76 protein-coding genes, 5 pseudogenes and 2 riboswitches are annotated in these 92,339 nt (G+C 71.4%); of the genes and pseudogenes, 19 read left to right on the plus strand and 62 right to left on the minus strand.

The window, feature by feature from the left end; all coding sequences use genetic code 11:
- Window positions 1–473 (minus strand): carboxyl transferase domain-containing protein (locus ACWDEN_RS37305; protein ID WP_450862361.1); only part of this gene is annotated, 473 nt, incomplete at its 3' end.
- Between the two features lie 400 nt (window positions 474–873).
- Between ACWDEN_RS37305 and ACWDEN_RS37310 the strand changes: the two genes are divergently transcribed.
- Window positions 874–1,470: a YceI family protein gene (locus tag ACWDEN_RS37310; protein WP_351616954.1), complete on the plus strand. Its 597-nt coding sequence runs from the start codon at window positions 874–876 to the stop codon at window positions 1,468–1,470.
- A 126-nt stretch (window positions 1,471–1,596) separates the two neighbouring features.
- Here ACWDEN_RS37310 and ACWDEN_RS37315 read toward each other — a convergent pair whose 3' ends face one another.
- Entirely contained in the window at window positions 1,597–2,967 is a 1,371-nt protein-coding gene (locus ACWDEN_RS37315; RefSeq protein WP_450862363.1) for a hypothetical protein, read from the minus strand.
- A gap of 48 nt (window positions 2,968–3,015) precedes the next feature.
- The gene (locus tag ACWDEN_RS37320) at window positions 3,016–6,030 is read right to left on the minus strand and encodes a glycoside hydrolase family 3 N-terminal domain-containing protein (RefSeq protein ID WP_450862365.1); all 3,015 of its coding nucleotides are present in this window, start codon (window positions 6,028–6,030) and stop codon (window positions 3,016–3,018) included.
- Window positions 6,031–6,138: 108 nt separating this feature from the next.
- Between ACWDEN_RS37320 and ACWDEN_RS37325 the strand changes: the two genes are divergently transcribed.
- Together ACWDEN_RS37325 and ACWDEN_RS37330 are read left to right on the plus strand one after the other, a co-directional pair.
- Window positions 6,139–8,004, plus strand: a complete 1,866-nt coding sequence (locus ACWDEN_RS37325; RefSeq protein WP_450862367.1) for a ricin-type beta-trefoil lectin domain protein — start codon at window positions 6,139–6,141, stop codon at window positions 8,002–8,004.
- An 89-nt stretch (window positions 8,005–8,093) separates the two neighbouring features.
- A complete protein-coding gene (locus ACWDEN_RS37330; RefSeq protein WP_450862369.1) occupies window positions 8,094–8,693 on the plus strand; it encodes a GOLPH3/VPS74 family protein in 600 nt (199 codons plus the stop codon).
- 330 nt (window positions 8,694–9,023) lie between these two features.
- On the opposite strand, the gene cimA is transcribed toward ACWDEN_RS37330, so the two are convergent.
- The 7 genes from cimA to ureA form a co-directional block, all read right to left on the minus strand.
- Window positions 9,024–10,634 (minus strand): citramalate synthase, encoded by a 1,611-nt coding sequence (cimA, locus tag ACWDEN_RS37335; RefSeq protein ID WP_450862371.1) that lies wholly within the window; start codon window positions 10,632–10,634, stop codon window positions 9,024–9,026.
- Between the two features lie 287 nt (window positions 10,635–10,921).
- Entirely contained in the window at window positions 10,922–12,223 is a 1,302-nt protein-coding gene (locus ACWDEN_RS37340; protein WP_351616970.1) for an MFS transporter, read from the minus strand.
- 38 nt (window positions 12,224–12,261) lie between these two features.
- Window positions 12,262–12,879, minus strand: a complete 618-nt coding sequence (locus ACWDEN_RS37345) for a TetR/AcrR family transcriptional regulator (RefSeq protein WP_450862373.1) — start codon at window positions 12,877–12,879, stop codon at window positions 12,262–12,264.
- Window positions 12,876–13,364 carry a hypothetical protein gene (locus ACWDEN_RS37350; RefSeq protein ID WP_351616976.1) on the minus strand — a complete coding sequence of 163 codons (489 nt, stop codon included), beginning with the start codon at window positions 13,362–13,364 and terminating at the stop codon, window positions 12,876–12,878. The genes ACWDEN_RS37345 and ACWDEN_RS37350 overlap by 4 nt, the downstream gene beginning before the upstream one ends.
- A gap of 26 nt (window positions 13,365–13,390) precedes the next feature.
- On the minus strand, window positions 13,391–14,434 hold the full coding sequence (locus tag ACWDEN_RS37355; protein WP_351616979.1) for an agmatine deiminase family protein: 1,044 nt from the start codon (window positions 14,432–14,434) through the stop codon (window positions 13,391–13,393).
- Window positions 14,435–14,463: 29 nt separating this feature from the next.
- Window positions 14,464–16,146 carry an urease subunit alpha gene (locus tag ACWDEN_RS37360; RefSeq protein WP_351616982.1) on the minus strand — a complete coding sequence of 561 codons (1,683 nt, stop codon included), beginning with the start codon at window positions 16,144–16,146 and terminating at the stop codon, window positions 14,464–14,466.
- Window positions 16,143–16,826, minus strand: a complete 684-nt coding sequence (gene ureA / locus ACWDEN_RS37365; RefSeq protein ID WP_351616985.1) for an urease subunit gamma — start codon at window positions 16,824–16,826, stop codon at window positions 16,143–16,145. The genes ACWDEN_RS37360 and ureA overlap by 4 nt, the downstream gene beginning before the upstream one ends.
- A gap of 143 nt (window positions 16,827–16,969) precedes the next feature.
- Here ureA and ACWDEN_RS37370 point away from each other — a divergent pair, with 143 nt between their 5' ends.
- Window positions 16,970–18,472, plus strand: a complete 1,503-nt coding sequence (locus ACWDEN_RS37370) for a cytosine permease (protein ID WP_351616988.1) — start codon at window positions 16,970–16,972, stop codon at window positions 18,470–18,472.
- Here the strand turns inward: ACWDEN_RS37370 and ACWDEN_RS37375 are convergent.
- From ACWDEN_RS37375 to ACWDEN_RS37410, 8 genes are all read right to left on the minus strand, one after another.
- Entirely contained in the window at window positions 18,411–19,730 is a 1,320-nt protein-coding gene (locus tag ACWDEN_RS37375; RefSeq protein WP_351616991.1) for a KamA family radical SAM protein, read from the minus strand. The genes ACWDEN_RS37370 and ACWDEN_RS37375 overlap by 62 nt on opposite strands.
- A gap of 33 nt (window positions 19,731–19,763) precedes the next feature.
- The gene (locus ACWDEN_RS37380; RefSeq protein ID WP_351616994.1) at window positions 19,764–20,834 is read right to left on the minus strand and encodes a hypothetical protein; all 1,071 of its coding nucleotides are present in this window, start codon (window positions 20,832–20,834) and stop codon (window positions 19,764–19,766) included.
- A 151-nt stretch (window positions 20,835–20,985) separates the two neighbouring features.
- Window positions 20,986–22,074, minus strand: a complete 1,089-nt coding sequence (locus ACWDEN_RS37385; RefSeq protein WP_351616997.1) for a branched-chain amino acid aminotransferase — start codon at window positions 22,072–22,074, stop codon at window positions 20,986–20,988.
- 246 nt (window positions 22,075–22,320) lie between these two features.
- Complete coding sequence (locus ACWDEN_RS37390; RefSeq protein ID WP_351617000.1) at window positions 22,321–23,364, minus strand: 3-isopropylmalate dehydrogenase; 1,044 nt, start codon at window positions 23,362–23,364, stop codon at window positions 22,321–22,323.
- 89 nt (window positions 23,365–23,453) lie between these two features.
- Window positions 23,454–23,585, minus strand: a complete 132-nt coding sequence (locus tag ACWDEN_RS37395) for a hypothetical protein (protein ID WP_086701751.1) — start codon at window positions 23,583–23,585, stop codon at window positions 23,454–23,456.
- 336 nt (window positions 23,586–23,921) lie between these two features.
- Window positions 23,922–24,461 carry a GNAT family N-acetyltransferase gene (locus tag ACWDEN_RS37400; protein WP_450862378.1) on the minus strand — a complete coding sequence of 180 codons (540 nt, stop codon included), beginning with the start codon at window positions 24,459–24,461 and terminating at the stop codon, window positions 23,922–23,924.
- A gap of 113 nt (window positions 24,462–24,574) precedes the next feature.
- Window positions 24,575–26,206, minus strand: coding sequence for an L-glutamate gamma-semialdehyde dehydrogenase (gene pruA / locus ACWDEN_RS37405; protein WP_351617006.1), 1,632 nt, complete (start codon window positions 26,204–26,206; stop codon window positions 24,575–24,577).
- Between the two features lie 39 nt (window positions 26,207–26,245).
- Window positions 26,246–27,172, minus strand: a complete 927-nt coding sequence (locus ACWDEN_RS37410) for a proline dehydrogenase family protein (RefSeq protein WP_351617008.1) — start codon at window positions 27,170–27,172, stop codon at window positions 26,246–26,248.
- Between the two features lie 164 nt (window positions 27,173–27,336).
- Here ACWDEN_RS37410 and ACWDEN_RS37415 point away from each other — a divergent pair, with 164 nt between their 5' ends.
- Window positions 27,337–28,800, plus strand: a complete 1,464-nt coding sequence (locus tag ACWDEN_RS37415; protein ID WP_450862381.1) for a PucR family transcriptional regulator — start codon at window positions 27,337–27,339, stop codon at window positions 28,798–28,800.
- 18 nt (window positions 28,801–28,818) lie between these two features.
- Here the strand turns inward: ACWDEN_RS37415 and ACWDEN_RS37420 are convergent, their stop codons facing one another.
- Both ACWDEN_RS37420 and ACWDEN_RS37425 read right to left on the minus strand, forming a co-directional pair.
- The gene (locus tag ACWDEN_RS37420; RefSeq protein WP_450862383.1) at window positions 28,819–30,435 is read right to left on the minus strand and encodes an FAD-dependent monooxygenase; all 1,617 of its coding nucleotides are present in this window, start codon (window positions 30,433–30,435) and stop codon (window positions 28,819–28,821) included.
- Between the two features lie 90 nt (window positions 30,436–30,525).
- Entirely contained in the window at window positions 30,526–31,113 is a 588-nt protein-coding gene (locus ACWDEN_RS37425) for a TetR/AcrR family transcriptional regulator (protein ID WP_351618804.1), read from the minus strand.
- A 97-nt stretch (window positions 31,114–31,210) separates the two neighbouring features.
- Here ACWDEN_RS37425 and ACWDEN_RS37430 point away from each other — a divergent pair, with 97 nt between their 5' ends.
- On the plus strand, window positions 31,211–32,749 hold the full coding sequence (locus tag ACWDEN_RS37430) for an MFS transporter (RefSeq protein ID WP_351618802.1): 1,539 nt from the start codon (window positions 31,211–31,213) through the stop codon (window positions 32,747–32,749).
- Window positions 32,750–32,814: 65 nt separating this feature from the next.
- Here the strand turns inward: ACWDEN_RS37430 and serA are convergent, their stop codons facing one another.
- From serA to ACWDEN_RS37460, 6 genes are all read right to left on the minus strand, one after another.
- A complete protein-coding gene (gene serA / locus ACWDEN_RS37435; RefSeq protein WP_351618799.1) occupies window positions 32,815–34,404 on the minus strand; it encodes a phosphoglycerate dehydrogenase in 1,590 nt (529 codons plus the stop codon).
- Window positions 34,405–34,659: 255 nt separating this feature from the next.
- Window positions 34,660–35,658, minus strand: coding sequence for a ketol-acid reductoisomerase (gene ilvC, locus ACWDEN_RS37440; RefSeq protein ID WP_351618796.1), 999 nt, complete (start codon window positions 35,656–35,658; stop codon window positions 34,660–34,662).
- Window positions 35,659–35,789: 131 nt separating this feature from the next.
- Window positions 35,790–36,314: an acetolactate synthase small subunit gene (gene ilvN / locus ACWDEN_RS37445; RefSeq protein ID WP_055708145.1), complete on the minus strand. Its 525-nt coding sequence runs from the start codon at window positions 36,312–36,314 to the stop codon at window positions 35,790–35,792.
- A 21-nt stretch (window positions 36,315–36,335) separates the two neighbouring features.
- Window positions 36,336–38,183 (minus strand): acetolactate synthase large subunit, encoded by a 1,848-nt coding sequence (locus ACWDEN_RS37450; protein WP_351618794.1) that lies wholly within the window; start codon window positions 38,181–38,183, stop codon window positions 36,336–36,338.
- Between the two features lie 243 nt (window positions 38,184–38,426).
- Window positions 38,427–41,492 carry a putative bifunctional diguanylate cyclase/phosphodiesterase gene (locus ACWDEN_RS37455; protein WP_450862386.1) on the minus strand — a complete coding sequence of 1,022 codons (3,066 nt, stop codon included), beginning with the start codon at window positions 41,490–41,492 and terminating at the stop codon, window positions 38,427–38,429.
- A gap of 375 nt (window positions 41,493–41,867) precedes the next feature.
- Complete coding sequence (locus ACWDEN_RS37460) at window positions 41,868–42,821, minus strand: 2-hydroxyacid dehydrogenase (protein ID WP_351618788.1); 954 nt, start codon at window positions 42,819–42,821, stop codon at window positions 41,868–41,870.
- A gap of 76 nt (window positions 42,822–42,897) precedes the next feature.
- On the opposite strand from ACWDEN_RS37460, the gene ACWDEN_RS37465 reads away from it, so the two are divergent.
- Both ACWDEN_RS37465 and ACWDEN_RS37470 read left to right on the plus strand, forming a co-directional pair.
- Window positions 42,898–43,896, plus strand: a complete 999-nt coding sequence (locus tag ACWDEN_RS37465; RefSeq protein ID WP_351618785.1) for an aldo/keto reductase — start codon at window positions 42,898–42,900, stop codon at window positions 43,894–43,896.
- Between the two features lie 123 nt (window positions 43,897–44,019).
- Window positions 44,020–44,481 (plus strand): annotated as a pseudogene (locus ACWDEN_RS37470) (PQQ-dependent sugar dehydrogenase); the annotation flags it as partial.
- Window positions 44,482–44,591: 110 nt separating this feature from the next.
- On the opposite strand, the gene ACWDEN_RS37475 reads toward ACWDEN_RS37470, so the two are convergent.
- From ACWDEN_RS37475 to ACWDEN_RS37530, 12 genes and pseudogenes are all read right to left on the minus strand, one after another.
- Complete coding sequence (locus ACWDEN_RS37475; RefSeq protein WP_351618783.1) at window positions 44,592–44,774, minus strand: DUF6191 domain-containing protein; 183 nt, start codon at window positions 44,772–44,774, stop codon at window positions 44,592–44,594.
- 37 nt (window positions 44,775–44,811) lie between these two features.
- A complete protein-coding gene (locus tag ACWDEN_RS37480) occupies window positions 44,812–47,865 on the minus strand; it encodes a helix-turn-helix transcriptional regulator (RefSeq protein WP_450862389.1) in 3,054 nt (1,017 codons plus the stop codon).
- 203 nt (window positions 47,866–48,068) lie between these two features.
- Window positions 48,069–48,260 carry a hypothetical protein gene (locus ACWDEN_RS37485; protein ID WP_351618778.1) on the minus strand — a complete coding sequence of 64 codons (192 nt, stop codon included), beginning with the start codon at window positions 48,258–48,260 and terminating at the stop codon, window positions 48,069–48,071.
- A 197-nt stretch (window positions 48,261–48,457) separates the two neighbouring features.
- A complete protein-coding gene (locus ACWDEN_RS37490; RefSeq protein ID WP_351618775.1) occupies window positions 48,458–49,030 on the minus strand; it encodes a hypothetical protein in 573 nt (190 codons plus the stop codon).
- Window positions 49,031–49,082: 52 nt separating this feature from the next.
- On the minus strand, window positions 49,083–49,658 hold the full coding sequence (locus ACWDEN_RS37495) for a GNAT family N-acetyltransferase (RefSeq protein ID WP_450862391.1): 576 nt from the start codon (window positions 49,656–49,658) through the stop codon (window positions 49,083–49,085).
- Entirely contained in the window at window positions 49,636–51,867 is a 2,232-nt protein-coding gene (locus ACWDEN_RS37500; RefSeq protein WP_351618771.1) for an MMPL family transporter, read from the minus strand. Before ACWDEN_RS37500 ends, ACWDEN_RS37495 begins: the two co-directional genes overlap by 23 nt.
- A gap of 271 nt (window positions 51,868–52,138) precedes the next feature.
- Window positions 52,139–53,653 (minus strand): Asp-tRNA(Asn)/Glu-tRNA(Gln) amidotransferase subunit GatB, encoded by a 1,515-nt coding sequence (gene gatB / locus ACWDEN_RS37505; RefSeq protein WP_351618768.1) that lies wholly within the window; start codon window positions 53,651–53,653, stop codon window positions 52,139–52,141.
- A 16-nt stretch (window positions 53,654–53,669) separates the two neighbouring features.
- Entirely contained in the window at window positions 53,670–53,909 is a 240-nt protein-coding gene (locus tag ACWDEN_RS37510) for a hypothetical protein (RefSeq protein WP_228625348.1), read from the minus strand.
- A complete protein-coding gene (gene gatA / locus ACWDEN_RS37515; RefSeq protein ID WP_351618765.1) occupies window positions 53,906–55,405 on the minus strand; it encodes an Asp-tRNA(Asn)/Glu-tRNA(Gln) amidotransferase subunit GatA in 1,500 nt (499 codons plus the stop codon). The genes ACWDEN_RS37510 and gatA overlap by 4 nt, the downstream gene beginning before the upstream one ends.
- 5 nt (window positions 55,406–55,410) lie before the next feature.
- The gene (gene gatC, locus ACWDEN_RS37520; protein WP_006130840.1) at window positions 55,411–55,707 is read right to left on the minus strand and encodes an Asp-tRNA(Asn)/Glu-tRNA(Gln) amidotransferase subunit GatC; all 297 of its coding nucleotides are present in this window, start codon (window positions 55,705–55,707) and stop codon (window positions 55,411–55,413) included.
- Window positions 55,708–55,803: 96 nt separating this feature from the next.
- A complete protein-coding gene (locus ACWDEN_RS37525) occupies window positions 55,804–56,298 on the minus strand; it encodes a cupin domain-containing protein (RefSeq protein WP_351618761.1) in 495 nt (164 codons plus the stop codon).
- A gap of 22 nt (window positions 56,299–56,320) precedes the next feature.
- A pseudogene (locus tag ACWDEN_RS37530) lies at window positions 56,321–56,610 on the minus strand (DUF4267 domain-containing protein); the annotation flags it as partial.
- A gap of 7 nt (window positions 56,611–56,617) precedes the next feature.
- Here ACWDEN_RS37530 and ACWDEN_RS37535 point away from each other — a divergent pair.
- Window positions 56,618–56,981: pseudogene (locus ACWDEN_RS37535) on the plus strand (TetR/AcrR family transcriptional regulator); the annotation flags it as partial.
- A gap of 66 nt (window positions 56,982–57,047) precedes the next feature.
- On the opposite strand, the gene ACWDEN_RS37540 reads toward ACWDEN_RS37535, so the two are convergent.
- From ACWDEN_RS37540 to ACWDEN_RS37565, 6 genes are all read right to left on the minus strand, one after another.
- Window positions 57,048–59,294 carry a putative bifunctional diguanylate cyclase/phosphodiesterase gene (locus ACWDEN_RS37540; RefSeq protein WP_450862395.1) on the minus strand — a complete coding sequence of 749 codons (2,247 nt, stop codon included), beginning with the start codon at window positions 59,292–59,294 and terminating at the stop codon, window positions 57,048–57,050.
- Window positions 59,295–59,556: 262 nt separating this feature from the next.
- Window positions 59,557–61,749, minus strand: coding sequence for an NAD-dependent DNA ligase LigA (gene ligA, locus ACWDEN_RS37545; RefSeq protein ID WP_450862397.1), 2,193 nt, complete (start codon window positions 61,747–61,749; stop codon window positions 59,557–59,559).
- 15 nt (window positions 61,750–61,764) lie between these two features.
- The gene (locus ACWDEN_RS37550; RefSeq protein WP_450862399.1) at window positions 61,765–62,772 is read right to left on the minus strand and encodes a methionine synthase; all 1,008 of its coding nucleotides are present in this window, start codon (window positions 62,770–62,772) and stop codon (window positions 61,765–61,767) included.
- A gap of 95 nt (window positions 62,773–62,867) precedes the next feature.
- Window positions 62,868–63,251 carry a hypothetical protein gene (locus ACWDEN_RS37555; RefSeq protein ID WP_450862401.1) on the minus strand — a complete coding sequence of 128 codons (384 nt, stop codon included), beginning with the start codon at window positions 63,249–63,251 and terminating at the stop codon, window positions 62,868–62,870.
- Window positions 63,248–63,946, minus strand: a complete 699-nt coding sequence (locus tag ACWDEN_RS37560) for an SDR family oxidoreductase (protein ID WP_351619453.1) — start codon at window positions 63,944–63,946, stop codon at window positions 63,248–63,250. The genes ACWDEN_RS37555 and ACWDEN_RS37560 overlap by 4 nt, the downstream gene beginning before the upstream one ends.
- Window positions 63,947–63,953: 7 nt before the next feature.
- On the minus strand, window positions 63,954–64,493 hold the full coding sequence (locus tag ACWDEN_RS37565; protein WP_351619456.1) for an LOG family protein: 540 nt from the start codon (window positions 64,491–64,493) through the stop codon (window positions 63,954–63,956).
- A 76-nt stretch (window positions 64,494–64,569) separates the two neighbouring features.
- Here ACWDEN_RS37565 and ACWDEN_RS37570 point away from each other — a divergent pair, with 76 nt between their 5' ends.
- Both ACWDEN_RS37570 and ACWDEN_RS37575 read left to right on the plus strand, forming a co-directional pair.
- A complete protein-coding gene (locus tag ACWDEN_RS37570) occupies window positions 64,570–64,893 on the plus strand; it encodes a DUF427 domain-containing protein (protein ID WP_351619458.1) in 324 nt (107 codons plus the stop codon).
- A gap of 37 nt (window positions 64,894–64,930) precedes the next feature.
- The gene (locus tag ACWDEN_RS37575) at window positions 64,931–65,713 is read left to right on the plus strand and encodes an alpha/beta fold hydrolase (RefSeq protein WP_351619461.1); all 783 of its coding nucleotides are present in this window, start codon (window positions 64,931–64,933) and stop codon (window positions 65,711–65,713) included.
- A gap of 6 nt (window positions 65,714–65,719) precedes the next feature.
- Here the strand turns inward: ACWDEN_RS37575 and mnmA are convergent, their stop codons facing one another.
- Window positions 65,720–66,844: a tRNA 2-thiouridine(34) synthase MnmA gene (gene mnmA, locus ACWDEN_RS37580; RefSeq protein ID WP_450862404.1), complete on the minus strand. Its 1,125-nt coding sequence runs from the start codon at window positions 66,842–66,844 to the stop codon at window positions 65,720–65,722.
- A gap of 92 nt (window positions 66,845–66,936) precedes the next feature.
- On the opposite strand from mnmA, the pseudogene ACWDEN_RS37585 reads away from it, so the two are divergent.
- Window positions 66,937–67,513 (plus strand): annotated as a pseudogene (locus ACWDEN_RS37585) (N-acetylmuramoyl-L-alanine amidase).
- A gap of 261 nt (window positions 67,514–67,774) precedes the next feature.
- Here the strand turns inward: ACWDEN_RS37585 and ACWDEN_RS37590 are convergent.
- From ACWDEN_RS37590 to ACWDEN_RS37600, 3 genes are all read right to left on the minus strand, one after another.
- Window positions 67,775–68,944 carry a cysteine desulfurase family protein gene (locus ACWDEN_RS37590; protein WP_450862406.1) on the minus strand — a complete coding sequence of 390 codons (1,170 nt, stop codon included), beginning with the start codon at window positions 68,942–68,944 and terminating at the stop codon, window positions 67,775–67,777.
- A gap of 811 nt (window positions 68,945–69,755) precedes the next feature.
- Complete coding sequence (locus ACWDEN_RS37595; RefSeq protein WP_351619470.1) at window positions 69,756–70,034, minus strand: DUF4190 domain-containing protein; 279 nt, start codon at window positions 70,032–70,034, stop codon at window positions 69,756–69,758.
- 32 nt (window positions 70,035–70,066) lie between these two features.
- On the minus strand, window positions 70,067–70,234 hold the full coding sequence (locus ACWDEN_RS37600) for a hypothetical protein (RefSeq protein WP_351619472.1): 168 nt from the start codon (window positions 70,232–70,234) through the stop codon (window positions 70,067–70,069).
- 145 nt (window positions 70,235–70,379) lie between these two features.
- Here ACWDEN_RS37600 and ACWDEN_RS37605 point away from each other — a divergent pair, with 145 nt between their 5' ends.
- Window positions 70,380–71,006, plus strand: coding sequence for a TetR family transcriptional regulator (locus ACWDEN_RS37605; protein ID WP_351619475.1), 627 nt, complete (start codon window positions 70,380–70,382; stop codon window positions 71,004–71,006).
- Between the two features lie 85 nt (window positions 71,007–71,091).
- Here ACWDEN_RS37605 and ACWDEN_RS37610 read toward each other — a convergent pair whose 3' ends face one another.
- Window positions 71,092–71,460, minus strand: coding sequence for a hypothetical protein (locus ACWDEN_RS37610; RefSeq protein ID WP_450862408.1), 369 nt, complete (start codon window positions 71,458–71,460; stop codon window positions 71,092–71,094).
- 45 nt (window positions 71,461–71,505) lie between these two features.
- A complete protein-coding gene (locus tag ACWDEN_RS37615) occupies window positions 71,506–72,531 on the minus strand; it encodes a helix-turn-helix transcriptional regulator (RefSeq protein ID WP_450862410.1) in 1,026 nt (341 codons plus the stop codon).
- A gap of 194 nt (window positions 72,532–72,725) precedes the next feature.
- On the opposite strand from ACWDEN_RS37615, the gene ACWDEN_RS37620 reads away from it, so the two are divergent.
- Window positions 72,726–73,328: a TIGR03086 family metal-binding protein gene (locus ACWDEN_RS37620; protein ID WP_351619484.1), complete on the plus strand. Its 603-nt coding sequence runs from the start codon at window positions 72,726–72,728 to the stop codon at window positions 73,326–73,328.
- A 123-nt stretch (window positions 73,329–73,451) separates the two neighbouring features.
- Here ACWDEN_RS37620 and ACWDEN_RS37625 read toward each other — a convergent pair whose 3' ends face one another.
- Window positions 73,452–74,315 carry a thioesterase family protein gene (locus ACWDEN_RS37625; protein ID WP_351619486.1) on the minus strand — a complete coding sequence of 288 codons (864 nt, stop codon included), beginning with the start codon at window positions 74,313–74,315 and terminating at the stop codon, window positions 73,452–73,454.
- Window positions 74,316–74,489: 174 nt separating this feature from the next.
- Here ACWDEN_RS37625 and ACWDEN_RS37630 point away from each other — a divergent pair, with 174 nt between their 5' ends.
- Complete coding sequence (locus tag ACWDEN_RS37630; protein WP_351619489.1) at window positions 74,490–75,788, plus strand: alpha/beta hydrolase; 1,299 nt, start codon at window positions 74,490–74,492, stop codon at window positions 75,786–75,788.
- On the opposite strand, the gene ACWDEN_RS37635 is transcribed toward ACWDEN_RS37630, so the two are convergent.
- From ACWDEN_RS37635 to ACWDEN_RS37680, 10 genes are all read right to left on the minus strand, one after another.
- Window positions 75,697–76,356: a trimeric intracellular cation channel family protein gene (locus ACWDEN_RS37635; protein ID WP_351619491.1), complete on the minus strand. Its 660-nt coding sequence runs from the start codon at window positions 76,354–76,356 to the stop codon at window positions 75,697–75,699. The genes ACWDEN_RS37630 and ACWDEN_RS37635 overlap by 92 nt on opposite strands.
- Window positions 76,357–76,402: 46 nt before the next feature.
- Complete coding sequence (locus ACWDEN_RS37640) at window positions 76,403–77,794, minus strand: M1 family metallopeptidase (RefSeq protein WP_450862413.1); 1,392 nt, start codon at window positions 77,792–77,794, stop codon at window positions 76,403–76,405.
- 100 nt (window positions 77,795–77,894) lie between these two features.
- Window positions 77,895–79,244, minus strand: a complete 1,350-nt coding sequence (locus ACWDEN_RS37645) for an ABC transporter ATP-binding protein (RefSeq protein WP_351619510.1) — start codon at window positions 79,242–79,244, stop codon at window positions 77,895–77,897.
- An 11-nt stretch (window positions 79,245–79,255) separates the two neighbouring features.
- Entirely contained in the window at window positions 79,256–80,338 is a 1,083-nt protein-coding gene (locus tag ACWDEN_RS37650) for an ABC transporter ATP-binding protein (RefSeq protein WP_351619497.1), read from the minus strand.
- Window positions 80,335–81,345: an ABC transporter permease gene (locus ACWDEN_RS37655; RefSeq protein ID WP_351619500.1), complete on the minus strand. Its 1,011-nt coding sequence runs from the start codon at window positions 81,343–81,345 to the stop codon at window positions 80,335–80,337. Before ACWDEN_RS37655 ends, ACWDEN_RS37650 begins: the two co-directional genes overlap by 4 nt.
- A 90-nt stretch (window positions 81,346–81,435) precedes the next feature.
- Window positions 81,436–83,175, minus strand: a complete 1,740-nt coding sequence (locus tag ACWDEN_RS37660; protein ID WP_450862415.1) for an ABC transporter substrate-binding protein — start codon at window positions 83,173–83,175, stop codon at window positions 81,436–81,438.
- Window positions 83,176–83,203: 28 nt separating this feature from the next.
- Window positions 83,204–84,202 carry an ABC transporter permease gene (locus ACWDEN_RS37665; RefSeq protein WP_351619503.1) on the minus strand — a complete coding sequence of 333 codons (999 nt, stop codon included), beginning with the start codon at window positions 84,200–84,202 and terminating at the stop codon, window positions 83,204–83,206.
- Between the two features lie 374 nt (window positions 84,203–84,576).
- Complete coding sequence (locus tag ACWDEN_RS37670) at window positions 84,577–85,368, minus strand: enhanced serine sensitivity protein SseB C-terminal domain-containing protein (RefSeq protein ID WP_351619505.1); 792 nt, start codon at window positions 85,366–85,368, stop codon at window positions 84,577–84,579.
- A gap of 125 nt (window positions 85,369–85,493) precedes the next feature.
- Window positions 85,494–86,285: an enhanced serine sensitivity protein SseB gene (locus tag ACWDEN_RS37675; RefSeq protein WP_351619508.1), complete on the minus strand. Its 792-nt coding sequence runs from the start codon at window positions 86,283–86,285 to the stop codon at window positions 85,494–85,496.
- Window positions 86,286–86,351: 66 nt separating this feature from the next.
- Window positions 86,352–86,996, minus strand: a complete 645-nt coding sequence (locus ACWDEN_RS37680) for an AAA family ATPase (protein ID WP_450862418.1) — start codon at window positions 86,994–86,996, stop codon at window positions 86,352–86,354.
- Window positions 86,997–87,174: 178 nt separating this feature from the next.
- Window positions 87,175–87,272, plus strand: a riboswitch (glycine riboswitch).
- A riboswitch (glycine riboswitch) is annotated at window positions 87,273–87,385 on the plus strand.
- Between the two features lie 44 nt (window positions 87,386–87,429).
- Here ACWDEN_RS37680 and gcvT point away from each other — a divergent pair.
- From gcvT to ACWDEN_RS37700, 4 genes are all read left to right on the plus strand, one after another.
- Window positions 87,430–88,557 (plus strand): glycine cleavage system aminomethyltransferase GcvT, encoded by a 1,128-nt coding sequence (gene gcvT / locus ACWDEN_RS37685; RefSeq protein WP_450862420.1) that lies wholly within the window; start codon window positions 87,430–87,432, stop codon window positions 88,555–88,557.
- A gap of 108 nt (window positions 88,558–88,665) precedes the next feature.
- Window positions 88,666–89,043, plus strand: a complete 378-nt coding sequence (gcvH, locus tag ACWDEN_RS37690) for a glycine cleavage system protein GcvH (RefSeq protein WP_351623310.1) — start codon at window positions 88,666–88,668, stop codon at window positions 89,041–89,043.
- A 14-nt stretch (window positions 89,044–89,057) separates the two neighbouring features.
- On the plus strand, window positions 89,058–90,326 hold the full coding sequence (glyA, locus tag ACWDEN_RS37695; RefSeq protein WP_450862422.1) for a serine hydroxymethyltransferase: 1,269 nt from the start codon (window positions 89,058–89,060) through the stop codon (window positions 90,324–90,326).
- A 104-nt stretch (window positions 90,327–90,430) separates the two neighbouring features.
- A complete protein-coding gene (locus ACWDEN_RS37700) occupies window positions 90,431–91,798 on the plus strand; it encodes an L-serine ammonia-lyase (protein ID WP_351623306.1) in 1,368 nt (455 codons plus the stop codon).
- 246 nt (window positions 91,799–92,044) lie between these two features.
- Here ACWDEN_RS37700 and ACWDEN_RS37705 read toward each other — a convergent pair.
- Window positions 92,045–92,242: pseudogene (locus tag ACWDEN_RS37705) on the minus strand (SAM-dependent methyltransferase); the annotation flags it as partial.
- Window positions 92,243–92,339 lie beyond the last annotated feature (97 nt).

The raw sequence follows: 92,339 nt of genomic DNA on the forward strand, positions 1-92,339 counted from the left end.
GCCAGCGCCGAGACGCCCTCCTGGATCCGGGCGCCCGCGCCGTCGTTGAGCGACACCAGCGGGGCACCGGCCGCGATGGCCATGTCCATGATCTTGTGGATCTTGGTGGCGTGGGCCTCGCCCAGCGCGCCGCCGAAGATCCGGAAGTCATGCGCGTAGACGAAGACGGTACGGCCCTCCACCGTGCCCCAGCCGGTGATGACACCGTCGGTGTACGGCTTCTTCGCCTCCAGGCCGAAACCCTGCGCACGGTGCCGGCGCAGCTGCTCGACCTCCTGGAAGGACCCCGGGTCCAGGAGCAGCTCGATCCGCTCCCGCGCCGTCAGCTTGCCCTTGGCATGCTGCGCCTCGGTCGCCTTCTCGCTGGGGCCGGCCACGGCCCGGGCACGAATGTCGTGCAGCTCGGCGACCCGTCCGCGTGCGTCCGTCGGCTCACCGGTCGGCTCACCCGTCGTCTCTTCCAAAACGGTCATGTAGCGACCTTACGAAGGACACCAAGGAAAGCGAGCCGTTGACTCCGTACAGTCTCCGGCCCGTTTTCCTGGTAGCAGTGAACAGAACCATGACCGCGTGCAGCCGTTCCGACTGCTCACAGGGCGTCGGGGTTGTAGGGGAGCCACAAAGACGTCACCTGAGAGCCACCTCACATTCGTGGCTGGCGCATGCCATCGCCGGGGTGACACGGAGCCTCGGACGGCGGACCGCCGGAGGGATCTCCACTTCCCTACCGTACCGGTCGACTCCAGGGGCATGTGATCACCAGACGTTATCGCGAAGTCACCCTGCGGATGATGTTGAAAACTGAACGGAATAGGTCTACCGTCGAATCCGTTGGGTTCGTTGAACGTTAAACAGAAACTTCAGGAGAACGACATGGGCATCTTCAGCCGCAAAGAGAACACCCCGCAGGCCCCTGCCGCCGGCGCCGACCTGACCGCGCTGACCGGCGACTACACCATCGACCCGGCGCACACCACGATCGGTTTCGTGGCGCGCCACGCGATGGTCACCAACGTCAAGGGAGCCTTCCAGGACTTCTCCGGCACCCTGCACCTGGACGGGGCCGACCCCAGCAACTCCACCGCCGCGCTCGACGTCAAGGTGGAGAGCGTCGAGACCGGCAACGCCGACCGCGACGGTCACCTGAAGTCGTCCGACTTCTTCAAGATCGACGAGTTCCCGGTCATGACCTTCCGCTCCACCAAGGCGGAGGCCCTGGGCGGCGACGACTACCGCATCACCGGCGACCTCTCCCTCCTCGGCGTGACCAAGCCGATCACCATCGACCTGGAGTTCAACGGCGCCGCGAAGGACCCGTTCGGCAACGAGCGCGTGGGCTTCGAGGGCAAGGCCGAGATCCTGCGCTCCGAGTGGGGCCTCACCTGGAACGCGGCGCTGGAGACCGGCGGGATGCTCGTCTCCGACAAGATCAAGCTGCACTTCGACATCTCGGCGATCAAGCAGGCCTGAGCCTCCGGCGTTCCGGCCGGCACCACCCCGAGCGCGCCCGCTCCCCGGAAACGGGAGGCGGGCGCTCGCGTGTCCGGCGAGCATGGCGCCGGATCCCGGCAGGTCCGGTTGAGGCGGATCCGGCGTTCAGAACCCCCCGCCGAAGTCGCCCCCGCCGTCGCCCCCTCCGCCGCCGAAGTCCCCGCCGTCCCCGAACCCGCCGCCGAAATCCCCGGCGTCGAAGTCCGTGCCGGAGACGTCGCCGCCCTGGTAGTCGCCCCCGAAGTCACCGCCGGGGCCGAAGTCGCCGTATCCGGTGCCGTAGTCGGCCGCGTACGAGGGCGTGGCCATCATGCTGCCGAGGAGGGTGCCGACGAGCAGGCCGGGCAGGATGCCGCCGCCGAAGTAGCCGCCCGCCCAGGGGCCGTAGGCGGGGCCCGCGTCCCAGTAGGGGCGGCGGCCGTGGTCCGTGTCGACCTCGCGGATGACCGGGTCGCGTCCGTCGGCCAGCCGGGTGGCGTCGGCCGCGCAGACGGGGACCTGGCGCGGGGCACCGCCGGGCGGGGTCCAGGTGGCGTCGGCCACGGAGGGGCCGTGCCGGGGGTCGAAGAAGCAGGGCGGGCGGCGCTCGGGCAAGGGCCTGCCCTCTCGGCGGGCGGCCAGCCGGGCCAGGGAGAAGCGGCCGTCCTCCAGGGCCTCGGTGACCGTGCGCACGTCCTCCGGGCGGCTCGCCTGCGCCATGCGCTGCTTGGCGGTCTCGTAGGCGTCGAGGGCGTGTTCGTAGTCCGCGCGCATCGCGTCGTCGGCGCCCGGCTCGGCCGGCTGGAAGTCGAGGCGGTCCAGCTCCTCACCGTAGGCGGTGATGTCCTCGTCCACGACCACCCGGAGGCGGTCCAGGGCGGCCCGCTGCTCCTCGGCGCGCCGCCTGCGGCTGCGGCGCACCAGTGCGTAGGCGCCCGCACCGCCCACCACCAGCACCGCGGCCACCGCGATCAGGGCGGCCGTGCCGGAGGATCCCCCGGCGGAGCCGCCCCAGCTCGACGGGGCGTGGCCGTGCATGGTGGCCAGGGCGCGGTCGGTGAAGTCGGTGAGCTGGGCCCCCGCCGGCTCGCCCTGGACGCTCGTGACCAGGTTCCGCCGGGCCGTCGCCGACATGACGGAGGAGTCGGCGCGGGCGTCGAAGCGGTCGCCGAGGCGGATGCCGTACAGGCCGGTGACGCCGGTGGCCGCGCGCAGGTCGGAGAAGAGGTTCCGGGTCGGGTAGCCGGCCGGGAGCACCGCGACGAACAGTGGTTTGTTCGCTTCCTTGATGCGTTTCGCGAGCGCGTCGGCGTCCGCCTTCGGCAGCTGGGCCGAGGCGGCCGGGTCGACGTAGACCGGGCTCGTGCGGAGGGCCTGGGCGATGGCGGAGACGCTGGTGTCCGCGCTCGCTCCGGGCGCGAAGACGGTGGCGACGACCAGGGCGAGGGCGGCCAGCAGCAGGGCTGGGAGGCTTCGGGTCCGCAGGACGGCCTTCATCCTTCGAAGCTACCCGAAGCCTCCCCTAATCGGTCATACCGTTCGGGTCTACGCGGCCCCGTAGGCCTCGATGAGCTTCTCCACCGCCTTTCCGTACCGTCCGGTCAGCAGCAGGTGGTCGGCGTCGGCGAAGGGTCTGGCCTCCGCCGGTGTCATCCGGTCGCCGGTCTTCTGCTGGACCAGCAGCCGCGCCTTGGTGACCAGCTCACGGCCGGCCCGGGCGTCGCCCCTGCGCTCGGCCGCCGTCGCCGCCGCACCCAGCGCCTTCAGGGTGGCCGTGCCGCCGCTCGGAACGCCGGTGAGCGTGGTCAGGCCCCAGCCGTAGGGGAACTGCGGGTCGTACGACGCGTCGCCGACGTTGATCGGCAGCTGGGACTCGGACCTCGGCCAGGTCACCGGGAGCTGTCCGGTGAAGGGGCGGTTGCCGTAGAGGACGTCGGCCACGCCCTCGCCCTCGGTGCCGGGCAGCCAGGAGGCGACCAGCGCGTCGATCCTGCCGAGCCGGTCGCCGACGAGCTGCGGGCGGCCGGAGACGATCAGCACCGCGCACTTCATGGCCGCGCACACCTTGTCCACGGCCGCCTGGTCGGCCGCCGACAGCTGCAGCGAGTGCCCGTTGCCGACGTCGCCGACGCCCTCGGCGTACGGGGTCTCGCCGACGACGACCACGCCGGCGTCGTAGCCGTCCGTCGGCGCGGAGGCGTCCTTGGAGTAGGTGACGTTCCCGCCGGCCGCGCGCATGCCCTGCAGGATGGTCGTGCCCCGGGTGTGGGTGCCGGACGCGCCCTGCCAGGTGAGGGTCCAGCCGCCGGTCTGGTTGCCGAGGTCGTCGGCGTTGGACCCGGCGACGTACACCTTCTCGCTCTTCCTCAGCGGCAGCAGCCCGCCGCTGTTCTTCAGCAGCACCTGCGACTCGGCGGCGGCCTGGCGGGCGACCGCCCGGTGAGCCGGGGAGCCGATGGCGGCGGCGCCGGACGTGTCGGCGTAGGGGTGTTCGAACAGCCCCAGCCTGAACTTCTGGGTGAGGATGCGGGAGACGGCGTCGTCGATCCGCCTCTCGCTGATCCGGCCCGCCTTCACCTCGTCGACGAGGGTGCCGCTGAAGTCCTTGTAGCCGTACGGCACCATCATCATGTCGACGCCCGCGTTCACCGCCGTGCGGACGTGGGTGGCGTAGTCGCCGGGGAGCTGGTCGATGGCGTTCCAGTCGCTGATGACGAAGCCGCCGAAGCCCATCCGGCCCTTGAGCACGCCGTTGATCATGTCGCCGCGGGCGTGCATCTTCACCGCGCCCTGGCCGTCCCCGACGATGTCGAGGGAGGAGTACGACGGCATGACCGTGCCGATGCCCCGCTCGACGGCGGTCCGGTACGGCGCCAGGTGGATGTCCTGAAGCTGCTGCCGGGTGACCGTGGTGACGCCCTGGTCGATGGTGTAGGTGCCGGTGGTCGAGGAGCCGTACGCGGTGCCTCCGTCGCCGACGAAGTGCTTGGCGGTGGCGAGCACCTTGTCGTTTCGGCTCAGGTCCCGTCCGTCGGCCCGGCCCTGCAGGCCCTGGATGATGGTCTCCATGGACTGCACGAGGGCGGGGTCCTCGCCGAAGGACTCGTAGGAGCGGCCCCAGCGTTCGTCACGGCTCACGCACAGGCAGGGCGCGAAGTCCCAGGGGATGCCGGTGGCTCGGACCTCGGCGGCCGTCACCGCCCCTGTCCTCTCGGCCAGTCGGGGATCCCGGCTCGCGCCGATGCCGATGTTGTGCGGCATGATCGTGGCGCCGGCCAGGTTGTTGTGGCCGTGGACCGCGTCGACGCCGTAGATCAGCGGGATCTGGAAGCGGGTCGCCTGCGCCCGGAGCTGGAAGCCGTCGACCATCCTCGCCCAGGCCTCGGGGGTGTTGGGCGTGGGCGTGGAGCCGCCACCGGAGAGCAGCGAGCCGAGGTCGTACGCGGCGATGTCGCCCCCGGTCCCGACGGCCCCGCGCTCGGCCTGGGTCATCTGCCCGGCCTTCTCCTGAAGGGACATGCGGGACAGCAGGTCCGCGACGCGCTTCCGCACGGGCAACCTGCTGTTCAGGTACGGCAGTCCGTGGGCGTCGACGACGACCTGCGGGGTCTCGGCGGGCGCCTTGGCGCCGGTGACCGTGAGCTTGAGCGGGATGGTCCTGGCGGGCGCCGCGGACCGGTTCTTCCGTGTGGGCACCTCGATCGTCCGCGAGGTGCCGGACGCGGTACCGGCGGGGAAGGTCAGGGTGCCTTCGGTCGGGGTGTAGTCCCGGCCGGCGGTGGCGGTGCCGCCCCCGGTCGCGTAGGTGACCGTCACCGGGTCGTCGACGGGCCGGTCCCCGGTCGTGGCCAGGGTGACCTTGACCGCGGCGGTGCCGCCCTGTTCGACCGGGTAGACGGCCGCGTCGGTGCTGACGGAGGCGCGCAGCGACTGGTCTGCCTTTCCGTACAGCTCGACGTCGTCCATGGCGAAGTCGCCCTTGGTGCCGGCCGGGAGCGTGACGGCGTACCCCCACATCTGTGTGAGGCCGAGGACATGGTCGATGCCGCCGACGGGCTGGTAGTCGGTGCGGTAGGTGAAGTCGGTGAAGGGGAGCTCGATCTGCTTCCAGCCGGTGAAGTCGTCGGTGAAGGACGTCGTCCAGAGTTCGGATGCCTCGCCGTTGGCGCCGCCGTCCTTGATCTCGAAGGCGATCTTCCGGCCGTTGTCCCGGCCCTCCCACCAGAAGCGGATGCCCTGGTGGGCGGACCAGTCGTGGGCGGGTTGGCCGGCGGCGAAGTCGTGGGTGAAGCCGCCGTAGCCGCTGATGTCGTAGGTGCCGGTGAGGACCTTGGCGCCCTCGGGGGCGTCGGCGCGGTCGGTGAGGTGCAGGGCGGGCGGGTCGTCGGCGTCGCTTCCCCAGGTGAAGATGCCGTCGGCGGGCTGGGCGGCGAAGGGGACCTCGCCCTCGAAGCGGTCGACGGGGACGGCCGCGGGGTCGTCGGCGGCGTGCGCCGCGGCGGACAGGGGCAACAGGGCGGCGAGCAGGGCCCCGGAGACGAGCAGGGCGGTTCTCGGCATGGACCTTCCCTCGGCTCTCATGGTTCACTCATGGCTTAGATCACGCCGTGAGTTAACTAACGGCTCCCCAACCCGTCAAGAGTGCACGTCAGTTGAAGGGCGACGCACATGAGGAGAACCCCCCGCACGGTCCGGCTGCTGCTGGCCGGGCTGCTCTCCGCCACCGGCCTCTTTGCCGCCGTACCCCCCGCGCACGCGGCCGGCGAGCAGGTCACGGCCTGGCTCACCACCACCGACGACTCGGCCGGCCGGCATGTCGTGCGCGGCCTCGAGCCGCAGACGCCGTTCGCCTTCCAGTCCGGCACGGGCGGCGGCGGCACGAACATCACCGTGGACGAGAACACCCGCTACCAGACCTTCACCGGCGGCGGCGCGTCCTTCACGGACACCGCGGCCTGGCTGATGAACAGCAGCGGCGCGCTGTCGCAGGCGACCCGGGACGCGACCATGCGCAAGCTGTTCTCGCCGACGGACGGCATCGGACTGTCGTTCCTGCGCAACCCGATGGGCGCCTCCGACCTCGCGCGGTACGGCTACACGTACGACGACGTGCCGTCCGGCCAGACGGACGCGAACCTGGCCAGGTTCTCGATCGCGCACGACCTCGCGGACGTCGTGCCGCTCACCAAACAGGCGCTCCAGCTGAACCCGTCGCTGACGGTGATGGCCTCCCCCTGGACCGCCCCGGCCTGGATGAAGGACAGCGGCTCGCTGAACGGCGGCTGGCTGAAGGCCGAGGACTACGGGGCGTACGCCGGCTACTTCGTGAAGTACCTCCAGGCGTACAGGGACCAGGGGATCGACGTCTCGTACGTCACCCCGCAGAACGAGCCGACCTGCTGTTCCGGCTACCCCTCGATGAGCTGGAACGCGTCCGGCATCCAGTATTTCCTCAAGAACGACCTGCTGCCGCAGCTGCAGTCGGCGGGGCTGAACACCAAGGTGCTGGCCCACGACTGGAACTGGGACACCTACGACTCCTACGCGGCCCAGTCCGTGGACGACCCGGCGATCCGCAACCACCCCAACTTCGGCGGGATCGCCTGGCACGGCTACGGCGGTGACGTCGCCAAGCAGACGACCGTGCACGACCAGTACCCCTCGCTGGACGCGTTCGGCACCGAGCACTCCGGTGGCACCTGGATCGCCGACCAGCAGCGCGAGGACATGTCCAACATCATCGACTACACCCGCAACTGGGCGAAGTCGGTGACCAAGTGGTCGCTGGCCGTGGACCAGAACGGCGGCCCCCACAACGGCGGTTGCGGCACCTGCACAGGCCTGATCACCGTGCACAACGGGGACGGGCAGAGCGGCACCGTGGACTACACCGTCGAGTACTACGACATGGGCCAGCTGACCAAGTTCGTCCGGCCGGGCGCCCAGCGGATCGCCTCCACGGCGTCCACCACCGTGCCGAACGTGGCCTGGCGCAACCCCGACGGCAGCAAGGCGCTGATCGCGTACAACGGCTCCTCCTCGGCGCAGACCGTCACCATCGACTGGGGCTCCCAGCACGCCACTTACTCGCTGCCCGGCAGGACCTCGGCCACCTTCACCTGGTCCGGCACCCAGTCCGACGGCGGCGCACGGACCGGCTCCTTCGTCGGCCTGGCCGGCAAGTGCCTGGACGTGGCGGGCGGTTCGAGCGCCAACGGCACGGCCGTGCAGCTCTACGACTGCAACGGCACCGCCGCCCAGCAGTGGACGGTGGCGGCCGACGGGTCCGTCCAGGCGCTCGGCAAGTGCCTGGACGTGACGTCGGGTTCGACCGCGGACGGCGCCAAGGCGCAGTTGTACGACTGCAACGGCACCGGCGCCCAGCGGTGGTCGTACAACGCGTCCACCGGGGACGTCGTGAACCTCGCCGCGAACAAGTGCCTCGACGTGACCGACAACTCGTCGGCGAACGGGGCGCGGGCACAGATCTGGTCGTGCACCGGGGCCGCGAACCAGAAGTGGCACCTGCAGTAGCGCACCCCACCAGGCCGTCCCCGACGGGTGCGGTTCACCCGCGGGCGCCGCTGAGCGGCGCCCGCCCGGCGGCTGGGGGACCATGAGGTATGACCACACCGCAGGATCTGTTCCTCGTCAGCCTCGACGTGCCCGGCGATCACCCCGTCGAGCCGGGCGATCTGTCGCTGGCACTCGCGGGGGCCGAGCTGGTCGACCTGCTCGGGGCGCGGGCGCTCACCCTGGACGGCGAGCGCATCGTGCCCGGGCCCGTGCTGACCACGGGCGACCGGATGCTGGACGAGGCCGGGGCCGCGCTCGTGCGCGAGGCGCCGTACGAGACGGTCGAGGACTGGCTGTGGCGCCGGGGCGAGGGGCTGGCCACGGCCTACCGCGACGTCCTGGACACCGGCGGCCAGCTCTCCGGGAAGCGGCACCGCTGGCCGCACCGGGCCGACAAGGCGGCCGCCGCCGACACCCCGGCCCGGCGCCATGCCGCCGACCGCTGGTGGTCCCGCGAGCCGGTCCTCACCGGGCTCGCCGCCACCCTGGGCATCCAGGGCGAGCGGCCGCCCGAGGAGGAGCCCGGCGACGAGGCGGTCGTCACGGTGCTCCTGGCGGTCGGCGACGCGGTGACCGAGCTGGGGGCCGTACGGGAGCGCCGACGCATCGAGAACGCGGCGTTCGACAACATCTGGCGCGCGCCGTAGCCCAGCGGGGGGGCGCTGGCGCCCCCGAACCGGCGGAGCTACTCCGTCGGTGCCACCCCGCCCGCAGCAGCCCGTTGGTGGTCCCGCGAGCCGGTCCTCACCGGGCTCGCCGCCACCCTGGGCATCCAGGGCGAGCGGCCGCCCGAGGAGGAGCCCGGCGACGAGGCGGTCGTCACGGTGCTCCTGGCGGTCGGCGACGCGGTGACCGAGCTGGGGGCCGTACGGGAGCGCCGACGCATAGAGAACGCGGCGTTCGACAACATCTGGCGCGCGCCGTAGCCCAGCGGGGGGCGCCGCTCACCGGAAGGCGCCCCCGCCGGACCGGCGGAGCTACTCCGCCGGTGTCACCCCCGCCCGCAGCAGCCCGTACGTGTACGCGTCCTCCAGGGCCTGCCAGGACGCGGCGATGACGTTCTCCGCCACGCCGACCGTGGACCACTCGCCGGAGCCGTCCGAGGTGGAGATCAGGACTCGGGTGGTGGAGGAGGTGCCGTGCACGCCCTCCAGGATGCGGACCTTGTAGTCGACCAGGTCCAGCTTGGCGAGCTGCGGGTAGATCTTCTCCAGGGCCACGCGCAGCGCGCGGTCCAGGGCGTTGACCGGGCCGTTGCCCTCCGCCGTGGCGACGATCCGCTCGCTCTTGGCCCACAGCTTCACCGTGGCCTCGTTGGCGTGCGTGCCGTCGGGGCGGTCCTCGACGATGGCCCGCCAGGACTCCACGTCGAAGTACTTCAGCGGGCGGCCCTCGACCTCGGCCCGCAGCAGCAGCTCGAAGCTGGCGTCCGCCGCCTCGTAGGTGTAGCCCTTGAGCTCGCGCTCCTTCACCCGCTCGACCACCCGGCCGACCAGTTCCCGGTCGCCGCCGAGGTCGATGCCGAGCTCCTTGCCCTTGAGCTCGACGGAGGCGCGGCCCGCCATGTCGGAGACCAGCATGCGCATGGTGTTGCCGACCAGCTCGGGGTCGATGTGCTGGTACAGGTCCGGGTCGACCTTGATCGCGGAGGCGTGCAGGCCGGCCTTGTGCGCGAAGGCCGACACGCCCACGTACGGCTGATGGGTGGAGGGGGTCAGGTTGACGACCTCGGCGATGGCGTGCGAGATCCGGGTCGTCTCGCGGAGCTTGCCGTCGGGCAGCACCTTCTTGCCGTACTTCAGCTCCAGGGCGGCGACGACCGGGAAGAGGTTGGCGTTGCCGACCCGCTCGCCGTAGCCGTTGGCGGTGCACTGCACGTGGGTGGCGCCCGCGTCGACGGCGGCCAGCGTGTTGGCGACCGCGCAGCCGGTGTCGTCCTGGGCGTGGATGCCGAGCCGGGCGCCGGTGTCGGCGAGGACGGTGGCGACGACGGCGTGGATCTGGGCGGGGAGCATGCCGCCGTTGGTGTCACAGAGGATGACGACATCGGCGCCGGCCTCGGCGGCCGTACGGACGACGGCCTTGGCGTACTCGGAGTTGGCGCGGTAGCCGTCGAAGAAGTGCTCGCAGTCGACGAAGACCCGGCGGCCCTGGTCCTTCAGGTACGACACCGTGTCGCGGACCATCTCCAGGTTCTCGTCGAGCGTGGTGCGCAGCGCCAGTTCCACATGCCGGTCGTGCGACTTGGCGACCAGGGTGATCACCGGGGCGCCGGACTCGAGCAGGGCCCTGACCTGCGGGTCCTCGGCGGCTTTCGCACCCGCGCGGCGGGTGGCGCCGAAGGCGACCAGCTGGGCGTGCCTGAAGTCGATCTCGGCCTGTGCGCGGGCGAAGAACTCGGTGTCGCGGGGGTTCGCGCCGGGCCAGCCGCCCTCGATGAAGCCCACGCCGAAGTCGTCCAGGTGCCGTGCGATGGCGAGCTTGTCCGCGACAGTGAGGTTGATTCCCTCGCGCTGCGCGCCGTCGCGCAGCGTGGTGTCGAAGACGTGGAACGAGTCGTCGAGCTCGCTGGTTGCCGTCTCGGTCATGGTGTCAAGGCTCCTGTTGTGGATCTTCGGTCTTACCGGAATGACCGGCTCCACCGTCCCCCCAATGGTCCCTCGCGCCCCCGTTCCCCGGCTGAAGGTGGGCCGGAAAACGAAAAAACCCCTCGCGGGTGCGAGAGGTCTGCGCGCGGGTCGAGGACGACGGTGGCCACCCGCACCTGGTCGTACGAGGTGGTCACTGCGGACCGGCGCGCCTGCTGCCCATAATCATGGCGAACGAGAGCACGGGGGCAGTCTGGCACACCCCCGCCCCCGGCTCCCCGACCGTCTCAGGATGCGGTCGTCACACTGGAATCCGTACGGTCCCTCATCCGGGCGAGGTCCAGGTCCTTCGTCTCCCGCATGGTGACGTACACCAGCAGCGACACGGCGGCGCAGCCCGCCACGTACCAGGAGAAGCCGGACTCGATCCCGGCGTGCTTGAACCACAGGGCGACGTATTCCGCCGTGCCGCCGAAGAGGGCGTTGGCGATGGCGTACGGCAGGGCCACGCCGAGGGCGCGCACCCCGGTCGGGAACAGCTCGGCTTTCACACAGGCGTTGATCGAGGTGTAGCCGGTGACGACGACCAGCGCGAGCAGGGCGAGACCGAGGGCCGGCCAGAAGCTGCCCGCGTGCTTGAGCAGGGTCATGATCGGCACGGTGAGGACGGTGGAGCCGACCGCGAAGGCGATGAGCAGCGGGCGGCGCCCGATCCGGTCCGACAGGGCGCCGGCGAGCGGCTGGAGGCAGGCGAAGACGATCAGCGCGGTGAAGGACACCAGCGTCGCCGTCTGCTTGGACAGTCCGGCCGAGTTGGACAGGTACTTGGTCAGATAGGTGGTGTACGTGTAGTACGCGACCGTGCCGCCCATGGTGAGGGCGATGACCAGGAACGCCTCCCGCCGGTGCTGCCACAGGGCGCGCAGGGTGCCGCGCTCCTCGGCGTGAGAGGCGTCCTCCTCGTACACCTCGGTCTCCAGCATGGTGCGCCGCAGATAGAAGACGATCGCCGCGCCGAGCGCGCCCACGACGAACGGGATGCGCCAGCCGTAGCCGTGCAGGGCGGCGTCGGACATGGTGTGTTGCAGGATGATCAGCAGCCCGAGGCCGACGATCTGCCCCGCGGTCATGGAGACGTACTGGAAGCTGGAGGCGAACCCGCGCCGGTTCGGGTCCGAGGCCTCGGTCAGATAGGTGGCGCTGGCCGCGTACTCGCCGCCCACCGACAGACCCTGCAGCAGTCGGGCGACGAGCAGCACGAGCGCGCCGCCGTAGCCGGCGACCGCGTAGGTCGGGGCGACGGCGATGAGGATCGCCGACGCGGACATCAGCGTGACGGTCAGCGTCAGTGCCGCCTTGCGGCCCTTGCGGTCGCCGACCCGCCCCAGCAGCCAGCCGCCCACGGGGCGCATGAAGAACCCGACGGCGAAGATGCCGGCGGTGTTCATGAGCTGGGCGGTGGGGTTGCCGCTCGGGAAGAACGCGCCGGCGAAGTAGGTGGCGAAGCTCGCGTACACGAACCAGTCGAACCACTCGACCATGTTGCCCGCCGAACCGACCCAGATCCTCTTCCAGTGTTGTCGTCCCATGCGCCGGTACCTGCCCGGCACCGGAGCGGACGATTCCTTCACCCGGCCGGCACCAGGAGCGAGTCGGCGATGAACTCCCTCACATGCACGAGCACTTGGTCCCGGTCCGTGCCGCGCAACCCGATGGCCACATGGATGGAGAACCCGTCGAGCAGCGCGCGCAGCCTCGCCGCGAAGCGGTCCGCGTCCACCCGCCGGAACTCCCCGCGCGACACGCCCTCGGCGATCAGCGCGACCAGATCGCGGTGCCACGCACCCTCGATGGCCGCCTGCCGGGCACGCGCGTCGTCGTCGGCGTTCTGCGAGCGGTTCCAGACCTCCAGCCACAGCGTCCAGTGCGGGTCGCGGTGGCCGTCGGGGACGTACAGGTCGACGTAGGCGGAAAGACGCTCGCTCGCGGTACCGGTACCGGTGAGCAACCGGCCCCGCGCCGCACCGAGCCGGCCCTCGCTCCATTCCAGGGTCCGCAGCAGCAGTTCGTCCTTGGAGTGGAAGTAGTACAGGAGATGGCCGCTGCTCATCCCGACCTCGCGGCCGAGCGCCGCCATGGTGAGCTTCTCCAGACCGCGCTCGGCGATCATGTCCATGGCGGCGGCGAGGACGTCCTCGCGGGGCGGGGCGGGGGTGCGGCGGCGGGGGGACGGGGGCTCGGTCATGCCGGGACCCTTCGTACGGCGTCGGGGACGAACCGGGTCGCGTACTCGGTGGTGCAGTCCGCGGCTGCGATCGCCACCTCGGCACCGCACACGCACACCCGGTTGACGCCGTGCTCCCCGTCGGGACCACAGCAGCCCATGCCGCGCATGACGTCGGGATGGGCATCCAGTTCGACCACGTCGAGCGGATGCAGGACGTACGTGCCGCGCGGCCCGGCCGAGACGAGGAATCCACGCTCGTCGGACATCCACTTCCCGCCGGGCACCACGCCGTCGTACTCCTCGTCGTCCGGGACGGGTACGAACGGGGCCCCGTGCGGCAACGGGTCGACGGCGTAGGTGCCCCGCGGCATCGATGCCGGAGCCCGGCGCAGTCCGTCGGGTCCCGGCAGGCCGTCCCATCCCGGGGGCTCGGGGATCTCGGCGAGGAGCCGGACGGGGTCGGTCAGCCGGTGGCCGCACGCGGCGCAGAGCAGTACATCCACGCGTATGTTCTACCTGACCGCGGCCGTCACCGGACCTTCGGCTGCTGCTGGGTGATGCAGTGGATGCCGCCCCCACCCGCGAAGATCGTACGAGCGTCCACCAGGGTCACCGTCCGCTCGGGGAAGAGGCGGCGGAAGATCCCGGCGGCGATCTCGTCGCGCGGGTCGTCGAAGCCGCACAGCACCAGGCCGCCGTTGCAGATGTAGTGGTTGATGTAGGAGTAGTCGGCCCAGTGGCCGTCGGCCTCCAGGGCGGTCGGTGCGGGCACCTCCACGACCTCCAGCCTGCGGCCGCGCGCGTCGGTCGCCGACTTCAGGATGCCGATGACCTCCTTGGTGACCTCGTGGTCGGGGTGGGCCGGGTCCGGCTGGGAGTGCGCCACCACGACACCCGGCCGGGCGAAGGCGGCCACGATGTCGACGTGGCCCAGCGTGCCGAAGCCATGGGGCGGGTAGTCGCCGGTGAGGCCGCGCGGCAGCCAGATCGCCTTCTCCGTGCCGAGGTGGGCGTGGATCTCCGCCTCGGCCTCCTCCTTCGACCAGTGCGGGTTGCGCTCGGGGCCGAGCTGCACGGTCTCGGTGAGCAGCACGGTGCCCTCGCCGTCGACATGGATCGCGCCGCCCTCGTTGACCAGCCTCGAGGCGTACGTCTTCGCGCCCGCGAGGTCGGAGACATACGCGGCGATCTTGGAGTCGTGCTCCCAGCGGGCCCAGTCCTGCGCCCCCCAGCCGTTGAACGTCCAGTCCACGGCGGCCAGTTCGCCTCGGCCGTTGGTCAGGAAGGTGGGGCCGATGTCCCGCATCCAGGCGTCGTCCAGGTCGCGTTCGACGGTGTCGATGTCCGGGCCGAGCAGCGCCTGCGCCTGCGCCGACTGACCGGGACCGCAGACGACCGTCACCGGCTCGAAGCGGCGGATCGCACGGGCCACCGAGGCCCAGGCGGCGCGGGAGGCGGCGAGGTCGTCCGGGTCGTCGAAGGTGGGGTTGGGCCCCGGCCACGCCATCCAGGTGCGCTCGTGCGGGGTCCACTCGGCGGGCATACGGAAGCCGTCGGCGGCGGGGGTGGTCATATGGGTTCCCGGATCCTTGTGTCAGGCGGTCAGAGGAAGTAGAGGCGGTTGAGGGAGACGGAGTCGGCGGGCTCGGAGCGCAGCGGGTCGCCGTCGAGGGTGACCAGGCCGGTGCGCTGGTCGACGTCGACCGCTCCGATGCGGGCGTTCAGCCGCAGGTCGGCCGGGCCGATGCCCCGGGTGCCGCGCACGGCGACCCTTCTGCGCCTCGTGGGCATCGTGTCGTTGCCCTGGTCCAGGGCCGCCCGGGCGACGAACGCGACCGAGATGTCGGCCGCCGTGGCGCCGTAGGAGCCGAACTGCGGGCCCAGCACGAGGGGTTCGCAGGTGTCGGTGGCCGCGTTGGGGTCGCCGGTCACGCCGTACGCCGGGAAGCCGGCCTTGAGCACGAGCTGCGGCTTGGCACCGAAGTACTCCGGGCGCCACAGCACGATGTCGGCGAGCTTGCCGGCCTCGATCGAGCCGACCTCGTGGGAGAGGCCGTGCGCGATGGCGGGGTTGATGGTGAGCTTCGCCATGTAGCGCAGGACGCGGGCGTTGTCGTCGCCCTCGCCGTCGCCGTCCATCGGGCCCAGTTCGGCCTTCATCTTGCCGGCCATGGCGAAGGTGCGGCGGACCGTCTCACCGGCGCGGCCCATGCCCTGGGCGTCGGAGGAGGTGATGCCGATCGCGCCCAGGTCGTGCAGCACGTCCTCGGCGCCCATGGTGCCGGCGCGGATGCGGTCGCGGGCCATGGCGGCGTCGCCGGGCAGGTCGGGCTTGAGGTCGTGGACGGAGACGATCATGCCGTAGTGCTCGGCGACCGCGTCCCGGCCGAAGGGCAGGGTGGGGTTGGTGGAGGAGCCGATGACGTTGGGGACACCGGCCATCTTCAGCACGTTGGGCACGTGTCCGCCGCCGCAGCCCTCGATGTGGAAGGCGTGGATGGTCCGGCCCTGAAGCACCTTCAGGGTGTCCTCCACCGACAGGCACTCGTTCAGGCCGTCGCTGTGCAGGGCGACCTGGACGTCGTGCTCCTCGGCGACCCGCAGGGCGGTGTCCAGGGCCCGGGTGTGGGCGCCCATGTCCTCGTGCACCTTGAAGCCGGACGCGCCGCCCTCGGCCAGCGCCTCGACCAGAGGAGCGCTGTGGGACGACGAACCCCGGCCCAGGAAGCCGATGTTGACCGGCCAGGCGTCGAAGGCGTTGAAGGCGTGGCGCAGCGCCCAGGGCGAGTTGACGCCGACGCCCCACACGGGGCCGAACTCCTGGCCGATGACCGTGGTCACGCCGGAGGCGAGGGAGGCCTCCATGATGCGCGGCGACAGCAGGTGGACATGGGTGTCGACGGCCCCTGCGGTGGCGATCAGCCCCTCGCCGGAGACGATCGACGTGCCCGTGCCGACGACGACGTCGACGCCGTCGAGGGTGTCGGGATTGCCGGCCCGCCCGATCGAGCAGATCCGGCCCTCCCGGATGCCGATGGAGACCTTGCGGATGCCCTGCACCGGGTCGATCACGACGACGTTGCTGATGACGACGTCACAGGTCTCACGGACGGCGGCGGCCTTCAGGTGCAGTCCGTCGCGGGCGGTCTTGCCGAAGCCGGCCAGGAACTCGTCGCCGTGGCGCTGCGAGTCGGACTCCACGCGGATCGTGAGCCCGGAGTCGCCGAGGCGGATGCGGTCGCCGGCGCGGGGGCCGTGGGTGGCCGCGTACTCGTAGGGGTTCATCGGTTCTCCGCTCCCAGGTATCCGCAGGCTTCGGCCCTGCGCAGGGCCTCCTCCTTCGCGCCGGGCGCGTCCAGCGGCCCGTCGACCAGTCCGGCGAAGCCGATCGCGATCCGGTCGCCGCCGATCGGCACCAGTCCCACCTCGACGCTCTCGCCGGGGCCGAAGCGCACCGAGGAGCCCGCGGGGACGGCGAGCCGCATCCCGTAGGCCCTCTCCCGGGCGAAGTCCAGCCGCGGGTTGGCCTCGAAGAAGTGGAAGTGGGAGGTGACGGAGACCGGCACGGTCGCCGTGTTGGTGACCGTGAGCCGTACGACCGCCCCGGGCTCGGCGTGCTCGGGCGCCGGGAGCAGCGCGCCCGGTGCCTGGTCGCCGAGGCCGCCGCCGATGGGGTCGGAGACCACCGCGAGCCGGGAGCCGTCGTCGAAGACCGCCTCGACCATCACCTCGGTGACGACGTCGGCGACACCCGGCAGGACGTCCCCCGGGCCCAGCACGCAGCGGGCCGCCTCGATGGCCTCGGCGAGCCGCCGGCCGTCCCGGGCCGCCTCGCACACCGTGTCCGCGATCAGCGCGGTCGCCTCCGGCACGTTGAGCCTGAGGCCGCGCGCCCGGCGGGCCCGGGCCAGCTCGGCGGCTCCGAAGAGCAGCAGCCGGTCACGTTCCGTAGGGGTCAGTCTCACGACGCGGCACCTCCTTGCCTTCCATACTTTAGAACACCACTCTAAACACAGAATTCGTGAAACTGAAGCATTGACTGTCGGCTCAGCTTCACAGACATTGAACGTCGCTCAAACTGAACGGCGGGAGTCGAAGGAGACCAGCCATGCCGATAGAACAGCGCGGAGTCGACACCATCCCGGACGAGGAGCGGACCAGCGGTCCGCGCGACCTCGTCTCGATCCTGCTCGGCTCCAACCTCTGCCTCGGGGTGATCATCTTCGGCTGGCTGCCGCCGTCCTTCGGGCTCGGCTGGTGGGCGTCGGTCAGCTCGATCGTGGCGGGCACGATCGTCGGTACGGCGGTGACGGCACCGCTGGCCCTGATCTCCCTGCGCACCGCGACCAACCTCTCCACCTCCTCCGGCGCCCAGTTCGGGGTCCGGGGCCGGCTGGTCGGCTCGGTCGTCGGCCTGCTGCTCGCCCTCGGGTACACCGCTCTGACCGTGTGGATCGGCGGCGACGTGATGATCGGCGTGCTCGGCCGGATGTTCGGCCTGCCCGCGGACGGGGCGTCGTACGCCGTCGTCTACGCGCTGCTGGCCGGCGCCACGGTCGCGGGCGCGGTGTACGGCTACCGGGTGCTGCTGAACATGTCCAAGGTCCTGTCCATCGCCATGACCGTCCTGCTGCTGCTCGGCGTCCTCGCCTACGCCCCGCACTTCACCACCGCGGCCATGCCCCAGGCGGGCGGCTATCTGCTCGGCTCCTTCTGGCCGACCTGGTTCCTGTCGGCCGTGGCCGCCGGCCTGTCCGGTCCCATCGCCTTCATCACCCTGCTCGGCGACTACACCCGCTACATCTCCCCCGTCCGGCACTCGGGCCGCCGCGTCCTGAGGGCCACTTGGCTGGGCCTGACCCTGGGCCTGCTGGTGCCGCAGCTGTTCGGCACGTTCACGGCGTACGGCGCCCACGCGGCGCTCGACTACGCCGGTCCGCTGGTCGCGGCCTCGCCCACCTGGTACCTGATCCCGCTGCTGCTGTCCGCCTCGGCCGGCTCGGTCGGCAACGCCGGTCTCATGCTGTACTCCATGGGCCTGGACCTGGACGCCATCCTGCCCCGGGCCTCCCGCGCCCGCGCCACCTACACGGTCGCGATCGTCGCCACGGCCTGCGTGTTCGTCGGCCACTACGCCTGGAACGCCCAGTCCGCGATGACGTCCTTCGTCCTGCTCCTCACCGCCATCGGCACCCCGTGGGCCGTGATCACCCTCATCGGCTTCGCCCGCTGCCGGGGTGTGTACGACGCCGACGCCCTGCAGGTCTTCAACCGCCGTTCGCGGGGCGGAATCTACTGGTACCGGGCCGGCTGGAACATCCGGGCGACCGTCTCCTGGGCCCTGGGCGCCGGCGTCGGTCTGCTGGCGGTGTCCCTGCCGTCGTACCAGGGCCCGCTGCTGCGCCTGACCGGCGGCGTGGACTGCAGCTTCCTGCTGTCGGGCGCGGTCGGCGGCCTGATCTACCTGATCCTGGCGCCCCGGCAGCAGGCATCGGCCCGCGTCGAGGCCGCACAGGAACCGGTCGGCGCGGAGAGCGGGCGCCAGGCGGTCACCCCGCCTCCAGGCCCGGCAGGAAACGGTCCGCGCCGAACGCCGGCTTCAGGTCGGTGAACCAGGTCGCGCCCTCGTCGTACGCGGCGAAGAACGGCCGGTCCACCAGCTCCGGGTCACGGGCCTGGATGAGGTGGAGCACGAAGACCTTCTCGCCCGCCACCTCGGCGACGCCGTCCACGCAGACCTTGCCCGGCATCGCCGACATCACCGGTCCGCGCACCGTGCGGGCGAGCCCGGAGACCCGGGCGTAGGCGTCACGGAAGATCGCGTGACCGCGGGCCAGCGGCACCCCGAAGTAGCCCTGCGGGCCGGTGTCCCGCTCCACGAACTGGTAGTACGGCACCGCCCCCAGCGCGGTCGTCTCCTCCCACAGCTCCGCCCACGCCTCGGCGCTGTCGTTGATCCCGGCGACCAGCGGCCCCTGGCAGCGGATCACGGCGCCGGTGTCCCGCACCCGGCGCATCGCCTCCCGCACCACCGGCGGGCGCAGTTCCCGCGGGTGCGTGAAGTGGGCCATGAGCGCCAGGTGGCGGCCACTGGCGACGACCTTCTCGAAGAGCCGCAACAGGTCGTCGGCGTCCCGGTCGGCCAGGAAGCGGTACGGCCAGAAGGCGAGCGCCTTGGTGCCGATCCGGACCGAGCGGACGGTGTCGATCCCAAGCAGCGGCTCCACATAGCGGCGCAGCACCTCGGTGCTCATCACCAGCGGGTCGCCGCCGGTGATGAGCGTGCTGCTCACCTCGGGGTGGGCACGCAGATACGCGCTGGTGGCGGCGATGTCGTCGGTGGCGATGCGCAGCTCGGACTCGCCGACGAACTGCGGCCAGCGGAAGCAGTAGGTGCAGTAGGCGTGGCAGGTCTGGCCCTGCCGCGGGAAGACCAGCACCGTCTCGTCGTACTTGTGCTGTAGCCCCGTCAGGCGGCGGCCCTCGTGCACGGGGACGTTGGCGTCGAGCTGGCCGGAGGGGTGCGGGTTGAGCCGCATCCGGATCTCGTGCGCGGCGCGCCGGACCTCGGCGTCGGGCGCGTCCTGCGCGAGCAGGTCCGCCATCCGGCGCAGCTCGTGCGCGGGCAGCATGCCGCTCTGCGGGAAGGTCAGCCGGAAGACGGGGTCGTCGGGGACGGCCGACCAGTCGATCAGTTCGTCCACGACGTAGGAGTTCGTGCGGAAGGGCAGGACCGCCGACACGGCCCGCAGCGCGAGCCGCTCGGCGGGCGGCAGGGACACCCGGTCCAGCAGTCCGTCCAGGTCACGGGGGGTGAAGGCGCGATACCGGGGTCTCGCGTCCCAAGCGGGGTGGAGCGCTGAACTCATCTGTGCCAGGGCCTCTATTCTGTGCCGGGTCCGCTATTCCGTGACCAGGACCGGCGGTCGCAGCTCTACGAAGGCGGCCGCTGACGCATCGTACTTCTCCGCGAAATGCTGGATGAGTAGCGCGTGCAGCGGACTTTCGTCGTCGACCACGATCAGCTCGTGCCCGCCCGGTACGGCCAAGGCGGCGCTGTGGGCGGAGAGTTGGTCGAGGCGGTGCCGGGCCAGGTACGACACCAGGTCGGGCCCGGCCACGTACAGGCGGTCCTCGACGGACACGAACGGGCAGCGGAACTCCCGGCGGCCGTCGGAGGCGTCGACCAGCGTGAGCGGCAGTCGGTTGAACTGCTCCATCGGCTTGCTCTGCCCCCACAGCTCGTCGAAGCGCTGCTCCACGAAGGTGCCGAGCGGGGAGCGGACGGCGACCTCCAGCTGGACGCCCTCGCCGGAGAGCCGGCCCACCGTCAGGAAGGAGACCAGACAGCGCTCGTCCCAGCGGTAGAGCGTCACACCGGGGGACGTCTGGCACAGGCGGACCTCGAGCAGGGCGCGGGAGGTGTCGTCCAGGCGGCGCGCGAAGTGGTCCAGGGTGCGCAGGTTGCGCATGATGTCGCGGCGGATGTCGGCGCTCTGCTCGCCCAGTTCACGGCCGCGCAGGATGACGGCGAGCGAGTCGGGGTCCAGCAGCAGGATCTGCACCCGCGCCCCGTGCGCGGTGGCCGCTTTGATCCCCCGGAAGAGACGCTCGGAGAACTGCGGCCCGAACAGGTTGGAGAAGGTGTCCAGCACCTTCACGCAGGCCGTGGCGCCGTGCACCTGGGAGGCGAACCACTCGTAGTCCAGCCGGGTGTGCTCACGCACCCGGCCTTCCTGGGCACGGGAGATCAGCGGCCCGATCACGAACACGGTGACGACCACGCCGACGAGGTCGGTGCCGAGGTTGAGGGCGAGGTTCTGCTGGTAGGCGTCCATGCCGTGAGCGGTCCACAGCAGCAGGGCGGCGCAGCCGGCCAGGGCCGCCAGCGCGGTGACGCTCTGCGGACGGCGCGGGGTGCGTAACGCGCGCAGTAACCAGCGCAGTCGTGGCACCGGCGACCATGCGTTCACGTGCGCCCCTCCCCCCTGTCGGGTGTCACCCCGGATGCGTGTCCGCGGGGGCGCGCGCCCCCGCGGAAGGGGTGGATACCCGGGCGGGAGCGGGGGTACGCCTCGAACGCGCGCACCCTTCACTCCCGTCGGGCAGCCGGTGAAGCGGACGTCAGCCGATCTTGTGCATCCAGCTGTGCTTGTCCTCCGTCACGCCGCGCTGGATGCCGAGCAGGGCCTCGCGCAGGCGGAGGGTGACCTCGCCGGGGGTGCCGTCGCCGTGGGTCCAGGCGTCCGTCCTGGTCTTGACGTGGCCGATGGGCGTGACGACGGCGGCGGTGCCGCAGGCGAAGACCTCGGTGAGGGCACCGGAGGCCGCGTCCGCGCGCCACTGCTCCAGGGTGACCACGCCTTCCTCGGCGGTGTAGCCGAGGTCGCGGGCGACCTGCAGGAGGGAGTCGCGGGTGATGCCCTCGAGGATCGATCCGGTCAGCTCGGGGGTGACGATCCGGTCGCCGTAGACGAAGGCGACGTTCATGCTGCCGCTCTCCTCGACCTTGGTGCGGGTGACCGCGTCGAGGTAGACGACCTGGTCGCAGCCGTGCGCGGCGGCCTCGGCCTGCGGAAGCAGGGAGGCGGCGTAGTTGCCGCCGGTCTTGGCGTCGCCGGTGCCGCCGGGGACGGCGCGGACGTGGTCCTCGGAGACCCAGATGGTGACCGGCTTGACGCCACCGGCGAAGTACGCGCCGGAGGGCGAGGCGATGAGCATGAACAGGTACTCGTTCGCCGGGTGCACGCCGAGCGCGGCCTCCGTGGCGAACATGAAGGGGCGCAGGTACAGGGACTGTTCGCCACCGTGCGGCGGAACCCAGTCGGCGTCCTGGGTGAGCAGCGCGTCCAGCGCGGCGATGAACAGCTCCTCGGGCAGCTCGGCCATGGCCATGCGGCGGGCGGAGTTACGGAAACGGCGGGCGTTCGCCTCGGGGCGGAACAGCGCGATCGAGCCGTCGGGCTGGCGGTAGGCCTTCAGTCCCTCGAAGATCTCCTGGCCGTAGTGCAGGACATGGGTGGAGGGGTCGAGGGAGATCGGCCCGTACGGGACGAGCTGGGCGTCGTGCCAGCCGCGGCCCTCCGTCCACTTGATCGTCACCATGTGGTCGGTGAAGTGGCGGCCGAACCCGGGGTTGGCCAGGATCGCCTCGCGCTCTGCGGCGGCGAGGGGGCTGGCGGAGGGCTTGAGCTCGATCGTGGGCGTCGTCATGAGTGATGTGTCCTTCACCGGTTGTTGTGACGGGCCGCGCTCACGCCCCGTCACTGCGACCTGCCAGTGCGAGGACGTCCGAGCTTTCCCTCATGCCGCGGCTCCGCGTCCGATTATCGCGCGGGCCCCGCGGCGGAAGGAATGGGGGTGAAAGCGGCCCGGGGTCGATGGTGGCACCCGGCGGGGACATGGGAAAGCCGCCGGGCGGTCGTCCGACCCGGCGGCCTCTCGTGAGTGAGCGCCGGGTCAGCCGGCTACTCGGGCGGCGAGCGCGTCGCCGATCTGCGAGGTGCTGCGGGCACCCAGGGCGGCCCGCTCGGTCAGGTCCGCGGCGACCGCCGCGTCGATGCGGTCGGCCTCGGCGCCGTAGCCGAGGTGGCGCAGCAGCAGGGCGACGGACAGGACCGTGGCGGTGGGGTCGGCCTTGCCCTGGCCGGCGATGTCGGGCGCGGAACCGTGGACCGGCTCGAACATCGAGGGGAACTCGCGGGAGGGGTTGATGTTCCCGCTCGCGGCCACGCCGATGCCGCCGGAGACGGCCGCGGCGAGGTCGGTGATGATGTCGCCGAAGAGGTTGTCGGTGACGATCACGTCGAAGCGGCCCGGGTCGGTGACCAGGTAGATGGTCGCGGCGTCGACGTGGATGTAGTCGGTGGTGACCTCGGGGAACTCCTTGGCCACCTTGTTGAAGACGTTCGTCCACAGGTGACCCGCGAAGGCCAGCACGTTGTTCTTGTGGACGAGCGTGAGCTTCTTGCGCGGGCGGGCCTGGGCGCGGGCGAAGGCGTCGCGGACCACGCGCTCGACACCGAAGGCGGTGTTGACGGAGACCTCGGTGGCGACCTCGTGCTCGGTGCCCTTGCGGATGGTGCCGCCGTTGCCGGTGTACGGGCCCTCGGTGCCCTCGCGGACCACGACGAAGTCGATCTCCGGCTGGCCGGCGAGCGGGGTGGCGACACCGGGCAGGAGCTTCGACGGGCGCAGGTTGACGTGGTGGTCGAAGGCGAAGCGGAGCTTGAGGAGGAAGCCGCGCTCCAGGACGCCGGACGGCACCGACGGGTCGCCGATGGCGCCGAGCAGGATGGCGTCGTGCTGCTTCAGCGCGTCGAGGTCGGCGTCGGTGAGGGTCTCACCGGTGGCGTGGTAGCGCCGGGCGCCGAAGTCGTACTCCTTGGTCTCCAGCTTCACGTCCTCGGGCAGGACGGCGGAGAGGACCTTGAGACCCTCGGACACGACTTCCTGTCCGATGCCGTCCCCGGGGATCACTGCGAGATCGATGCTGCGAGACATGCGGGCACCCTACTCCTCGTCCCAGGTGATGACATGGCCCGTCCGTCATTTGGACGGCGGGAACGGCCCGAACGGCGTCGTGCGAGGACTCAGTGGCCGGTCGCGCCGCCGTTGTCGCGGCGGTCCAGGGCGCGCTGGAGGGCGGCGGCGGCGTTCTTGCGGTCGGACTCGCTCGTGCGGGTCACGTGGCGGACGCGGCGGCGGACGGTCGTCTCGGCCATGGGAATCGACTCCTTCGGCAAACACGGAGCACGGCAATGAGAGATTGCGAGACGCCGGAGGGGGCGGGGAGCCGAGGGCCGCAGGGGTTGCCTGCACGGGGCCCGGCTCACGACCGCCATTCGCTTGATCGAGCGAGACGTTCGGCTCCTACAAAACTAAGGGAGCGGCCCGCTCCTGTCTGCACAATTACTCGGACTTCCTACTATCTGAGACGGCGGACCCCGTCACACCGCTCTGAGCTGGCCTTTCGTGCGTTCGGGTGAGGGCGGGGTCGGCACGATCAGCCGGTACAACACCCGGACGCCCCGCCCGTCCACCGGGACGCCGGCGAACCGTCAGGTGATGTCCCCGTCCCGCCAGTCGAGGACCAGCTCCCGGCCGGGGTCCAGCGGCCCGGCGAGCGCGGGCCGCACATGGACGCCCCCCTCCTCCTCCGGCAGCCGTACGATCCCGTCCGGCGACAGGGCGTGCACCTGCCCGGCCCACCGCTGCCAGCCCCGGGCCGCGTACAGCAGGGCCCCCTCCTGGCTCGCGGAGAGCGCGCCGAGGTCGTAGGCCCGGTCGATCACCCGCTCCAGCTCGGCCATCACCCGCCCGCCCAGCCCGGTGCGCCGCGCGTCCGGCCGTACGGCGACGGCCTCGACATACCCGGTGCGCAGCCAGCGCCCCCCATGCCGGATGCGCCGCATCACCACGGACCCGTGCGCGGCGAGCCCGCCCCTGTCCTGCAGGAGCACATGCATCCCGCCGAGCCCGTGATCCCAGTCGTCGTCGGAGAAGTTCCCGTCGAACGCCTCGTCCAACAGGGCGCGGGCGGCGTCGAGTTCGGCGGGTTCGAGGTCGGCGGTGTGGGCCAGACGCAGTCGGACGACCATGGCGCCATCGTCTCACCCCGACTGCTGAGCGAGGGACCGTCCACGGATGGGAACGGGCCGGCAGGCCTGCTCAGAGGTCAGGCTTGCCGGCCCGTGTTCACGGGGGCTGGGGATCAGCCCATGTGCGGGTAGGAGTAGTCGGTCGGCGGGACCAGGGTCTCCTTGATGGCGCGGGTCAGGGTCCAGCGCAGCAGGTTCTGCGGGGCGCCGGCCTTGTCGTTGGTGCCGGAGGCACGGCCGCCGCCGAAGGGCTGCTGGCCGACGACGGCGCCGGTCGACTTGTCGTTGATGTAGAAGTTGCCGGCCGCGTAGCGGAGCTTCTCCATCGTGTAGGCGGCGGCGGCACGGTCGCCCGCGATGACCGAACCGGTGAGCGCGTAGTCGGACACCGACTCCATCTGGGTCAGCATCTCGTCGTACTTCTCGTCCTCGTAGACGTGCACGGCGAGGAACGGGCCGAAGTACTCGGTGCGGAAGACCTCGTTCTCCGGGTCGGAGCACTCGACGACCGTCGGGCGGACGAAGTAGCCGACCGAGTCGTCGTAGCTGCCGCCCGCGACGATCGTGCAGGCCGGGTCCTCCTTGGCGCGGTCGATCGCGGCCTTGTTCTTGGCGAAGGCACGGTCGTCGATCACGGCGCCGATGAAGTTCGACAGGTCGGTGACGTCACCCATGGTCAGGTAGTCGACCTCGGCCGCGAACTCCTCCTTGAAGCCGCTGTTCCAGATCGACGCCGGGATGTACGCCCGGGAGGTCGCGGAGCACTTCTGGCCCTGGTACTCGAAGGCACCGCGGGTCAGGGCGGTCTTCAGCACCGCGCGGTCGGCGCTCGGGTGGGCGACCAGGAAGTCCTTGCCGCCGGTCTCGCCGACCAGACGCGGGTAGGAGCGGTACTTCTCGATGTTGTTGCCGACCGTCTTCCACAGGTACTGGAAGGTCTTGGTCGAACCGGTGAAGTGGATACCGGCCAGGTCGCGGTGTTCCAGGGCGACCTTGGAGACCTCGATGCCGTCACCCGTGACCAGGTTGATGACGCCCTTGGGGAGACCGGCCTCCTCCAGCAGCTGCATCAGCAGGACGGCGGCGTGGGTCTGCGTCGGGGACGGCTTCCAGACGACGACGTTGCCCATCAGCGCGGGCGCGGTGGGCAGGTTGCCCGCGATGGCGCTGAAGTTGAAGGGCGTGATCGCGTAGACGAAGCCCTCCAGCGGGCGGTGGTCCAGGCGGTTCCACACGCCCGGGGAGTTCGCCGGGGGCTGCTCGGCGAGGATCTGGCGGGCGTAGTGGACGTTGAAGCGCCAGAAGTCGACCAGCTCACAGGGGCTGTCGATCTCCGCCTGCTGCGCGGTCTTCGACTGGCCGAGCATGGTGGAGGCGGCGATCGTCTCGCGCCAGGGGCCGGCGAGCAGCTCGGCGGCGCGCAGGATGATCGCGGCGCGGTCGTCGAAGGACATGGCGCGCCAGGCCGGGGCGGCGCCCAGGGCGGCGTCGATGGCGTCCCGCGCGTCCTGCTGGGTGGCGTGGCGGCCGGTGCCGATGACGGCCTTGTGGTTGTGCGGCTGGACCACCTGGAACGGCTCGCCGCCGCCCATCCGCTTCTCGCCGCCGATGGTCATCGGCAGGTCGATCGGGTTCTCGGCCAGCTCCTTGAGCTTGGCCTCCAGCCGGGTGCGCTCGGGCGAGCCGGGGGCGTAGCCGTGCACCGGCTCGTTGACCGGGGTGGGGACCTGGGTCACAGCGTCCATGGGTTCCGTAACTCCTTGTACGTGAGCGGGTGTTCGGACTCAGCCCTTGCTGACCATCGAGCGGAGGAAGAAGCGCAGGTTCGCGGGCTTCTCCGCCAGACGGCGCATGAAGTAGCCGTACCAGTCGGTGCCGTAGGCGGTGTAGACGCGCATGCGGTGGCCCTCGGCGGCCAGGCGCAGGTGCTCGTCGCCGCGGATGCCGTACAGCATCTGGAACTCGTACTCGTCCAGCTTGCGGCCGGCCTTGTGGGCCAGCTCCTGGGCGATGGCGATCAGGCGCGGGTCGTGCGACCCGATCATCGGGTACCCCTCGCCCTCCATCAGGATCCGCAGAATACGGACGTACGCCTTGTCGATCTCGTGCTTCTGCTGGTAGGCGACCTCGGCGGGCTCCTTGTAGGCGCCCTTGACCAGGCGGACGCGGCTGCCGGCGGCGGCGAGGCGGCGGGCGTCGGCCTCGGTGCGGAAGAGGTAGGCCTGGATGACACAGCCGGTCTGCGGGAAGTCCTTCCGCAGCTCCTCGTGGATGGCGAACATCGAGTCGAGGGTGGTGTGGTCCTCGGCGTCCAGCGTCACGGTCGTACCGATGGCGGCGGCGGCCTCGACGACCGGGCGGACGTTGGCGAGGGCGAGCTCGTGACCACCGGGCAGCGCCTGGCCGAACATGGACAGCTTGACCGACATCTCGACCCGCTCGCCGAGCTGCAGGTCCTTGAGGTGGTCGATCAGCAGCAGATAGGCGTCCCGGGCGGCGGTGGCCTGCTCGGGGGTGGTGATGTCCTCGCCGACGACGTCCATCGTCAGCTCCAGGCCCCTGGCCGTCAGGTCCTTGATGATCGGCACGATGTCGGCCACGGTCTCGCCGGGGATGAAGCGGTCGACGACCTGCTTGGTCACCGGGGCCGCCGAGATCAGGCGTCGCATCCGGTCGCTGCGCGACGCGGCGAGAATCACGGGACCCAGCACGGGGCACCTCCACAGACAAGCACGAAATCGGCCATCACCCAACGATTCGGGTACGGCACGGAGAACCACCGTGAAACCTAAGGATCTCTCCGATCGTGGGCCATCGACAGCTGTCACGCATCCGTGCACGGGATCTCAGACAAGTGTATGAAGGCCGCCGGAAAATGAGGGAGAATGCCCGAGTGGCGGCGGATTTCAAGGCGTTCAAGGGCGATTACCAGGAGCTGGTGGACGAGATCTCGGAGCTGCTCGGGGTCCCGGCGACCCTGGAGAACCGCGACTTCGAGCTGATCGCCTTCGGGGCGTACGACAGCGAGGGCGAGCTGGATCCCTCCGCGCTGGACCCGGTGCGCACCCGCTCGATCCTGACCCGGCGCTCCACGGCCACGGTCCGGGCGTGGTTCGAGGGCTTCGGCATCACCCGCGCGACCGGCCCCGTACGGATCCCGCCGAGCCCGGAGGCGGGCGTGTATCGCGGCCGTATCTGCCTCCCGGTACGCCATCGGGGTGTCGTCCTCGGCTACGTCTGGCTGGTGGACGGCGACCCCGGGCCGACGGACACCCAGCTGACCGCCGCGATGGAGGTGGCGGGCCGGATCGGCGCGCTGCTGGCCGACGAGGCGGAGGCCGGGGCCGGGCTGAGCCGGGAGCTGCGGGCGGTGCTCACCGCCGAGCACGGCTGGCAGCAGGACATGGCGGTGGCGGAACTGCGCACCGCGCTCGGCCCCCGCGCCGACGGCCCGCTCACCCTCGTCTGCGTGGCCCCCTGGCCCTCGGCCGACCCCGACGACGCCCCCGCCGCCCGCGCGGTCCCCCATGCCGTCGCCCTGTGCACCCTCCCCTGGGGCACGTCGGAGCAGAGCCTCGCGCTCCTGGTGCGCCTGCGGACCACGGAGGTGACCACCCCCGCACTGGCGGCGGCTTCGCGGTTGCTGAAGGAGGCCGAGGGGGGTCGTGGTGGTGCGACGGGTGCGGGCCGGGGGGCCGGGGCGCCGGGAGCCGCGGGGCGGGGAGGCGGGGCCGCGGGAGAGACGGCGCGCGACGCGGGGGCCGGCGGAGGAGCCGGGCGGGGAGGCGGGAGCGGGGCGGGAGCGGCACGCGGGATCGGGGCGGGAGCTGGGGCCGGGGTGGCGGCGGTGGGTGACGCGGCGCGGGGGGCCGGGGCGCGGGCGGCCGCGGTGGCCGCTGCGGGATTCACGGGAACAGGCCGCGGCGCCGGATGTGCCGCCGGGGTCGGTGATCCCCGGAGCGGCCTCGCCGAGCTGGGCACGGTCTGGCAGGAGGCGGCCGCCGCCACGCGCGCCGCGCTGGCCGAGCCGCGGTTCGGGCCCGTCGCGCGGTGGGCGGACATCGGGCCGTACCGGCTGCTCACCGCGCTGCCGCCGCAGGCCGCGCACGATCCCGTGGTCGGCCCCCTGCTCTCCCCCGCCCACCGGGAACTGGCCCGCACCGCCGAGGTCTACCTCGACTGCGCGGGCCAGGCCGGCCGTACGGCCGCCGAACTGGGCATCCACCGGCAGACCCTGTACTACCGCCTCTCCCGGGTCGAGCAGCTGACCGGCCTGGACCTGGACGACGGCGAGGACCGGCTGCTGCTGCACATGGCGCTGAAGCGGGCTCGGCTGTAGCGCCGTCGTACGGCCGGATCAGGTTGCGTCGGCGCTGCCTCCGCTGCGGGACGTTCCGGACCATCGCCTCCCAGCCTGGTCACGCGCACCCGTGAGCGCGGTCAGCGCCTCCGTGAGGGTGCCCGGGGTGCGCGGGCCGTCGGGCCAGTGGGCGGCGATGTGGCCGTCCGGGCGGACGAGGAGCGCGCCGTGCGGACCGAGGGCGTACGACTCGGTGTGCTCGCGCGCCAGGGGCTCGATGTGCAGCGGCACGGGTACGGCGGTGGGGGGCGCCCAGCGCGTGGGGTCCGGGGTGAGCAGGGTGAACCACGCGCCGAGGGTGTCGAGGGCCGAGCGGTCGCCGGTGAGCCAGAGGTGGGGCATGCGGTGGCCCGGCCGCACGGTGGGCGTGTAGTCCGTGCCGGGCTCCGGTGGCTCGGGCGGGGCATCGGTGGCCGTGAGGACGGCGGCCGAGCGGTAGGCGACGCCGAGCACCAGGCCCAGCTGTGCGAAGTACCGGTCCGCCCAGGGCGGTTGGACCTGGTCCGGCACCACGTCCCCCGCCCGCAGCTGTGCGCGCCGGCGGTCCTGCACCTCGCGCAGCAGCCGGGCGTTGGCCACCGCCTGGCGGAGTGTCTCGCGGGCGACGGGGTGCCGCTCGGCCTCGTAGGTGTCCAGCAGGCCGGGTCCGGCCCAGCCCTGGAGCACGCCCGCCAGTTTCCAGGCGAGGTTGTGCGCGTCGGCCACGCCGGCGTTCATACCCAGGCCACCGATGACGGGGACGGCGTGCGCGGCATCGCCGGCCAGCAGGATCCGGCCGTGCCGGAGGCGTTCGGCGACGCGTGCCTCCATCACCCAGTGCTGGACGCGCAGCACCTCCGGCCGTACGGCGGTGCCGGGACCGAGGGCCGCCGCGACGAGGCCGCCCCAGTCGGTGCCGTCGGCGTTCTCGGGCGTGGGGCCGAACCAGGCCCAGCCCCCTTCGGGGTAGAGCGGCGTGAAGGACCCCCGCGCGGTGAAGTAGACCCCGGCGGGCCGGTCGGCACACCAGCGGTCGAGGTCGGCGTCGAAGACGACGGTGGTGACACCGCCCAGCGCACCGGGGCCGGCGGTGCCGATGTCCAGCAGGTCCCGGACGGTGGAGTGCGCGCCGTCGGCGGCGAGGACGTACCGGGCCCGGATCCGCCCCTCGGCTCCGGTGCGGTGATCGGTGAGCCGCGCTGTGACACCTCCGAACTCCTCGGTCAGGCCGATGAGTTCGACACCGAACCGCACCGGCGCGTCCGCCGCGTCGAGCAGCACCGGTTCCAGCCGGTCCTGCGAGGTGCACACGCCGAGCGCGGGGCTCTCCGGCACCGGCGCGTGCACCCCGGCCATCGCCGCCGAGGCGAAGTCGGCGCCGCTGAGGGTGTCGCGGAAGCGGACCCGTCCGTAGCGCGGCGCGAAGGCGCGGGCGGTGATCCGGCCGGCGAGCCCGAGCCCGCGGAAGATCTCCATCGAGCGCACGTTGACGAGCCGGGACCGGGGGAACGGCGACAGCTCGGTGTGCCGCTCGACGAGCAGGGCGGATACGCCCCAGCGCTCCAGCAGCGCCCGCACGGTGAGCCCGACCGGTCCGCCGCCGACGATCAGCACCGCCACCTCGGCGTCACGCATGAGGCCAATCTCTCCTGCCCGGCGGGCGGCCGCAATCCGCGTGCCGGCGGGCGTGGCGGTCTGCGGTGCCGCGCGTGCGGGAGAGCCGGATCAGCCCGCCGCGGCCCCGCCGACGATCCGCCGGAGACCCTCGGTGAGCTGCTCCGCGGTGGTCGCCGTGTCCGGGTCGAAGAGCCACTGGACCATGAGGCCGTTGAGGAGGGTCATGTAGAAACGGCCCTCGGTTTCGGCGGACTCCTCGTCGAGGTCGGCCTCCGGGATGCCGCTGAACAGGGACACCAGCCCCGAGCGACCCGTCTTCTGCGCCTCGGCGAGCAGCTTGCGCACCTCCGCGATCCGGTCGTCGCCCTGGAACATCAGCTCGAAGCTCAGCAGCCAGATCGCCCGTGACTCGGGCACCGTGCGGATGATGCTCGTCCACACCTCCTGGAAGCGCTCCAGGGACCCGGGAGGCTGCGTCACCGTACCGCCGAGGTCCGGGTCGAAGCTCTCCCCCACACCCTCGATCAGCGCGATGTACGCCTGCACCAGCAGCGCGTCCTTCGAGCCGTAGTGGTAGCCGATCGACGCCAGGTTCGTCCCCGACTCCTTGACGATGTCCCGCGCGGTCGTACGCAGGAACCCCTTCTCCATCAGGCAGCGCTTGGCGCCTTCGAGCAGATCCTCACGGTGTCCCATGCCGGCCACCCTACCGCCGGTCCATACGTACGTCCTAGACGAACGACTTATACGCTCGTTCTATACAAGCGTTTAAGACGGGCGTACAGTCTCCGGCATGACGAACTCGACGAGCACAACCGCCTCCGTCGGCGCCGAGAGCGCCGCCCCCGCCCGCGCCGGGCGCCGCGAGTGGACCGCCCTGGGCGTGCTGATGCTGCCGCTGCTGCTGGTCTCGATGGACGTCTCGGTCCTCTACTTCGCGACCCCCGCGATCAGCGCCGACCTGCACCCGAGCGGCACCCAGCAGCTGTGGATCTTCGACGTCTACGGCTTCGTCCTGGCGGGCCTGCTGATGACCATGGGCTCCCTCGGCGACCGCATCGGCCGCCGCAGGCTCCTCCTGACGGGTGCGGCGGCCTTCGGCGGCGCCTCGCTGCTCGCGGCCTACGCCGACAGCGCCGGGACCCTGATCGCGGCCCGCGCGGTCCTCGGTCTCGGCGGTGCGACCCTGATGCCGTCCACCATGGCGCTGCTGCGCACGATGTTCACCGACCCTGCCCAGCGTGCGAAGGCAATCGGGCTGTGGTCCGGCGTCATGACCGGCGGTATCGCGCTCGGCTCCGTGATGAGCGGCATCCTGGTCGAGCACTTCTGGTGGGGCTCGGTCTTCCTGGTCAACCTGCCCGCCATGGCCCTGCTCCTGCTTCTCGGCCCGGTGCTGCTGCCGGAGTCCAGGGACCCGGACCCCGGGCGTTTCGACTGGCTGAGCGTGCCGCTGTCGCTGGCCGCCGTGCTCCCCGTGATCTACGGCCTGAAGGAGATCCCCTCCGAGGGCTGGCACCCGCTGTACGTCGTCTCGACCGCCGTCGGCCTGCTCTTCGCGGCCCTGTTCGTCCACCGCCAGCGCACCAGCTCCTCCCCCCTGATCCCGCCGGCCCTGCTGAAGGGCCACGGCTTCACCCCGGCGCTGGTCCTGAACCTGGTCGCGAGCCTCGCCATGATGGGCTCGGCCGTCTTCACCACGCAGTACCTGCAGTCGGTCCTCGGCAAGAGCCCGCTGTCGGCGGCCCTGTGGAGCCTGCTGCCCTCGGTGTTCATCGGGTTCGCCGGTCCGGTCACCGCCCAGCTCGTCCAGCGGGGCGTCAACCGGGGGTACGTCGTCGCCGGCGGCTTCGCGGCCATGGCGGCCGGTTACTCGATGCTCGCCCTCGTCGGCACCGACTCGCTGTGGCAGGCCCTCGCCGGGGCCGGCGTCCTCGCCTGCGGGATGGTCGCGATCGTCTCCCAGCTGACCGACCTGGCCATGAGCGGCGCCCCGGTGGAGCGGGCGGGCACGGCCTCCTCCCTGCTGGAGACCAGCGCCGAGTTCGGCGGCGCGCTCGGCATGGCGGTCCTCGGCTCGATCGGCACGGCGGTCTACCGCCACGAGATGCCGGCCACCGCCCCGGCCGGGGCCCGCGAGACCCTGGGCGACGCCCTCGCCACGGCCGCCCACTTGCCCGGCCGGGCCGGCCAGTCCCTCCTCGCCACGGCCCGCGAGGCCTTCACCAGCGGGATGCAGGGCGCGGCGATCGCCGGCGCGGTGCTGGTGGCGCTGGCGGCGGTGGGAGCGGCGGTGTCCTTGCGGAGGATCGAGGTGCGGGACGACTCATAGGGCACGAAAGAACGCCGGGCGGGCTGACGAAAGTCAGCCCGCCCGGCGTTCGCGGGGGAAACGACTCAGGCCAGGTTCACCGACCGAGCCGAAGTGGCGCCGATCTCGGAAGCAACCTCGGCCAGCACGGCGGAGCCCACCGTGTCGTCGACGGTGAGCACGGCCAGCGCCTCGCCGCCGGCGACCGCGCGAGCGACCTGCATGCCGGCGATGTTGATGCCCGCCTCGCCGAGGATGCGGCCGACGGTGCCGACGACACCGGGGCGGTCCTCGTAGCGCAGGACGAGCATGTGGTCGGCGAGGGCGAGGTCGACGTCGTAGTCACCGACCGCGACGATCTTCTGGACGTGCTTCGGGCCGGCCAGCGTGCCGGAGACCGACACCTCCTCGCCGTCCGCGAGCGTGCCGCGCACGGTGACGACGTTGCGGTGCTCGGGCGACTCGGAGCTGGTGGTCAGCCGGACCTCGACGCCACGCTCCTGGGCGAACAGCGGCGCGTTGACGTAACTCACCGTCTCGTCGACGACGTCCTCGAAGACGCCCTTGAGCGCGGACAGCTCCAGCACCTTCACGTCGTGCTGGGTGATCTCGCCGTAGACCTCGACGTCGAGGCGGACCGCGACCTCACCGGCGAGCGCGGTGAAGATCCGGCCGAGGCGCTCGGCGAGCGGCAGACCCGGCTTGACGTCCTCGGCGATGACACCGCCCTGGACGTTCACCGCGTCCGGCACCAGCTCGCCGGCGAGGGCGAGACGGACGGACTTGGCGACCGCGATGCCCGCCTTCTCCTGGGCCTCGTCGGTGGAGGCACCGAGGTGCGGGGTGCACACGACCTGGTCCAGCTCGAACAGCGGGGAGTCGGTGCAGGGCTCCTTGGCGTACACGTCGAGGCCGGCGCCGGCGACCCGGCCCTCCTTCAGCGCCGCGTACAGCGCCGCCTCGTCCACGATGCCGCCGCGCGCGGCGTTGACGATGCGCACGCTCGGCTTGACCTTGCGCAGCGCCTCGTCGCCGATGAGGCCGAGGGTCTCGGGGGTCTTGGGCAGGTGGACGGTGATGAAGTCGGAGACCTCCAGCAGCTCGTCCAGGGAGAGGACCTTCACGCCCATCTGGGCGGCGCGGGCGGGCTGGACGTAGGGGTCGTAGGCGACGACCTTCATGCCGAAGGCGGACATGCGCTGGGCGACCAGGGCGCCGATGCGGCCGAGGCCGACGACACCGAGGGTCTTCTCGGCCAGCTCGACGCCCGTGTACTTGCTGCGCTTCCACTCGCCGTTCTTCAGCGCGGCGTTGGCCTGCGGGATGTTGCGGGCGGAGGCGAGGATCAGACCGCAGGCCAGCTCGGCGGCGGTCACGATGTTGGAGGTCGGGGCGTTGACGACCATCACGCCGGCCTTGGTGGCGGCGGAGACGTCGACGTTGTCCAGGCCGACGCCGGCGCGGGCGACGACCTTGAGCTTCTTCGCCGCGGCGATGGCCTCGGCGTCGACCTTGGTGGCGGAACGGATCAGGATCGCGTCCACGTCGGCGATGGCGGGGAGCAGTTCGGCTCGGTCTGCTCCGTTGGCGTGCCGGATCTCGAAGTCCGGGCCGAGTGCGTCCACGGTCGCGGGCGACAGCTCTTCAGCGATGAGTACGACGGGTTTCGAGCTCACGTGAGGTCCTCACAAGTCCAGAGCATGCGGACGGCCGTCCCGACGGCCGCAGGCGGAGGAGGGGGGCTAGCCGCGGAAGACGCACGACGCTGTGGGCCTGACGCGTGTTTGTGCAGCAGTCTAGTGGCGTGGCGGCGGGCGGAATGCGCCTCCACGGAAGGATCACCCGGACGGGCAACTCCATTTTGTACGGAGGTTTCGCCCCGGATGGACGAAGGGGGCCGGAGCAGCACGCCCCGGCCCCCGACATGAGGCTTACGCCTCCTCGTTCACCCAGCTCATCAGCTTGCGCAGCTGCTTGCCGGTGGTCTCCAGCAGGTGCTCGGAGTCCTGCTTCTTGTACTCGTTGTACTTCTTCAGGCCGCCGTGGTACTCGTCCATCCACTGCCTCGCGAAGGAGCCGTCCTGGATCTCGGCGAGGACCTTCTTCATCTCGGCCTTGGTGGCGTCGGTGATGATCCGCGGGCCGGTGACGTAGTCGCCCCACTCGGCGGTCTCGGAGATGGACCAGCGCATCTTCTCCAGGCCGCCCTCGTACATGAGGTCCACGATCAGCTTCAGCTCGTGCAGGCACTCGAAGTAGGCGATCTCCGGCTGGTAGCCGGCCTCGGTCAGGGTCTCGAAGCCCGCCTTGACCAGCGCGGCCGTACCACCGCAGAGGACGGCCTGCTCGCCGAACAGGTCGGTCTCGGTCTCCTCGGTGAAGGTCGTCTTGATGACGCCGGCGCGGGTGCCGCCGATGCCCTTGGCGTACGACAGGGCCAGCGCGAAGGCGCCTCCGGAGGCGTCCTGCTCGACGGCCGCGATGCACGGAACGCCGCGGCCCTCCTCGTACTGACGGCGCACCAGGTGGCCCGGGCCCTTCGGTGCGACCATGCAGACGTCCACGCCGGCCGGGGGCTTGATGAAGCCGAAGCGGATGTTGAAGCCGTGGCCGAAGAACAGCGCGTCGCCGTCCTTCAGGTTCGGGGCGATGGACTCCTCGTAGACCTGGGCCTGGATCGGGTCCGGCACCAGGATCATGATGACGTCGGCCTCGGCGGCGGCCTCGGACGGCGTCACCACGCGCAGGCCCTGCTCCTCGGCCTTGGCCTTGGACTTGGAGCCCTCGTGCAGACCGACACGGACGTCGACACCGGAGTCACGCAGCGACAGCGCGTGGGCGTGGCCCTGGCTGCCGTAGCCGATGACCGCGACCTTGCGGCCCTGGATGATGGACAGGTCGGCGTCAGCGTCGTAGAACAGCTCGGCCACTTTGGGTTCTCTCCTTGGTGTGCAGGTTGTGCGTCCCACCGTATGACGGTGAGGGGAAGGGAAGTCTCGGGGTCTCGGCATCCGGGCGGACGGCGTGTCGCCGACCGCCCGGTTTCAGCCGTACTTCAGCCTCAAGCGGATCGGTCGAGGGCGCGCAGCGAGCGGTCCGTGATCGAACGGGCGCCGCGGCCGATGGCGATCGTGCCGGACTGCACCAGCTCCTTGATGCCGAACGGCTCCAGCATCTTGAGCATGGCGGACAGCTTCTCGCTGGATCCGGTGGCCTCGATGGTGACGGCCTCCGGGGAGACGTCGACGGTCTTGGCGCGGAACAGCTGGACGATCTCGACGATCTGGGAGCGGGTCTCGTTGTCGGCGCGGACCTTCACCAGGACGAGTTCGCGCTGCACGGCCTGACCGGGCTCCAGCTCGACGATCTTCAGCACGTTGACGAGCTTGTTGAGCTGCTTGGTCACCTGCTCCAGCGGCAGGTCCTCGACACCCACCACGATGGTGATGCGGGAGATGTCGGGGTGCTCGGTGACGCCGACCGCGAGCGAGTCGATGTTGAAGCCCCGGCGGGAGAACAGGGCGGCGATCCGGGCGAGGATGCCCGGCGTGTTCTCCACCAGGACGGAGAGCGTGTGCTTTGACATGATCTCTTTGCTCTTCCTCGCTCAGTCGTCTTCGTTGTCGCCGAAGTCGGGGCGGACGTCCCGGGCGGCCATGATCTCGTCGTTGGAGGTGCCGGCGGCGACCATCGGCCACACCATCGCGTCCTCGTGGACGATGAAGTCGATGACGACCGGGCGGTCGTTGATGGAGTTCGCCTCTTCGATGACCTTGTCCAGGTCCTCCGGGCGCTCGCAGCGCAGACCCACGCAGCCCATCGCCTCCGACAGCTTCACGAAGTCCGGCACGCGCGTGCCCTTGGCCTCCGGGTTGATGTCGTCGGGGCCGCTGTGCAGCACGGTGTTGGAGTAGCGCTGGTTGTAGAACAGGGTCTGCCACTGGCGGACCATCCCGAGGGCGCCGTTGTTGATGATGGCGACCTTGATCGGGATGTTGTTCAGGGCGCAGGTGGTCAGTTCCTGGTTGGTCATCTGGAAGCAGCCGTCGCCGTCGATCGCCCAGACCGTGTGGTCCGGCTGTCCGGCCTTGGCGCCCATCGCCGCCGGGACCGCGTAGCCCATGGTTCCGGCACCGCCGGAGTTCAGCCAGGTGGCGGGCTTCTCGTACTGGATGAAGTGCGCGGACCACATCTGGTGCTGGCCGACGCCCGCCGCGAAGATCGTGCCCTCCGGCGCCAGTTGCCCGATGCGCTCGATGACCTGCTGCGGGGAGAGCGAGCCGTCCTCGGGCTGGTCGTAGCCGAGCGGGTAGGTCTCGCGCCAGCGGTTCAGGTCGCTCCACCAGGCGGTGTAGTCGCCCTTGTTGCCCTCGCTGTGCTCCTTCTGCACCGCCTGGACCAGGTCGGCGATGACCTCGCGGGCGTCACCGACGATCGGCACGTCGGCGGCGCGGTTCTTGCCGATCTCGGCCGGGTCGATGTCGGCGTGGACGATCTTGGCGTACGGGGCGAAGCTGTCCAGCTTGCCGGTGACGCGGTCGTCGAAGCGGGCTCCGAGGGCGACGATCAGGTCGGCCTTCTGCAGCGCGGTGACGGCGGTGACCGCACCGTGCATGCCCGGCATTCCCACGTGCAGCGGGTGGCTGTCGGGGAACGCGCCGAGCGCCATCAGGGTGGTGGTGACGGGCGCTCCGGTGAGTTCGGCGAGGACCTTCAGCTCGGCGGTGGCGTGCGCCTTGATGACGCCGCCGCCGACGTAGAGGACGGGCCGCCTGGCGGAGGTGATCAGCTTGGCCGCCTCGCGGATCTGCTTGGCGTGCGGCTTGGTCACCGGTCGGTAGCCGGGCAGGTCCATGGTGGGCGGCCAGGAGAAGGTGGTCTTCGCCTGGAGGGCGTCCTTGGCGATGTCGACCAGGACCGGGCCCGGGCGGCCGGTGGAGGCGATGTGGAACGCCTGCGCGATGACCTGCGGGATGTCCTCGGCCTTGGTGACGAGGAAGTTGTGCTTGGTGATCGGCATGGTGATGCCGACGATGTCCGCCTCCTGGAAGGCGTCCGTGCCGATCGACTTCGAGGCGACCTGGCCGGTGATCGCGACCAGCGGGACGGAGTCCATGTGGGCGTCGGCGATCGGGGTGACCAGGTTGGTGGCGCCGGGGCCGCTCGTCGCCATGCAGACGCCGACCCTGCCGGTGGCCTGCGCATAGCCGGTGGCAGCGTGGCCGGCGCCCTGCTCGTGGCGGACCAGCACGTGACGGACCCTCTTCGAGTCCATCAGGGGGTCGTACGCCGGCAGGATCGCGCCGCCGGGAATGCCGAATACCGTGTCAGCGCCGACCTCCTCGAGGGAGCGGATGAGGGACTGCGCACCCGTGACGTGCTCGACGGGGGCGGACTGCTGTCCTCCGGATCGGGGCCGCGGCTGCGGATGGGCCCCGGTGGCCTGCTCGGTCATCGGCATTCTCTTCTCGATGCTGAGGGTTTTTGCGAGGTTTGTACGGAGTTCAAGCGCTGCACGAAAAGCACTCGTGCAACAAAAAACCCCTCGTGCCGCAAGGCAAGCGAGGGGAGCGCGCCGGTGAGGTCGCTGGGGTTGCCGGATCGTCCTCCGGTGGGTCCCAGCTCAGCCGACGCGCTGTCCAAGTACGAGAATTCGGGTGCGCATGGCACTGACCCTCCCCCCGACGCGCACCACGTGTCAAGTGGGTGGGACGGGAGTCTCAGAATGTGAGCGAAGGGCACTGCCGCCTCCGAAGACAGCCGTAACACCCCCTGTGTACACCCCGGAGCGCCCCTTCGGCTCGCTCACACTCCCGGCGAACGCCGGCTCGGCCGGTGCGTGCGGCACCGGGTAGTGGCCGGACCCGAGCGCCCGGCGCAGCCGGTACTCGTCGAGCGGCCCCGCGAAGGCCATGCCCTGCCCGTGCGTGCAGCCCATCGCGCGCAGCGCGACGACCTGCTCCGGCAGGTCCACGCCCTCGGCCACCGACTGCAGGCCGAGATCGCCGGCGATCCGCAGCAGACCGCTGGTGATCTTGTGCAGCCGCCCGGACTCCACGACGCCCTCGACCAGGCTGCGGTCGAGTTTGAGGATGTCCACGGGCAGCCTTCTGAGGGCGGTGATGGCCGCGTGGCCGCTGCCGAAGCCGTCCAGCGCGATCCGCACCCCGAGCCGGCTGAGCGCGGTCAGCCGCCGCTCCAGCTCGTCCAGGGAGACCAGCGGATCGGTGTCGGACAGCTCCAGGACCAGTGCGCCGGGCGGCAGCCCGTGCCGGGTCAGCAGCGCCTCCACGGAGCCGAGCGGCATCGAGCGGTCCACCAGCCGCCGGGCGCTCGTCCGTACGGTCACCGGGACGACGATCCCGGTGGCGGCCCGCTCGGCGGCCTGCTCGACGGCCTCCCGCAGGATCCAGCGGTCCAGCTCGGCGGTCTTGTCGCCGTCCTCGGTCACCCGCAGGAACTCGGCCGGGGTGAACAGCACGCCCTGCGAGGAGCGCCAGCGCGCCTGCGCGGAGACCGCCGTGATCCGGCCGGTCGACAGGCACACCACCGGCTGGTGCAGCAGGGCGAACTCGCCGTCGTGCAGCGCGGCACGCAGCCGGGTGGCCAGCTCCGCCTTGCGTACGACGTCCTGCTGCATCTGCGGCTTGTACAGCTCGACCCGGCCCTTTCCGGCCGCTTTGGCGCGGTACATCGCGAGGTCGGCGTTGCGCAGCAACTCGCCCGCCCCGAGGCCCGGTTCGGCGAAGGCGACGCCGATGGAGGCGTTGACCCGCACGTCGCTGCCGTCGATGGCGTACGGCTGGGAGAGGGTCACCCTGAGGCGGTCGGCGAGCTCCAGGATGTTCCGCTCCCGGGCGGCACGGTCACGGCTGCCGTCCCCGACGATCAGGGCCGCGAACTCGTCGCCGCCCAGCCGGGACGCGGTGTCCCCCTGCCGGACCGCGTCCTGGAGTCTGCGGGCGGCCTGGACGAGCAGCTCGTCCCCGGCCTGGTGCCCGATCGTGTCGTTGACGGCCTTGAAGCCGTCCAGGTCGATGAAGAGCACGGCCGTGCCCAGCAGGGCGGCACCCCGGTCGGTGGCACGGCGGCCGGACAGCGCCTGCTGCACTCTCCGGGTGAACAGCGCGCGGTTGGGCAGGTCGGTCAGCGGGTCGTGCTCGGCGTTGTGCTGCAGCTGCGCCTGCAGACGGACGCGCTCGGTCACGTCCCGGCTGTTGAAGATCAGGCCGCCGTGGTGGCGGTTGACGGTGGACTCCACGTTGAGCCAGCCTCCCCCGCTCTCGGCTGCGCTCGAGCGGGCGGTGCCCCCACCGCCGGACCGGAAGCGGCACTCGATGCGGGTGGTGGGTTCCTCCAGGGGGTCGGCGGCGAGGAAGCGGCGCACCTCGTGCACCACGCAGCCCAGGTCCTCCGGGTGGATGAGGGCGGCCAGCTCCGTGCCCACCAGTTCCTCGGCCGGGCGGCCGTAGACCCCGGCGGCGGCCGGGGAGACGTACCGCAGGATGCCGTTGGGCGCGGCGATCATGATCACGTCGCTGGAGCCCTGCACCAGCGAGCGGAAGTGGTTCTCCTTCTGCGCCAGTTCCTGGGTCAGGGTGATGTTGTCCAGCAGCATGATGCCCTGCCGGATGACGAGGGCGAGCACGACGGCGCCCGCGGTGATCAGCACGACATGGTCGGGTCGGCGCCCGTTGAGGACGTTGTACAGGATGCCCAGGGTGCACACGGCGGCGGCGAGGTACGGGGTGAGGGCGGCCAGGGAGCCGGTGAGCGGCCGGCCGGCCGGATACCGGCTGTGATCACCTCCGGGGGCGGGCGCGGGCGCATGGTGGTGGCTCGTGCCGCGCTGTCCGGGCACGTGTTCGTGGACCACGCGCGTGTGCCCGTCCGGTACGTGCCCCTCCTGTCCGCCCTTGCGGCGGGGCGCGGCCCAGGGGGCGTAGGCGAGCAGCAGCGAACCGGCGAACCAGCCGGCGTCCAGCAGCTGACCGGAGTGGTAGCTGCTGTGCAGCAGCGGCGAGGTGAACAGCGCGTCGCACATGACGGTCAGCGCGAGCGCGCCGATCGCCGTGTTCACGGCGGTGCGGTTGCCCGGGGTGCGGCGGAAGTGCAGCGCGAGCACCATGCTGACGAGCGCGATGTCGAGCAGCGGGTACGCCAGCGACAGCGCGGTGTGCGCCACGCTCGGCCCGTCGAACCGGGCCGCCTGGGCGAGCGCGAGGCTCCAGGACAGCGTGAGCAGCGAGCCGCCGATCAGCCAGGCGTCCAGCGCCAGGCAGATCCAGCCGGCCTTGGTCACCGGCCGTTTGGCGAGCACCAGCAGGCCCACGATGGCCGGCGGCGCGAAGCACAGGAAGAACAGGTCCGCGTAGGAGGGGCTGGGCACCGGCCGGCCGAGGACGACCTCGTACCATCCCCAGACCGCGTTGCCGAGGGACGCCATCGCCGAGGAGAGGGCGAACAGCAGCCAGGCCGAGCGGAAGCGGACGCGCGGACTGCGGGCGTACATGAAGCAGGAGACGGCTGCGGTGCCCGCCGCGGCGGCCAGCCCGAAGTCGCCCATGATCAGCGCCAGTTCGTCCGTGCCCCAGTCGAAGGCGGCCCCGACGGCGTAGGCCGCGCAGACCAGGGCGAGAACGAGTTGCTCCCTCGTGCGGGTGCGTTCACCGGCGGCCGGCCGGCGGGACGCCGGCGCCTGCTGCGGATGCGGTGCGCGCACCGTCGCGTCGAGGGCGGTCGTCACCGAGGGCGGCGCGCTCACCGGGGCCTCCCGGTCTGCGCCGCTCCCGGGTCCCGACGGTCCCGGTGCGCTGGGTGCGCATGCCTCCTGCGGCCGTTGTGCCTGCGCTGCTGGTGGCTGGTGTGGTGGCCGCGTCTGCGCGCGGCCGTGCGCCAGGGCCGCCGTCGGCGGCTCCGCCGCGTCGGATCGTTCGTCCATAGGCCGTGCATCGCCCGTCGCCCCCCTCACAAATCTGAAATGTCCATCCCCGGCGCCGACGGTAGGCGGCGCAGCCCCTGTCGGGACGATACACCAGGATCGTCACTCAGGGACATAGCTTCTCTACGCTCCGTGACGACCAGCGCTGATGCGGGTACGGGGCGCGTCCGGGGGGTCGCGCAGGGTGCCGGAACCGGATTACACCCCTGTCGTCAGGACCACGTTCCGCAGGGGCTCGTGGTTCACGAATCGGGTCAGCTGGTCGGCGAGCAGCCGCTTGGCGCGCGGCAGGAAGGCGGAGGTGGGCCCGCCCACGTGGGGGGTGATGAGCACGCCGGGGGCCTGCCAGAGCGGGTGTCCGGGCGGCAGCGGCTCGGGGTCGGTGACGTCCAGGGCCGCGGTGATGCGGCCGCTCTCCAGCTCCGCGAGCAGCGCCTTGGTGTCCACGACGGGGCCGCGGGCCACGTTCACGAGCAGCGCCCCGTCCTTCATCCGCGCCAGGAATTCGGCGTCCGCCAGGCCCAGCGTGTCCTCCGTCAAGGGCGTGGAGAGGATCACGACATCAGCGTGTGGAAGCAGAGAAGGCAATTCGGTGAGCGGATGCACCGGACCGCGCGCCGTGGTGCGCTCAGAGCGCGCGACGCGCGCCACCCGCGCGAGCTCGAACGGCGCGAGCCGGTCTTCGATGGCGGCGCCGATGGCGCCGTAGCCGACGATGAGGACGGACTTGTCGGCGAGGGCGGGGTGGAAGGCACTCTGCCAGCGCTCCTGCTGCTGGGCCCGGACGAAGCCGGGGATGCCGCGCAGGGAGGCGAGGGTCAGGGCGAGCGCGAGTTCGGCGGTGCTCGCCTCGTGCACACCGCGCGCGTTGCACAGCTGGACGCCGGGCCGGATGACGGACAGCCGCGAGGTGACGTCGTCGACCCCGGCGGTGAGGGTCTGGATCACCCGGACGCCGGTGAGCTGCTCCAGCGGACGCACCTTGACCGGCCACCGCTTCATGTACGGCACCACGTACAGGACGCAGTCCGCCGGGTCGCCGGGAAAGGGCTGGTCACCGTCCTCGCCCCCGTCCCAGAACAGGTACCGGAGCCCCTCGGGCAGGCCCTCGATCTCCTCCGGCGCTATGGGAAGCCACACGTCAGCACTCATGGCATGGAGGCTATGTCAGGCACGCGCGCGTGCAGAGGTTAGGTTGGGGGCCGGGCAGAGGGAGGTTCACGAGCAGGTGGAGCGCAGGACGATCGGCGCGGGGGCGCTCGCGGTGGGGGCCGTCGGACTCGGGTGCATGCCGATGAGCTGGGCGTACAGCGGGTCACGGCAGCGGGGCGACGCATCGCTCAGGACCGTGCACCGGGCGCTGGACCTGGGTTCGACCCTCCTGGACACGGCGGACATGTACGGCCCGTTCACCAATGAGCTGCTGCTGGGCCGGGTGCTCAAGGAACGGCGCGCGGAGGCCTTCGTGTCCACGAAGGTGGGGCTGCTGGTGGGCGAGCAGCACGTCGTGGCCAACGGCCGCCCCGGGTATGTGAAGCGGGCCTGCGACGCCTCCCTGCGCCGCCTCCAGACGGATGTCATCGACCTCTACCAGCTGCATCGCGCCGACCCCGAGGTCCCCGTCGAGGAGACGTGGGGCGCGATGGCCGAGCTGGTGCGGGCCGGCAAGGTGCGGGCACTGGGCCTGTGCGCGGTGGGCGCGCGCGGTGGCCGCCGCTCCGGGGCGGGGCTGCACGACGGTACGGTGCGCCAGTTGCAGCGGGTGCAGCAGGTGTTCCCGGTGGCCGCGGTGGAGGCGGAGCTGTCGGTGTGGTCGCCCGAGGCGCTCCAGGCGCTGCTGCCGTGGTGCGAGGCGCGGGGCGTGGGTTTCCTCGCGGCGATGCCGCTGGGCAACGGCTTCCTGACGGGCACGCTGACCCCGGGCGAGGGTTTCGAACCGGACGACGTACGGGCCCGCCATCCCCGTTTCACGGCCGAGATGATGGCCGCCAACCAGCCGATCGTCGCGGGCCTGCGCCGCATCGCGCGCCGCCACGGCGAGAACGTCACCCCGGCCCAGGTGGCCCTGGCCTGGGTCCTGGCGCAGGGCCGCCATGTGATCGCCCTGCCGGGTGCCAAGCAGGAGCGGTGGGCCGTGGAGAACGCGGCGGCGGGCGACCTGCGGCTGACCGGGGAGGACCTCGCGGAGGTGTCACGGCTGCCGGCGGCTCAGGGGTCGTGGGACTGAGGGCCGAGGGGCGCGGGGCTACCGGGGTGCGCGGGATCGGTCGTGGTGGAGCGGGAACCCGGACGGGGGCCGGCGGTGTATGAGAAGGAGCACCTGCCGCCCGACGACCGCCCCGATGGGACCCTGATCGTGCAACGACGGGCTGTACCGGCCGTGTTGGCCGCGGCCGCCCTCCTGCTGACGGCCGGCTGCTCCTCCGACGGCGGAGGCCCTCCTGGCGGCCTCGGGAGGACGGCGGCCACGGGTACGGCACCGGGCACGGCCCCCTCCGGCGACGCCACCGAGCCGGCACCCCCTGCCAAGGGCTCGGTGAAGGTGCTGCGCACCGTGGCCGAGGGCCTGCGCACACCGTGGGGGCCGGCTCCGCTGCCCGGCGGCGGACTGCTGGTCTCCTCCCGCGACGACAGCACGATCGTCCGGATCGACGACAGGACGGGCCGCAGGACCGTGCCGGGCACGGTCTCGGGGGTCTCCCCGGCCGGGGAGGGCGGTCTGCTGGGCATCGCCCTGTCCCCCGGCTTCGCCTCGGACCACATGATCTGCGCCTGCTTCACCTCGGCCTCGGACAACCGCATCGTCCGCGTGCGGCGGGCGGTGACAAGGTGTGGCTGGTGACGAGCAACACGGACGGCCGGGGCCGGCCGGGCAAGGGCGACGACCGGGTGCTGGAGGCGGAGGTGCGGTGAGCGGCGCCGTCACTCGTCCTCGGCCGGCGGTGGCTCCGGCAGGCGTATGACCGCCTTTCCGGAGGCCAGGTCTATCGGGCCCCGGCCGGGGTCGTTGTCGCCGACGTCCTCGCGGGTCAGCTCCAGGCGGTTCTGTTCGTCCCGGGTGTGTTTGCGACTGGGTGCGAACAGTTCCTCGAAGGCGTTGAACACGGCCCCTCCCCCGCTTTCTCCCCCTTGCGGCTTTTCTTCAGCGTAGGTCTCGGCCCGCCGTTGCGGCAGTGAGCGTCTCGGCAGGGAACAGCCCCAGCCGGTGAGCCGTCGCCGCCGCCTCGCCCCGGCCGGAGACGCCGAGCTTGCCGAGGATGTTGGAGACGTGGACGCTCGCGGTCTTCGGGGAGATGAACAGCTCCTCGGCGATCTGGCGGTTGGTGCGGCCGGCCGAGACCAGGCGCAGGACGTCCCGCTCCCGGCTGGTCAGGCCGAGGGCCGCGGCCGGGTCGGCGGAGGCGAGGGCCTGCCGGGGCGCGCGGGTCAGGGTGAGGCGGGCGCGCTGGGCGAGCCGGGCGACGGTGCCGGCGAGAGACCGGGCGTCGAGGTGGTCGGCGACGGCGGCGGCCAGCCGGAGCAGTTCCACCGCGCGGTCGCGTTCGTCGTCGCCGCCGTCGGCCAGGAGGGCTCCGGCGAGGCGGTGGCGGACCCGGGCGAGCTCGTAGGGGCGGTCCAGGCACTCGAAGGCGGTGACGACCTGCGCCCAGTCGTCGCTGGTGTCCACGCCCTCCGCGCGGCGCAGCTCGGCGCGGGTCCACTGGTCGTAGGCCTGCCAGAGCGGGGCGCCGGTGGCGAGACCGCGTACGGCATTGCCCAGGCGGTCGAGGATCTCGGCGCGGCCCGGCCCGGCGGCGGGCAGGGTGCGGGCCTCGGCCTCCGCGGTGGCGGCGGCCCGCAGCAGCGGCCAGCCGTAGCGGTGGGTGCCGAGTGGGAAGCCGCCGTCCAGGGCCCGGAGGAGTTCGGCGCGGACGTCGGCGATACGGCCCTCCTCGGCGGCGACACCGAGGGCGACCCGGGCCAGGGGCAGGGAGAGCTGGGGCATGGGGTCGTGCGTGCCGTAGTGGGCGCGGGCGGCGGCGAGTTGGCGGCTCGCCTCGGCGAGGTCGCCCCGGGCCAGGGCGAGATGGGCCAGGCGCAGGGCGCCCTGGCCGCGCGGCTTGGCACTGTGGCCGACCCGGGTCGCGTGGGCGGCGGTCTCGGCGGCCTCCGCCCAGTCGCCGAGCGAGTAGAGCGCCTCGGACAGGTTGCCCCGTATCCATGACTCGGCGTCCATCTGCCCGTGGGCGCGGGCGAAGTCGATGCCCTCGCGCAGGAGGGGGACGGCCTCTCGGTCACGGCCGATGCTCTGCAGCTCGGACGGCAGGTTCACATAGGCGCGGCCCGCGACATAGTGCACACCCTCCGCGAGGGTGTCCCGCAGCACCTGCCGCATCTCCGCGAGGCCGGTCTCGGTGTCGCCCGCGTCCACCCTGAGGCCGCCGAGGGTGAGGCGGGCGTGCAGTTCGATGTCGCGGGCGCCGACCATGCGCGCGTACTCCACGGCCCGCTCGGCGGCGGCGAAGGCCTCGGGTCCGGGACGGTGCAGCATGGACCAGCCGGCGGCGAGGGCCAGCACCTCGGCGTGCACCTCGGACGGCGGCAGGCCGCGCACCAGGTCCTGGGCGGTGGCCAGTTCCTGCCAGCCGTCGCCGCGGGCCAGGGCCTGGACGAGCCGGGAGCGCTGCACCCAGAACCAGGCGGCGCGCAGGGGGTCCGGCTCGTCCTCCAGGAGGCGCAGGGCCCGCTTGATGATCTTCAGCGCGCGTTCGCGTTCCCCGCCGAAGCGGCCCGCGACCGCCGCCTCGGCCATCAGGTCGAGATAGCGCAGCGGTGCGGTGGCCGGGTCGCAGCCGCACGGAGGGTAGACCTCGGTGTAGTCGACCGGGCGCAGGGCGGAGCGCACCTCCTGCGGGGCGCTGTCCCACAGCTCCATCGCCCGCTCCAGGAGCCCGAGTTGCTCGGTGTAGGCGTGCCGGCGGCGGGCCACCACGGAGGCGTCCAGGACGGCGGGCAGGGCCTTGGCGGCGTCGTGGGCGTGGTACCAGTAACTGGCCAGGCGCATCACGCGCGCGTCGGCGGGGACGAGCGTGGGGCCGGCCTCCAGGGCCTCGGCGTAGCGGCGGTTGAGCCGGGAGCGTTCGCCGGGCAGCAGGTCGTCGGCGACGGCCTCGCGGACCAGGGAGTGCCGGAAGCGGTAGCCGTCGCCGGCCGGGGTGACGGTGAGGATGTTGGCGCCGACGGCGGCCCGCAGCGCCTCGATGAGGTCGTCCTCGCCGAGCTGCGCGACGGCGGCGATCAGCCGGTACTCCACGGTGGAGCCGCCCTCGGCGACGATCCGGGCGACCCGCTGGGCGCTCTCGGGCAGCGCCTCGACCCGGACCAGGAGCAGGTCGCGCAGGGAGTCGGTGAGGCCGGTGCAGCAGCCGTCGCAGGCGGCGACGGCGAGTTCCTCGACGAAGAAGGCGTTGCCGTCGGAGCGTTCGAAGATCTCGTCGACCTGCGCGGGGGCGGGTTCGGCGGCGAGGATGCCGGCGATCTGGCGGCCCACCTCCTCGCGGGTGAAGCGGGCGAGTTCGATGCGGCGGACGGTGCGCAGCCGGTCGAGCTCGGCGAGCAGGGGGCGCAGCGGGTGGCGGCGGTGGATGTCGTCGGAGCGGTAGCTGGCGAGGACGAGGAGCCTGCCTGCGCGCAGGGTGCGGAAGAGGTAGGCGAGGAGGTGGCGGGTGGAGGCGTCGGCCCAGTGCAGGTCCTCCAGGACGAGCACGACCGGGTGGTCGGCGGCGATCCGCTCCAGCAGCCGGGCGGTGAGTTCGAACAGGCGGGCCATGCCCTGCTCGTCGTGGCGGCCGGTGCCGGCCTCGCCCAGGTCGGGCAGGAGGCGGGCCAGTTCCTCCTCCTGTCCCTGGGCGGCGGCGGCGAACTGAGCGGGCAGGGCGTCGCGCAGGGCGCGCAGCGCGGTGGAGAAGGGCGCGAACGGCAGCCCGTCGGCGCCGATCTCCACACAGCCGCCGACGGCGACGACCGCGTGGCGGCCGGCGGCCGTAGCGAACTCCTCGACGAGGCGGGTCTTGCCGACCCCGGCCTCGCCGCCGAGCAGCAGCGCCTGGGGCTCGCCGGCGCGGGCGCGGGCGAGCGCGTCGTTCAAGGTGTCCAACTCGTCGGCGCGGCCGACGAACACGGGACTGACGGACCTGGTCTCCACGGGCCCGAGCATCGCATGAGGTCCGGATGGCGTGGCAGCGGTTTTCCACAGACCCGGTGCGATTGTCGTACCGCCGGCCGGAGAAGTCGCAGCACCGGACGGAAGGGTCGTACGACCGGGATGGGCAGTCGTACGACCCCGGTCCGGGAGGTCCGGAGGGCGGCCGACCCCCGTACGGCCACCCTCCGTGCCGGCCCCGTCCGTCGGCCCGGTGGTCACGCCGTGCGGGGGGTCCGGTGCCGGCGCGACCGCTCGGTATGGGACTCGGCGACCGCGCCGTCGTGGCCGGCGGAGGCCTCGCGGCGGGCGGCGCGGCGGGCCCGGGCGGCCTCGCGGGCCAGGCGCACCTGCTCGGCGTCGTGGATCAGCTGGGCGGAGCGCATCTTGTGGATATCGAACTCGATCATGACGTGTCCTTCGAGGAGAGCCGGTGTCGTGCGTCGCGTTCTGCGATGCCTCCACCTTCGTCTCCCAGGGGGGTGCGCCACATCGGGAGAGTTCCGCATCTTCGCCCGGCGTACGGGCCGCACGCGCGCGTAAGGGGCCTTAGGGAGTCCCTGAGGTGCTTACGGACTCCCTAAGGCCCCTGCGGACCTGCGGGTTCTCAGCCGGCCGAGGGCAGGGCCAGCAGGGCGTCGGAGTACTTCAGGACGGCCAGCAGCAGGCCGACGGCCCCGAGCGAGACGCCGGCCCAGGAGACCGACTTGATCCAGTGCGCCTGCGGGCGGCCGGGAGCACCGAAGGCGGGCCGGGCGAGCACGACGACGCCGGTGAGCAGCGCGGCCAGCGCGAACAGGCCGGCCCACAGGGCGGTGCTGTGCCAGGCGTTGCCGTAGACCGCCTTGATCTGGGTGGCGACGCTCGCGGTGGAAGGGGTCCGCAGCTGACCGACGAGCTGCTCACGGGCGCCCGCGACGGTACCGATCCAGCCGCCGCTGAGCGAGACGAGGCCCAGCGCGGCCGAGACGACGGCACCGGCGCCCTGACCGACTCCGGAGGGCACCTTCTCCTCCGCGGGTTCCTGCTCGCCGGCGGCCTCCTCATCGACGGCGCCCGCCTGCCCGGAGCCGTCCTCGACAGCCTCCGCCCGCGCGGATTCCTCCTCAGTGGTGGCGGCCTCCCCCGCCGTCCTCTCGTCGTTCCGCGCCTCGGCGCCTTCCTCTGTCTTCGTAGCCATGCCCGGCACCGTACGGACGCTGTCTGAGAGGCGTCTTAATGATCGCCGGTCGTCAGTGATCGTCGTGCGTGCCACGCGCGCGTGCCGCGCGCCATTCGTGGGCGAGCACCGACCAGATCTCGGTACTGGTGCGCACGCCCCGGTGCGGGTAGTTCTCGCGGAGCACGCCCTCGCGGGTCATGCCGAGCCGGCGGGCCACGTTGATGCTGGGCGCGTTGGCCGAGGAGGCGTACCACTCCACGCGGTGCATGCCGCGCTCCTCGAAGGCCCACTCCAGCAGCACCCGCATGCCCCGCGTGACCAGCCCGCGCCCGGCCGCCGCGGGCTCCAGCCAGCAGCCGGCCTCGCAGACCCCGCTCGGGGTGTCCCACACCCGGAACAGCAGGCCGCCGACCAGCGTGCCGTCCAGCCAGATGCCGTGCAGGCTGCCGGCGTCGGCGCCGCGCTTGTCGGCGTAGGACTTCAGGTAGGCGCGGGCGGAGTCCAGGTCGGTGATCACGTCCGCCAGCCCGATGTGCCGGCCGATGAACTCCCGCCCGCGGTCGATGTCGGCGAGGAGTTCCTCGGCGTGCCAGACCTCCAGCGGCCGCAGCTGTGCGCCGTCGTCACCCAGGGATATCGCGTACATCGCGCTGCTCTTCCTTCCGCAGTTCCGCCACCGAGACCCTGCCGAGCCTCTCATGCGCGGCACGGCACTCGGGCGGCTCGATGCTGACGCGGGGCAGGCGGCGCTCCAGCCAGGCGGGCAGCCACCAGTTGGCGGCGCCCAGCAGATGCATCAGCGCGGGCACGAGGAGGGTGCGCAGGACGAAGGCGTCCAGGGCGACGGCGGAGGCGAGCGCGATGCCGAACATGGCGATCACGCGGTCGCCGCTGAGCACGAAGGCGAGGAAGACCGAGATCATGATGACCGCGGCGGAGTTGATGACCCGGCTGGTCTCGGCCAGGCCCACGCGGACGGCGCGCCGGTTGTCGCCGGTCTCCAGCCACTCCTCGTACATCCGGCTGACCAGGAAGACCTGGTAGTCCATGGAGAGGCCGAAGAGGACGGACACCATGATCACGGGGAGGAAGGGCTCGATGGGTCCCGCCCGGCCGAGACCGAGCAGTTCGCTGCCCCAGCCCCACTGGAAGACGGCGACGACGATGCCGAACGCGGCGGCCACGGCGGCGATGTTCATCACCGCGGCCTTCAGCGGGATCCCGAGCGAGCGGAACGCGACGAGCAGCAGAAGACAGCCGAGCCCGATGACCGCGCCGACGAACAGCGGCAGTTTGCCGACGATCACACCCGCGAAGTCGTCGTACCCGGCGGTGACCCCGCCGACCTGGATGTCGAGGGAGGTGCCGGTCTCCGCCCGCGGCAGCACCCTGGTGCGCAGCCGGTCCACGAGGTCGCTGGTGTCCTGGGACTGCGGGGCGGAGGCGGGGACGACGGTGAGGTAGGCGGTGCCGCCGCCGGTGCCGTAGGTGGCCGGGGTGACGGAGGCGACGCCCGGGGTGGCGCGCAGGGTCGTGTCGAGATTGTCCAGGGCGAGCCTGTCGGCGGCGCCGTCCACGCGCGCCACCAGGGTGAGCGGCCCGTTGACGCCCGGTCCGAAGCCCTCGGCGAGCAGGTCGTAGGCCTTGCGGGTGGTGGAGGTGCGCGGGTCGTTGCCCTGGTCGGAGGTGCCCAGGTGGAGGGAGAGCGTCGGCAGGGCGAGCAGCGCGATGACGGCGAGGGCGAGCGAGCCGAGCAGCTTGGGGCGGCGCTCGACGAGCGCCGACCAGCGGGCGGCGAGACCGGTGGGCAGCTCCGGGCGCGGCCCGTGCTCGGCGAGCCGGCGCCGTTCGCGGCGGCTGAGGGCCCGGGGGCCGATGTACGACAGCAGGGCGGGCAGCAGGGTGACCGAGGCCGCGACGGTGAGCAGGACCGTCAACGAGGCGGCCACGGCGACCCCGTTGAGGAAGCTCAGCCGCAGGATGAACATCCCCAGCAGAGCTATGCACACCGTCGCACCCGCGAAGACGACGGCGCGTCCGGTGGTGGCCACGGCGTTCACGGCGGCCTCGGTGACGCTCAGGCCGCGTTTCAGCCCGCGCCGGTGCCGGGTGACGATGAACAGCGCGTAGTCGATGCCGACGCCGAGGCCGATGAGCATGCCGAGCATGGGCGCGAAGTCGGCGACGGTCATGGCGTGTCCGAGCAGCCCGATGCCCGCGTAGGCGGTGCCGACGCCGACCAGGGCGGTGGCGATGGGCAGGGCCGAGGCGGCGAGCGAGCCGAAGGCGAGGAACAGCACCACGGCCGCGACGAGCACGCCGACCAGCTCGGCGGTGTGCTCGCGCGGGGACGCGGTGAGCCCGATGGCGCTGCCGCCCAGTTCCACCTGGAGCCCGTGACCCTCGGCGGCCTTGGCGGTACTGACCACGGCCTGCGCCTCGGCCTTGCCGATGTGCTCGGCCTCCTGCGTGAAGGTGACGGCGGCGTAGGCCGTACGGCCGTCGGCGCTGATCCGGTGCGCGCCCTGGTTGCCGTACGGGCCGCTCACCGAGGCGACGCCGGGCAGCGAGGCGATGCGGTCGAGGGTGCGGGTCATGGTCCGCTCGACGCCGGCGGCGCGGACGGTGCCGGTGGTGGTGTGCCAGACGACGGTGTCGCTGTCCCCGCCCTGGCCCGGGAAGCCCTCCTTGAGCAGCTGCGCGGCGCGGCCCGCCTCGGTGCCGGGGACGTCGTAGGAGTTCGAGTACGACGAACCGGCCACGGCGGCGGCCGTGGTGACCCCGCCGAAGGCGAGGAGCCACAGCAGCACGGCGATCAGCCGATGCCGGACACACCAACGGGCGAGGTCTGCCACGGACGTGCTCCCAGGGATGATTTGTGGATCTTTGACCGGGAACGATCGTCCATAGACTGAACAGCCCGCAAAGAACGCATGAGCAATCGCAAGACACTCTTGCAGGCGAAACTGATCGTTTGCCGTGATCATGAGCTTATTCACAGGAGTGCGAGGGACATCACAGGACACTCCGGCGAACTCTGTCGCCTCATAAGGTTTTCGTAAGCGAGCAAGGGGCAGTACACCTGGTTCGGTGTACTGCCCCTCGGGATTCGTTCCGCGGTGTCCCTCAGTCCTCGCTGACGCCCAGCTTCTGAAGGATCAGCTCCTTGACGCGGGCCGCGTCGGCCTGACCCCGGGTCGCCTTCATGACCGCGCCGACCAGGGCACCGGCCGCGGCCACCTTGCCGCCACGGATCTTGTCCGCGACGCCCGGGTTGCCGGCGATGGCCTCGTCGACGGCGGCGGTCAGCGCGCCCTCGTCGGAGACGACCTTCAGGCCGCGCTTGTCGACGACCTCGTCCGGGGTGCCCTCGCCCGCGAGGACGCCCTCGATGACCTGACGGGCCAGCTTGTCGTTCAGGTCACCCTTCGCGACCAGCTCGGTGACCCGGGCCACCTGCGCGGGCGTGATCGCCAGTTCGTCCAGCGCCTTGCCGGACTCGTTGGCGCTGCGCGCCAGTTCACCCATCCACCACTTGCGGGCGGAGGCGGCGTCGGCACCGGCGTCGATCGTGGCGACGATCAGGTCCAGCGCACCGGCGTTGGTGATCGCCTGCATGTCGGTGGCGGAGATGCCCCACTCGGCGAGCAGCCGGGTGCGGCGGGCCAGCGGCAGCTCGGGCAGCGCCGCGCGGATCTCCTCGACCCACTCGCGCGAGGGCGCGACGGGCACCAGGTCGGGCTCCGGGAAGTACCGGTAGTCCTCGGCCTCCTCCTTGGTACGGCCGGAGGTGGTGGAGCCGGTGTCCTCGTGGAAGTGGCGGGTCTCCTGGACGACCTTGCCGCCGTCGTTCAGCACGGCGGCGTGGCGCATGACCTCGAAGCGGACCGCGCGCTCCACCGAACGCAGCGAGTTGACGTTCTTGGTCTCGCTGCGGGTGCCGAACTTGTCGGCGCCCTTGGGCATCAGCGACAGGTTGACGTCGCAGCGCATCTGGCCCATCTCCATGCGGGCCTCGGACACGCCGAGGGCACGGATGACCTCGCGCAGCTCACGGACGTACGCCTTCGCCACCTCGGGAGCGCGCTCGCCGGCGCCCACGATCGGCTTGGTGACGATCTCGATGAGCGGGATGCCGGCGCGGTTGTAGTCCAGCAGCGAGTGCTGCGCGCCGTGGATCCGGCCGGTCGCGCCACCCACGTGGGTGGACTTGCCGGTGTCCTCCTCCATGTGGGCGCGCTCGATCTCCACGCGGAAGGTCTCGCCGTCCTCCAGCTGCACGTCGAGGTAGCCGTTGAAGGCGATCGGCTCGTCGTACTGGGAGGTCTGGAAGTTCTTCGGCATGTCCGGATAGAAGTAGTTCTTCCGGGCGAAGCGGCACCACTCGGCGATCTCGCAGTTCAGCGCGAGACCGATCTTGATCGCCGACTCGACGCCGGTCGCGTTCATGACCGGGAGCGCGCCGGGCAGGCCGAGGCAGACGGGGCAGGTCTGGGTGTTCGGCTCGGCGCCGAGCGCCGTCGAACAGCCGCAGAACATCTTGGTCTTGGTGCCGAGTTCGACATGGACCTCGAGGCCCATGACGGGGTCGTACGACGCCAGCGCGTCCTCGTACGACACCAGGTCGGTCGTGGTGGTCACGGTGAAAACTTCCCTCTCAGCCCAGCAGGACGTCGTCGTCGCCCAGCCGCTTCAGCTCGCGGTAGAGGATCGCGAGGCCGGTCACGATGGCCACGGCGGAGACCGTGGCGTCGACCAGCCGCAGCGTGTCGTGCTCGGCGCGGGCCTTCTTGATCTGCTTGGCGACACCGAACGCGCCGAACGCGGTGGTGGCCATCGACAGGTACGTACCGGACTTGGACTTCTTGAAGTCCTTGGCCTTGGACAGCTTGCTCACAGCGACGGAGCCTCCTCCAGCAGCGGGTGACCCCACTTTTCCACGAAGGCGGCCTCGACGGCGGCGCCCACCTTGTACAGGCGGTCGTCCTTCATCGCGGGCGCGATGATCTGCAGGCCCACCGGGAGGTTGTCCTCCGGGGCGAGGCCGCAGGGCAGGGACATGGCCGCGTTGCCCGCCAGGTTGGTCGGGATGGTGCACAGGTCCGCGAGATACATCGCCATCGGGTCGTCGGCGCGCTCGCCGATCGCGAAGGCGGTGGTCGGCGTCGTCGGCGAGACGATGACGTCGACCTGCTCGAAGGCCTTCTCGAAGTCGCGCGTGATGAGCGTGCGCACCTTCTGGGCGGAGCCGTAGTAGGCGTCGTAGTAGCCACTCGACAGCGCGTACGTGCCGAGCATGATGCGGCGCTTCACCTCGGGACCGAAGCCGGCCTCGCGGGTGAGGGAGGTGACCTCCTCGGCCGAGTGGCCGCCGTCGTCGCCGGTCCGCAGGCCGTAGCGCAGGCCGTCGAAGCGGGCGAGGTTGGAGGAGCACTCGGACGGCGCGATCAGGTAGTACGCCGACAGGGCGAGGTCGAAGGACGGGCAGTCCAGCTCGACGATCTCGGCGCCCAGCTCCTTCAGCAGCTCGACGGACTCGTCGAAGCGCTGGATGACACCGGCCTGGTAGCCCTCGCCGCGGAACTGCTTGACCACGCCGACGCGCATGCCCTGCACGGAGCCGTTCCTCGCGGCCTCGACCACGGGCGGGACGGGGGCGTCGATGGAGGTGGAGTCCATCGGGTCGTGCCCGGCGATGACCTCGTGCAGGAGGGCCGCGTCCAGGACCGTACGGGCGCAGGGGCCGCCCTGGTCGAGGGAGGACGAGAAGGCGACCATGCCGAAGCGGGAGACCGCGCCGTACGTCGGCTTCACGCCGACCGTGCCGGTGACGGCGGCCGGCTGGCGGATGGAGCCGCCGGTGTCGGTGCCGATGGCGAGCGGCGCCTGGAAGGAGGCCAGCGCGGCGGAGGAACCGCCGCCGGAACCGCCGGGGATCTTGGTGAGGTCCCAGGGGTTGCCGGTCGGCCCGTAGGCGCTGTTCTCCGTCGAGGACCCCATGGCGAACTCGTCCATGTTGGTCTTGCCGAGGATGACGACGTCGGCGGCCTTCAGCCGCTTGGTGAGCGTCGCGTCGTACGGCGGGATCCAGCCCTCGAGGATCTTCGAGCCGACGGTCGTGGGCACGCCCTCGGTGGTGAAGATGTCCTTGAGCGCGAGCGGGACACCGGCCAGCGGGCCGAGCTTCTCGCCGCGGGCCCGCTTCTCGTCCACGGCACGGGCCTGGGCGAGGGCGCCCTCGCGGTCGATGTGCAGGAAGGCGTGCACCTTCTCGTCGACGGCCTCGATCCGGGCGAGGTGGGCCTCGGTGACCTCGACGGCCGTGAGCTCGCCGGAGGCGATCTTCTCGGCGATCTGCGCGGCGGTGAGCTTGATGATGTTGTTGTCCGTCATGGCGGTCACTCCTCCCCCAGGATCTGCGGCACCTTGAAACGCTGCTGCTCCTGGGCCGGGGCGCCGGAGAGCGCCTGCTCGGGGGTGAGCGAGGGACGGACCTCGTCCGCCCGCATGACGTTCGTCAGCGGGAGCGGGTGCGAGGTCGGCGGTACGTCTTGGTCGGCGACCTCACTGACGCGGGCGACCGCGCCGATGATGTCGTCCAGCTGTCCCGCGAAGTGGTCGAGTTCTTCGGGCTTCAGCTCCAGACGCGCCAGCCGGGCGAGGTGGGCGACCTCCTCGCGCGTGATGCCAGGCATGCAGCGATCCTCTGGGGTGAGTGTGTGTGGTTTGAGTCCCAATCCTATGGGGCGGGGCCGGGTGGCCGTGAAACGGTTTCCCCGGCCGCCGGCGCGTCAGCCCCGGCGGCCCTCCCAGACCTCGCTCTTGAGGAAGTGGTTGTCGTACCGGTCCTGCACCTCGAGGATGCTCTCCGGGGTGGCCTCGCCGAGGCGGATGCGCTGCAGGTGGCGGAAGTACTCGAAGCGCTCGATGCCCGGGGCGAAGACGATGAGGATGTCCGCCGGGGCCTCCGGGACGGCGGCGAAGGCGTGCGGCTTCTCCGGCGGGACGATGACGAGGTCACCGCGCTCCGCGGTCACGATGTCGTCACCGGAGAGGATCTCGGCACACCCGTCGAGCAGGTAGAACATCTCCGCCCCGCTGTGGTGGAGGTGGGGCCGCGCGCCGTCGGCGCCCTCGGCCAGGGTGACGCGCACGGTGGACAGCGCCCCTCCGGTCGCACTCTGGTCGGCCAGCAGCTGGACGCCGACGGGTGCACCCCCGACCACCTCGGCCTCGGCGCCGCGCACGATCACGGAATCGTCGAACTTGGGCACGAACAGCGACATGATGCGTTCCCTTGTGTTGTGGTCAGACCGCGAAAAGCAGTCCGGCGCCGATCAGTAGGACGATCGCGGTGGCGAAGTGGATGCCGAACGCGACCGCCTTCTTCCCGCCACGGCGCAGGACCATCAGGGTGTCGACGAACGGGACGAGTGCCACGCAGACCATGAACCACGCCTCGGCGCGGGCACCGGCGGCGGCCGGCAGGACCAGGCCCAGCAGCCCGAAGGCGCCGTCCCCGAGGCCCTTGATCGACAGGTAGGCGCCGCGTCGCCCCGGGGGTCGGCGGCGACGCCGTAGCCGGCCGCGGCCGGGCCCCAGTGAGGCTGGTGGACGGTGACCACACGCCGGCCGGCCGCCGGGATCGAGTACAGCCGGCCGGTCCTCTACAGCCACTTCAAGGGCAAGGACGCGATCATGGCGGCGGTCGCGGTGCAGAGCTGCGCCGACCTGGCGGCGGAGCTGCGGGAGGCGCGGACGGCGGCACCGGGCACGCGGGAGGCGCTGATGGCGGTGGCGGAGACGTACACGTCCTTCGCGCGGCGCCGGCCGGCCCTCTACGACGCGATCTTCACCCACCTGGTGGACATGCGTTCGCCACCACGGGCTGGCGACGCTGATGAGGAGCGGGCGGCTGCCGGAGGAGGCGCACGAGAAGCTGCTGATCAGCCACTTCACGGGTGGCTGAGCGCCCCATGGGGCACGAGGCCGTGTCGATACGCGGCTCCGCCGCGTGGGCGCGGCCGGGCGCCCCCTACTCGGCGGCAGGCAACGCCGCGCGAGGCCGTTGCCACCCACGGGACCCCCGCGCCAGCAACCACGCCGTGGCCTCCTCGGGCGGCATCGCCGCGGCGACGAGCCACCCCTGTACGGCGTCACACCCGAGGTCCCGCAGCCGCTCCCACGTCTCGTCGTCCTCGACCCCCTCGGCGACGACGAGCAGCCCCAGGGAATGCGCGAGATCGACCGTGCAGCGCACGATCTCCGCGTCCTCGGTGTCGACGGCCAGCCGTGCCACGAACGACCGGTCGATCTTCAGCTCGCTCACCGGCAGCCGCCGCAGATGCACCAGGGACGAATACCCGGTGCCGAAGTCGTCCAGCGACATCTTCACGCCGTGCCCGGTCAGACCCGCGAGGGTGTCCGCGGCCCGCTGCGGGTCCTCCAGCAGCACATGCTCGGTGATCTCCAGCTGCAGCGCCCCCGGAGGGACCCCGTGCCGGGCCAGCCGCGCGGCGACCGAGCCCGCGAAACCGGGCGTGTGGACGTCGCGCGGGGAGACGTTGACCGCGACCGGCACCCGCAGGCCCTGCGCGCGCCACTTGGCGACCTGCCCGAGCGCCGTCTCCAGGACATATTCGGTCAGATGGGGCATCAGCCCGGAGGACTCGGCGATCGCTATGAACTCGTCCGGAGGAACCTTCCCGCGCTCGGGGTGCACCCAGCGCACCAGCGCCTCCAGGCCGGCGACCTGACCGTCGAAGCGGACCTTGGGCTGGTAGTGCAGCTGCACCTCGTGGGCGTCCAGCGCCCGGCGCAGATCACCCAGCAGGCCGAGCCGGTCCGGGGTGTTGGAGTCCCGCTTGGACTCGTACACCTCGACGCCCGTACGGTCCCTTTTCGCCTGGTACATCGCCACATCGGCGCGCCGCAGCAGTCCTTCGGCGTCCAGGGCGTGATCGGGGAAGACGGCGACGCCGGCGCTGGCCTCCAGGACGAGGGTGAGCCCGTCGAGGTCCAGCGGGGAGCTGAGCGCGGCGACGAGGCCTCGGGCGACGCGGGTGGCCGAGGTCGTGGAGTCGGCGACGGGAAGTAACACGGCGAACTCGTCGCCGCCGAGCCGCGCGGCCTCCGCTCCGCGCGGCAGGGCGAGCCGCAGCCGGTCGGCGATCTGGAGCAGCAGCCGGTCACCCGCGAGATGACCGAGCGTGTCGTTCACCGACCGGAAACGGTCCAGGTCGATCAGCATGAGGGCGGAACGGGCGCCGATGCGTTCGGCGTCGTCGAGGGCCGTCCAGATCCGCTCCAGCAGCCACTGCCGGTTGGGCAGGCCGGTCAGCGGGTCGCGCAGCTGCTCCTCGGCACGCGCGCGTGCCATCCACAGGGTGGAGTCGAGGGCGATGAGCGGGATGGCGAACAGCGGGAGCAGGATCGGCTCCGCGTCGGCGACGACGCACAGCAGTGGCGCGATGCCGAGCAGCGCGACGGCGAGCAGGCCCTGTCTCACCAGGGCGGTACGGGCCACGGTGGGCACCTTGCCGCCGCGCGGGACGTACAGGTACCACTGCAGGCCGCGGCTGACCGCGAGGTAGGCGACGGCGGCGAGGACCACCTCGGGCGCGGCGGTGAAGCTCCAGCTGTCGGGCCGCCAGGGCGTCTCGACGCTCGGGACGCGGCCGAACGCGCCGAGCAGCAGCGCGCCGGCGCCGATGCCGAGGATGTCCACCGCGCCGTGCAGCACGCCCTGCCGGCCGCGGTGGCGCCGGGCGATGCCGACCAGGACGACGACGGTGAGGCTGACCATGCCCGCCGGCACCCAGCCGTAGAGCAGCAGGACGGCGAGGGTGAGCGCGGCGCCGGAGCCGGTGCCGCCCCACCAGCGGGCGCGGCCCAGCATGACGAGGTGGCCGACGATGACACCGGTGAGCAGGGCGAGCGACCAGCCCACGGTGCCGCTCGGGAAGAGGGCGTGATGGCCGGTGAAGGCACGGTAGAAACCGGCGCCCAGGACGAGCGCGGCGGCGGCCACGACGGCCGCGGGCAAGGTGGGCCAGGTGCGGTGCCGTTCGGGGTCGGCGCCGGCGCCGGCCAGGCCGGGGGCGGGCTCGATGGCCACGGGTATGGGCGGGTGGGCGCCGGCGGCGGTGCCCGGTCCGGCCGCGCCGGCCCGGCCGCCCGTACGCCCATGACCCCGCCCCGTCCACCGGGCCGCCCGCCAGGTGCACGCGCGCCGGCGCAGACGCAGCCGTGAGTCCGGGGCGACGCTCTCGGTCGGTTCCATTCCCGTCCCTCTCACAGCCGGCGGTGCCCACGCCACGCGGCCCGATGTCCGACAGCCATCAGCGGCTCCGCGTTGAAGAAACCTTCCTCGCACGCCGGAAACGCACGGGGATGCCCCAACCGCAGCCGGGCACGGCAGGTGCACATCTCAACAGTAGGCCGCGGAAGGCTTCCACGGGCACCGGTCGTCGACGGTTGCCCGAATGCGCCCGGGCCACCCGTATGCAACTGATATGCGCCGATCGGGTGGTCTTCAACCGCTACTACTCGGTCGGAAGCGCGACTTCGGCCGCGGCTTCGGGGCCCTGCTCCAAGAGGACACCGAAACCGTCCTCGTTCAGGACAGGAACCTTCAATTGCATGGCCTTGTCGTACTTCGATCCCGGGTTGTCACCCACGACGACGAACGAGGTCTTCTTCGACACCGATCCGGTCACCTTCGCGCCCCGGGTCTGCAGTGCCTCCTTCGCGCCGTCGCGGGTGAAGTTCTCCAGCGTGCCGGTGACGACGACCGTGAGCCCCTCCAGCGGGCGCGGGCCCTCGTCCTGGCCGGTCGAGGCGTCCTCCAGCGGGACTCCAGCGGTCTTCCACTTGCGGACGATCTCGCGGTGCCAGTCCTCGGCGAACCACTCCTTGAGCGCGGCGGCGATGATCGGGCCGACACCGTCGGTGGACGCGAGCTCTTCCTCGGTGGCCTGTTCGATGCGGTCGATGGAGCGGAACTCGCGGGCGAGGGCCTGCGCGGCGACCGGCCCGACATGCCGGATGGACAGCCCGTTCAGGAAGCGCGCGAGCGGCCGGGACTTGGCCGCCTCGATGTTCTCCAGCAGCGCGAGGGTGTTCTTCTTCGGCTCGCCCTTCTGGTTGGCGAAGACCGTGACGACCTTCTCCTCGCCCGTCTTGGGGTCCCGCTTGGGCAGACCGCTGTCGGGGTCGAGGACATAGGCCTTGATGGGCAGCAGCTTCTCCACCGTCAGGTCGAACAGGTCGCCCTCGTCCACCAGCGGCGGGTCGGCCGGTTCCAGCGGGCGGGTGAGCGCGGCGGCGGCCACCCCGCCGAAGTGCTCGATGTCCAGGCACTCGCGGCCGGCGAGATAGGAGACACGCTCGCGCAACTGGGCCGGGCAGGTACGGCCGTTGGGGCAGCGGAGGTCGATGTCGCCCTCCTTCATGGGCCGGAGCGGGGTGCCGCACTCGGGGCACTCGCCCGGCATCACGAACTCCCGCTCGCTGCCGTCCCTGAGGTCGACCACCGGGCCGAGGATCTCCGGGATGACGTCACCGGCCTTGCGGATGACGACCGTGTCACCGATGAGGACGCCCTTGGCCTTGACCACCTCCTGGTTGTGCAGGGTGGCGAACTCGACCTCGCTGCCCGCGACCGTGACCGGCTCGACCTGGGCGTACGGCGTGACCCGGCCGGTGCGGCCGACGCCCACCTTGATGTCGACGAGCTTGGTGTTGACCTCCTCCGGCGCGTACTTGTACGCGATCGCCCAGCGCGGCGCCCGGGCGGTGGAGCCGAGGCGGCCCTGGAGGCGGATCTCGTCCAGCTTGACCACGACACCGTCGATCTCGTGCTCCACGGAGTGGCGGTTCTCGCCGTAGTGGGCGATGAACTCGCGTACGCCGTCGAGGTCGTCGACCACGCGGTTGTGCCGGGAGGTGGGCAGGCCCCAGGTCTTCAGCAGGTCGTAGGCCTGGGAGAGGCGGGTCAGGCCCGTGAAGCCCTCCAGGGCGCCGATGCCGTGGACGACCATGTGCAGCGGGCGGGTGGCGGTGACGCGCGGGTCCTTCTGGCGCAGCGAACCGGCGGCGGCGTTGCGGGGGTTGGCGAACGGTTTGTCACCGGCGGCGACCAGGCGTTCGTTCAGCTCGAGGAACTTCTCCATCGGGAAGTAGACCTCGCCGCGGATCTCCACCAGGCCGGGGACCTTGTCGCCCTTCAGCCGGTCCGGGATCTCCGCGATCGTGCGGACGTTGGGTGTGATGTCCTCGCCGGTGCGGCCGTCGCCGCGGGTGGCCGCGCGGGTGAGCCGGCCGTTCTCGTACGTGAGGTTGACGGCGAGGCCGTCCACCTTCAGCTCGCACAGGAAGTGGTATTCCTGGTCGCCGAGTTCGCGCGCGATGCGCTCGGCCCAGGCGGCCAGCTCGTCGTCGTTGAAGGTGTTGTCGAGGGACAGCATCCGCTGGCGGTGCTCGACCGCGGTGAACTCCGTCTCGTACGACCCCGCGACCTTCTGGGTCGGCGAGTCGGGCGTGCGCAGCTCCGGATACTGCTCCTCCAGGGCCTCCAGAGTCTTCAGGAGCCTGTCGAACTCGGCGTCGCTGATGACGGGAGCGTCCTTCACGTAGTACCGGAAGCGGTGCTCCTCGATCTGTTCAGCGAGCTGCGCGTGCTTGTCACGTGCCTCGGCGGGCACTGCCGTCTCCGCCTGCTGCTTGTCGCCGGCCACCGTGTTGTCCTCCCGTTACTCTGGGTTGTCCGCGAGAGATCTCGCCGCCCGGACGCAGTGGGCGAGCGCCTGGCGTGCGTAGACGGGGGAAGCGCCCGCCAGACCGCACGCCGGGGTGACCGTGACCGCCTCCGTGAGCAGCCCCGGATGCAGCCCCAGCCTGCGCCACAGCGTCCTGACACCCATGACGCTACCGGCAGGGTCTGACAATGGGCCGTCCGTGCCCGGCACGACACCGGCGAACAGCCGCGTACCGGCCTCGACGGCCTCGCCGATCGCGTCGTCGTCACGTTCGGTGAGCAGCGAGAAGTCGAGGGAGACACCCGCCGCGCCGGCCCGCCGCAGCAGGGCGAGGGGCACGTCGGGAGCGCAGGAGTGGACGATCACGGGCCCGCCGCCGTGGGCCCCGATCACGTCGCGCAGGGTGGCCTCCACGATCTGCCGGTCCACGGCCCGGTGGCTGCGGTAGCCGCTGGCGGTGCGGACCTGTCCGCGCAGGACGGCGGTGAGGGAGGGCTCGTCGAGCTGCAGCAGGAGCCGGGCGCCCGGGATCCGGCGGCGTACCTCGGCCAGGTGCAGCCGCAGACCCTCGGCGAGGGAGGCGGCCAGGTCGCGGCAGGCGCCGGGGTCGGAGAGGGCGGCCTCGCCGTTCCTCAGCTCGAGCGCGGCGGCGAGCGTCCACGGCCCGACCGCCTGCACCTTCAGATCGCCCTCGTAACCCTGGGTGAACTCCTCCAGGGCGTCCAGGTCCTCCCCCAGCCAGGACCACGCCCGCTTGGTGTCCCGGCCCGGCCGGTCCCCGATGCGCCAGCCGCTGGGCTCCACGCGTGCATACAGCTCGACGAGCATCCCGGCGGTACGGCCGATCATGTCGGCGCCGGGGCCGCGCGCGGGCAGCTCGGGCAGGAAGGGGAAGTCCTCGAAGCTGCCGGTGACGGTCTTGGCCGCTTCCCTGGCGTCCCCGCCGGGCATGGACCCGATTCCGGTGGCCCCCGGGAACCTGAACTGGCTGTTCTCACTCACCCCGGCAGGGTATGCCGAACACCGGGGGGCTCGGCCCCTGGACCCCGGGTGCCGTCCACCCACCACCCGACCCGGTCGGCTGGGAGGCGGGCGGGTCAGCGTCTCGGTGTGCGGTGCCGCTCCGCAAAGGCGAGCAGAGCGTCAGGGTCGGCCACCGTGAGGTTGTTGCGGAAGCGGGCGCGTTCCCAGGAGATGTCCTGGCCGCCGTGGAGGCTGCCCGCGCCGATGAACTCGCCGGCGGCGTCGAGGAGGGCGATCGTGGGGCTGCCGGGGCGGCGACAGATGTCGCCCGTGAACTCGCCCGTGGTGGTCAGCGCGCGCAGTTCCGTCAGCTCCTGCGGGGCGAGGACCTCCCCCGCCACCGGGCGTTCGGCGAGCGGCGTGCCCAGGTCCGGGCCGCCCAGGATCAGCACGCCCTCCGTCCGGGACCAGGCCCTCGCCGGCCGGTCCCGGACCTCGGCGCCGCTGGTCGCGCTCACCGCCCCGGCCGCACGGTCAGGTCGTTGACCTCCGCGTCCCCGGGCAGGTCCAGGGCCATGAGGATCGTCGTGGCGACCGACTCGGGGTCGATCCACCTCGACGCGTCGTACTCCTTGCCCTCCTGCTGGTGGACCTTGGCCTGCATGGGGCTGGCCGTGCGGCCGGGGTAGACCGAGGTGACCCGGACGCCGTTCGCGTGCTCCTCGTGGCGCAGGGAGTCGGCGAGGGCCTTCAGGCCGTGCTTGGAGGCGGCGTACGCGGACCAGCCGGCGTGGGCGCTCAGGCCGGCGCCGGAGTTGACGAAGATCACATGGCCGTGGGCCGCGCGCAGCTGGGGCAGGAAGTGCCGGGTCAGCTCGGCGGGGGCCATCAGGTTGACGTTGAGCTGGTGACGCCAGGACTTGGGGGTCAGGTCGCCGACCTCGCCCAGGTCGACGACGCCCGCGATGTGCAACAAGGAGTGCACCCGGTCCGGGAGGGTCTGGTGCGAGAAGGCCCAGGAGAGCCGCTCCGGGTCGGCCAGGTCACCGACCAGGGTCCGGGCGCCGGGGAACTCGGCCGCCAGTTCCTTCGCGCGGCCCGCGTCGCGCGCGTGCAGCCACAGTTCGTCCCCGCGCGCGTGCAGACGGCGGGCGACGGCCGCGCCGATGCCGGAACCGGCCCCGGTGATCACATGAGTAGCCATGCCCGCCATGCTCGCATCAGTGCACGCCGAGCTGCTCCTCCAGGTACGCCAGCGCACCGACCGGCTCCTCGGCGAAGAACACCAGCTCGGACAGCGGACGGGGCAGGAAGCCCTCCTCCTCCATCCGGCGGAACTGCTGCTTGAGGCCGTCGTAGAAGCCCGCGGTGTTCAGCAGGACGACCGGCTTGCCGGTGCGGCCGTGCTTCTTCAGCTCCAGGATCTCGGTGGCCTCGTCCAGCGTACCGGTGCCGCCCACCATGATCACCACGGCGTCGGCGTTCTCCAGCAGCAGTTTCTTGCGTTCGGCGAGGTCGGCGGCGATGACCATCTCGTCGGCGCCGGGCCGCGCCTTGTTGGCGAGGAACTCCACGGACACGCCCAGCAGCCTGCCGCCCGCCTCGTGCACCCCGTCCGCGACGACCTTCATCAGACCGACGTCGGAACCGCCCCAGACCAGGGTGTGACCGCCCTTGCCGATGAGCTCCGCGAACTCGCGCGCGGGGCGCGTGTAACGCTCGTCGAGGTCGGCGGCGGACAGGAAGACGCAGATGTTCATGGCCCCTACCGTACGGCCCCGCCACATGGGCGGTACCGGGCGGGAAGAAGCACGGGGCCGCCGGTGCTGTCCTTGTATGGCCGAAGGACACACGATCACCATCGACAAGAGCGAGCAGCACGTGCGCGTGGTGCACGGCGACCAGGTGCTCGCGGAGACCGACCGACCGCTCGTGCTGCGCGAGACGGGCTGTCCCGTGCGGTACTACATCCCCGCCGAGGACGTACGCCTCGACCTGCTGACCCCCTCCGGCACGCACACCGTGTGCCCCTTCAAGGGCACGGCGTCCTACTGGTCGCTGCCGGACGCGCCGGACCTGGTGTGGGCGTACCCGGACCCGAAACCGGGGGTGACGGAGATCAAGGATCACTTCTGCTTCTACGACGTCGACGTGTCGTGAGCGATGAGTCCGTGCCGGTACGGCAGTCTGCACCGACATGGACAAGAAGACGACTTCGCGGGACGGAACCACCCTCGCGTACCAAGTGACCGGTCAGGGGCCGACGGTGGTCCTGGTGAGCGGCGCGATGTCCACCGGTGGCACCCTTGCGCCCCTGGCGCAGCGCATCGCGGGCCACTGCACGGCCGTCGTCTACGACCGCCGGGGCCGCGGCGAGAGCGGGGACACGAAGCCCTACGCGGTCGAGCGCGAGGTCGAGGACCTGGCCGCGCTGATCGACGCCGTGGAAGGCGAGGCGGCGCTGTTCGGGGTCTCCTCGGGCGGCGCGCTGGTGCTCGAGGCGGTGGCGAGCGGGCTGCCGGTCGGCCGGGCCGCCGTGTACGAGGTGCCGTACGCCGACTTCCTGCAGGGGGGCGCCGAGCGGGAGGCCACGTACAAGGAGCAGCTGAACAAGGCGCTCTCCGAGGACCGGCGCGGGGACGCGGTGGAGCTGTTCCTGCGGCTGACGGGTCTGGCCGAGGGGATGATCCAGCGCGCCCGCCAGTCGCCGATGTGGGCCGGCATGGAGGCCGTCGCGCCGAGTCTCGCCTACGACGACACGGTCATGGGTGACGGTCTGCTCCCCCGCGACCGGCTCGCCGCGATCTCCGTGCCCGTGCTGGCGGTCACGGGCGGCGCCAGCCCGGAGTGGATGCACAGGGCGGGCCAAGCCGTTGCGGAAGCGGTGCCCCGGGGCACGTACCGGGTGCTTCCGGGGCAGACCCACATGGTGGAGCCGGAGGTGCTGGGACCGGTGCTCGCGGAGTTCGTGGCCGGCTAGGGGTGCCTACACCGCTGCGGCCGTCGCGCGCGTGGTCGACGCGATCGTCGCCGAACCGACCACGCGCGTGCCGTCGTACAGGACGATCGCCTGGCCGGGGGCGACGCCGCGGACCGGTTCGGTGAAGCGCACGCGCAGCTCGCCGTCGACCGGCTCGGCGACGACCTCGGTCTCGCCGCCGTGGGCGCGCAGCTGGGCGGTGTAGCTGCCGGGGCCGGTGGGGGCGGTGCCGCACCAGCGGGGCTTGATCGCGGTGAGGGCGGTGACGTCCAGGGCGGCGGCGGGGCCGACGGTGACCGTGTTGGTGACCGGCGAGATGTCGAGGACGTAGCGGGGCTTGCCGTCGGGGGCGGGCGTGCCGATCCTGAGGCCCTTGCGCTGGCCGATGGTGAAGCCGTACGCGCCCTCGTGCGTGCCCAGCCTGGTGCCGGACTCGTCGACGATGTCGCCCTCCGCCCTGCCCAGCCGCTGGGCCAGGAAGCCCTGGGTGTCGCCGTCGGCGATGAAACAGATGTCGTGCGAGTCGGGCTTCTTGGCGACCGCGAGACCGCGGCGCTCGGCCTCGGCGCGGATCTCCTCCTTGGTGGTGACCGTGTCGCCGAGCGGGAACATCGCGTGGGCGAGCTGCTTCTCGTCCAGCACACCGAGGACGTACGACTGGTCCTTCGCCATGTCGGAGGCGCGGTGCAGTTCGCGGGAGCCGTCCTCGCGCACGATCACCTTGGCGTAGTGGCCGGTGCACACCGCGTCGAAGCCCAGCGCCAGCGCCTTGTCGAGCAGCGCGGCGAACTTGATCTTCTCGTTGCAGCGCAGGCACGGGTTGGGGGTGCGGCCGGCCTCGTACTCGGCGACGAAGTCCTCGACCACGTCCTCGCGGAAGCGGTCGGCGAGGTCCCAGACGTAGAAGGGGATGCCGATGACGTCGGCCGCGCGGCGGGCGTCACGCGAGTCCTCGATGGTGCAACAGCCCCGCGCGCCGGTCCGGAACGACTGCGGGTTCGCGGAGAGCGCGAGGTGGACGCCGGTGACGTCGTGGCCGGCTTCCGCGGCGCGCGCGGCGGCGACGGCGGAGTCGACTCCGCCGGACATGGCGGCGAGGACGCGGAGGGGGCGCTGCGGGGTCTCAGTCATAGCCCCTCCAGGGTACGGGGCCGCGGGAACCGGGACCGCCGGATATCCGTTGACGATCACAGGGAGCGGAACGGGGCGTGTGCGGGGGCGGGATGAGTGACACGGATCGGTGGCTGGGGCGGCGGGCCCTGTTCGTCGGTGGCGCGGTGACCGCCGTGGGCACGGCCGCGCCGGCCCGTGCGGAGCTGACGCACCTGTGGTGGCGGCTGCCCGGGGTGGAGAAGCCCCGGGTGGCGGGGGCCGTGGACTTCCGGGGCGCGCGCTGGGTGCCGGCGTCCCCGGCGAACTACCGGCCGGCGGACCGGCCGGACGACTACGCGATCGACCGGGTCGTCATCCATGTCACGGAGGGCGGCTACGCGAGCGCGGTCAAGGCCTTCCAGGACCCGGCACACGGCGCGGCGGCGCACTACATCGTGCGCAGGGACGGGGCGTATCACCCAGCTGATACGGGAGCTGGACGTGGCGTTCCACGCGGGCAACCGTGAGTACAACGAGCGCAGTGTGGGCATCGAGCACGAGGGTTTCGTGGCGGACGCCTCCTCCTTCACGGAGGCCGCGTACGCGTCCTCGGCCCGGCTGACGGCGGTGATATGCGCCCGGTACGGCATGCCCGATCCGGGGCCTCACTGGGGCTGGGAGCGATACCTGAAAAAAATCAAGGCCTAGGCCCTTTTTCGTCCGGTAGGTGTGGTTCTATCCTGTTTACAGACCTACGAGACGAGTGAGGGAGCCCAAGCGGAGTAGCCGACTTCAGCGCGAGATATCTGTTCTCTTCAAGGAGAGGTACACCATCTCCGCTGGTGCCGACATCGACGCTCGGGCTGAGAGGCCGGAAGGTCGCAAGGACTGGACCGGAAGGCGACCCCCATCACCTGATCCGGACAATGCCGGCGAAGGGAACCCGCCTCGTAGGTCGCCTTTGTGCGCTCAGCTGAGCCCCGCCGCCCGTGCCCGCTCCACCGCCGGTCCGATCGCCTTGGCGACGGCCTCGACGTCCGCCTCCGTGGAGGTGTGGCCGAGGGAGAAGCGCAGGGTGCCGCGGGCCAGGTCCGGCTCGGTGCCGGTGGCGAGCAGGACGTGGCTGGGCTGGGCGACGCCGGCGGTGCAGGCGGAGCCGGTCGAGCACTCGATGCCCTGGGCGTCCAGCAGAAGCAGCAGGGAGTCGCCCTCGCAGCCGGGGAACGTGAAGTGCGCGTTGGCCGGCAGGCGGCCCTCGGATGCCGGGTCGCCGCCGAGGATCGCGTCCGGGACGGCGCTGCGGACCGCCGCGATCAGCTGGTCGCGCAGGGCGCCGATCTCCCGGGCGAACCACTCCCGCCGCTCGGCGGCGAGGCGGCCGGCGACGGCGAAGGACGCGATGGCGGGGACGTCGAGGGTGCCGGAGCGGACGTGCCGCTCCTGGCCGCCGCCGTGCAGGACCGGCACGGGGGTCTGGTCGCGGCCCAGCAGCAGCGCGCCGATGCCGTACGGGCCGCCGATCTTGTGGCCCGACACGGTCATCGCGGCGAGGCCGGAGGCGGCGAAGTCGACCGGGAGCTGACCGAAGGCCTGGACCGCGTCGGCGTGCATCGGGATGCCGAACTCTGCGGCGACCTCGGCGAGTTCGCGGACCGGCAGGATCGTGCCGATCTCGTTGTTGGCCCACATCACGGTGACCAGGGCGACGTCGTCGGGGTTGCGGGCGATGGCCTCGCGCAGGGCGTCGGGGTGGACGCGGCCGTAGGGGTCGACGGGGAGGTACTCGACCGTCGCGCCCTCGCGCTCGCCGAGCCAGTGGACGGCGTCGAGGACGGCGTGATGCTCGACGGGGCTGGCCAGGACGCGGGTGCGGGCCGGGTCGGCGGCGCGGCGGGACCAGTACAGGCCCTTCACCGCGAGGTTGTCGGCCTCGGTGCCGCCCGAGGTGAAGACGACCTCGCTGGGGCGGGCGCCGAGCGCCTCGGCGAGGGTCTCACGGGATTCCTCGACCGTGCGGCGTGCCTGCCGGCCGGATGCGTGAAGGGAGGAGGCGTTGCCCGTGATGCTCAACTGGGCGGTCAGGGCCTCTGCCGCCTCCGGGAGCATCGGGGTCGTCGCGGCGTGGTCGAGGTAAGCCATGGTGTGGCCGATTCTACGGCGCCGGGACCCTGCGGTCGGCTTCGGCCGTGCGGGGTGGCCTGGCCTGCCCTGCACCCTGCCGGGTTGCACCCGGACTTGGCGGCCTGGCACCCGGCACGGCACTGTCGGCCGTACCCACCCGTTCCGCCCGGCGGAGCGGCTGCCCACGGCGGTGGGCGTCCCTGCCCCGGTGGCAGTGGCGAGGGTGGCGGGCCGGGTCTCCCCACGGCGGTGGCGGGGTGGCGGCCACGTGATGCAAGGCCACACGGTGAGGGCCAAGTGCCCTACGGCGGTGGCTTGTCGGGCCTCCGGCACTGACGCCGGTGGGCCGGGTGACCCCAGGACGCGGGTGGCGGGGGTGGATCGGGTATGCCCCCAGCGATGGCGGGAGCGGGGACAGCGGGCCAGGTGCGCCTGCGGCGGTGACGGGGTAACGGGGTGGCGGGCCTGGTGCCCCGCAGTGCTGGCGGCGACGGTGGCTCGTCGGAACCCTGCGGCAGTGGCGAGGGTGGGGCGGGTGTGCCTGCGGCGCGGGTGGAGGTCCGGGGCGGGCGCGTCCGTGGCGAGGTGGTGAGACCGGTGCCTCGCAGCGGTGGCGGCGACGGTGGCTCGTCGGAACCCTGCGGCAGTGGCGAGGGTGGGGCGGGTGTGCCTGCGGCGCGGGTGGGGGGTCCGCGGTGGGTGCGCCCGTGGCAGGTGCGGTGGTGGCGGTCGGCCGTCGCGGGGCGGGTGCCCGCGGTGGGGCGGCCGCTGGCCGGCCGGGTGCCCCGTCGTCCTCGGGGCTGCCCTCGTCAGGCGGCGCTGCCCCGGCTCACAGGCTCCACGACAGCGTGTGGGAGACCTCCATCGCGATGGCGAGGACGGCCAGGTCGGCCACGCCCAGGGTCAGGCCCAGCAGGGCCCGGCCGCGGCGAGCGGTGCCGCGCCAGAGGGAGACGGCGGCCAGGACGATGGCGATCGGGCCGAGGAAGATGTTGAGGACGAGCAGGCCGAGAAGGCCCAGGATGAAGGACGCGACGGCCATGCCGTCGGCGTCGCGTGCGGCTGGGCGGGTGTCGTTGCCGCTCGTGACCGGTGCGGTGAGTTGCATGGTGCTCAGCTCCTGGAAGTCGTGGCGGACGGTCAGTTGGCCGGCGTGCGGCGTCGGCGGCCGAGGCGCTCGCGGATCGCGAAGATGCCGAGCCAGACGGCGATGACGGCGGCGACGGCGGCGGTGACGGTCAGCGGCGCGTGGGCGACGGTGCCCAGCACGACACCGAGCAGCATGAGTGCGGCGACGAGGAACAACATGGGATCAGATCCCCCCTCCGGGATACCTCGTATCGGGCCGGTGTGAAGTTTCGGTGAACAGTTGTAGTAACACTTGTTCACTGACTTCTATGCTAGCGCGCTTCCCGGCTTCCCAATTCCAGAGAACAGTTGTTAACTGGATGACATGAGTCACACCCTCGGCATCCGGCAGGCGCAGAAACAGAAGACCCGGCAGGCGTTCCTCGACGCGGCGCTCGCGCTGCTGGAGGAGCAGAGCCTGAGCAGCCTGGGTCTGCGCGAGGTCACCCGGGCCGTCGGCGTCGCACCGACCGCGTTCTACCGGCACTTCCGCTCGACCGCCGACCTCGGTGTGGCGCTGGTCGACGAGGCGCTGGGCAGCCTGCACGCGATGGTGCGGACGACGGTGTCCACGGCGGGCGACAGCGAGGAGCGCATCACGCGCGCCATCGAGTTGATCGCCCGCCACGTGGACGCGTACCCCGCGCATGTCCGGTTCATCGCCCGGGAACGGCACGGCGGGGTGCAGCCGGTGCGGGAGGCCATCCGCGCCCAACTGGTCCGGTTCGCCGAGGAGGTGAAGGCCGAGCTGGCCAAGGACCCCGAGGCCGCGGGCTGGAGCGACGACGACCTGCTGATGCTCGCGCACCTCTACGTCGACCAGATGCTCATCACCGCCTCGCTCTTCCTGGAGGCCCTGGAGGCGCCGGCGGAGGAGCGGGAGCGCGTCACCCAGCTCGCCACCCGGCAGCTGCGGCTCATCTCCATCGGCCGCGGCCACTGGCTGGACTGAGCCGCCGCGGGACAGCGGCGAGAGGGGCGGCAGGCCCGCTGCGCGCCGTCCCTCTCGCCGTACATCTCTGCGCTCCGTCCCTCCCTCAGCCCTGCTGGGCCTGTCCGCCACCCGGACCGCCGCAGCCGCCGCCCTGGCCGCCGGGTGCGCCGCTCGGCATGCCCGCGGGGGCACCGCTGGGCGTGCCGGTGGGCTTCACGGACGACCCGCCCGACGGCGCGCCCGAAGGCCTGCCGGACGGCATCCCGCTCGGCATCCCGCTCGGCATCCCGCTCGGCATCCCGGCCGGCCGGCGGCCGGTGCCGCCCGTGGGCATGCCGGACGGCGCCCGGCAGGCCTGCCGCTGAGCGGGGTTGCCGCCGGACGAGGAGGAGTCGCCCGAGCCGCACGCGGTCAGCAGCAGCGGGGACAGGGCCAGCAGGGCGACGGCGGGGACGAGACGGGCACGTTTCATGAGAGTCAGCTCCGGTGAGGGTGAGGAAGTCCTGAGGAGCCGCACTCAACCAGCGCTGTCTTGGCGACACTTGGGCTCTTCCTGTCCGCCGGCTGTCAATCGGGGGCAGGGCCCCTCCTGGTACACGGCCGCGACAGAACGGGCCGCCGCCAGCAGTTCCGCGCGGGCCTCGGGCGGGTCCAGCAGCTCCACCTGGTCGGAGAACGCGAGGAGTTGGCGGACCGCGCGCAGCGCCGGGTAGGTGAGCCGGGCGGTGACCCAGTCGCTCTCGCCGTCGTCGTCGGGCGGTGCCGTCAGCTGGGCGGCGGCCATCCGCAGGAACATGTCGAGCAGCTCGCGCCGTACCCGCACGGTGACCTCGATCCCGCCCGGCCGGTCCTCCACCTGGCGGCGCAACACCGCCCAGACGTCGGCGAGTTCGACACCCGGGCGGCGCCGCACCGGCTCGTCCAGCGGCCGGGCCGAGCGGATCCGGTCGGCCCGGAACAGGTGCGGCGCTCCGCGCCGGTCGGCGACCAGGTACCAGACCCCGGCCTTGGCGACCAGGCCGTACGGGTCCACGGTGTACGTCCGCGGCTCCCGCTCCCCGCTGTGCCGGTAGCGCAGCCTCAGGCGCCGGTCGGCGAACACCGCGTCCTGCAGCACCTCCAGGTCGACGGCCTGCTGGGGGCCGCTCTTCCAGCGGGTGGCGTCCACCAGGATGCGGCGGCTGGTCACCTCGGCGGCGGGCCGGTGCGGCGCCGGCAGCGCGGCCATCACCTTGCGCAGGGCCGAGCCGAGGGCCGCGTCGAGACCGAGCGCGGCGTGGGCGCCCTGGGCCGCCAGGATGAACAGGGCGCGGGACTCGTCGGCGGTCAGTCCGGTGACGTCGGTGCGGAAACCGGCGAGGAGTTCGATGCCGCCGTGCCGGCCGCGCTCGGCGTACACCGGGACGCCGGAGGCCGACAGCGCCTCGATGTCCCGGTAGATGGTGCGGACCGACACCTCCAGCCGGTTGGCGAGTTCGTGCGCGGGAACGCGCCCCCGGGTCTGCAGGAGCAGCAGGATCGACAGCAGCCGGCCGGACTTCACGCGCCCAGAATCCCGTCCCCGGCGGGCTTCTCGCAAATGTTGACGGCAGGTGTCAGGTTAACGCGCGATCCTCGTCCTACCGACTCGCGGAGACGTCCCACCGGCTCACCGAGCGGTCCTACCGACTCACCGAGCGGTCCTACCGACTCACCGAGACGGTCCCACCGACCACCGGGGAAACAGAGAGGCACACCATGACCACCACCACCGGTTTCACCGACCCGCGTCCCGTCTACACCCGCGCCACCGAGCAGGCGGCGGCCCTCATCAAGAGCGTGCGCCCCGAACAGCTCACCGCCCCGACCCCCTGTTCCGAGTACGACGTACGGGCCCTGCTGGGCCACATCGTCGGCGGCACCCGGCGGATCGCGGTGGTCGGCGAGGGCGGCGACGGAATGGCGGTGGAGCCGACCGCCCACGGGGTCGCGGACGACGGCTGGACGGCGGCCTACGACGAGGTACGCGTCCGCGTGCTGAAGGCCTGGGAGAGCGACGAGCGGATGACGTCCCCGGTGCGGGTGCCGTGGGGCGAGGTGCCGGGCCACGCGGCGCTCTCCGGCTATGTCATGGAGATCGTGACCCACACCTGGGACCTCGCCGAGGCGGTCGGCCACCCGCTCGAACTCGACCCGGAGCTCGCCGAGTTCGCCCTGGCGACCGCCCACGCGGTCCTGCCGGACTCCCGGCCGCGGGACGCCGAGACGCCCTTCGACGACCGCCGGGTGGCCCCCGAGGACGCCGACGTCTACGGGGAGCTGGCGGCCTGGCTGGGCCGCACCCCGATCGACCGGGCCTGAGTGCCGGGACGCGCCGCCGGGCTCACGGCCGCCTTCCGGGTACGGGTGCGCCGTTGCGCGCGGTCGCCCGCGGGAGGCCACCGCGGCCCGGGCCCGTTCCGGCCGAGCCGTCGGAGATCCGGGTCAGCCCAGCCTCACCCGGGCCAGCTGGCGGGACTGGGCGACCAGGTGGTTCTCGGTGTCCCAGACCTCGGCGTCCTCCTCCAGGAAGCCGCCGGCCAGGTTGCGGGTGGTGATGGACACCCGCAGCGGGCCGGGGGCCGGGCGGCGGCGGACGTGGACGGTGAGCTCGACCGTGGGCACCCAGCCCTTCAGGCCGAGCTCGAAGGCCGTGGGCGGCAGGGCGTCCACCGCGAGCAGCAGGGACAGGGGGTCGGCGTCACGGCCGTCGGCCAGGCCGAACCAGGCCCGCATCTCCCCCTTGCCGGACGGCGCGCCGAGGGCCCAGCCGACGGTCGCCGGGTCCAGCTTGAGCATCAGGCGGTCGGCGATCGCCGAGCCGCCCTCGACCGGGGAAGGGCCGTCCGCCGGGCCGAAGCACTCTTCCAGCGGCGGGATCGCGGGCGGCGTCGCGGTCGTACGGACGTCGTCGGGGAGGGCGGTGAGGTCGCCGTAGGAGGCGAGGACGCGGATGCGTTCCACCTCGTTGCCCTCGTCGTCGTACTGGAAGAGGGAGGCCTGGCCGGTGGAGAGGGTGCGGCCGGTGCGGACCAAGTCCGTGCGGACGACCGCCGGGCCGGGGCGGGACGCGGTGAGGTAGTGCGCGGAGACGGTGAACGGGTCCCGGTGCGGCAGCGCGTCCGCGAGGGCCCGGCCCAGCACGGCCAGCAGGTAGCCGCCGTTGACGGCGTTGAAGATGGTCCAGCCGGCCGAGAGGTCGATGTCGTAGACGCCGGGCTCGCGCCGGGTGACCGCGGTGTCGCGGTCGAACTCACTGTCGCCGATCACGGCCCGCGACGGGGAGGGTGCGGATGCTGCTTCTGGCATGGATGAACGGTACAACAGCAAACTACTAAGCGGTAGCTTTTTGAGCTGGATGAGCCCGTTCCGCCGGGCGTCTGCCGGGCGGGGATCCGCCTCCCGGGTGAGGTTCCGGCAATTTCTAAGTAAGTGTCCAGACACGTCCACAACCTCGAGCGCCGGTTTCCCCTCTATGGGGACATGAGCCTCACCGGGACTCCGTTCCTCTACACGACCATCTTGCTGGCCGTGGTCGCACTGATACTGCCGCTCGTCCTGTGGTCACGGGTGCGCGGGCCCAAGCCCCTGCGCACCGCGGCCCGGCTGCTGATGCTGCTGTTCGCCCAGGGCACCGCCGTCACACTGATCTTCGTGCTGGTCAACAACCAGAACAACCTGTACGACAACTGGGCCGACCTGCTCGGCACCGGCAACCACGTCCAGCAGGCCCAGGACCTGGGCCGCGACGGCACCGGCGGCATAGCGGTGAAACGGTTGCCCAAGGTCAAGCAGACCTTCACGGCGGCCGACGGTCCCGGCATGCACGCGGCCGGCGGAGTGAAGGTCACCCAGCTCAAGGGCCGCGTCTCCGGGGTGAACGCCGAGGTCTACGTCTGGCTGCCGCCGCAGTACGACGACCCGGCCTACCGCAACAAGAAGTTCCCGGTGGTGGAACTGCTGCCGGGCTACCCCGGTTCGGCGAAGGCCTGGTTCGGCTCCATGAAGGCGCACGAGCAGCTGCTGCCGCTGATGAAGAGCGGCCAGGTGGCGCCCTTCATCCTGGTCGCCCCGCGCACCAACCTGCTGGCGGGCGTCGACACCGGCTGCGCCAACATCCCCGGTCAGGTCAACGCGGACACCTGGCTCAGCATCGACGTGCCGAAGATGGTCATGGACAACTTCCGGGCCGAGCCGGCGCCGCAGGGCTGGGCCGCGGCCGGGTACTCGGCGGGCGCGCACTGCGCGGTCAAACTGGCCGTGGCCCACCCGGACCGCTACCGGGCCGCCGTGAGCCTGTCCGGCTACAACGACCCGATCGGCGAGCGCAACTCCCTCGCCTCGCAGAACCTCACCGTGCGCAATGAGAACAACCCCTACCTGCTGCTGAAGAAGGCTCCGACGCCGCCGCCGATCGCGCTGTACATCTCGGGCGAGTCCGGCGACGGCTACCAGGCGGGCGTGGCCATGGAGGCCATCGCCAAGGCGCCCACGAGCGTGCACGTGGTGTTCCTCCCGCGCAGCGCGGGCGGTCACAACATGGCGCTGTGGCGACCCCAGGTCCCGACGGTGTTCCGCTGGCTGACCCTCGAGATGGGCCAGAACCACGCCCGGGGCCACGACCGGTCTCTTACCGGCACGACCGGTTCTCTTACCGGGACCGCCGCCGGAACCACCGGGGCCGCCGGGACTACTCCTCGGTCACCGTCGACCGGCGGTTCCACGCACGCGGAGCTCGCCAGTGGAACCGCATCGCGAGCAGGCGCAGCACAAAGGCGGTGACGACCGCGAGCCCACTGGTGAGGGGGGTCAGGACGTCGTAGTGGATGCACAGCACCACCATCGTGGCGCCGACGATCGCTGGGACCGCGTACAGATCGCGGTCCCAGCGCAGCAGTGAGGGCACCTCGTTGGCCAGCACGTCCCGCAGTACGCCGCCGCCGACCGCGGTGGCGAGGCCCAGCGTCGCCGACGCGGTCAGGTTGAGGCCGTAGCTGTACGCCTTCGTCGTACCGCTGACGCAGAACAGGCCGAGGCCGGCCGCGTCGAAGACCAGCACCGCCGCCTGGATGCGTTCCACGTGCGGGTGCAGGAAGAAGACCACGAGCGCGGCGAGCAGCGGGGTCAGGAAGTACCCCAGGTCGGTGAAGGCGGCCGGGGGCACGGCCCCGATGACCACGTCGCGGAACAGTCCCCCGCCCAGCGCGGTGACCTCGGCGAGCACGGCGATGCCGAAGATGTCGAAGTTCTTCCGGACGGCCAGCAGCGCGCCGGAGATCGCGAACACGAAGATGCCGATGACATCGAGCGTGTGCTGAACGGAGGGACTGAAGAGTTGCTGGAGCTGCACCCCTACATTCTGACCTGTCGAACGGTGTGAACCTTACAAAGCCAGGTCACAGTGCGGGTTTCCCTGTGGTGAACAGCCAGGTCTGGAACAGGTCGTCCAGCTGCCGGCCGCTGACGCGCTCGGCGAGGCGGATGAAGTCGGCGGTGTCCGCGTTGCCGTACCGGTGGAGCCTGGTCCAGGCGGGCAGCAGCCGGAAGAAGGCCTGGTCGCCGATCCGCTCCCGGAGCATCTGGAGCGTCATCGCGCCGCGCTGGTAGACGGCGGAGGCGAACATCGTGTCGCGCTGCGGGTCGGCGACCTTGATCTGCCAGAAGGACGAGTCGGCGGGGCGGGCGTCGTAGGCGGCGCGGAAGGAGTCGTGCGCCGACCTGGTCCCCTGGTGCTCCGCCCACAGCCACTGGGCGTAGGTGGCGAAGCCCTCGTTGAGCCAGATGTCCTTCCACTGCGCCACGCTCACCGAGTCGCCGAACCACTGGTGGGCCAGTTCGTGCACGATGGTCGTCTCGTTGCGCACGGCCGAGTAGACGGGCTTGCTCTGCACCTCCAGCGAGAACCCGGCCTCGGGCATGTCGTCCACGATCGCGCCGGTCTCCTCGAACGGGTACGGCCCGAAGATCTGCGACCAGTAGTCGGTGGCGGCGGCGGTGACGGCGTACACGTCGACGCTGTTGCTGTTCTTCAGCACCGGGTCGATGGCGACGTAGATCGGGATGCCACCGGGGGTGCGCCCGGTGCGGACGTCGAACTTCCCGATGGTGGCGGTCGCGAGGTAGGTCGCCATCGGCCTGGACTCGCGCCAGTGGGTGTACGTCGAGCCGCCCTTGTCGTACGTCGACACCAGCCGGCCGTTGGATACGCCGGTCAGGCCCTTCGGCGCCTTGATCCGGATGTCGTAGGTGGCCTTGTCGGCGGGGTGGTCGCTGGACGCGAACCACGTGGAGGCGGCGTTGGGCTCGCAGGCCACGAAGACCCCGTCGGCCGTCTTCATCCAGCCGTACTTGGAGCCGAACACGATGGGCCCGCCGAGGGGCTGGGGTATGCCGCCGTAGGTGACGGACACCCGGAACTCCCGGCCCCGGGCGAGGGCGTGGCGCGGGGTGATGACGAGTTCGTCACCGGTGCGCGTGAACTCGGCGCGTCTGCCGTCGACTTCGACACGGCTGACGTCCAGCTGCTGCAGGTCCAGGTCGAAGGAGGAGAGGTTCTGGGTGGCGCGCGCGGTGAGGGTCGTACGGCCGTCCAGGCGGCCGGTGCCGGGGGCGTAGGCGACGTCGAGGTCGTAGTGGAGGGCATCGAAGCCGCCGTTGCCGAGGTTCGGGAAGTAGGGGTCCCCGATGCCGGGAGCGCCAGGGGTGGGCGCGGGCGCGGCGGCGATGACGAGGAAGGAGACCGCCGCGGTCGCGAGAGTCCCCAGACGTGCCGAACGGGAGAGTGCCATCAGTCGTCCCTTTCGAGCGTGTGCCGATCAGTGGTCGGACACGAACGACTGTGCGCTCTCCCGTTCGGGCATGTACATGACTTTGCCCAGTTGTCATGTGCTACTTGTCGGTTGACTCCTGGGACTCGGTCTCGGAGGCCTCGGCAGACGCCTCGGTGGTCTCCCCGGTGGTCTCCTCGGCAGACGCCTCGGGGGTGTCCTCGGAGGTCTCCCCGGTGGATTCCTCCGCGGTGCCGGTCTCTTCGGCGGTCACCTCGGCTGCCTCCTCGGAGGTCTCCTCAGCCGCCTCCTCGGCCAGCTCCGCCGCCACCGCCGCCGACGTCTCCGCCGACTCCGCGAGGACCTCGTCGGCGACCAGTTCGGCCGCCTCCTTGGCCGCGGAGAGCAGAACCGTGTCCTGCGGGGCCTGGTCCGCGAAGTTCTCCGGGTGGTGGCAGGCGACCCGCTGACCGGGCTTCAGCTCCAGCAGCTGCGGCTCGGTGGACCGGCAGATCTCCGTGGCCTTCCAGCACCGGGTGTGGAAGCGGCAGCCGCTCGGCGGCGCGATCGGGGAGGGCACGTCACCCTTGAGCAGAATGCGCTCGCTCCTGGCGTTCTTGCGCTTCGGGTCCGGGATCGGCACCGCCGACATCAGCGCCTTGGTGTACGGGTGCATCGGCGCCTTGTACAGCGAGTCCCGGTCGGCGAGCTCCACGACCTTGCCGAGGTACATCACCGCGATGCGGTCCGAGACGTGCCGGACGACCGACAGGTCGTGCGCGATGATCACGTACGTCAGGCCGAGCTCCTCCTGGAGGTCGTCCATGAGGTTCACGACCTGCGCCTGGATCGACACGTCCAATGCGGAGACCGGCTCGTCCGCGACGACCAGCTTCGGCTTCAGGGCGAGCGCGCGGGCGATGCCGATGCGCTGGCGCTGACCGCCGGAGAACTCGTGCGGATAGCGGTTGTAGTGCTCGGGGTTGAGACCGACCACCGACAGCAGCCGCTGCACCTCCTTCTTGATGCCGCCCTCGGGCTCGACGCCCTGGAGCTTGAAGGGAGCGCCGACGATCGTGCCGATGGTGTGGCGCGGGTTCAGCGACGAGTACGGGTCCTGGAAGATCATCTGCACATCGCGGCGCAGCGGGCGCATCCCGCCGACGCCGAGGTGCGTGATGTCCTTGCCCTCGAACTCGATCTGCCCTGCGGTCGGTTCGAGCAGCCGGGTGATCAGCCGGCCCATGGTCGACTTGCCGCAGCCGGACTCGCCCACGACGCCCAGGGTCTCGCCCTTGCGCACCTCGAAGTCGATGCCGTCGACGGCGCGCACGGCCCCGACCTGCCGCTGCAGCAGGCCCTTGCGGATCGGGAAGTGCTTCTGGAGCCCGGTCACCTTCAGCAGGATCTCGCCGTCGGAGACGGCGGAGTCCTCGGCGGTGGCACCGTCACTCTGCGCGGGGATGCTCACTTTTTCGTCGCTCACAGCTTCGGCGCAATCTCTTCGGTCCAGATACGCTCCCGCTGCTCCTGCGTCATGTGGCAGGCCGCCCAGTGTCCGCTGCCGACCTCGGTCAGCTCGGGGCGGACCGTGCGGGTGACGTTGTCCTTCGGGATGTCCGCGTACGGGCAGCGCGGGTTGAAGGCGCATCCGGACGGGACGTTGATGAGGGAGGGCGGGGAGCCCTTGACCGGGATGAGCCGGTCGGTCTCCTCCCGGTCCAGCCGCGGCATCGAGCCGAGCAGGCCCCAGGTGTAGGGGTGACGGGGCGCCGAGAAGACCTCCTCGGCCGGCCCGCGCTCCACGCACCGGCCGCCGTACATGACCAGCAGGTCGTCGGCCATCTCGGCGACCACACCGAGGTCGTGCGTGATCATGATGACCGCGGAGCCGAACTCCTTCTGCAGATCCCGGATCAGGTCCAGGATCTGCGCCTGCACGGTGACGTCCAGGGCGGTGGTCGGCTCGTCGGCGATGAGCAGCTCGGGGTTGTTCACCAGCGCCATCGCGATCATCGCGCGCTGGCGCATACCGCCGGAGAACTCGTGCGGGTAGCCGTCGACGCGCTTGGCCGGCTCCGGGATGCCCACGCGGTCCAGCATCTCGATCGCCCGCTGCTTGGCGACCTTCTTGCTGACCTTGTGGTGGACCCGGTAGGCCTCGATGATCTGCGTACCGACCGTGTAGTAGGGGTGCATCGCGGACAGCGGGTCCTGGAAGATCATCGCCATCTTGCGGCCGCGCATCCGCCGGACCTCGTCCGGGTCGGCGCCGATCAGTTCCTGGCCGTCCAGCCACACCTCGCCGGAGACCCGGGCGTTGGCCGAGCGGTGCAGGCCCATCACGCCGAGCGAGGTGACGGACTTGCCGGAACCGGACTCACCGACGATGCCCAGGGTCTTGCCCCGCCGCACGTCGAAGCTGACGCCGTCCACCGACTTGACCAGTCCGTCGTCGGTGTTGAAGTGGATGCGCAGATCGCGTACGGAGAGGAACGCGTCGTCGGCGTCGGTGGGGACGGAGTCGGCCGGTTCGCCGAGCGCCGCCTTTTCGAGCTTGCTCACGAGTACCTCACGCGGGGGTCGATGGCTGCGTACACCAGGTCGACGAGGAGATTGCAGAAGACGATGAAGAACGCGGCGACCAGGGTCACGCCCATCACGATGGGCAGGTCGTTGTCCTTGATGGCCTGGATGGAGTACGCGCCGACACCCTGCAGGGAGAAGACGGTCTCGGTGAGCACCGCGGTACCGATGAGGGTGCCGAAGTCCATACCGAAGATGGTCACGATCGGGGTGAGCGTGGAACGCAGCCCGTGCTTGGTGACGACCACGGACTCCTTGAGGCCCTTGGCGCGCGCCGTCCGGATGTAGTCCTCGCTCATCGTCTCCAGCATGCCCGCCCGGGTGAGCCGGGCGTAGGTGGCGGAGAAGAGGAACGCGAGGCTGATCCAGGGCAGCAGCAGGTGCCAGGCCCAGTCGGCCGGGTTCTGGGTGAACGGCACGTAGTCGGTGCTGTCCCAGACGGGCCACTGGTAGACGAACAGCGCGTTGATCACCTGGCCGGTGAAGAAGATCGGCAGCGAGACGCCGGCGAGCGCGATGAACATCGAGATGCGGTCCACCGGCTTGCCCTTGCGGAGCGCCGAGACGACACCGGTCGTCACACCGAAGATCAGCCAGAGCACCGCCGCGCCGACAGCCAGCGAGAAGGAGACCGGGATGCGCTGCTGGAGCTGGGGCCACACTTCGACGTGACTCTTGAAGGAGTACCCGAAGCAGGGGGCGCTGCAGTGCGTCGCGTCGGGGCCGAACTTGTAGTCGGCGCCCACGAACAGGCCCTTGATGTAGTCCCAGTACTGAACGTAGATGGGCTGGTCGAGACCCAGGTTGTGCTTGATCGCGGCGATGGACTCGGGGTTGGCGTCCTTGCCGACGTACTGGGTGGCCAGCTGGGTGGCTGTCTGGCCGCCGAGCCGGGGGACCAGGAAGAAGATGGCGAAGGTGACTGCGCTGACCACCAGCAGCAGTACCAAGGCGCCGAAGACGCGTCGGATGATGTACGCAGCCACAGCTGTACGGCTCCGGGTGGCCGGGGCGGGGTGTGTCCGCCCCGGCCACCCGGTGCCTTCACCTGCCTTTCAGGGGTATCCGGCCTGCTGTTACTTCGAGGAGCTCAGCAGCAGGTAGTCGTACATGCCGAGGTACGCCTGCGTCACCGTGACGTTGGTCGCGGACGTGGGCCTGATCAGCAGGTTCTTGCGGTAGACGAGCGGGACGATCGAGGCGTTGTCCTGCACCATCTTGTCGATGTCGCCCCAGGCCTTGGTGCGAGCGGCGGCATCGGTGTTGGCGATGGCGGCCTTGAGCGCCGCGTTGATCTTCGGGTCGTCCAGCTCGCTCAGGTTGTTGCCGCCCGAGGGCTTGATGGCAGAACCGTCGATGATCTGGTCCAGGAAGCCGTAGCCCGTGGGCCAGTCGGCACCCCACGCCGTCATCATCATGCCGAGCTTGTGGTCGTGGACGTAGCTCGGGACACCGGCGAAGTTGGAGAAGTACTTACCGGCGGGGAACTGCTTGATGTCGGCCTGGATGCCAACGGCCTTCAGCGAGTTCTGGATGGCCGTGGCGGCCGCGACCTCGGCGGGACGGTCGGAACGGGCCGTCAGCGTGGTGGAGAAGCCGTTCGGCTTGCCGCACTGCTTCAGCTCGTCCTTGGCCTTGGCCACGTCGCCCTTGTTGCCCGGGGTCGGGTACGTGTCGAACTTGGCGTAGCCGTTGACGGTCGGCGGCAGCAGCGTGGTGGCGACGTCACCCTTCGGCGCACCACCCATGGCGTCGAGCGCCGACTGCTTGTCCACCGCCCACTGGACGGCCTTGCGGCAGTGAATGTTGTCGAACGGCGCGACGTGCTGGTTCAGCGCCATGTACTCGGTGGCGCCGGCGTAGGAGTTGTCCGTCTGCTTGACGTACTTGCCGTTCAGGACGCGCGGCTGGGTCTGCGGCTGCACACCGGCGCCCGCGATGTCGGCCGTGATCTTGTCAGCCAGCAGGTCGTTGTCGATCGAGACGGGGTTGACCTTGAACTTGACGTTGATCTTGTCCGGCAGCGCCTTGCGGATCGGGTCCGTCTTCGGGTCCCAGTTCGGGTTGCGGACGAGGCTGGCGCTGGCGCCCTCCTGGTACGACGCGAACTTGTAGGGGCCGGAGGACACGATGTGCTGGACGTACTTGGCACCGTCGTCCTTCGCCTGCGGCACGGGGGCCGTCTGGGAGAAGGTCGCCAGGTAGTCGAAGTCGGCGAACGGCTGGTTCAGGTGGAAGACGATCGTGTTGTCGTCCGGGGTAGCGATGGACGCCAGGCCGTTCTTGTCCTTGTAGGGGCCCTTGTACTTGTCGCCGCCCTCCAGGTACGACTTGAAGTACGTGGGGCCGTTGGACAGGGCCTCGGGCGCGAAGTTGGAGCGCTCGATGGCGTACTTGACGTCCTTCGACGTGATCGGGGACCCGTCGTCGTACTTCAGGCCCGGACGCAGGTGGTAGGTCCAGGTCTTGGCGTCCTTGCTGGGCGTGCCCAGGGACGTCGCGAGGTCCGGGACGACGGTGAGGCCGTCCTTGCCCGCGGCCGGCTTGAACGTGACGAGCGTCCGCGCGTACAGGCGCGAGAAGTTCTGCACGAAGCCGTAGTAGGTGTTGCCCGGGTCCAGGGAGTCCGGCACGTCGGAGTCCTCCAGCGTGACCGTACCTCCCTTCTTGCTCGACGCGTTGGCGATGGAGTCCAGCGCCGCGTCCTTGCTGCCGCTGCCGCCACTGCTGCTCTTGCTCCCACCGCCACAGGCGGCCGCGCTCAGGGAGAGCACCGTGACCGTGGCCACGGCGGTGATAACCCTTCTGGTCTTCACGTTGAGGAAAGCCCCCTCTATCGATGGATCACTTGCTGCGAGGATCGAGCGCATCACGCAGCCCGTCACCCAGCAGATTGAAGGCCAGGACGGTGATGAAGATCGCCAGTCCGGGCACGAACATGTACTGCGGATCTGCGGTGTAGAGATCCACGGCGTTGCTGAGCATGCCGCCCCAGGAGGCCTGCGGCGGAGCGATGCCGACTCCGAGGAAGCTCAGCGCGGCCTCGAAGAGGATGTTCGTCGGGATGATCAGCGTCGAGTAGACGAGGATCGGCGCGACGAGGTTGGGGAGCAGTTCCCGGAACAGGATGTACGGACCGCGGGCTCCCAGGCTGGTGGCGGCCTCGACGAACTCCCGCCTGCGCAGGGTCATCGTCTGAGCGCGCACGATACGCCCGATGTACGGCCAGCTGAAGAAGCCGATCACGAAGATCAGCACGGAGATCCGCAGGGGCAGACCGTTGAGCCCGAAGAAGCCGTCCTGCACGGAGGCCGAGATGGCGATGGCGAACAGCAGCAGCGGGAACGCCAGGAAGGTGTCCATGAGCTTGCTGATGAGACTGTCGACCCAGCCGCCGTAGTAGCCGGCGATGACGCCGAGCACGGTGCCGATGACCACCGAGAGGAGGGTGGCGCCACCTGCGACCAGGAGGGAGACCCAGGAGCCGTCGATGATGCGGGCGAGCATGTCGCGGCCGTACTGCGGGTCCACACCCAGCGGGTGGGCCAAACTCATGCCGCCCCAGCCGCTCTTGGGTGCGAGGAGCGCCGGGTCGATGAGATCCTGGTGGAACTTGTCCGGGTCGAGCCCGAAGATCCACTCGATCGGCTTGGCGAACACCGCCATCAGCACGAGCAGGATGACGACGACCCCGCCTGCCACGGCGACCTTGTCCCGCTTGAACCGGGTCCAGGCGATCTGGCTGAGTGAACGCCCTTCGATCTGGCTCTTCTTGGCCCCGGCGAGCACGGACTCGGGAGGCGCTCCGGCCTCCGCGCCGGTGGTCTCGATCGGTGCGGTCACTGTTGACCTGACCCCTCTCGCCGGTGGTGACCGGCCTTTGTCCGCCGCTGTGGGCGGCTTGGTTCACTTACCTGCGCCGGCCGCACGTGGGTGACGGCCCAGAGATCCAGCTGTTCCTGTGACTGGTTCGATCACAGGATCGATGGCCTCGCGTCTTGAGAGGCGAGTCTTCAACGCGCTCTCGATCACGCGCCAGATCTGATGGAGAAAGTATGCGTAAACGTGATGCCGCCTAGGGGAATCCGTTATCCGAACAGGGAAGATCGCCTGTCGGACGGAGAACATGAGGGGCACTCCGCCTCGAACCGGGCGGCCGGACAGGGCAGTTGAGAGCCCCGGAGACGCCATGGTGACCGGCGTCACAGAGGTGCGGCTCAGTAGGGCCGCGGGCTCGTGTATCCGTATCCGGGACCGGCGGCCGGCGCCGGGGCCGCGTGGGCCTCGCGGTCGTAGAAGGGCCGGGCGTTGGCCCGCATCCACATCACGACCGGGTCGTAGTCGTCGGTCATGGCGACCGTCGACACCGGCAGGCCCTCCGGGACCGCGCCGATGGACTGCTGCATCATCGCGCGGACCGAGTCGACCGCGGCCGGGGAGGTGTCGTACACGTCGAGGCCGATGGCGAGGTACGGCGCGCCGAGCGCCGGCTGCACCCAGGCGCGGCGCAGGGAGCGCAGGGCCGGGGTGCGGTGGGCGTTCTGCGCGAGGAGGGCGTAGAACTGCGGGATCTCGATGCCGGGTTCGGTCAGCCGGAGGGGGCCCGCGGGCTGGCGGTCCAGGCCCGTGGCGATGCGGCGCAGGTCCAGCCAGGGGATGCCGACGCCGCCGCCGGGGGCGTGCGGGTTGAGCCAGAGGCCGTAGTGGTCGGGATAGAGGGTGCGGGCCACGTCGAGCCCGTCGACGACCTCGTACGACCGGTTCCAGCCGCTGGCCGAGAGTTCCTGGGCGGAGGTGACGCAGGGGGCGTAATGGAAGCCGTCGACCTCCATGTTCCCGTACTGGGCGTCCGGGGAGCCGGCCTGGCCGTGCCACAGGAGCATCCAGATCTGGCCGGAGGACGGGGTGGCGAGGGCGCGGAGCAGGGCCTCGTAGGCGTCGTAGCGGCCGGGGGTGACCTGGCGCAGCGTGTGTTCCACGCTGACGCTGCCGCTGTGGCTCGCGCTCACCTGTCGTGCCCTTCTTCTTGTGCCCCGGTGTCGGGAGACAGCTTATGCGCCTCCTGGCCCGGGGCCCCGGGTGCGTGCGCGGCGCAGCCGCATACAGAACACAGCCTCGCGCCCCCTGGGGCAGTTCAGTGGCCGTACTGATAGAAGGGACGGACGTTCGACCTCAGCCATTCGGACACCGGGTCGTCCGTGACGTCCATGAGGACCAGGTTGACCGGCCACCTGACCGGGACTTTGCCGAGGGCTCTGCCCAGGGCCTGCAGGGGCAGGGTGCGCAGGTCGCCCTCCCACTGGGAGAGCTCCACGCCCACGAACATCACCGGGTCGTCCGTCTCTATGGCGGCCAGGCAGCGGCGGGCGGTGAGGACCACGCCGGTCCCGGCGAACTCGGCGGACGCGGCGGAGAGGAAGTCGACCGGGTCGTCCTGCCAGTCGGGTTCGAAGAGGCGGACCCGGGCGCCGGTGTTCGGGCCGTCCAACGGGGTACGGCCGGCCCGGCACAGCTCGGCCACCGCGGCGGGCGGGAGCGGGATGCCGACCAGCGCGTCGGGGTTGACCGCGAGGCCGACCTGCGGGGGCAGGCCGCGGGCGAACTCCACGGCGGGGGCGATGGTGTACGCCATGTGGGAGCCGGTCGCCTGGCGCAGCTGCTCCTCGGAGCTGAACACCGGGACGTAGGCCTGGCCGTCGATGTCCAGCGTGGGCAGGTCGAGGGCGCCGCTGTCCGGGCCACCGCCGGCCGGCAGCGGGATCCAGAGCAGGCTCCGCCCCAGCACCTCGATGATCCGGCCGGCCGCGGCGGGTATGCCGAGGGAGGCCGAGAGCACCTCCTCCAGTTCGTTGCCGGGCCAGCCGCCGTGCGGCTGGGGGTGCGCCTGTGCCGGGAAGTCCGCGGGAATGTCCGCCGGGAAGTCCATCTGCCTACCGCCTGCTGGGAACCACTGCTGTGACCATGAAGGCTATCGGGTGGCTGTGACAGCGCCTCACCTCGTGAACATGATCCGCTGCAGGGCGTCCGCCGCCGGGCGGTCCAGCAGCACGGCCGCGCCGCAGCCCGCGGGCAGCTCGCCGCGCTCGACCGCGGCGAGCAGCCGGGCGGTCGTACGGCGGTGGCGGCCAAAGGCGTAGACGGAGACGCCCCGGCCGCGCTCGCGCTGGCCCTCTCGCGCGGTGTCGGGGGTGACGTCGAGCAGAAGCAGATGGAGGGTGCCGCCACGGCGGCGGGCCTCGCGGGCGAGCCAGGCGCGCACCCAGCGCTGGGTGCCGCAGTCGTGCACGACGACGCCCTCGCCGGTGCGCAGGGCGCGGCGCAGACCGGCGTAGTGGGCGAGGCGGACCAGGGGGCGGTAGAAGGCGTACGGGAGGGCGCGGGGCAGGCGGGCCGCGAAGCGGTCGCGGGTGTCCTGGGAGTCGATGCGGCGGTCGGCGACCGCACGGCGCATCAGAGTGGACTTGCCGCTGCCGGGCAGCCCGGTGATCACGACCAGGTCGCGGGGGCCGAAGGTCAGGGCGCCGGGGCCGCGGCCCGCGCGGTCGCGCAGGTCACGGACGACCTGGGCCGCGGCGGAGCGCTGCCTCGGCACTGCGATGCCGGTGGTGACGGTGGCGTACACCGGGGTCCTGTTCACCGTGATCGTCCTCCCCCATGGGCTTGGCAATATTCATGCCCCGCACATGTAAAGGGACGGTAATGCACGATGCCCGGCGGTTACGTGCGCGTCCCGCCACAGCTCGGTTACAGATGCGGCCCTGACGGGCGGGGGTGCGGCGTGCAATGATGTGGCCGCCAACTGCATACCGGCCGTTTGAATCCGCGCGGGAGAGTTCCCAGCAGCCTTCGCTGGGACGCCGAAGGAGCAAGTCCCTCCCTTGAATCTCTCAGGCCCCGTTACCGCGCGGGCGAGGCACATCTGAAAAGCGGGCCGCTGCCGCAGTGGCTCCACCCAAGGTGCAAGCCGTGATCGTCCCCGTGGCGGTCCTGGCGAACCTCTCAGGTTCCGATGACAGATGGGGAGGACCGTTCCTCGCCCGTCCTGTCCTTCCCTGGGAGACGACCGACCGATGAGCAGTACCGAACCCACTGAGCTGCGCCACACCGCGCTCGATGCCCTGCATCGCTCGCTCGGTGCGACGATGACCGACTTCGCCGGCTGGGACATGCCGCTGCGCTACGGCTCCGAGCGCGACGAGCACATCGCCGTGCGGACGAAGGCGGGCCTCTTCGACCTCTCCCACATGGGCGAGATCACCGTCACCGGCGCCGCGGCGGCCGACCTCCTCAACTACGCCCTGGTCGGCAACATCGCCTCCGTCGGCGTGGGCCGCGCCCGCTACACCATGATCTGCCGGGCCGACGGCGGCATCCTGGACGACCTGATCGTCTACCGGCTGGCCGAGACCGAGTACATGGTCGTCGCCAACGCCTCCAACGCCCAGGTGGTGCTGGACGCCCTGGTCGAGCGTTCCGCCGGCTTCGACGCCGAGGTGCGCGACGACCGGGACGCGTACGCGCTGATCGCCGTGCAGGGCCCCGAGTCCCCCGGCATCCTGAAGTCCCTCACCGACGCCGACCTCGACGGCCTGAAGTACTACGCCGGCCTGCCCGGCACGGTCGCCGGCGTCCCGGCCCTGATCGCCCGCACCGGGTACACCGGCGAGGACGGCTTCGAGCTGTTCGTGAAGCCCGAGCACGCGGTCGAGCTGTGGCAGGCGCTGACCAAGGCCGGCGAGGGCGTCGGCCTGGTCCCGTGCGGCCTGTCCTGCCGGGACACCCTGCGCCTGGAGGCGGGCATGCCGCTGTACGGGCATGAGCTGACCACCTCCCTCACCCCCTTCGACGCCGGGCTCGGCCGGGTGGTGAAGTTCGAGAAGAAGGGCGACTTCGTGGGGCGCGAGGCGCTCACCGAGGCCGCCGCCGAGGCTGAGCAGAACCCGCCGCGGGTCCTGGTCGGCCTGATCGCCGAGGGCCGCCGGGTGCCGCGCGCCGGGTACGCCGTGGTCGCGGGCGGCGAGGTGATCGGCGAGGTCACCTCCGGCGCCCCCTCCCCCACCCTGGGCAAGCCGATCGCCATGGCCTACGTCGACGCGGCGCACGCGGTGCCGGGCACCGAGGGCGTCGGCGTGGACATCCGGGGCAGCCACGAGCCGTACGAGGTCGTGGCGCTGCCGTTCTACAAGCGCCAGAAGTAGACACTGGGCGCGGTCACTGTGTGACCCCGCGCACTTTCCGCTGCTCACCAGCGGTCTCAGCAGTCCCCCCTTCATCAGCACTTCCGCGCGTACAGGAGAATTCAGGCCATGAGCAACCCCCAGCAGCTGCGCTACAGCAAGGAGCACGAGTGGCTGTCGCCCGCCGAGGACGGCGTGTCGACGGTCGGCATCACCGAGTTCGCGGCCAACGCGCTCGGCGATGTCGTCTACGCCCAGCTCCCCGAGGTCGGCTCCACGGTGACCGCGGGCGAGACCTGCGGTGAGCTGGAGTCCACCAAGTCGGTCTCCGACCTGTACTCGCCGGTCACCGGTGAGATCACCGAGATCAACGAGGACGTCGTCAACGACCCTTCGCTGGTGAACTCGGCCCCCTTCGAGGGCGGCTGGCTGTTCAAGGTGCGCGTCGCGGAGGAGCCGGCCGACCTGCTCTCCGCCGACGAGTACACCGCCCAGAACGCCGGCTGAGGAGTCGTAGCCGTATGACCGTCCTGAACACGTCCCTGCACGAGCTGGACCCGGAGATCGCCGCCGCGGTCGACGCCGAGCTCGGCCGCCAGCAGTCCACGCTGGAGATGATCGCCTCCGAGAACTTCGCCCCGCTCGCGGTGATGGAGGCGCAGGGCTCGGTGCTGACCAACAAGTACGCCGAGGGCTACCCGGGCCGCCGCTACTACGGCGGCTGCGAGCACGTCGACGTCGCCGAGCAGATCGCCATCGACCGGATCAAGGAGCTGTTCGGCGCCGAGTACGCCAACGTCCAGCCCCACTCCGGCGCCTCCGCCAACCAGGCGGCGCTGTTCGCCCTCGCCCAGCCCGGGGACACCATCCTCGGCCTGGACCTGGCGCACGGCGGCCACCTGACCCACGGCATGCGCCTGAACTTCTCCGGCAAGCAGTTCAACGTGGTTGCCTACCACGTGGACGCCGAGACCGGCCTGGTCGACATGGCCGAGGTCGAGCGGCTCGCCAAGGAGCACCGCCCGAAGGTGATCATCGCGGGCTGGTCGGCGTACCCGCGCGAGCTGGACTTCGCCGCCTTCCGCCGGATCGCCGACGAGGTCGAGGCGTACCTGTGGGTCGACATGGCGCACTTCGCGGGCCTGGTCGCGGCCGGCCTGCACGCCAACCCGGTGCCGTACGCCGACGTGGTCACCTCCACCACGCACAAGACGCTCGGCGGTCCGCGCGGCGGCATCATCCTCGCCCGCGGCAAGGACTTCGCGAAGAAGCTGAACTCCTCCGTCTTCCCGGGCTTCCAGGGCGGTCCCCTGGAGCACGTGATCGCGGCGAAGGCGGTCTCCTTCAAGGTCGCCGCCTCGGAGGAGTTCAAGGAGCGCCAGCGTCGTACCGTGGAGGGTGCGCGCATCCTCGCCGAGCGCCTGACGGCGGCGGACGCGCGCGAGGCCGGCGTGAGCGTCCTGTCCGGCGGCACGGACGTGCACCTGATCCTCGTCGACCTCCGCGAGTCCGAGCTGGACGGCCAGCAGGCCGAGGACCGTCTCCACGAGGTCGGCATCACGGTCAACCGCAACGCGGTCCCGAACGACCCGCGTCCCCCGATGGTGACGTCGGGCCTGCGGATCGGCACGCCCGCCCTGGCGACCCGTGGCTTCACGGCCGAGGACTTCGCCGAGGTCGCGGACGTGATCGCCGAGGCGCTGAAGCCGTCCTACGACGCGGAGGCGCTCAAGGCGCGCGTGAAGGCGCTCGCCGACAGGCACCCGCTGTACCCGGGCCTGAACAAGTAGGCCCGGACAAGTAGATCCCGGGTGGGGCACTCGTGAGGACGGCGCCGCAAGGTGCCGGCGGGTGCCCCACCACCCCCCTGTTTTTGCTGTCTTGAGGAGTGACCGTGGCCATCTCGGTCTTCGACCTGTTCTCGATCGGCATCGGCCCGTCCAGCTCCCACACGGTCGGCCCGATGCGCGCGGCGCGGATGTTCGCCCGCCGCCTGCGCAACGAGGGGCTGCTGGAAAAGGCAGCTACCGTCCGGACGGAGCTGTACGGCTCCCTGGGCGCGACCGGGCACGGCCACGGCACCCCGAAGGCCGTGCTGCTCGGTCTGGCCGGCGACTCGCCGCGCACGGTGGACGTGGAGACGGCGGACGCGCGCGTGGAGGCGATCAGGACCGAGGGCCGGATCAGGCTCCTCGGCGAGCACGAGATCCCCTTCTCCTACGACAAGGATCTCGTGCTGCACCGCCGCAAGGCCCTGCCGTACCACGCCAACGGCATGACGCTGTGGGCGTACGACGCCTCGGGCGCGGAGCTGCTGTCGAAGACGTACTACTCGGTCGGCGGCGGCTTCGTGGTGGACGAGGACGCGGTCGGCGCGGACCGGATCAAGCTGGACGACACGGTCCTGAAGTACTCCTTCCGCACCGGCGACGAGCTCCTCCGCCTCACGAAGGAGACCGGTCTGTCGATCTCCTCCCTGATGCTGGAGAACGAACGGGCCTGGCGCACGGAGGAGGAGATCCGCGCGGGCCTGCTGGAGATCTGGCGGGTGATGCGCGAGTGCGTGCAGCGCGGCATGTCCCGCGAGGGCATCCTGCCCGGCGGCCTGAGGGTGCGCCGCCGCGCGTCCGTCTCCGCCCGCCAGCTGCGCGCCGAGGGCGATCCGCTGGCCCACGCCATGGAGTGGATCACGCTCTACGCGATGGCGGTGAACGAGGAGAACGCGGCCGGCGGCCGGGTGGTGACCGCCCCCACGAACGGCGCGGCGGGCATCATTCCGGCGGTCCTGCACTACTACATCAACTTCGTCCCCGGCGCCGACGAGGACGGCGTGGTGCGCTTCCTGCTGGCCGCGGGCGCGATCGGCATGCTCTTCAAGGAGAACGCGTCCATCTCCGGCGCCGAGGTCGGCTGCCAGGGCGAGGTCGGCTCCGCCTGCTCGATGGCCGCGGGCGCGCTGGCCGAGGTCCTCGGCGGCTCCCCGGAGCAGGTCGAGAACGCGGCCGAGATCGGCATGGAACACAACCTCGGCCTGACCTGCGACCCGGTCGGCGGCCTGGTCCAGATCCCGTGCATCGAGCGCAACGGCATGGCCGCGGTGAAGGCGGTCACCGCGGCGAAGATGGCCATGCGCGGCGACGGCTCCCACAAGGTGTCCCTGGACAAGGTCATCAAGACCATGAAGGACACCGGCGCGGACATGAGCGTGAAGTACAAGGAGACGGCGCGGGGCGGGCTCGCGGTGAACATCATCGAGTGCTGAGGATGTGGGCCCTGACCAGCGCGTGCGCTTCTTTCGGCGCTGTCAGGGCCTTCCCTGCTTACCCGGCGGAAAGTCCCCGGAATGTCGCACGTTCCGGCAAGCGAGGCAAGACGCGCCGTCCGGTGGTGCGGGGAACGCGCACCCCACACCGTGGTCCGGCGCTGCCATGCCAGGTGACCGTCCGGGGTGACCAGTTCGGTGGGCCTGCGTCGAGTGGTGTCTGCGCGAGCAGGAGGGGTGACGGTGTCAGGTCCGGGCCAGCAGCAGGTCCTCTCCGGTTGACGGGCGCAGGCCGTCGGTGCGGGCGGTGAAGTAGCGCTCGGCGAGCGAGGCGCCCGGGACGTGGCGGGCGTCCGTGAAACCGGCCTCGCGGGCCAGGTGCAGCATCTCGCCGGGGGTGTAGAAGCTGAGGAACGGCGTGCCCGCGCTCCGCGCGCCGGCCCGGCCGGCGCCCCGGCCCCCGCGCGGGGCCACCCCCCCCCAGGACACCCCCACCACGAAAGAAAATGCCACGGCCCCAACCGAAGAGAGGAGGGGATGG

The organism is Streptomyces sp. NPDC001153, from assembly GCF_053598315.1.

What these genes read in the sequence shown, in the direction of transcription:
- ACWDEN_RS37310 (WP_351616954.1), top strand. Translation starts at nt 874, where the DNA reads ATGGGCATCTTCAGCCGCAAAGAGAACACCCCGCAGGCCCCTGCCGCC.
- ACWDEN_RS37315 (WP_450862363.1), bottom strand. Translation starts at nt 2,967, where the DNA reads ATGAAGGCCGTCCTGCGGACCCGAAGCCTCCCAGCCCTGCTGCTGGCC.
- ACWDEN_RS37320 (WP_450862365.1), bottom strand. Translation starts at nt 6,030, where the DNA reads ATGCCGAGAACCGCCCTGCTCGTCTCCGGGGCCCTGCTCGCCGCCCTG.
- ACWDEN_RS37325 (WP_450862367.1), top strand. Translation starts at nt 6,139, where the DNA reads ATGAGGAGAACCCCCCGCACGGTCCGGCTGCTGCTGGCCGGGCTGCTC.
- ACWDEN_RS37330 (WP_450862369.1), top strand. Translation starts at nt 8,094, where the DNA reads ATGACCACACCGCAGGATCTGTTCCTCGTCAGCCTCGACGTGCCCGGC.
- cimA (WP_450862371.1), bottom strand. Translation starts at nt 10,634, where the DNA reads ATGACCGAGACGGCAACCAGCGAGCTCGACGACTCGTTCCACGTCTTC.
- ACWDEN_RS37340 (WP_351616970.1), bottom strand. Translation starts at nt 12,223, where the DNA reads ATGGGACGACAACACTGGAAGAGGATCTGGGTCGGTTCGGCGGGCAAC.
- ACWDEN_RS37345 (WP_450862373.1), bottom strand. Translation starts at nt 12,879, where the DNA reads ATGACCGAGCCCCCGTCCCCCCGCCGCCGCACCCCCGCCCCGCCCCGC.
- ACWDEN_RS37355 (WP_351616979.1), bottom strand. Translation starts at nt 14,434, where the DNA reads ATGACCACCCCCGCCGCCGACGGCTTCCGTATGCCCGCCGAGTGGACC.
- ACWDEN_RS37360 (WP_351616982.1), bottom strand. Translation starts at nt 16,146, where the DNA reads ATGAACCCCTACGAGTACGCGGCCACCCACGGCCCCCGCGCCGGCGAC.
- ACWDEN_RS37370 (WP_351616988.1), top strand. Translation starts at nt 16,970, where the DNA reads ATGCCGATAGAACAGCGCGGAGTCGACACCATCCCGGACGAGGAGCGG.
- ACWDEN_RS37375 (WP_351616991.1), bottom strand. Translation starts at nt 19,730, where the DNA reads ATGAGTTCAGCGCTCCACCCCGCTTGGGACGCGAGACCCCGGTATCGC.
- ACWDEN_RS37385 (WP_351616997.1), bottom strand. Translation starts at nt 22,074, where the DNA reads ATGACGACGCCCACGATCGAGCTCAAGCCCTCCGCCAGCCCCCTCGCC.
- ACWDEN_RS37390 (WP_351617000.1), bottom strand. Translation starts at nt 23,364, where the DNA reads ATGTCTCGCAGCATCGATCTCGCAGTGATCCCCGGGGACGGCATCGGA.
- ACWDEN_RS37395 (WP_086701751.1), bottom strand. Translation starts at nt 23,585, where the DNA reads ATGGCCGAGACGACCGTCCGCCGCCGCGTCCGCCACGTGACCCGCACG.
- ACWDEN_RS37400 (WP_450862378.1), bottom strand. Translation starts at nt 24,461, where the DNA reads ATGGTCGTCCGACTGCGTCTGGCCCACACCGCCGACCTCGAACCCGCC.
- pruA (WP_351617006.1), bottom strand. Translation starts at nt 26,206, where the DNA reads ATGGACGCTGTGACCCAGGTCCCCACCCCGGTCAACGAGCCGGTGCAC.
- ACWDEN_RS37415 (WP_450862381.1), top strand. Translation starts at nt 27,337, where the DNA reads ATGAGGGAGAATGCCCGAGTGGCGGCGGATTTCAAGGCGTTCAAGGGC.
- ACWDEN_RS37420 (WP_450862383.1), bottom strand. Translation starts at nt 30,435, where the DNA reads ATGCGTGACGCCGAGGTGGCGGTGCTGATCGTCGGCGGCGGACCGGTC.
- ACWDEN_RS37425 (WP_351618804.1), bottom strand. Translation starts at nt 31,113, where the DNA reads ATGGGACACCGTGAGGATCTGCTCGAAGGCGCCAAGCGCTGCCTGATG.
- ACWDEN_RS37430 (WP_351618802.1), top strand. Translation starts at nt 31,211, where the DNA reads ATGACGAACTCGACGAGCACAACCGCCTCCGTCGGCGCCGAGAGCGCC.
- ilvN (WP_055708145.1), bottom strand. Translation starts at nt 36,314, where the DNA reads ATGTCAAAGCACACGCTCTCCGTCCTGGTGGAGAACACGCCGGGCATC.
- ACWDEN_RS37450 (WP_351618794.1), bottom strand. Translation starts at nt 38,183, where the DNA reads ATGACCGAGCAGGCCACCGGGGCCCATCCGCAGCCGCGGCCCCGATCC.
- ACWDEN_RS37460 (WP_351618788.1), bottom strand. Translation starts at nt 42,821, where the DNA reads ATGAGTGCTGACGTGTGGCTTCCCATAGCGCCGGAGGAGATCGAGGGC.
- ACWDEN_RS37480 (WP_450862389.1), bottom strand. Translation starts at nt 47,865, where the DNA reads ATGCTCGGGCCCGTGGAGACCAGGTCCGTCAGTCCCGTGTTCGTCGGC.
- ACWDEN_RS37485 (WP_351618778.1), bottom strand. Translation starts at nt 48,260, where the DNA reads ATGATCGAGTTCGATATCCACAAGATGCGCTCCGCCCAGCTGATCCAC.
- ACWDEN_RS37490 (WP_351618775.1), bottom strand. Translation starts at nt 49,030, where the DNA reads ATGGCTACGAAGACAGAGGAAGGCGCCGAGGCGCGGAACGACGAGAGG.
- ACWDEN_RS37495 (WP_450862391.1), bottom strand. Translation starts at nt 49,658, where the DNA reads ATGTACGCGATATCCCTGGGTGACGACGGCGCACAGCTGCGGCCGCTG.
- gatA (WP_351618765.1), bottom strand. Translation starts at nt 55,405, where the DNA reads ATGACGGACAACAACATCATCAAGCTCACCGCCGCGCAGATCGCCGAG.
- gatC (WP_006130840.1), bottom strand. Translation starts at nt 55,707, where the DNA reads ATGCCTGGCATCACGCGCGAGGAGGTCGCCCACCTCGCCCGGCTGGCG.
- ACWDEN_RS37525 (WP_351618761.1), bottom strand. Translation starts at nt 56,298, where the DNA reads ATGTCGCTGTTCGTGCCCAAGTTCGACGATTCCGTGATCGTGCGCGGC.
- ACWDEN_RS37540 (WP_450862395.1), bottom strand. Translation starts at nt 59,294, where the DNA reads ATGGAACCGACCGAGAGCGTCGCCCCGGACTCACGGCTGCGTCTGCGC.
- ACWDEN_RS37560 (WP_351619453.1), bottom strand. Translation starts at nt 63,946, where the DNA reads ATGGCGGGCATGGCTACTCATGTGATCACCGGGGCCGGTTCCGGCATC.
- ACWDEN_RS37565 (WP_351619456.1), bottom strand. Translation starts at nt 64,493, where the DNA reads ATGAACATCTGCGTCTTCCTGTCCGCCGCCGACCTCGACGAGCGTTAC.
- ACWDEN_RS37570 (WP_351619458.1), top strand. Translation starts at nt 64,570, where the DNA reads ATGGCCGAAGGACACACGATCACCATCGACAAGAGCGAGCAGCACGTG.
- ACWDEN_RS37575 (WP_351619461.1), top strand. Translation starts at nt 64,931, where the DNA reads ATGGACAAGAAGACGACTTCGCGGGACGGAACCACCCTCGCGTACCAA.
- mnmA (WP_450862404.1), bottom strand. Translation starts at nt 66,844, where the DNA reads ATGACTGAGACCCCGCAGCGCCCCCTCCGCGTCCTCGCCGCCATGTCC.
- ACWDEN_RS37590 (WP_450862406.1), bottom strand. Translation starts at nt 68,944, where the DNA reads ATGGCTTACCTCGACCACGCCGCGACGACCCCGATGCTCCCGGAGGCG.
- ACWDEN_RS37595 (WP_351619470.1), bottom strand. Translation starts at nt 70,034, where the DNA reads ATGCAACTCACCGCACCGGTCACGAGCGGCAACGACACCCGCCCAGCC.
- ACWDEN_RS37600 (WP_351619472.1), bottom strand. Translation starts at nt 70,234, where the DNA reads ATGTTGTTCCTCGTCGCCGCACTCATGCTGCTCGGTGTCGTGCTGGGC.
- ACWDEN_RS37605 (WP_351619475.1), top strand. Translation starts at nt 70,380, where the DNA reads ATGAGTCACACCCTCGGCATCCGGCAGGCGCAGAAACAGAAGACCCGG.
- ACWDEN_RS37610 (WP_450862408.1), bottom strand. Translation starts at nt 71,460, where the DNA reads ATGAAACGTGCCCGTCTCGTCCCCGCCGTCGCCCTGCTGGCCCTGTCC.
- ACWDEN_RS37620 (WP_351619484.1), top strand. Translation starts at nt 72,726, where the DNA reads ATGACCACCACCACCGGTTTCACCGACCCGCGTCCCGTCTACACCCGC.
- ACWDEN_RS37625 (WP_351619486.1), bottom strand. Translation starts at nt 74,315, where the DNA reads ATGCCAGAAGCAGCATCCGCACCCTCCCCGTCGCGGGCCGTGATCGGC.
- ACWDEN_RS37630 (WP_351619489.1), top strand. Translation starts at nt 74,490, where the DNA reads ATGAGCCTCACCGGGACTCCGTTCCTCTACACGACCATCTTGCTGGCC.
- ACWDEN_RS37640 (WP_450862413.1), bottom strand. Translation starts at nt 77,794, where the DNA reads ATGGCACTCTCCCGTTCGGCACGTCTGGGGACTCTCGCGACCGCGGCG.
- ACWDEN_RS37675 (WP_351619508.1), bottom strand. Translation starts at nt 86,285, where the DNA reads ATGGACTTCCCGGCGGACATTCCCGCGGACTTCCCGGCACAGGCGCAC.
- gcvT (WP_450862420.1), top strand. Translation starts at nt 87,430, where the DNA reads ATGAGCAGTACCGAACCCACTGAGCTGCGCCACACCGCGCTCGATGCC.
- gcvH (WP_351623310.1), top strand. Translation starts at nt 88,666, where the DNA reads ATGAGCAACCCCCAGCAGCTGCGCTACAGCAAGGAGCACGAGTGGCTG.
- glyA (WP_450862422.1), top strand. Translation starts at nt 89,058, where the DNA reads ATGACCGTCCTGAACACGTCCCTGCACGAGCTGGACCCGGAGATCGCC.